The organism is Pseudomonas sp. KH_050, assembly GCF_057838875.1.
In genome coordinates, this window is the sequence record NZ_CM174478.1 from 3,763,200 (window position 1) to 3,878,542 (window position 115,343).

General features: G+C 60.7%; 94 protein-coding genes and 4 pseudogenes (2 of these 98 cut by a window edge). 45 read left to right on the forward strand and 53 right to left on the reverse strand.

Annotated features, from left to right (window positions below):
- Positions 1 to 495 carry the 5' portion of an NADPH-dependent FMN reductase gene (locus AC3IUA_RS17055; RefSeq protein WP_489355608.1) on the reverse strand. 63 nt of this gene lie to the left of the window's left edge, so only the first 495 of its 558 coding nucleotides appear in the window; it begins with the start codon at positions 493 to 495; its stop codon lies off the left edge, out of view.
- Between the two features lie 184 nt (positions 496 to 679).
- Between AC3IUA_RS17055 and AC3IUA_RS17060 the strand changes: the two genes are divergently transcribed.
- Complete coding sequence (locus AC3IUA_RS17060) at positions 680 to 916, forward strand: hypothetical protein (protein WP_489355610.1); 237 nt, start codon at positions 680 to 682, stop codon at positions 914 to 916.
- An 88-nt stretch (positions 917 to 1,004) separates the two neighbouring features.
- The gene (locus tag AC3IUA_RS17065) at positions 1,005 to 1,898 is read left to right on the forward strand and encodes a LysR substrate-binding domain-containing protein (RefSeq protein ID WP_489355612.1); all 894 of its coding nucleotides are present in this window, start codon (positions 1,005 to 1,007) and stop codon (positions 1,896 to 1,898) included.
- On the opposite strand, the pseudogene AC3IUA_RS17070 reads toward AC3IUA_RS17065, so the two are convergent.
- From AC3IUA_RS17070 to AC3IUA_RS17090, 5 genes and pseudogenes are all read right to left on the reverse strand, one after another.
- Positions 1,864 to 2,482 (reverse strand): annotated as a pseudogene (locus AC3IUA_RS17070) (GNAT family N-acetyltransferase). The gene AC3IUA_RS17065 and the pseudogene AC3IUA_RS17070 sit on opposite strands and share 35 nt — an antisense overlap.
- A gap of 14 nt (positions 2,483 to 2,496) precedes the next feature.
- On the reverse strand, positions 2,497 to 4,752 hold the full coding sequence (locus AC3IUA_RS17075) for an Orn/Lys/Arg family decarboxylase (protein ID WP_489355613.1): 2,256 nt from the start codon (positions 4,750 to 4,752) through the stop codon (positions 2,497 to 2,499).
- Between the two features lie 276 nt (positions 4,753 to 5,028).
- Positions 5,029 to 5,781 (reverse strand): DNA polymerase III subunit epsilon, encoded by a 753-nt coding sequence (dnaQ, locus tag AC3IUA_RS17080; RefSeq protein WP_150802889.1) that lies wholly within the window; start codon positions 5,779 to 5,781, stop codon positions 5,029 to 5,031.
- Between the two features lie 169 nt (positions 5,782 to 5,950).
- Positions 5,951 to 6,397, reverse strand: a complete 447-nt coding sequence (gene rnhA / locus AC3IUA_RS17085) for a ribonuclease HI (RefSeq protein ID WP_489355615.1) — start codon at positions 6,395 to 6,397, stop codon at positions 5,951 to 5,953.
- Positions 6,398 to 6,502: 105 nt separating this feature from the next.
- The gene (locus AC3IUA_RS17090; RefSeq protein WP_150802888.1) at positions 6,503 to 7,261 is read right to left on the reverse strand and encodes a methyltransferase domain-containing protein; all 759 of its coding nucleotides are present in this window, start codon (positions 7,259 to 7,261) and stop codon (positions 6,503 to 6,505) included.
- Between the two features lie 65 nt (positions 7,262 to 7,326).
- On the opposite strand from AC3IUA_RS17090, the gene gloB reads away from it, so the two are divergent.
- From gloB to fabI, 8 genes are all read left to right on the forward strand, one after another.
- Positions 7,327 to 8,094, forward strand: a complete 768-nt coding sequence (gene gloB / locus AC3IUA_RS17095; RefSeq protein WP_489355617.1) for a hydroxyacylglutathione hydrolase — start codon at positions 7,327 to 7,329, stop codon at positions 8,092 to 8,094.
- A 98-nt stretch (positions 8,095 to 8,192) separates the two neighbouring features.
- Positions 8,193 to 9,611 carry a LysM peptidoglycan-binding domain-containing protein gene (locus AC3IUA_RS17100; RefSeq protein WP_489355619.1) on the forward strand — a complete coding sequence of 473 codons (1,419 nt, stop codon included), beginning with the start codon at positions 8,193 to 8,195 and terminating at the stop codon, positions 9,609 to 9,611.
- Positions 9,612 to 9,819: 208 nt separating this feature from the next.
- On the forward strand, positions 9,820 to 11,649 hold the full coding sequence (locus AC3IUA_RS17105) for an extracellular solute-binding protein (protein ID WP_489355621.1): 1,830 nt from the start codon (positions 9,820 to 9,822) through the stop codon (positions 11,647 to 11,649).
- Positions 11,646 to 13,499: an extracellular solute-binding protein gene (locus AC3IUA_RS17110; protein ID WP_489355622.1), complete on the forward strand. Its 1,854-nt coding sequence runs from the start codon at positions 11,646 to 11,648 to the stop codon at positions 13,497 to 13,499. Before AC3IUA_RS17105 ends, AC3IUA_RS17110 begins: the two co-directional genes overlap by 4 nt.
- 1 nt (position 13,500) lies before the next feature.
- The gene (locus AC3IUA_RS17115) at positions 13,501 to 14,574 is read left to right on the forward strand and encodes a microcin C ABC transporter permease YejB (RefSeq protein WP_489355624.1); all 1,074 of its coding nucleotides are present in this window, start codon (positions 13,501 to 13,503) and stop codon (positions 14,572 to 14,574) included.
- A gap of 1 nt (position 14,575) precedes the next feature.
- On the forward strand, positions 14,576 to 15,595 hold the full coding sequence (locus AC3IUA_RS17120) for an ABC transporter permease (protein WP_489355625.1): 1,020 nt from the start codon (positions 14,576 to 14,578) through the stop codon (positions 15,593 to 15,595).
- A gap of 1 nt (position 15,596) precedes the next feature.
- On the forward strand, positions 15,597 to 17,207 hold the full coding sequence (locus tag AC3IUA_RS17125) for an ABC transporter ATP-binding protein (RefSeq protein ID WP_489355627.1): 1,611 nt from the start codon (positions 15,597 to 15,599) through the stop codon (positions 17,205 to 17,207).
- A gap of 20 nt (positions 17,208 to 17,227) precedes the next feature.
- The gene (gene fabI, locus AC3IUA_RS17130) at positions 17,228 to 18,022 is read left to right on the forward strand and encodes an enoyl-ACP reductase FabI (RefSeq protein ID WP_489355629.1); all 795 of its coding nucleotides are present in this window, start codon (positions 17,228 to 17,230) and stop codon (positions 18,020 to 18,022) included.
- 118 nt (positions 18,023 to 18,140) lie between these two features.
- Here the strand turns inward: fabI and AC3IUA_RS17135 are convergent, their stop codons facing one another.
- A complete protein-coding gene (locus tag AC3IUA_RS17135; RefSeq protein WP_489355630.1) occupies positions 18,141 to 19,106 on the reverse strand; it encodes a GGDEF domain-containing protein in 966 nt (321 codons plus the stop codon).
- A gap of 56 nt (positions 19,107 to 19,162) precedes the next feature.
- Positions 19,163 to 19,369, reverse strand: a pseudogene (locus AC3IUA_RS17140) (hypothetical protein); the annotation flags it as partial.
- 434 nt (positions 19,370 to 19,803) lie between these two features.
- On the opposite strand from AC3IUA_RS17140, the gene AC3IUA_RS17145 reads away from it, so the two are divergent.
- Together AC3IUA_RS17145 and AC3IUA_RS17150 are read left to right on the forward strand one after the other, a co-directional pair.
- The gene (locus AC3IUA_RS17145; protein ID WP_489355632.1) at positions 19,804 to 20,307 is read left to right on the forward strand and encodes a VOC family protein; all 504 of its coding nucleotides are present in this window, start codon (positions 19,804 to 19,806) and stop codon (positions 20,305 to 20,307) included.
- Positions 20,308 to 20,344: 37 nt separating this feature from the next.
- Complete coding sequence (locus AC3IUA_RS17150) at positions 20,345 to 21,178, forward strand: AraC family ligand binding domain-containing protein (protein ID WP_489355634.1); 834 nt, start codon at positions 20,345 to 20,347, stop codon at positions 21,176 to 21,178.
- Between the two features lie 77 nt (positions 21,179 to 21,255).
- On the opposite strand, the gene AC3IUA_RS17155 is transcribed toward AC3IUA_RS17150, so the two are convergent.
- Positions 21,256 to 21,843, reverse strand: coding sequence for a LysE family translocator (locus AC3IUA_RS17155; protein WP_489355636.1), 588 nt, complete (start codon positions 21,841 to 21,843; stop codon positions 21,256 to 21,258).
- A gap of 226 nt (positions 21,844 to 22,069) precedes the next feature.
- Between AC3IUA_RS17155 and AC3IUA_RS17160 the strand changes: the two genes are divergently transcribed.
- Together AC3IUA_RS17160 and AC3IUA_RS17165 are read left to right on the forward strand one after the other, a co-directional pair.
- Positions 22,070 to 22,354 (forward strand): hypothetical protein, encoded by a 285-nt coding sequence (locus AC3IUA_RS17160; protein WP_489355638.1) that lies wholly within the window; start codon positions 22,070 to 22,072, stop codon positions 22,352 to 22,354.
- 149 nt (positions 22,355 to 22,503) lie between these two features.
- Positions 22,504 to 22,920 (forward strand): TIGR03067 domain-containing protein, encoded by a 417-nt coding sequence (locus AC3IUA_RS17165; protein ID WP_489355640.1) that lies wholly within the window; start codon positions 22,504 to 22,506, stop codon positions 22,918 to 22,920.
- Between the two features lie 37 nt (positions 22,921 to 22,957).
- Here the strand turns inward: AC3IUA_RS17165 and AC3IUA_RS17170 are convergent, their stop codons facing one another.
- Complete coding sequence (locus tag AC3IUA_RS17170; RefSeq protein WP_489355642.1) at positions 22,958 to 23,728, reverse strand: phytanoyl-CoA dioxygenase family protein; 771 nt, start codon at positions 23,726 to 23,728, stop codon at positions 22,958 to 22,960.
- A 228-nt stretch (positions 23,729 to 23,956) separates the two neighbouring features.
- Here AC3IUA_RS17170 and AC3IUA_RS17175 point away from each other — a divergent pair, with 228 nt between their 5' ends.
- A complete protein-coding gene (locus tag AC3IUA_RS17175; RefSeq protein WP_489355644.1) occupies positions 23,957 to 24,169 on the forward strand; it encodes a DUF1059 domain-containing protein in 213 nt (70 codons plus the stop codon).
- 66 nt (positions 24,170 to 24,235) lie between these two features.
- On the opposite strand, the gene AC3IUA_RS17180 is transcribed toward AC3IUA_RS17175, so the two are convergent.
- Positions 24,236 to 25,336, reverse strand: coding sequence for a polyamine ABC transporter substrate-binding protein (locus AC3IUA_RS17180; RefSeq protein WP_489355646.1), 1,101 nt, complete (start codon positions 25,334 to 25,336; stop codon positions 24,236 to 24,238).
- Between the two features lie 128 nt (positions 25,337 to 25,464).
- Positions 25,465 to 26,280, reverse strand: coding sequence for a carbon-nitrogen hydrolase family protein (locus AC3IUA_RS17185; RefSeq protein ID WP_489355648.1), 816 nt, complete (start codon positions 26,278 to 26,280; stop codon positions 25,465 to 25,467).
- A 129-nt stretch (positions 26,281 to 26,409) separates the two neighbouring features.
- On the opposite strand from AC3IUA_RS17185, the gene AC3IUA_RS17190 reads away from it, so the two are divergent.
- Complete coding sequence (locus tag AC3IUA_RS17190) at positions 26,410 to 27,192, forward strand: helix-turn-helix transcriptional regulator (RefSeq protein WP_489355650.1); 783 nt, start codon at positions 26,410 to 26,412, stop codon at positions 27,190 to 27,192.
- Positions 27,193 to 27,240: 48 nt separating this feature from the next.
- On the opposite strand, the gene AC3IUA_RS17195 is transcribed toward AC3IUA_RS17190, so the two are convergent.
- The 5 genes from AC3IUA_RS17195 to AC3IUA_RS17215 form a co-directional block, all read right to left on the reverse strand.
- Positions 27,241 to 28,347, reverse strand: coding sequence for a DmpA family aminopeptidase (locus tag AC3IUA_RS17195; protein WP_489355652.1), 1,107 nt, complete (start codon positions 28,345 to 28,347; stop codon positions 27,241 to 27,243).
- Positions 28,348 to 28,474: 127 nt separating this feature from the next.
- Positions 28,475 to 30,070 (reverse strand): MFS transporter, encoded by a 1,596-nt coding sequence (locus AC3IUA_RS17200; RefSeq protein WP_489355654.1) that lies wholly within the window; start codon positions 30,068 to 30,070, stop codon positions 28,475 to 28,477.
- Positions 30,067 to 31,164 carry an HlyD family secretion protein gene (locus AC3IUA_RS17205; protein WP_489355656.1) on the reverse strand — a complete coding sequence of 366 codons (1,098 nt, stop codon included), beginning with the start codon at positions 31,162 to 31,164 and terminating at the stop codon, positions 30,067 to 30,069. Before AC3IUA_RS17205 ends, AC3IUA_RS17200 begins: the two co-directional genes overlap by 4 nt.
- Before the next feature lie 91 nt (positions 31,165 to 31,255).
- On the reverse strand, positions 31,256 to 31,669 hold the full coding sequence (locus AC3IUA_RS17210) for a cupin domain-containing protein (RefSeq protein ID WP_489355658.1): 414 nt from the start codon (positions 31,667 to 31,669) through the stop codon (positions 31,256 to 31,258).
- A gap of 82 nt (positions 31,670 to 31,751) precedes the next feature.
- The gene (locus tag AC3IUA_RS17215; RefSeq protein ID WP_489355660.1) at positions 31,752 to 32,513 is read right to left on the reverse strand and encodes an SDR family oxidoreductase; all 762 of its coding nucleotides are present in this window, start codon (positions 32,511 to 32,513) and stop codon (positions 31,752 to 31,754) included.
- 236 nt (positions 32,514 to 32,749) lie between these two features.
- On the opposite strand from AC3IUA_RS17215, the gene AC3IUA_RS17220 reads away from it, so the two are divergent.
- The 6 genes from AC3IUA_RS17220 (at position 32,750) to AC3IUA_RS17245 (ending at position 40,995) form a co-directional block, all read left to right on the forward strand.
- Positions 32,750 to 34,348, forward strand: coding sequence for a winged helix-turn-helix domain-containing tetratricopeptide repeat protein (locus AC3IUA_RS17220; protein ID WP_489355662.1), 1,599 nt, complete (start codon positions 32,750 to 32,752; stop codon positions 34,346 to 34,348).
- A 149-nt stretch (positions 34,349 to 34,497) separates the two neighbouring features.
- Positions 34,498 to 35,139 (forward strand): dihydrofolate reductase family protein, encoded by a 642-nt coding sequence (locus AC3IUA_RS17225; RefSeq protein ID WP_489355664.1) that lies wholly within the window; start codon positions 34,498 to 34,500, stop codon positions 35,137 to 35,139.
- A 706-nt stretch (positions 35,140 to 35,845) separates the two neighbouring features.
- Positions 35,846 to 36,631 (forward strand): hypothetical protein, encoded by a 786-nt coding sequence (locus AC3IUA_RS17230; protein ID WP_489355666.1) that lies wholly within the window; start codon positions 35,846 to 35,848, stop codon positions 36,629 to 36,631.
- A 337-nt stretch (positions 36,632 to 36,968) separates the two neighbouring features.
- The gene (locus AC3IUA_RS17235) at positions 36,969 to 38,405 is read left to right on the forward strand and encodes an IS1182 family transposase (RefSeq protein WP_489355668.1); all 1,437 of its coding nucleotides are present in this window, start codon (positions 36,969 to 36,971) and stop codon (positions 38,403 to 38,405) included.
- A 247-nt stretch (positions 38,406 to 38,652) separates the two neighbouring features.
- Positions 38,653 to 39,222: a DJ-1/PfpI family protein gene (locus AC3IUA_RS17240; protein ID WP_489355670.1), complete on the forward strand. Its 570-nt coding sequence runs from the start codon at positions 38,653 to 38,655 to the stop codon at positions 39,220 to 39,222.
- A gap of 534 nt (positions 39,223 to 39,756) precedes the next feature.
- A complete protein-coding gene (locus AC3IUA_RS17245) occupies positions 39,757 to 40,995 on the forward strand; it encodes a hypothetical protein (protein ID WP_489355671.1) in 1,239 nt (412 codons plus the stop codon).
- Positions 40,996 to 41,176: 181 nt separating this feature from the next.
- Here the strand turns inward: AC3IUA_RS17245 and AC3IUA_RS17250 are convergent, their stop codons facing one another.
- Positions 41,177 to 41,554 (reverse strand): hypothetical protein, encoded by a 378-nt coding sequence (locus AC3IUA_RS17250; RefSeq protein WP_489355672.1) that lies wholly within the window; start codon positions 41,552 to 41,554, stop codon positions 41,177 to 41,179.
- Positions 41,555 to 42,421: 867 nt separating this feature from the next.
- Here AC3IUA_RS17250 and AC3IUA_RS17255 point away from each other — a divergent pair.
- The 4 genes from AC3IUA_RS17255 to AC3IUA_RS17270 all read left to right on the forward strand — a co-directional run bounded on the left by AC3IUA_RS17255 (position 42,422) and on the right by AC3IUA_RS17270 (position 47,539).
- Positions 42,422 to 43,294, forward strand: coding sequence for a GNAT family N-acetyltransferase (locus tag AC3IUA_RS17255; protein ID WP_489355674.1), 873 nt, complete (start codon positions 42,422 to 42,424; stop codon positions 43,292 to 43,294).
- Positions 43,294 to 44,187, forward strand: coding sequence for an allantoinase PuuE (gene puuE, locus AC3IUA_RS17260; RefSeq protein WP_489355676.1), 894 nt, complete (start codon positions 43,294 to 43,296; stop codon positions 44,185 to 44,187). Before AC3IUA_RS17255 ends, puuE begins: the two co-directional genes overlap by 1 nt.
- Positions 44,188 to 44,360: 173 nt before the next feature.
- Entirely contained in the window at positions 44,361 to 45,104 is a 744-nt protein-coding gene (locus tag AC3IUA_RS17265; protein ID WP_489355678.1) for a protein-L-isoaspartate(D-aspartate) O-methyltransferase, read from the forward strand.
- A gap of 2 nt (positions 45,105 to 45,106) precedes the next feature.
- The gene (locus tag AC3IUA_RS17270) at positions 45,107 to 47,539 is read left to right on the forward strand and encodes an SAM-dependent methyltransferase (RefSeq protein ID WP_489355680.1); all 2,433 of its coding nucleotides are present in this window, start codon (positions 45,107 to 45,109) and stop codon (positions 47,537 to 47,539) included.
- A gap of 290 nt (positions 47,540 to 47,829) precedes the next feature.
- On the opposite strand, the gene AC3IUA_RS17275 is transcribed toward AC3IUA_RS17270, so the two are convergent.
- From AC3IUA_RS17275 to AC3IUA_RS17370, 20 genes are all read right to left on the reverse strand, one after another.
- Positions 47,830 to 48,498: a polysaccharide lyase family 7 protein gene (locus AC3IUA_RS17275; protein ID WP_489355682.1), complete on the reverse strand. Its 669-nt coding sequence runs from the start codon at positions 48,496 to 48,498 to the stop codon at positions 47,830 to 47,832.
- A 462-nt stretch (positions 48,499 to 48,960) separates the two neighbouring features.
- Positions 48,961 to 49,791: an HNH endonuclease gene (locus tag AC3IUA_RS17280; protein ID WP_489355684.1), complete on the reverse strand. Its 831-nt coding sequence runs from the start codon at positions 49,789 to 49,791 to the stop codon at positions 48,961 to 48,963.
- Between the two features lie 333 nt (positions 49,792 to 50,124).
- The gene (locus AC3IUA_RS17285; protein ID WP_489355686.1) at positions 50,125 to 53,208 is read right to left on the reverse strand and encodes an Ig-like domain-containing protein; all 3,084 of its coding nucleotides are present in this window, start codon (positions 53,206 to 53,208) and stop codon (positions 50,125 to 50,127) included.
- A 32-nt stretch (positions 53,209 to 53,240) separates the two neighbouring features.
- A complete protein-coding gene (locus tag AC3IUA_RS17290; protein WP_489355688.1) occupies positions 53,241 to 55,382 on the reverse strand; it encodes a hypothetical protein in 2,142 nt (713 codons plus the stop codon).
- Positions 55,379 to 58,501, reverse strand: a complete 3,123-nt coding sequence (locus tag AC3IUA_RS17295) for a putative baseplate assembly protein (protein WP_489355689.1) — start codon at positions 58,499 to 58,501, stop codon at positions 55,379 to 55,381. The genes AC3IUA_RS17290 and AC3IUA_RS17295 overlap by 4 nt, the downstream gene beginning before the upstream one ends.
- Entirely contained in the window at positions 58,498 to 60,915 is a 2,418-nt protein-coding gene (locus tag AC3IUA_RS17300; protein WP_489355691.1) for a baseplate J/gp47 family protein, read from the reverse strand. Before AC3IUA_RS17300 ends, AC3IUA_RS17295 begins: the two co-directional genes overlap by 4 nt.
- The gene (locus AC3IUA_RS17305) at positions 60,912 to 61,274 is read right to left on the reverse strand and encodes a GPW/gp25 family protein (RefSeq protein ID WP_150798274.1); all 363 of its coding nucleotides are present in this window, start codon (positions 61,272 to 61,274) and stop codon (positions 60,912 to 60,914) included. The genes AC3IUA_RS17300 and AC3IUA_RS17305 overlap by 4 nt, the downstream gene beginning before the upstream one ends.
- Position 61,275: 1 nt before the next feature.
- On the reverse strand, positions 61,276 to 61,599 hold the full coding sequence (locus tag AC3IUA_RS17310; RefSeq protein WP_489355693.1) for a hypothetical protein: 324 nt from the start codon (positions 61,597 to 61,599) through the stop codon (positions 61,276 to 61,278).
- 69 nt (positions 61,600 to 61,668) lie between these two features.
- Positions 61,669 to 62,187, reverse strand: coding sequence for a phage baseplate assembly protein V (locus tag AC3IUA_RS17315; protein ID WP_489355694.1), 519 nt, complete (start codon positions 62,185 to 62,187; stop codon positions 61,669 to 61,671).
- Entirely contained in the window at positions 62,184 to 63,308 is a 1,125-nt protein-coding gene (locus tag AC3IUA_RS17320) for a hypothetical protein (RefSeq protein ID WP_489355696.1), read from the reverse strand. The genes AC3IUA_RS17315 and AC3IUA_RS17320 overlap by 4 nt, the downstream gene beginning before the upstream one ends.
- A complete protein-coding gene (locus AC3IUA_RS17325) occupies positions 63,301 to 63,618 on the reverse strand; it encodes a hypothetical protein (RefSeq protein WP_489355697.1) in 318 nt (105 codons plus the stop codon). Before AC3IUA_RS17325 ends, AC3IUA_RS17320 begins: the two co-directional genes overlap by 8 nt.
- Before the next feature lie 36 nt (positions 63,619 to 63,654).
- On the reverse strand, positions 63,655 to 64,311 hold the full coding sequence (locus AC3IUA_RS17330; RefSeq protein ID WP_489355699.1) for a hypothetical protein: 657 nt from the start codon (positions 64,309 to 64,311) through the stop codon (positions 63,655 to 63,657).
- Positions 64,308 to 67,622, reverse strand: a complete 3,315-nt coding sequence (locus AC3IUA_RS17335) for an eCIS core domain-containing protein (RefSeq protein WP_489355701.1) — start codon at positions 67,620 to 67,622, stop codon at positions 64,308 to 64,310. The genes AC3IUA_RS17330 and AC3IUA_RS17335 overlap by 4 nt, the downstream gene beginning before the upstream one ends.
- Positions 67,619 to 67,897, reverse strand: a complete 279-nt coding sequence (locus AC3IUA_RS17340; protein ID WP_489355703.1) for a hypothetical protein — start codon at positions 67,895 to 67,897, stop codon at positions 67,619 to 67,621. The genes AC3IUA_RS17335 and AC3IUA_RS17340 overlap by 4 nt, the downstream gene beginning before the upstream one ends.
- Entirely contained in the window at positions 67,894 to 69,807 is a 1,914-nt protein-coding gene (locus AC3IUA_RS17345) for an ATP-binding protein (protein WP_489355705.1), read from the reverse strand. Before AC3IUA_RS17345 ends, AC3IUA_RS17340 begins: the two co-directional genes overlap by 4 nt.
- The gene (locus tag AC3IUA_RS17350; RefSeq protein WP_489355707.1) at positions 69,804 to 71,135 is read right to left on the reverse strand and encodes a Pvc16 family protein; all 1,332 of its coding nucleotides are present in this window, start codon (positions 71,133 to 71,135) and stop codon (positions 69,804 to 69,806) included. The genes AC3IUA_RS17345 and AC3IUA_RS17350 overlap by 4 nt, the downstream gene beginning before the upstream one ends.
- On the reverse strand, positions 71,132 to 71,890 hold the full coding sequence (locus tag AC3IUA_RS17355) for a hypothetical protein (protein ID WP_489355709.1): 759 nt from the start codon (positions 71,888 to 71,890) through the stop codon (positions 71,132 to 71,134). The genes AC3IUA_RS17350 and AC3IUA_RS17355 overlap by 4 nt, the downstream gene beginning before the upstream one ends.
- Positions 71,887 to 72,636 (reverse strand): T4 family baseplate hub assembly chaperone, encoded by a 750-nt coding sequence (locus AC3IUA_RS17360; protein WP_489355711.1) that lies wholly within the window; start codon positions 72,634 to 72,636, stop codon positions 71,887 to 71,889. Before AC3IUA_RS17360 ends, AC3IUA_RS17355 begins: the two co-directional genes overlap by 4 nt.
- A gap of 46 nt (positions 72,637 to 72,682) precedes the next feature.
- On the reverse strand, positions 72,683 to 73,207 hold the full coding sequence (locus tag AC3IUA_RS17365; RefSeq protein WP_057399652.1) for a phage tail protein: 525 nt from the start codon (positions 73,205 to 73,207) through the stop codon (positions 72,683 to 72,685).
- A 59-nt stretch (positions 73,208 to 73,266) separates the two neighbouring features.
- The gene (locus AC3IUA_RS17370) at positions 73,267 to 75,549 is read right to left on the reverse strand and encodes a phage tail sheath family protein (RefSeq protein ID WP_489355713.1); all 2,283 of its coding nucleotides are present in this window, start codon (positions 75,547 to 75,549) and stop codon (positions 73,267 to 73,269) included.
- A 748-nt stretch (positions 75,550 to 76,297) separates the two neighbouring features.
- Between AC3IUA_RS17370 and AC3IUA_RS17375 the strand changes: the two genes are divergently transcribed.
- From AC3IUA_RS17375 to AC3IUA_RS17385, 3 genes are read left to right on the forward strand one after another with little or no spacing between them, the layout of a single operon-like run.
- Positions 76,298 to 77,596, forward strand: a complete 1,299-nt coding sequence (locus AC3IUA_RS17375) for a sialidase family protein (RefSeq protein WP_489355714.1) — start codon at positions 76,298 to 76,300, stop codon at positions 77,594 to 77,596.
- Complete coding sequence (locus tag AC3IUA_RS17380) at positions 77,593 to 78,204, forward strand: hypothetical protein (protein WP_489355715.1); 612 nt, start codon at positions 77,593 to 77,595, stop codon at positions 78,202 to 78,204. Before AC3IUA_RS17375 ends, AC3IUA_RS17380 begins: the two co-directional genes overlap by 4 nt.
- A 32-nt stretch (positions 78,205 to 78,236) precedes the next feature.
- On the forward strand, positions 78,237 to 80,273 hold the full coding sequence (locus AC3IUA_RS17385) for an LTA synthase family protein (RefSeq protein ID WP_489355717.1): 2,037 nt from the start codon (positions 78,237 to 78,239) through the stop codon (positions 80,271 to 80,273).
- A gap of 139 nt (positions 80,274 to 80,412) precedes the next feature.
- On the opposite strand, the pseudogene AC3IUA_RS17390 reads toward AC3IUA_RS17385, so the two are convergent.
- The 5 genes and pseudogenes from AC3IUA_RS17390 to AC3IUA_RS17410 form a co-directional block, all read right to left on the reverse strand.
- Positions 80,413 to 80,796, reverse strand: a pseudogene (locus tag AC3IUA_RS17390) (methyl-accepting chemotaxis protein); the annotation flags it as partial.
- Positions 80,797 to 81,008: 212 nt separating this feature from the next.
- Positions 81,009 to 81,338, reverse strand: coding sequence for a DHCW motif cupin fold protein (locus AC3IUA_RS17395; RefSeq protein ID WP_489355719.1), 330 nt, complete (start codon positions 81,336 to 81,338; stop codon positions 81,009 to 81,011).
- Positions 81,339 to 81,473: 135 nt separating this feature from the next.
- Positions 81,474 to 81,854, reverse strand: coding sequence for a RidA family protein (locus tag AC3IUA_RS17400; RefSeq protein ID WP_489355720.1), 381 nt, complete (start codon positions 81,852 to 81,854; stop codon positions 81,474 to 81,476).
- A gap of 125 nt (positions 81,855 to 81,979) precedes the next feature.
- Positions 81,980 to 82,969 carry a LysR family transcriptional regulator gene (locus AC3IUA_RS17405; RefSeq protein ID WP_489355722.1) on the reverse strand — a complete coding sequence of 330 codons (990 nt, stop codon included), beginning with the start codon at positions 82,967 to 82,969 and terminating at the stop codon, positions 81,980 to 81,982.
- Between the two features lie 79 nt (positions 82,970 to 83,048).
- Positions 83,049 to 84,023: a quinone oxidoreductase family protein gene (locus AC3IUA_RS17410; protein ID WP_489355724.1), complete on the reverse strand. Its 975-nt coding sequence runs from the start codon at positions 84,021 to 84,023 to the stop codon at positions 83,049 to 83,051.
- Positions 84,024 to 84,423: 400 nt separating this feature from the next.
- Between AC3IUA_RS17410 and AC3IUA_RS17415 the strand changes: the two genes are divergently transcribed.
- Positions 84,424 to 84,735 (forward strand): hypothetical protein, encoded by a 312-nt coding sequence (locus AC3IUA_RS17415; RefSeq protein WP_489355726.1) that lies wholly within the window; start codon positions 84,424 to 84,426, stop codon positions 84,733 to 84,735.
- Positions 84,736 to 85,661: 926 nt separating this feature from the next.
- Here the strand turns inward: AC3IUA_RS17415 and AC3IUA_RS17420 are convergent.
- Both AC3IUA_RS17420 and AC3IUA_RS17425 read right to left on the reverse strand, forming a co-directional pair.
- A complete protein-coding gene (locus tag AC3IUA_RS17420; RefSeq protein ID WP_489355727.1) occupies positions 85,662 to 87,173 on the reverse strand; it encodes a hypothetical protein in 1,512 nt (503 codons plus the stop codon).
- 36 nt (positions 87,174 to 87,209) lie between these two features.
- Positions 87,210 to 87,638: a helix-turn-helix domain-containing protein gene (locus tag AC3IUA_RS17425; RefSeq protein ID WP_489355729.1), complete on the reverse strand. Its 429-nt coding sequence runs from the start codon at positions 87,636 to 87,638 to the stop codon at positions 87,210 to 87,212.
- A 557-nt stretch (positions 87,639 to 88,195) separates the two neighbouring features.
- On the opposite strand from AC3IUA_RS17425, the pseudogene AC3IUA_RS17430 reads away from it, so the two are divergent.
- From AC3IUA_RS17430 to AC3IUA_RS17445, 4 genes and pseudogenes are all read left to right on the forward strand, one after another.
- Positions 88,196 to 88,458: pseudogene (locus AC3IUA_RS17430) on the forward strand (LysE family translocator); the annotation flags it as partial.
- A 281-nt stretch (positions 88,459 to 88,739) separates the two neighbouring features.
- A complete protein-coding gene (locus AC3IUA_RS17435) occupies positions 88,740 to 89,357 on the forward strand; it encodes a DNA-3-methyladenine glycosylase family protein (protein ID WP_489355731.1) in 618 nt (205 codons plus the stop codon).
- Between the two features lie 38 nt (positions 89,358 to 89,395).
- Positions 89,396 to 89,674, forward strand: a complete 279-nt coding sequence (locus AC3IUA_RS17440; protein WP_489355732.1) for an Ada metal-binding domain-containing protein — start codon at positions 89,396 to 89,398, stop codon at positions 89,672 to 89,674.
- Positions 89,626 to 90,114 carry a GFA family protein gene (locus AC3IUA_RS17445; protein WP_489355734.1) on the forward strand — a complete coding sequence of 163 codons (489 nt, stop codon included), beginning with the start codon at positions 89,626 to 89,628 and terminating at the stop codon, positions 90,112 to 90,114. Before AC3IUA_RS17440 ends, AC3IUA_RS17445 begins: the two co-directional genes overlap by 49 nt.
- A 57-nt stretch (positions 90,115 to 90,171) precedes the next feature.
- Here AC3IUA_RS17445 and AC3IUA_RS17450 read toward each other — a convergent pair whose 3' ends face one another.
- A complete protein-coding gene (locus tag AC3IUA_RS17450; RefSeq protein WP_489355736.1) occupies positions 90,172 to 90,783 on the reverse strand; it encodes a MiaE family protein in 612 nt (203 codons plus the stop codon).
- 226 nt (positions 90,784 to 91,009) lie between these two features.
- Between AC3IUA_RS17450 and AC3IUA_RS17455 the strand changes: the two genes are divergently transcribed.
- Positions 91,010 to 91,873 (forward strand): universal stress protein, encoded by an 864-nt coding sequence (locus AC3IUA_RS17455; protein WP_489355738.1) that lies wholly within the window; start codon positions 91,010 to 91,012, stop codon positions 91,871 to 91,873.
- A gap of 92 nt (positions 91,874 to 91,965) precedes the next feature.
- Here AC3IUA_RS17455 and AC3IUA_RS17460 read toward each other — a convergent pair whose 3' ends face one another.
- Positions 91,966 to 92,439: a DUF1289 domain-containing protein gene (locus tag AC3IUA_RS17460; protein ID WP_150640914.1), complete on the reverse strand. Its 474-nt coding sequence runs from the start codon at positions 92,437 to 92,439 to the stop codon at positions 91,966 to 91,968.
- Positions 92,440 to 92,847: 408 nt separating this feature from the next.
- Between AC3IUA_RS17460 and acnB the strand changes: the two genes are divergently transcribed.
- Complete coding sequence (gene acnB / locus AC3IUA_RS17465) at positions 92,848 to 95,448, forward strand: bifunctional aconitate hydratase 2/2-methylisocitrate dehydratase (protein ID WP_489362379.1); 2,601 nt, start codon at positions 92,848 to 92,850, stop codon at positions 95,446 to 95,448.
- A gap of 164 nt (positions 95,449 to 95,612) precedes the next feature.
- Here acnB and AC3IUA_RS17470 read toward each other — a convergent pair whose 3' ends face one another.
- Positions 95,613 to 96,893, reverse strand: coding sequence for a serine/threonine transporter (locus tag AC3IUA_RS17470; protein WP_489355740.1), 1,281 nt, complete (start codon positions 96,891 to 96,893; stop codon positions 95,613 to 95,615).
- 408 nt (positions 96,894 to 97,301) lie between these two features.
- Between AC3IUA_RS17470 and AC3IUA_RS17475 the strand changes: the two genes are divergently transcribed.
- From AC3IUA_RS17475 to AC3IUA_RS17490, 4 genes are all read left to right on the forward strand, one after another.
- A complete protein-coding gene (locus AC3IUA_RS17475; protein WP_489355742.1) occupies positions 97,302 to 98,252 on the forward strand; it encodes a 2-hydroxyacid dehydrogenase in 951 nt (316 codons plus the stop codon).
- A 157-nt stretch (positions 98,253 to 98,409) separates the two neighbouring features.
- Complete coding sequence (locus AC3IUA_RS17480) at positions 98,410 to 99,477, forward strand: phosphotransferase family protein (protein ID WP_489355744.1); 1,068 nt, start codon at positions 98,410 to 98,412, stop codon at positions 99,475 to 99,477.
- 38 nt (positions 99,478 to 99,515) lie between these two features.
- Entirely contained in the window at positions 99,516 to 100,283 is a 768-nt protein-coding gene (locus AC3IUA_RS17485; protein ID WP_489355746.1) for an SDR family oxidoreductase, read from the forward strand.
- A 716-nt stretch (positions 100,284 to 100,999) separates the two neighbouring features.
- Positions 101,000 to 102,115: a Gfo/Idh/MocA family protein gene (locus tag AC3IUA_RS17490; RefSeq protein ID WP_489355748.1), complete on the forward strand. Its 1,116-nt coding sequence runs from the start codon at positions 101,000 to 101,002 to the stop codon at positions 102,113 to 102,115.
- A gap of 68 nt (positions 102,116 to 102,183) precedes the next feature.
- Here the strand turns inward: AC3IUA_RS17490 and AC3IUA_RS17495 are convergent, their stop codons facing one another.
- Together AC3IUA_RS17495 and AC3IUA_RS17500 are read right to left on the reverse strand one after the other, a co-directional pair.
- On the reverse strand, positions 102,184 to 103,467 hold the full coding sequence (locus AC3IUA_RS17495; protein ID WP_489355750.1) for a Zn-dependent hydrolase: 1,284 nt from the start codon (positions 103,465 to 103,467) through the stop codon (positions 102,184 to 102,186).
- A 126-nt stretch (positions 103,468 to 103,593) separates the two neighbouring features.
- Positions 103,594 to 105,081 carry an NCS1 family nucleobase:cation symporter-1 gene (locus AC3IUA_RS17500; RefSeq protein WP_489355752.1) on the reverse strand — a complete coding sequence of 496 codons (1,488 nt, stop codon included), beginning with the start codon at positions 105,079 to 105,081 and terminating at the stop codon, positions 103,594 to 103,596.
- 624 nt (positions 105,082 to 105,705) lie between these two features.
- Between AC3IUA_RS17500 and hydA the strand changes: the two genes are divergently transcribed.
- From hydA to preA, 3 genes are all read left to right on the forward strand, one after another.
- Entirely contained in the window at positions 105,706 to 107,145 is a 1,440-nt protein-coding gene (gene hydA / locus AC3IUA_RS17505; RefSeq protein WP_489355754.1) for a dihydropyrimidinase, read from the forward strand.
- A 181-nt stretch (positions 107,146 to 107,326) separates the two neighbouring features.
- Complete coding sequence (locus AC3IUA_RS17510; RefSeq protein WP_489355756.1) at positions 107,327 to 108,694, forward strand: NAD(P)-dependent oxidoreductase; 1,368 nt, start codon at positions 107,327 to 107,329, stop codon at positions 108,692 to 108,694.
- Complete coding sequence (preA, locus tag AC3IUA_RS17515) at positions 108,695 to 109,969, forward strand: NAD-dependent dihydropyrimidine dehydrogenase subunit PreA (RefSeq protein ID WP_489355758.1); 1,275 nt, start codon at positions 108,695 to 108,697, stop codon at positions 109,967 to 109,969.
- 138 nt (positions 109,970 to 110,107) lie between these two features.
- Here preA and AC3IUA_RS17520 read toward each other — a convergent pair whose 3' ends face one another.
- On the reverse strand, positions 110,108 to 110,728 hold the full coding sequence (locus tag AC3IUA_RS17520; protein WP_489355760.1) for a TetR/AcrR family transcriptional regulator: 621 nt from the start codon (positions 110,726 to 110,728) through the stop codon (positions 110,108 to 110,110).
- A gap of 174 nt (positions 110,729 to 110,902) precedes the next feature.
- Between AC3IUA_RS17520 and copC the strand changes: the two genes are divergently transcribed.
- Together copC and copD are read left to right on the forward strand one after the other, a co-directional pair.
- Positions 110,903 to 111,268 carry a copper homeostasis periplasmic binding protein CopC gene (copC, locus tag AC3IUA_RS17525; RefSeq protein ID WP_489355762.1) on the forward strand — a complete coding sequence of 122 codons (366 nt, stop codon included), beginning with the start codon at positions 110,903 to 110,905 and terminating at the stop codon, positions 111,266 to 111,268.
- 3 nt (positions 111,269 to 111,271) lie between these two features.
- Positions 111,272 to 112,225 carry a copper homeostasis membrane protein CopD gene (gene copD, locus AC3IUA_RS17530; protein ID WP_489355764.1) on the forward strand — a complete coding sequence of 318 codons (954 nt, stop codon included), beginning with the start codon at positions 111,272 to 111,274 and terminating at the stop codon, positions 112,223 to 112,225.
- Between the two features lie 1,352 nt (positions 112,226 to 113,577).
- Here the strand turns inward: copD and AC3IUA_RS17535 are convergent.
- Together AC3IUA_RS17535 and AC3IUA_RS17540 are read right to left on the reverse strand one after the other, a co-directional pair.
- On the reverse strand, positions 113,578 to 114,549 hold the full coding sequence (locus AC3IUA_RS17535; protein WP_489355766.1) for an IS110 family RNA-guided transposase: 972 nt from the start codon (positions 114,547 to 114,549) through the stop codon (positions 113,578 to 113,580).
- A 303-nt stretch (positions 114,550 to 114,852) separates the two neighbouring features.
- Positions 114,853 to 115,343: the 3' portion of a helix-turn-helix domain-containing protein gene (locus AC3IUA_RS17540; RefSeq protein WP_489355768.1), read on the reverse strand. Its footprint extends 418 nt past the window's final position; the window shows 491 of its 909 coding nt (coding positions 419–909); its start codon lies off the right edge, out of view; it ends in the stop codon at positions 114,853 to 114,855.

Genomic DNA, 115,343 nt, shown 5'->3' on the forward strand with positions numbered 1-115,343 from the left:
CCGGACAGCCTCGGAAGGCTTGCCCGCTTCGTCGAACGCGGAGCCGGCACCGCTCAGATAGGCTTCGGGTTGTTGCATGCACGGCACATTGAGGAAGACCATGGACTGGCGCAGGTGGTGGTTGGCGCCAAATCCGCCGACCGCGCCCGGCGAAGCACTGATCACTGCGCCCGGCTTGCCGTCCCAGGCACTTTTGCCATAAGGGCGGGAACCGACGTCAATCGCGTTCTTTAAAACACCCGGTACCGAGCGGTTGTATTCCGGGGTTACGAACAACACTGCGTCGGATGAGCTCACTTGTTGCCTAAAAGTGCTGTAGGCTGCCGGCGGTGCGGCATCAATGTCTTCGTTGTAGAGCGGCAAATCACCAATCTCGATGATCTTCAGTTTAAGATTGGCCGGCGCCAATTCTGCCAATGCCATTGCGACCTTGCGGTTGATCGACTGTTTTCTCAAGCTGCCGACCAACACTGCAATCGTGTAGACGTTGCTCATTGAGGATTCCCGACTATCTGGCTTTAGGAGCCTGTAGTTATAGATGATTCGGGCGGCATCACACAGGTCGGTTTCAAGGAATCGGTGCTCATGACTATATTTTTCCTGCAGGAAAACTTACCGCGCCCAACTACGGTCTACAGAGCCGCAAATTGAGTGATTTATCTCCAGAGGTTCTAAGCAGATGGCAGCAGTACTCGTTGGACAATTCCACGCAAGAGACGTGGAAGGCCGTGTCTATTTGGTGCATGAATTCCAGGAATCCACCCCGTCGTCAGATGACCTGGCCGGCTCGGCACCTGTGACGACCTATCGCCTGGCCATTGGCGATCGGGTCGACAAACTGAATGATAACGAGTTTCAGTTGAAGCAATCGCGCGTCACTATCACTCGCGAACCCGAAACCTACGTCGCCTCATAACCCCGTGTTATGAGCTGAAGTCATATGCGCGGACTTGGGTTAGGATTCAGTCAATGAATCCCTCACCTGCTGGACATGGACTTCACGCATGCGTTTACGTCATATCGAAGTGATCCAGGCGCTGCTGCAAACCAGTCATCTGGGCACTGCCGCCGAGTTGCTGCAACTAACGGTGGCCGAGGTTGAAGCGATTCTGCGCGATGCCGAGGACCAACTCGGCTTCATGCTGTTCGCCAGCGTGCGCGGACGGCTGCAAGCCACCCGCGAAGCGCGAGAGCTGCAGGTCGAGATCGCCCGAGTCTACGAAGCGTTTGAACCTGTGCAGCGACTGGCCAGTAGCCTGAAGCAATATCAGGCGCCGCCGCTGCGGATCATCTGCACTCCTCCGCTTGCGCAGCAACTGCTGCCGCAAAGCATCGCCAACCTGCGCCGAAATTTTCCCGATACGCCCTGCAACCTCGCCAGCCAGCCCACTCGTGAGATCGTCAAAAGCCTGCTGTTGCGCGAAAGCGACCTGGGCTTGAGTCTGCACAACCCCGACCATGGCGACCTCCACTGCGAAGTACTGGCTCAAGGCAAGTTGCAGCTGCTGGCGCCCCATGGCTGGCTGCAGCCCAAGCAAAAATACCTCTCCGTGCAGGAGCTGGCCGGCCAGTCGATGGTCGGCCTGGAAGGTCATGACCCGCTCAGCGTGATGCTCGGCAACAAACTGCAAGCCTTGCGCCCGGCCCCGGTGATCCAGATCCGGGTGCAAACCCATCAGATGATGCGCAGCATGGTCGAGGCCGGGGAAGGCCTGGCGATCGTCGACCCCTTTACCGCCCTTGGCGCACGAGCCGGCGGCCTGGATGTGTGTCCACTGTCACCGCCGGTACCGATCACGCTCTATTCCCTCACGCTCAAGAACAGCACGCCCTCGCCCGCCCTGCAGGCCCTGCTGGAGATTGTCACGGAGAAAGCCGCGGCAATGCTGGCGGGTTGAACACCGGCTTAATCCAGCGGATTTTCAAACAACCGATACCAGAAAATCGCCACCTCGGCGGTGTGCGGGTCAATCCCGCGATAGCGCAGATGATCGATTCCACCGATCACGAAGCCGCAGCGCTCATACAGCCGGCAGGCGCCCAGGTTATTGTTCTGGGTTTCCAGCATGATGCCCGGCAACTTCTTCTTGCGACTCCAGAACTGCGCGACGTCCAGCAACGCCTTGGCCACCCCGTGACGGCGCGCCGGCGCATGCACCGCCAGCTCATCGATATGGGCAAAGCAGTTCCAGTTGGTGCTGACCACTACATGCCCCACGGGCTGATCATCGAGCCAGGCCATGAAAATAGCGCTGTCGGCGGCATCGCGGTAACTGTTGAACTCTTCCGGGTCGATGCCGTAACACTTGCGATAAGGCGCGATTTTCTCCAGCGGCCATTGGTCGACACTTAGACCGACCTGCGCCGCCGCGTAGGTACCGACCTCAAAACTGAAATCGCTGCCCCAGATGTAGGCCGCGAAACCGTCATCGGCCACGCGCACCGACAAGCCTGGGTATTTGGGATTGATCACTGGTCGCATGGCGGGAAACGTCCTCAAGCCTTGATGCAATCGACTGTGTAGCAACGTCCATCGCCTTTGTCTTCCTGCTGCAAGCCATGCACGTCCGCGACAAAGCCGGGAAAGCTGCTGTCGAAGGTGCGGGCGAACGCCAGGTAATCGATGATCGAGCGGGTCGACTCGGTGAAGCGCTCGCCAGGCATGATCAGCGGAATGCCCGGCGGGTACGGCACCAGCATCACTGCGGCGATCCGCCCCTGCAAAGCGTCGATGGACACCGCTTCAACCTCGCCACGCACCAGTTGGTCATAGGCATCGGCCGGTTTCATGGCAATCTGGGGCAGTACTGTGTACATGCGCTTGAGGTGCTTGGCCGTGGCATTGCTGCGATAACAGGCATGCAACTGGTCGCACAGATCGCGCAGCCCCATGCCCTGATAGCGCGCAAGGTCCTGTTTCGCCACGCACGGCAGGCAGGTCGCCAGGCTGACGTTGGCGTCGTAGCTGCGCTTGAATTCCAGCAGTTCGGTGAGCAGCGTACTCCACTTGCCTTTGGTGATGCCCATGGAGAACAACACCAGGAACGAATACAGACCGGTCTTCTCCACCACCAGGCCGCGTTCCCAGAGGAACTTGCTGACCACCGCCGCCGGAATCCCGCACTCGCTCAAGGCACCGCCGGCGGTCAGCCCGGGCATGACCAGGGTGACCTTGATCGGATCGAGCAGGACGTAATCTTCGGCAATATCGCCGAAACCATGCCAGTCCGCCTCGGGCTCGAGCAGCCAGTCAGCGGTGACCACCTGGTCGATTCCCTCGACCGATGGCGGCTGCCAGATCGAAAACCACCAGTCATCCGCGGCGATATGCTGACGCAGATTGGCCAGCGCCCGACGAAAACTCAGTGCCTCGTCGAACATTTCCTGCAACAGCGAACGACCCGCCGGACCTTCCATCATCGCCGATGCAACGTCCAGCGAAGCGATGATGCTGTACTGCGGTGAAGTAGAGATATGCATCATGAAGGCTTCGTTGAACCGATCACGATCCAGTTGCCGCGCGCCGCCGTCCTGCACGTGAATCATCGAGGCCTGGCTGAACGCCGCCAAGAGTTTGTGCGTGGAGTGGGTGGTAAACACCAGGGGACTGTCGGCGGTGCGCGAAGTGCCCATGCCGTAACGCCTGGCAAAGAACTCGTGAAACGCCGCGTAAGCGTACCAGGCCTCGTCGAAGTGCAAGACCTCGACGCTGTTGCCCAGGGTCTGCTTGATCAGCTCGGCGTTGTAGCACAGGCCGTCGTAGGTGGAGTTGGTCACCACTGCCAGCTTGACCTTGGGTGGCCGGCCCTTGGTCAGCGGGTTGGCATCGATCTTGGCCTTGATCGACTCGGGGCTGAATTCGCTCAACGGAATCGGCCCGATAATGCCCAGCTCATTGCGCTCCGGGCACAGGTACAGTGGGATCGCGCCGGTCATGATGATCGAATGCAGGATCGACTTGTGGCAATTGCGGTCCACCAGCACCAGGTCATCGCGCCCGACCATCGAGTGCCAGACGATCTTGTTGGCGGTCGAGGTGCCGTTGATCACAAAAAACGTGTGGTCGGCGCCAAAGTTGCGCGCCGCGCGGGCCTCGGCTTCAGCCAGGGGCCCGGTGTGATCGAGCAGCGAGCCCAGCTCCGGTACCGAGACCGACAAGTCCGAACGCAGGGTGTTTTCCCCGAAAAACTGATGGAACGCTTGCCCCACCGGGCTCTTGTGATAGGCCACGCCACCACCATGACCGGGGGTGTGCCATGAATAATTGGAATCGGCGGTGTGTTGCACCAGCGCCTTGAAAAACGGCGGCAACAGGCCATCAAGGTAATTGCGCGCCGCTCGCGCCACTTGCCGGGCGAGGAACGGCACGGTGTCTTCGAACAGATAGAGAATGCCGCGCAGCTGATTGAGCTCGCTCATGGCGTCGGCCGGGGCGTTCTCCAGGGTCACCTGCTCGCCCAGGGCGAAAATCGGCAGGTTCGGCGCACGCACCCGGGCCAGGCGGATCAGCTGGGCCATATTCTGCAGCAGATGGGTATTCTCTCTGGCGTCCTCGGCGGCGATCAGCATGCAGGCCAGGCCGTGGTGAGTCGAAGCCACCAGCCGTCCTTCGGTGTAATCCACCGCAGAAACGATACTGAAGCCTTCCTGCTCCAGCTCTCGGGCGATTCCGCGGACCCGATCACCGGCAACGGTGTCGGCCTTGATATCGCGGTGCACGATAAGGACGGGGAATTTCAAGTCTTTATACATGGGGCGGGTATCCTGAGACGGCAGACCGCAGCCTGCCAATGCCCTCAGGGTAGAGGGTTGAGGCCCCTGTGGCGAGGGGCTTGCCCTGATGCCAGCCAGTTTAGTACTGGGTGAGCCCAAAAAATCGCAGCCTGCGGCAGCTCCTACGGTTATGCGTACGACCGAGAATTCGCGGGTGTTCGGGGTCAGCGTAGGAACTGCCGCAGGCTGCGATCTTGGCAGCGTCACACGCGCCGGAAATCTCAGGTTTATGTAGAAGATTTTTCCTGAGCGGCTTTATCCCTTGGCCTCAGCCAATTGCACCCAAAGCGCTGGAGCGCCGGCGGATTTGGCAATCGCTTCCATCCGCGCCACGTGTTCGGCCAGATCGGTTTCACTGGCACGGATGATCCGGGTCGGCTGGCGATCGGCTGGCAGACGGCGAATCTCGCTGGGCCGGTTGCCCGAACCTTCGCCCGAACCGTTGCCATCCGAAGCGTTGCCAGCCAGGGACAGGCTGGTCTGGCCGCCGGTCATGGTCAGGTAGACGTCGGCGAGGATCTCGGAGTCGAGCAAGGCGCCGTGCAGCTCACGGCCGGAGTTGTCGACGCCATATCGTTTACACAAGGCGTCAAGGCTGTTGCGCTGCCCGGGGTGACGCTCACGGGCCATCATCAGGGTGTCGAGGATCGTGCAGTGCTGAGTGATATCAGCCCGATCCTTGCGCCCCATCAGGGCAAATTCATTGTTGATGAAGCCGACGTCGAACGCCGCGTTGTGGATGATCAGCTGTGCGCCCATGATGAATTCGAAGAACTCTTCGGCCACTTCAGCGAAACGCGGTTTGCCTACCAGGAATTCGTTGGTGATACCGTGTACGCCAATGGCGCCTTCATCACTTTCCCGATCCGGCTGCAGATAGACATGAAAATGCCGACCGGTCAGGCGCCGACCGATCAACTCGACGCAACCGATCTCGACAATCCGGTGGCCGTCGGTCACCGGCATGCCAGTGGTTTCGGTATCGAGTACAACGGATCTGTTGGCCATCAGGGTCAGCTCTCAACGGGTCATTCGTGCAAAAGCGGCGATATTAACACGCTCACAGGTCATGACACGCGCAACCCAATGACGTAGGAGCTGGCGCAGCCTGCGATTTTTTGATCTTGCTTCTGGGCCATCTCCGAAACCGCCAAAAGATCGCAGCCTTCGGCAGCGCCTACCGGTAACCGCGCACTTCGTCCACGCCACGGTTGGCCAATTGGTCGGCGCGTTCGTTGCCGTGGTGGCCGATATGGCCGCGCACCCACTTCCAGGTGACGTTATGGCGATTGACCTGCTCATCGAGCAGCTTCCACAGGTCAGCGTTTTTCACCGGCTCCCTGGAGGCGGTTTTCCAGCCGCGCTTCTTCCAGTTGTCCATCCACTCGTTGATGCCTTTCATCACGTATTGCGAATCGGTCACCAGCAGCACGTCGCAGGAGCGCTTGAGCTCCTCCAGGCCACGAATCGCCCCCATCAACTCCATGCGGTTATTGGTGGTGTTGGCTTCGCCACCCCAGAGTTCTTTTTCAACGCCCTTGCACACCAGCAGCGCGCCCCAGCCGCCTGGGCCGGGATTGCCCTTGCAGGCGCCGTCGGTGAAAAGTTCTACGCTATCGCTCATGCCAACCTATCCAGAAAATGCCTGTGGCCTGCCGATCGTGGACCGACAACGCCCGAGGCCGGGCAAGCCCGGCCGGCCAATATAATATTAAAGAGAAAGAGTGTCTTACGGCTCGATGTCGCGACGATTGACCTTGGCCATCGGCAACGGAATCAGCTTGCCCATCGGTTCGCGGCGAACCTGACGCACCGGCCTCAAGCCGACCACGATCTTGCGCGCGACCAATAAATAGAAGCCACCACCGGATAATTGCCAGTCACCGGCCTTGCGTTCCCAACCGGCCAGACGGGCCTGCCACGCCGGGGACGCGAGCGGCGGACGATAACATCCGAAGCGGCGTTTCTCCAGCGCAAAGCCCAGCAGGTTCAACCAGTCACCGACCCGCGAAGGCGAAATGCAGCGGGCCTTGCGCAGCGCGTCATGGGCGAACACATGGCGCAAGCCCCAGCTACTCCAGGGGTTGATGCCGACAATCAGCAAGTGTCCGCCGGGGCGCACACTGCTGGCCGCTTCACGAAGCAAGCCATGGGGTGACAGGCAAAAATCCAGCCCGTGCTGCAATACCACCACGTCGGCGGCATGTTCGCTGAGGGGCCAGGCCTGCTCCTCGCAAACGATTTCCACGCCAGGCAAGGGTGCGCCCAACCGGACATTGCGCTGCACCTGGGGCGCCGCCGGGGGTGTTTCGGCCGAGGGTCCGTAATGCACCAGGTAGCCGCCAAAGAACCGCCCAAGCTCGTCTTCGAGCATGCGCCGCTCTTCGTCCAGCAAGAATTGTCCGATGGGACCGGCCAGCCATTCACGAGCCGCGCCAATCAATGCCAGCCAGTCAGGATCAGCCTGAGCGAACGCTTTATCGGTCATTGCATTCTCCAACTCGCCAAGAAGTTCTAAGATGCGCCATTGTTTCCCGCTTGGCGAATCCGACGATGATACAGATCAGTGCCCTGCCCGCCTTCACCGATAACTACATCTGGTTGTTACAGGATCACCAGACCCAGCGCTGCGCCGTGGTCGATCCGGGCGATGCCGCGCCGGTGCAGGCCTGGCTCGAGCAACATCCGGAGTGGACCCTGAGCGACATCCTGATCACGCACCACCACCATGATCACGTTGGCGGCGTCGAGCAGCTTAAGCAAAAGACTGGCGCCAGGGTCTACGGGCCGGCGAGCGAAAACATCCCGGGCCGCGATGTGGCTCTGCACGACAATGACAGCATCAGTGTACTCGGCTGGGAAATGAAAGTAATCGCCGTTCCCGGCCATACCCTGGGGCATATTGCGTATTACCATCATGGTCTGCTGTTCTGCGGCGACACGCTGTTCGCGGCCGGCTGCGGGCGGCTGTTCGAAGGCACGCCCGAGCAGATGCATCACTCCTTGAGTCGTCTGGCAGCCTTGCCTGAAGACACCCTGGTGTATTGCACCCACGAATACACCCTGAGCAATCTGCGTTTCGCTCAAGCGGTGGAACCCGACAATCCGCACATCGCCGAACGGCTGGCGAAAGTCACTCAACTGCGCGAAGACGGCCGCATGAGTCTGCCCTCGACCCTGGCCCTGGAAAAGCTCACCAACCCGTTCCTGCGCACCGGTGAAACATCTGTTAAACAAAAAGCAGACGAACGGAATGGACTGGATAACCCCGGTCCCAGTGCGGTTTTTGCTGCCTTGAGGGCGTGGAAAGATAAGTTCTAGGGCGGTCCGCTGCTGGTACAAAAATTCTGAATGGTTGACCGCACCCGGTGCGCTTTCTAGAATCGCCCGACTTTTTGCCCGGAACTTATTTCCAGCCAATGTCGTCATTTATTAGTAAAGCCATCAATTCAGACGCATTGACCCGCCTGGCTCAAGCCATCGCGGTGGCTGTGTCCGCCACTCTGGCGGGCTGCCAAAGCACCCATCATGCCCCGCAAACCGACGCGGCGCAGGTCCCGAATCTTTCCCAGCGGGTCAAACAAAAGCCTGTCTGGCTCAGCGAAAAACCCACCCCGCAAGTGCCTCAGGATGTCTGGGAGCGCATGCGTCTGGGCTTCCAGCTACAAGACGGGCTCGGCGTCAACCCGCGCATCGAACAGCAGCGCCTGTGGTTCGCCAGCAACCCGTCGTTTCTGGAAAATGCCGGTGAACGCGGCAGTCTTTATATTCATTACATCGTCGAGCGCCTCGAAGAACGCAACATGCCGCTGGAGCTCGCCCTGCTGCCGGTAATTGAAAGTGCCTACAACCCGATGGCCTACTCCCGGGCCCACGCCGTCGGCCTGTGGCAGTTCATCCCGTCTACCGGGCGTTACTTCAACCTGCGTCAGACCCGTTTCTACGATGGCCGGCGCGACATCACCGCCTCGACCACCGCGGCACTGGATTACCTGACCCGCCTGCACGACATGTTCAACGGCGACTGGATGCTGGCGCTGGCGGCCTATAACGCCGGCGAAGGCACCGTCAGCCGGGCCATCGAGCGTAACGAAAAACTTGGCCTGCCCACCGATTACTGGAACCTGCCGCTACCGGCCGAGACCCAGGCTTACGTCCCCAAGCTGCTGGCCCTGTCCCAGGTGGTGCTGGCGCCGCAAGCGTATGGCGTGGACCTGAACCCGATCGCCAACGAGCCCTATTTCGAAGTCGTCGAAATCAACCAGCGCATGGACTTGTCCCGTGTCGCCGCCGTGGCCAACATCGACGAAGACGAGCTGTTCCAGCTCAACCCGGCCTTCAAGCAACGCACCACCATCGACGGCCCCCAGCATCTGCTGGTGCCGACGTCCAAGGCACAGTTGCTGACCACCAGCCTGTCGACCATGAAGCCGGAAGAGCTGATCAGCAAACGCTCGCTCAAGCCGGTGTTCGATGACGTGGCCAGCGACGAATCCCCCCGGTTGAAGCGCAGCTACCGGGTCAAACGCGGAGACAACCTGTCGCTGATCGCCAAGGCCAACAAGGTCGACGTCAAGGACCTGCAGCGCTGGAACAATCTGACCGGCAAGAACCTGAAAGCCGGCCAGACCCTGGTCATGCAAGACACCCGCAAAGGTAAAGGCAACAGCGTTGCCAGCAACAGGAAGTCGACCCAGTACAAGGTCAAGAAAGGCGATTCGCTGTACATGGTTGCCAAGCGCTTCAATGTCGAGATGCAACACCTCAAGCGCTGGAACCCACGCACCGGCCAGGCACTCAAGCCGGGGCAGATGCTGACGGTTTCTGCGCCGAATTGAGTTGATGTGAGGCCGAAAAGATCGCAGCCTTCGGCAGCTCCTACAGGGTTTTGCATACACCCCCAACATCCCGGGTGTATTCGGTCGCTGTAGGAGCTGCCGAAGGCTGAGATCTTTTGGCTTTGGCGCACAGTCTTTTTCCTGTCGATACAAGCTGTTACTGTACCGATCACAAAGCCCAAGCCGCCCGGATCGGATCTCTGACTTGATGCGTCCCCTCCTCCTGCTCCTAATCAGTCTGGCCTTGAGCTTTCCCGCAAGCGCAACAATCAGCGAAAGCCATGGTTATGCGCAGTTCGGCACGCTCAAGTACCCGGCCAAATTCACCCATTTCGATTGGGTCAACCCGCAAGCGCCGAAAGGCGGTACATTGCGGGTCATGGCATTTGGCACCTTCGACACGCTCAATCCCTACACTTTCAAGGGCTCCAGCCCGGTTTCGACGTCCAATTTCCTGCAGTACGGCGTCAACGAACTGAACGAAACCCTGATGGTCGGCACCGGCCAATACGCCCCTTCCGGTGATGAGCCGACTGCCAGCTATGGCCTGATCGCGCAATCGGTGGAATACAGTGAAGACCGCAGCTGGGTGGTGTTCAACCTGCGCCCCGAAGCACGCTTTCACGACGGCACGCCAATCACCGCCTACGACGTGGCGTTTTCCTACCGCCTGCTGCTCAAGGAAGGCCACCCGCAATACCGGACCAACCTTCAGGAAGTCCTGCGGGTCGACGTGCTCAACCCGCAACGCGTGCGCTTCGTGTTCAAACGTTCCGGCAACCCGCTGCTGATCCTGCGTCTGGGCGAGCTGCCGGTACTGCCCCGGCATTACTGGAAAGGCCGCGACTTCAAGGCCACCACCTTCGAACCGCCACTGGGCAGCGGGCCGTATCGGATCACTGCGGTGGATCCGGGACGGCAGCTGGTGTTCGAGCGGGTCAAGGACTACTGGGGCAAGGCGTTGCCGGTCAATCGCGGCAAGTACAACTTCGACCGGGTCGAGGTGGAGTTCTATCGCGACAGTGATGTGGCCTTCGAAGCGTTCAAGGCCGGCGAGTTCGACATCTATATCGAGCACCAGGCGAAGAACTGGGCCAATGGCTACAACTTCCCGGCGGTTCGTCGTGGCGAGGTGATCAAGGCACAGATCGCCCATCAGATTCCAACCCAGACCCAGGGCCTGTTCATGAACAGCCGCCGCGCCACCTTCGCCGACATCAAGGTGCGCGAAGCATTGGGCATGATGTTCGATTTCGAGTGGACCAACCGCACGCTGTTCAGCGGCGCCTATAAACGGGCCATGAGTTACTACCCCAACAGTGAGTTTGCCGCCACCGGGGTTCCGATCGGCCATGAATGGCTGTTGCTCTCGCCGTACCGCGGCCAATTGCCGGCCAACCTGTTTACCGAGGCCTTCAGCCTGCCGCGGACCGAGGGTCGTGGCATTCCGCGGGACACCCTGCGCCGGGCCCTCGGGCTGCTGGCCGAAGCCGGCTGGAAGCTCAATGGCCAGCGTCTGCAGAACAGCGCCGGCCAGCCCCTGCGCCTCGAAATTCTGCTGGTCAATCCCAATCTGGAACGGCTGCTGCAGCCCTACGCCGAGAATCTTGCCAGTATCGGCATCGACGCGCGCCTGCGCACGGTGGACCGCGCCCAGTACAAACAGCGCCTCGACCAGTTCGATTTCGACATGATCCTGATGACCCTCGATCAAACCCTCAGCCCGGGCCTGGAGCAATGGCAGTACTTCCACTCCAGCCAGGTCGGGGTCAAGGGCAGCAAGAATTACGCTGGCGTCGCCAACCCGGTGGTCGATCATCTGCTGGAACAGTTGCTCGCGGCGAAAACCCGCGATGAACAACTGGCGGCCGGCAAGGCCCTGGACCGGGTACTGCTGTGGCAGCACTACATAGTTCCCAATTGGTATATCAACTATCATCGTCTGGCGTACCGCAACCGGTTCGCCTTCGTCACCACGCCGCCCTACGCCCTGGGCCTGAGCGCGTGGTGGCTGAAGTCTTCGGAGAAAGTCCAATGATGCCTTTGCGTACCCTGCTCCTGCGGGCCTGCGGCCTGTTGTTCACGGGACTTGCGTGCGCCGCCCAAGCCGCCCCGCAACATGCCCTGACGTTGTATAACGAGCCGCCTAAATACTCGGCCGACTTCAAATATTTCGATTACGTCAACCCGGATGCGCCCAAGGGCGGCACCTTCCGCCAGGCCGGTTTCGGTGGCTTCGACAGCCTCAACCCGTTCATCAACAAGGGCGTACCGGCCAACGACATCAACCTGATCTACGACACCCTGGCCCAACAGAGTCTGGACGAACCCTTCACCGAATACGGGCTGATTGCCGAAAAAATCGAAAAGGCCCCGGATAACAGCTGGGTGCGTTTTTACCTGCGCCCCGAAGCCCGCTTCCACGACGGTCACCCGGTGCGTGCCGACGATGTGGTGTTCAGCTTCCAGACCCTGATCAAGAGCGGCGCGCCGCTGTACCGCGGGTACTATGGCGACGTTGAAGAAGTGATCGCCGAAGACCCGCTGCGGGTGCTGTTCAAGTTCAAGCACACCAACAACCGCGAATTGCCGCTGATCCTCGGGCAACTGGCGGTACTGCCCAAGCACTGGTGGGAGAATCGCGATTTCAGCAAAGGCAACCTGGAGATCCCGCTGGGCAGCGGTCCTTATAAAGTCAGCGAGGTAAAGGCCGGGCGCTCGATTCGCTACGAGCGGGTCAAGGACTATTGGGGCAAGGACCTGCCGGTCAATCGTGGCCAATACAATTTCGACACCCTGACCATCGACTACTACCGCGACAACACCGTAGCGCTGGAAGCCCTCAAGGCCGGTCAGTTCGACTACTGGATGGAGATGGCGGCGAAGAACTGGGCCAATGCCTACAACACCCCGGCGGTGGCCGAAGGCCGGCTGATCAAGGAACAGATCCCCAACGGCAACCCCACCGGCATGCAAGGCTTCGTCTTCAACCTGCGCCGCCCGGTGTTCCAGGATGTGCGGGTGCGCGAAGCCCTGAGTCTGTTGCTGGACTTCGAGTGGACCAACAAGCAACTGTTCAACAGCGCTTACGCGCGTACCCGCAGCTACTTCGAAAACTCGGAAATGGCCGCCACCGGCCTGCCGGACCCGGAGCAGCTGGCGATACTCGAACCGCTGCGTGGAAAAATCCCCGAGCAAGCGCTCGCCGAAGCCTTCCAGCCGTCGAAGACCGACGGCAGCGGAATGATCCGCACCCAGCAGCGCAAGGCCTATCAACTGCTGCAGGAAGCCGGCTGGCGGATTGTCGACGACAAGATGGTCGACGCCACCGGCAAACCGGTGACCATCGAGTTCCTGCTGGCCCAGACCGAGTTCGAACGGGTGCTGTTGCCGTTCAAGCGCAACCTGAGTGACTTGGGGATCGAGCTGGTGATTCGCCGGGTCGACGTGTCCCAATACATCAATCGCCTGCGCTCGCGGGACTTCGATATGGTCGTCGGCAGCTTCCCGCAGTCCAGTTCACCGGGCAACGAACAGCGCGAATTCTGGAAATCGGAAAGCGCCGACAAACCTGGCAGCCGTAACTACATCGGCCTGAAAGACCCGGCCATCGACCAGCTCGTCGAACAGCTGATCAATGCCGATTCGCGCAAGAGCCTGGTGGCCCATGCCCGCGCCCTTGACCGGGTGTTGCAGTGGGGCTACTACGTGATCCCCAACTGGCACATCAAGACCTGGCGCGTGGCGTACTGGAATCACATCGGCCACCCGAAGGTCTCCCCCACCAACGACGTCGGCATTTTCACCTGGTGGATCAAGCCTGACGCCGCACCGGCGGTAGAAATCCAGACCCAGGTGCAAGCCGACCCCGCAGGCGTGGAGCAATAAGATGCTGGCGTATATCTTTCGGCGATTGCTGCTGATCATCCCGACCCTGTTCGGCATTTTGCTGATCAACTTTCTGATCATCCAGGCCGCCCCCGGCGGCCCGGTGGAGCAGATGATCGCCAAGCTCGAGGGCTTCGAAGGCGCCACCAGCCGCATCGCCGGCGGCGGCGCCGAAGTCTCGGTGGCCGGCTCCAGCTACCGTGGCGCCCAGGGCCTGGACCCGGCACTGGTCAAAGAAATCGAGCATATGTACGGCTTCGATAAATCGGCGCCGGAACGCTTGTGGATCATGATCAAGAACTACGCCCGCCTGGACTTTGGCGACAGTTTCTTTCGCGACGCCAAGGTCATCGACCTGATCAAGGAAAAAATGCCGGTGTCCATTTCCCTCGGGCTCTGGAGCACGCTGATCATGTACATGGTGTCGATCCCGCTGGGGATCGCCAAAGCCACGCGGCACGGCAGCCATTTCGACGTCTGGACCAGCTCGGCGATCATTGTCGGCTACGCGATCCCGGCGTTCCTGTTTGCCATCCTGCTGATCGTGGTGTTCGCCGGCGGCAGTTACCTGGACTGGTTTCCGCTGCGCGGCCTGACTTCGAACAATTTCGACGAGCTGAGCTGGGGCGCCAAGATCCTCGATTACTTCTGGCACCTGGCACTGCCGGTGACGGCGTTGGTGATCGGCAACTTCGCGACCATGACCCTGCTGACGAAAAACAGCTTCCTCGACGAGATCAACAAACAGTACGTGATCACCGCCAAGGCCAAGGGCCTGACCCATCGTCGGGTGCTCTATGGCCATGTGTTCCGCAACGCCATGCTGCTGGTGATCGCCGGTTTCCCCTCGGCCTTCATCGGCATCTTCTTCACCGGTTCCTTGTTGGTGGAGGTGATCTTCTCCCTCGACGGCCTGGGCCTGATGAGTTTCGAAGCGGCGATCAACCGCGATTACCCGGTAGTGTTCGGCACTCTGTTCATCTTCACCTTGCTGGGGCTGGTGGTGAAACTGATCGGCGACCTCACCTACACCCTGGTCGATCCGCGCATCGACTTCGAAAGCCGGGAGCATTGAGATGACGCTTTCCCCCCTCAATCGCCGCCGTTTCGAACTGTTCAAAACCAACAAGCGCGGCTGGTGGTCGCTGTGGCTGTTCCTGATCCTGTTCGGCCTGAGCCTGGGCGCGGAGCTGATCGCCAACGACAAACCGCTGGCGGTGCATTACGACGGCGACTGGTATTTCCCGGCGCTCAAGCGCTACCCGGAAACCGCCTTCGGCGGTGAATTCCCGCTGGAAGCCAACTACAAGAGCCCGTACATCCGCGAACTGCTGAAGGCCAAGGACGCCTGGATCCTCTGGGCACCGATTCCCTACAGCTACCAGAGCATCAACTACGACCTGAAAGTCCCGGCTCCGGCGCCCCCCTCGGCCGATAACTGGCTGGGCACCGACGACCAGGGCCGCGATGTGCTGGCCCGAGTGATCTATGGCTTTCGGGTCTCGGTGCTGTTCGCCCTGACCCTGACCATCCTCAGCTCGATCATCGGCGTGATCGCCGGGGCCTTGCAGGGTTTCTATGGCGGCTGGGTCGATCTGGCCGGGCAGCGCTTCCTGGAGATCTGGTCCGGGCTGCCGGTCCTGTATTTGCTGATCATTCTCGCCAGCTTCGTGCAACCAAACTTTTGGTGGCTGCTGGGCATCATGCTGCTGTTCTCCTGGATGAGCCTGGTCGACGTGGTGCGCGCCGAGTTCCTGCGCGGGCGCAACCTCGAATACGTGCGCGCCGCCCGAGCGCTGGGCATGCAGAACGGCGCGATCATGTTCCGGCACATTCTGCCCAACGCCATGGTCTCGACCATGACGTTCATGCCCTTCATCCTCACCGGCGCCATCGGCACCCTTACCGCCCTGGATTTCCTCGGCTTCGGCCTGCCGCCCGGCGCGCCGTCCCTCGGCGAACTGGTGGCCCAGGGCAAGTCCAACCTGCAAGCGCCGTGGCTGGGCATGAGTGCCTTCGCCGTGCTGGCGATCATGTTGAGCTTGCTGGTGTTTATCGGCGAGTCCGCTCGCGATGCCTTCGACCCGAGGAAGTAAAATGAATCAGCACACTCTGATCGAAGTCCGCGACCTCTCCGTCGAATTTATCGCCGGCGAGCGCCGTCAACTGGCGGTCGAAAACGTCAGCTTCAAAATCAAGCGCGGCGAAACCCTGGCCCTCGTGGGCGAAAGCGGTTCAGGCAAATCGGTGACCGCCCATTCGATCCTGCGCCTGTTGCCCTATCCCCTGGCACACCATCCGACCGGCGCCATCCTGTATGCCAACCAGGATTTGTTGAGCCTCAGAGAGAAAACCATCCGCCACATCCGCGGCAACCGGATCGCGATGATCTTCCAGGAGCCGATGACCTCGCTGAACCCGCTGCATTCGATCGAGAAACAGATCAACGAAGTGCTCCACCTGCATAAAGGCCTGAGCGGCAAAGTCGCGACCAAACGCACCCTGGAATTGCTCGAACTGGTCGGCATCCCCGAGCCACACAAACGCCTCAAGGCCCTGCCCCACGAATTGTCCGGTGGCCAGCGCCAGCGCGTGATGATCGCCATGGCCCTGGCCAACGAGCCGGAACTGCTGATTGCCGACGAACCGACCACCGCCCTGGACGTGACCGTTCAGCTGAAAATCCTCGAATTGCTCAAGGAATTGCAGGCGCGTCTGGGCATGGCATTGCTGCTCATCAGCCACGATTTGAACCTTGTGCAAAGAATTGCGCATCGTGTATGTGTCATGCAGCGCGGTTGCATCGTCGAACAGGCATCGTGCGAAGAGTTGTTCCGCGCGCCGAAGCATCCTTACACTCGGGAACTGCTGGCAGCGGAGCCTCGCGGCAACCCGGCGGGCACTGTGGCCGGCGCGCCGTTGCTGGAAGTCGAGGACCTGAAAGTCTGGTTCCCGATCAAGAAAGGTTTTCTGCGCAGCACCGTCGATTACGTGAAAGCGGTGGACGGCATCAATTTCAGCCTGCCCCAGGGCCAGACCCTGGGGATCGTCGGTGAAAGCGGTTCCGGCAAATCCACCCTGGGCCTGGCGATCTTGAGGTTGATCGGCAGCAAAGGGGCAATCCGTTTCGAGGGCAAGCAGCTAGACTGCCTGACGCAGCAACAGGTTCGGCCGTTGCGACGGCAAATGCAGGTGGTCTTTCAGGACCCCTTCGGCAGCCTCAGCCCACGGATGTCCGTGAGCCAGATTGTCGGTGAAGGGCTGCGGATCCATAAGATGGGCACGGAGGCAGAGCAGGAACAAGCGATTATCGCAGCACTGGTGGAAGTAGGCCTGGACCCGGAAACCCGGAACCGCTACCCCCACGAGTTCTCTGGCGGGCAACGGCAAAGAATCGCCATTGCCCGGGCATTAGTGCTAAAACCGGCGTTGATTCTGCTGGACGAGCCCACTTCGGCGCTCGACCGGACAGTCCAGCGCCAAGTGGTGGAACTGCTGCGCAAGCTGCAAACCAAGTACAACCTGACATATTTGTTTATCAGCCATGACCTGGCGGTAGTCAAAGCGCTCAGCCACCAGCTGATGGTGGTCAAGCAGGGCCAAGTGGTCGAACAGGGTGACGCGCATAATATTTTTGCCGCACCGCAACATCCCTATACACAGCAGCTGCTGGAGGCCGCTTTCCTGGCCCCAACAGCTGTCGAATAACCTGAAGAGAGGAGCAACACATGGGTTTTCTCGCCGGTAAGCGCGTACTGATCGTCGGTGTCGCCAGCAAGCTGTCCATCGCATCCGGCATCGCTGCCGCCATGCATCGCGAGGGCGCTGAGCTTGCCTTCACTTATCAGAACGACAAACTCAAGGGTCGTGTCGAAGAGTTCGCACAAGGCTGGGGTTCCAGCCCTGAGCTGTGCTTCCCGTGCGACGTGGCCAGCGATGAAGAAATCGTCAAGGTCTTCGAAGCACTGAGCAAGAAGTGGGACGGCCTGGATTGCATCGTGCACTCCGTCGGCTACGCCCCGGGCGACCAACTGGACGGCGACTTCACCGAAGCCACCACCCGTGAAGGTTTCCGCATTGCTCACGACATCAGCGCCTACAGCTTCGTGGCCCTGGCCAAGGCTGGCCGCGAAATGATGAAAGGCCGCAACGGCAGCCTGCTGACCCTGTCGTACCTGGGCGCCGAGCGCACCATGCCGAACTACAACGTTATGGGCATGGCCAAGGCCTCCCTGGAAGCTGGCGTGCGTTACCTGGCCGGCTCCCTGGGCCCGGATGGCACCCGCGTGAACTGCGTATCGGCTGGCCCGATCCGCACCCTCGCCGCTTCCGGCATCAAGAACTTCCGCAAAATGCTGGCCGCCAACGAAGCGCAAACCCCGCTGCGTCGTAACGTCACCATCGACGAAGTCGGCAATGCCGGCGCCTTCCTGTGCTCGGACCTGGCGTCCGGTATCAGCGGCGAAATCATGTACGTAGACGGCGGCTTCAACACCACCGCCATGGGCAACCTCGAAGAGTAATGCCCCTGCTGTGAAAAAACCCGCCAATCGGCGGGTTTTTTTATGGCTGCAAGATCAAAAGATCGCAGCCTGCGGCAGCTCCTACACGGGCTGCGATCTTCTGGCGGCCCACGCAGGACTAGCGTTTTCTGAAAACCTGCTTATGGGTGTGTATCGCCCAGTCGACATCAGCCAGCAGCCCCTCGATCGATTCGTGACGCTGCAGGTCAAATTCGATCTGGCCGACGCTGAAGTGGATGGCGTAGCCGCGCTGCAAGGTCGAGTTACGCTCATCCAGAATCTTTTGCAGGCGCGCCATGATTAGCGAAGTCTCCACGAGATGGGAACCGGTGAGCAACGCCACGAATTCATCCCCCTCCAAACGGCCGACCACATCACTCTCACGAAATGCGATGCGAAGCACGTCAGCGAAGGTTTTAAGCGCGTTATCACCCTCGCCATGGCCGTACAGGTCGATGATCTGCTTGAAATCATCGAGATAAAAAAACAGCAGCGTCGCCGGTTTTTTCAACCGTTCACAGGCGCTCAACCCGTATTGGGCCAGGGCCTCGAAACCATGGCGATTGGACAGCAGCGTCAGTTCATCCATGCTCGCCACCTGCACTGCCGCCAACTCCTGCTCAGCCATGCGCGCAAGCTCACGTAACAGCTCGCGCTCTTGGTCGTCCAGTTGCCGGGGTTTGGTGTCGATCAGGCACAAGGTGCCGAGTGTGCTGCCATTGGCGGCGGTCAGCGGGCAGCCTGCATAAAAACGAACGCCTGGATCGCCGACTACCAGCGGGTTGTCATGAAAGCGCTCATCGTACTGCGCATCCGACACCATCAGGATGTGGTTCTCGAGGATCGCATGGCCGCAAAAAGAAATATCCCGCCCGGTTTCACTGGCCGCCAGCCCATCACAGGACTTGAACCACTGCCGGTCTGCGTCCACCAGACTGACCAGGGCGATCGGCACATTGAACACGCGCCTGGCCAAACGGGTCAGCCGGTCGAAGCGCTCCTCCGGGGAGGTGTCGAGGACATTCAACGAGCGTAAAGTCTCTACGCGGACACTCTCATTGACAGGTTTGATTGGGTTCAGCATCACGCACTCCCTTGGCATGTATGTTCCTTTGACTCAGTCCACACGCGAGTCTATTCCACAACACCCCTCTCACTTGGCCGGGTCGTCTCCAGGCCCGATGGCGAATCGCCGGGGATGTGGCAGTGCTGGCACCGCGGGCTCTGGAAGACATTCTGCACCGTGGTAAAGGCTGCCAACGCCGCCTCATTGGCGGCAAACAAGTCCGGGGCATAACCGCCCAGGCCGATTAGCATTATAGACCCGAGAAACAGGTGTCTTTTCATCTCACACCCCCGCCAGTTGCAGAGTAAGCATGGCTAGCGCCTCATGCCGATCGCAGGACTCACTGTGTCCTGGAGCTGCGTCGCTGTGATCCTTGCTGGCCTACGCGCGCATTGGGTTATCCATACAGCTAAGCGCACTTTGCTGCACCGGCCACCTTCATCGACCACCGGTCATGCATAGGCCGCCTCATCCGGGCAATGCCAGTCAGTCAAGAAAGGAAGGACCGAACGCAAAACCTGTGGCGAGGGGGCTTGCCCCCTCGCCACAAGTGCTCACAAGACTTTAGACTTTCGTTAACTGACTAACATTGGCTTCATCCAGGCGGCTTTTTTCACTCAGGGGCCAAGCGGCCTTTGTCGATCTACGGCACGGCCAGACAACTATCCGCGGGCTACGCTTTATCTCAGCGTCCTGCCGGAAGAGGAGAACCGCCATGCAACGCATTCAGAAGATCACCCCATGCCTGTGGTTCGACTACCAGGCCGAGGCTGCTGCCAACTTCTATTGCTCGCTGTTCGATCACTCGAAGATCACCGCCATGACTCACTATGGCAAAGCCGGATTCGAGGTTCACGGCCGGCCCGAAGGCTCGGTGATGACCGTCAGCTTCGAGCTCGATGGTCAGACCTTTACCGGGCTCAACGGCGGTCCGGTATTTACCTTCAACGAAGCCGTTTCGCTGCAGGTCAATTGCCAGACCCAGGAGGAAGTCGATCACTTCTGGAACAGCCTGTCCGATGGTGGAGACAAACAAGCCCAGCAATGCGGCTGGCTCAAGGATAAATTCGGTTTGTCCTGGCAGATCGTTCCGGTCGCCTTGATGGACATGCTGAAAGACCCCGACACGACAAAATCGCAGCGGGCCATGCAAGCCCTGTTGCAGATGAAAAAAATCGACATCGCCTCACTCCGGCAAGCCTTTGCCGGCGAGAGCTAATACACTCCAGGACCGGCCTGCCGATGGACGCCTGACGATGCCCCGAAACCCCGTGAAAGATGCCGACAAGTCGCCACGCTTCTGGCGTGACCCGGCCCTGCCGTTCATCGAAGCCCGCTCCATCGCGGACGGTCGCGAGGTCTGCTATGCCCGGCATTCCCACGAGCACTTTTCCATCGGTGCGATCACCGCCGGGCGCAGCACCTATATCCATGAAAACAGCCAGCTGCGGGTCGGCGCCGGTACCGTGGTGCTGATGAACCCCGGCGAAGTCCACGCCTGCAACCCGATCGACGACCAGCCCTGGTCTTATCGGATGTTCTACGTCGACACGCCGTGGCTCACCGAGCTTCAGCACCAACTGGGCTTCAGTCCGGAGCCGGGCTTTCGGGCCTTTTCCACCCCCCACAGCACCGACGCCCACCTGTATGCAGGGTTGAACCGGCTGTATGAGGTACTGGTCGACGAACAGCTCGAAACACGGCACAAACACAGAGCCGCGGTGAGGTTTTTTTCCGAACTGCAGCACACGCTCAACCCGGCAGGACTCTCCGGTCGCGAGGTCAACATCAAGCTGGAACGGGCCGCAGCCTACATTCGCGACAACTGCACCTCGGCCCTGAAGCTCGAAGACATCTGTGAGGCGGCAGAGCTATCGGCCTCTTACCTGATCCGCGCCTTCAAACAGCACTATGGCATGACGCCCCATGCGTACCTGGTCAACCGCCGCATCCAGTTCGCCCGGACGCAACTGCGCAGTGGCAAGTTGATTGCCGATGTAGCACTGGAGGCCGGGTTTGCCGATCAGGCGCATTTTCAACGAGCCTTCAAACAGCACCTGGCCGCGACGCCGGGGCAGTATCGGGGCTGAGCGCATCACAAGTACTGCACAAGACCCCCTCGCCACAGGGACTGCGTTCGACTTTTGAACTACCTTCCACAGTCCGCCTACGGCAACACCAAATAAACCGCACTCGCCGCCAATAACAACGCCATCAACCGATTGAACAAGCGCATGCCCTTGGGATTGCCCAGATAGTGACGCAGAAAAGTCCCGGCATAAGCCCAGCACCCCACCGACACGTAGCAGACCACCAGATACACCGCGGCAAACTTCCAGACCAGCGATGCCTCGCCATTCGCCGCGAACGCCCCCATCCCCGCCACGCAGGCGAGCCAGGCTTTCGGGTTGAGCCATTGCATGAGCGCACCGTAGAACATCGATGGCGCCCTGCCCGTGCCGTCCGTGTTCAGTTGACCATTGTCGACCGCCAGTTTGAAGGCCATGAACAACAGAAACGCCACCCCGGCCAGTTGCACCACACGCGTCAGCGACGGCCAGAGCAGCAGCACTTCATGCAAGCCCAGGCCCATCAGCACCAACAACAGGACGAACCCGAGGGTCGCGCCGGCCACATGCCGCAGGCTGGCGCGAAAGCCGAATTGCGCGCCCGAACTCAAGGCGACGATATTGACCGGTCCAGGGGTAATCGAGGACGCCAGCGCAAACGCGGCCATGGAAACAATCAAGCTCATTGCACACCTTCTTCATATCAGCAGGGTTAATCCAGAGCTCAAGTTAAAGAGCGCTGCGCCACCTGTATTGAAGAAAATACCCCTGGCAACCTGATGGCGAACGAGCCACAGCGGCCACGGTCTAACACTGAAGGGATCGTGACCAATCAAGGGCCTTCGGCCTGTTTCACTCCATTAATCAGGCTGCGAATCCCTGTCCCGCATTCACTGCGAAGGAGATTTTCAGATGGTTACCCACTACCGGACCGCCGGCCATCTAGCCTGCGGTCGCCACGGCGACAACCTCATTTCCACCACTGAATTTGCGCGGGTGAAATGCCGCAGCTGCCGCAACACCGACGCCTTCAAGAATGCTCGAAAAGACAGCCGCAACGCAGCGCGCAGGGCTGCACGCAAAGCCAAGGTCGCTCACGCATCGGTTGACTGGCGCGCATCCTGGATGCAAAGACTGGCTGATATGCCTGGTCAGCAACGCCTCCCTAGAGGCTTCAGTGGTCAGCCTTACGTCTAGCTTCACTGGACACCTTCAAGGCCCCGATGAGCGCTGCCCATCCAGACGGGTAGCCATCGTCGGCGCCAACAAGGTATTTTCCAGTCCGCAGGACGCCTGCATCGCAGAGCGTCACGTCACGTCACGTCACGTCAATAAAAGGAATTGAGATGTCTGGTTTTTTCAACCCTCAGGACGACACCCGCAGCGAAATGGACCTGCATGCACTGCAAGGTCCCTGGAAACAAGTCGCCCTGGAAGACAGCGGCGTGTTGAACCCGCCGGATGAACATGGAGCACCTGGCGCGCTGACCACCATAGCGGGCCACCAATTCACCGTGGTCACCCCAGAAGGCACTGTGCTGCTGGCCGGCAGCTTTACCCTCGATGCGTCCACCACGCCAAAATCCATTACCTGGATCGATTCGATGGGTGCGGATCAAGGAAAACAGCTGCCCGCCAGCTACACCCTCGAAGGTGATCATTTCGTCTTCATTGCCGGCGATGAAGGGTGCGCCAGACCCACCGAGTTCCGCACCCGACAGGGTGAAACAATGCGCACATTCATTCGCCAGCGAGCTTCCTGAGCCCTACCCGATAATCGAGGTTGCCTGCCCAGCCAGTTCAGTCATATTCAGCCTCCAGATGATCGCCCAGCAGCCGCAACTGGCGCGGCGTGGCGGCGGCCAGCACTTGAGGATTGAAGCGCCAGTGCAGGTATGGTGCGAATTTCTGCGCCACCATTCGCCGGCCGTAATGCACCTGCAACAGGTAGCGGGTGCGGTCGGGGGTCCGGTTGTTGCTGCCGGCGTGCCATAGTTCGCTGCGAAACATCAGGGCGTCGCCGGCCTGGCACAACACAGGTTGTGCCAGGCGGCCTTGCCACTGGGTTTCGCCGACAACCGGCGCGCGTCCGGCGCGGTGGCTGCCGGGGATCACGCGGGTCGGGCACAGGTCGGCGTCGATATCATCCAGGTAGAGGTGAACCGTGCAGATCTGCATCGGCAACAGGAAACCCGGATCGGCCAACAGGTCGGGTGGCAACTCCATCACCAGATAATCCAGGTGCAGTGCCAGGCCGGTGAAGCCGGGGTGACTGCGCCAGGCTGTCTGGCCGATCAGGTGGCAATCGTCGCCGAGGGCTGCTTCGGCCAACTCGATGATCCCGGGCAGGTCGAGAAACGGCAGCCACAGCGGGTCGCGATTGAACACACAGGCGTAATGATCGAGCAGACCGCTGTAGTCCCAGTGTTGAGGCTTGAGGTGATCAATAGCATTGCGCAGGGTTTCAATCTGCAGGCCATTCAGCACCTTGGGCAACAAGACAAAGCCGTCTCTGTGCAAGGCCCGCAGACGCCTGCTGGTCAGGCGTGGCGAAACTTCAGTGGTGGCCATGGCAGGCACCCCGGCAAACGCAATTCATTGCAGGCATCCTTGCACGGCGCGGGTTATCGCGCCAAGTACCCTCGGGTCGGCTCAAACCAGCCGATTCCTCCCCTGGCATATACTTCAAGTACCGAAACTCACTCGATGCGCCACGCCGTCGTATCCAACGTATCCGCGCAGCGTACCCAGTGCTCGCTCGCCAGGCGCCGCAGCCTGCCGTCACCGGAGGAGACCACCATGACCCGCAAATACATCGATTGCCGCGAATTCCCGAGCGCTATCAAGTGTTCGGTCGCGCTATCGGCAGACTCCGAAAACGAACTGCTCGAGGCAGCCGTGCAGCATGCGGTGGCTGCGCATAAGCACACCGATTCGGCGGAACTGCGCGCGCAGCTCAAGCAGCTGTTTCACGACGGTACGCCGCCTGTCGAAGCACCACGTCAAGCGTGATCTATCAGGCTCCTCGTTGCAGTACACATGTATTCACAGTCTTTAAAAGAGGTGTAGATAGCCCGATCAACTGCCGCTCTTGACCTTGCTCCACACCCGGGTACGTACACGTTCCAGTTTCAGCGGTAATGGCTCGAGCGGGAACAGTGTGCCCAGTACCTCTTTGCTCGGATAAATGTCAGGGTTGTTGCGAATCTTCTCCTCGACCAGCGACCTGGAATCCTTGTTGGCATTCGGGTAGTTCAGGTAGTTGGACGACTGAGCGATCACTTCCGGGCGCAGCATGTAGTTGATGAACGCCAAGCCTTGCTTCGGGTTGGGCGCATCGTTGAGCAATACCATGCTTTCCACCCACACCGGTGCGCCTTCACGGGGGATGCTGTAGCGAATCTTGCGACCATTGCCGGCAAACTCTGACGATGTTTTGGCGTCCTGGACTCCCCCCGCCCAACCCAGCACCACACAGACGTTGCCGTTGGCCAGGTCAGTGATGAATTTCGATGAGTCGAAGTAACGGATGTGCGGACGCAACTTCAGCAGCAATGCCTCGGCCTTGCGGTAGTCTTCCGGGTTCTGGCTATTGTGGGGCAGTCCGAGGTAATGCAACGCGATCGGGATGATCTCGCCGGGCGCGTCCAGCATCGCCACCCCGCACTGGCTCAACCTGGCCAGGTTCTCCTCCTTGAAGATCAAGTCCCAAGAGTTCACCGGCGCGTCCGGGCCGAGGATCGACGCTACCTTGTCCGCGTCATAGCCAATCCCGGTGGTGCCCCACATGTACGGAGCCGCATAGCGATTGCCCGGATCATTGCTTTGCAACTTGGCGAGAATCTCCGGGTCGAGATGAGGCCAGTTGGATAATTGCGTCTGATCCAGCTCTTTGAGCACACCGGCCTTGATCAGGTTCGGCAGCAGGTCGCCGGTGGCAACCACGACGTCGTAGCCGCTGCGACCGGCCATGAGTTTGCTCTGCATGACATCGCTGTTGTCGAACACGTCATACATCGCACGGATGCCCGTCTCCTTCTGGAAGTTTTTCGTCGCATCCGGAGCGATGAAGTCGTACCAATTGTAGATATTCACCTGGGCCTCGGCGGCGTCGGCTTGGGCGAGACTGAAACTGAACACTGAAGCCAGGGCCAGTTGCAAACAGCGGATCGCAATCATCTGGATACTCCAGAGCGGTAGCGGCATGTCCGTAGACAAGCGCTGCGCCTGCTAATGTATGGATTGTTATGGCAGGGTCGACATCGGCGAGATCGAAGACCTGTTGTTGTCCGAATGACTGGCGCGGGTCAGGGAATCAGCAGTTCGCGACGACCGTCCGGGTGTTCGACATGTTCACCCGCCAGGAACAAACGCCGGTCGCTGAGGTAATCGTAATCGCGGCGGGCAGTCTTGAGCTGATCGAGATCCAGATGGACCGCCTGCCGACACTCTTCGCGCCCGGCTTCATACAACACCCGGCCGAACGGGTCGATCGCCGCGCTGCCGCCAGCGAACACCAGGCCGTCATCGCCTTCTCCCACTCGATTCACCATGACGGCAAACGCCTGGTTCTCCTGTGCCCTGGCCATGATCGCGGTGCGATGGACGGGGCCGTAAGGGTCCATGTTGCCGTTGGTGACGATGATCAGCTCGGCGCCCAGCTGGGCCAGGGCACGGCTGCTTTCCGGCAGCTCGATGTCATAACAGATCAGGATCCCGACCCGCACGCCCTTCCACAGCGCCGTGACATAGCGGTCTCCCGGGCAAAACACCCCGCGCTCCGATGGCCACAGGTGGGTCTTGCGGTAGCGTAAGGCGATACCTTCAGGCGTCACTAACACGGAGGTATTGTAAAAGATACCGTCATCATTCTCGGCGATGCCGACCACCACCGAGACATTACGCTCGCGCACCACTTGCTCGATGGCGTGCAAGGTCGGGCCATCCAGGGGTTCGGCAACGCTCGCCAATTGCCCGGCATCGACGAACCCCGTCAGGTGGGTTTCCGGGAAGACCAACAGATCCGTGTCAGCCGCGCAGGAAGCGATGGCCTTTAAGGTACGCCCCAGGTTATAAACTGTATCGCCGTCACGGCCAGCCAGCTGCACCAATTCAATCTTCATCTCTGTTCCTTGCACAGGTTAATCAAGAGCCCGATCTGCAAACAGCACCCGCCAGGGCTGGGCAGAGTATGGGGCGCCGCACAGCGGCAAGAAATGACATCGATGGGGTACCCCTCAATGGGTAGCAACATGAATCTGACATTGCAGGACGTGGCTTGGCATGACGCGGTAGGCCGGTTGATCGAAACGCTGGACCGACCCAATTTCTGGACGGCGCTGGTGCGTTTGCTCGGCCGTTACGTACCCGTGGACAACTGGGTGGTGCTGATCTTCAGTTCGGGCAGGCCGCAGGTATTGGCCGAATCTCCCGGCGAGGACGGTGGCATGGATTCGCTGTTCCAGGACTATCTCAAGGGTCTGTACCTGCTCGACCCGTTCTATCTCGCCAACCGCGAGGCACCACAGAGCGGCCTTTTCCGCCTCGACGATGTCGCACCCGAGTGCTTTGAGCAGACCGACTACTATCAGCGTTATTTCCGCCTCAACATCGTCACCGACGAGGTACACATCAACGTCCAGCTCGATACCGAGCGGACCCTCAGCTTGTCTCTGGGCAGCCAGTGCCGCTTCAGCCTGGAACAAATTGCCTTGCTCGGCCTGATCCAACCCTGGGTCGGCGCCCTGATGCGGCAACGCCTGGTGTTCGAGCGGGAGATGAAAGAGTCCCCGGAGCTGCCACCCAGCTGGCAGAGCCGCCTGGAATCAGCCACCAGGCAGCTGAGTTCGCCTCTGTCGGCGCGTGAGATGGAAGTCGGCCGCCTGATGCTCAGCGGTTGCTCGAACAAGGAGATCGCTCGCAAACTGGCGATTTCCGCAGAGACCGTGAAGGTCCACCGCAAGCACATGTACAGCAAGCTCGGGATCAAGTCCCAGTCCGAACTGTTCTCGCTGTTTCTGCAGGCGCAGGAATGAAAAACGCCCGACACTCGCAATGAGTGCCGGGCGCCATCAGCGTTTGGATCAACTCATCCGGGGCTGCCAGCCGACCTTGCGCATGGCCGACAACAGTTGCTCGGGTTTGAGCGCCAACGCTCGACTGCCACACCCTTCAAGGTCGCTTGCGGCAAGCATTGCATTGAGGATGGCCTCCTCGACCGCGTCGGCGGCCGCCACGAACAGAGCCGAAATATAGTCGTTGTTGACCATCTGCAAATCGGTCGTCGGTTCGCCCGGACAGCCATGATTGGCTACCGGCAAACCGCGATTGCCTACCGAAAACGCAACGAAGATATCGCCGCTGGAATCTTCCGTGCCACCGCCGACCCGTGCAAGACCAACGCTTGCCCGCTGCGCCAGGCGCGTGCACTGATGCGGCAGCAAGGGAGCGTCGGTGGCAATGGTGATCACGATCGACCCCATACCCGCCTCACCGACGTTTGCGGTACTTTGAAACGGCGATGGTATGTCATCCAGAACCCCGCCCACCGGATAACCCGCCACACGCAGCGCACTGCGCACGCCATAGTTGGCTTGCACCAAAGCGCCCACGGTCCAGCCACCCTCCTCGGCGCTCAGCACTCGCGAGGACGTACCGATGCCCCCCTTGAATTCGTGGCAGATCATACCCGTGCCACCGCCGACACAGCCCTCTTGCACCGGTCCGGAGCGCGCAGCTGCCAAAGCCGCCTGGACATGTTCGGCAGTGACATGTTGACCCCAAATGTCGCTCAATACGCCGTCGTAGGTTTCCAGTACCACCGGCATGCACCAATAGGTGTGGAGCTTTGCCATCTCCCGCTCGGCAGCCACCAGCGCGTCCCGCACCACTCCGACGCTATGGGTGTTGGTGTAAGCGATTGGCGTGGTCAGCAAGCCTGCTTCGCGAATCCACTCAAGGCCCGTGGCATCGCCATTGCCGTTCAACACATGGATCCCGGCAAAGCAGGGTTCCAGATGCGCCGCGACTGCTCGCGGCTCGATAACGGTAACGCCAGTATGAATGGAGGTTTCGCCCGATTCGACATTGAGTGTGTGATGACCGACCCGCACACCTGGCACATCGGTGATGGCGTTGTGAACGCCCGGGTTGCCCGAACCAATAGTGATGCCTAGGTCACGTAAACGCATTGTTCCACTCTCCACATTCGATCAATTAAGGTGCTTGAAGTGTAGAAACCTGACGGGCACTTAGCGATAACCTGCATTCAGTACCCCAAAGGCGTTAGCGATCCAGTGCTGGTTGGCGTGGGCTATCTCACGCTACGGTTCGCGCAGCGCGCACTTTCGCGTATCGCGAAAGTCCGATCTTGATGCCGACCAGCATGGGGGCGGCGATTGCAAAAAGCAGGGTAACTGCGAGGAACGCGGTGTCGAAGGCAATCACCGTGGACTGACCTGACACGACCCGGCCCAGCAGGCTCGTCGCTGCCCGGCCAGCGGCCGCTGCATCCATCCCTTTCGCCGACAGCATGGCTGTCGTGGTCGTCAGCCGCTCGATGACCGCGGCCCCCCCGGGGGTGACGCTGGCGCCGAGGACCACGGCATTGGCGACGACGTTATGCTCGATCAGGGTCTGGAGCCCTGCGACCCCCATAAGGCCACCCAGCTGGCGACCCGTATTGAAGAGGCCTATGCCGCAGGCGAGGTTTCGGCTGTTGAGGTCGCTGAAAGCGATCAGCGTGATCGATAGAAACAGGAAGCCAAGGCCCAGGCCGCGCAACAGGATGGCGGCCATCATGTCGTCGGTGCCGCTTTCGCTGGTCGAACCGGACAGCATCCACATCGCAACCATAATCATCAGGATGCCAAAGGGCACTGTGGCGAACGGCGGAACGCGGCGGACCTGTATGAGAAAGGCAGCAATGAGCAGCGCGCCGATAAAAAACCCGCCACTGGGCAACAGGAGCTGGCCGGCATCGGTAGGCGTGAACGCCAGGACCGACAGGGCGAACGCCGGAATCAGGAACGCGCTGCCGAACAAGGCGGCGCCGGCGACAAAACTGACGATAAAGGCGAAGGTAAAATCGCTCGATTTGAACAGGGTGAAGTCGAGCAGACCTTGGCCTTTGGCCAACACTTGTTGGCCGAGAAATGCCAGCAGAGCGGCTGCGCCGATCACGCTCAGCCAGAGGATGCGCGGCTCCTCGAACCAGTCCCATCGGCTGCCCTGGCTGAGAACGTAGGTGAAACAGAACAGGCTGGCAGAGATCAGTAAGAAGCCGATCCAGTCAAACGGACAGTGCCGGACCTTGGCGGGCCTTGGGCCGTCTGCGATCAGCAGAAGTCCGCTAGCCGCCAAGGCCACCGGAACAACGCTGAGGAAGATCCAGGTCCAGGATTGGCTATCGATCAACCAGCCTTGAAGGGCCGGGGCGAGCGTCGCGGGCGCGACAACGGCGCCCATGGCAAACAGGGCTTGAAGGATGGGTTGACGGGATCGCCGCCAGGCGCGAAATATGAGCGCCTGGCCCCCGACCAGCAGGGTGCCGCCAGCGAAACCCTGAATAATTCGAAGCGCGACCAGCAGGTCCAGCCGAGCGGTGATGGCGGCAATGCCGCACGCCAGGCCCATGACCAGGATTGAGCCGATGATCACATGACGCGGATCGAAACGCTTCAGCAGCCAAGGGGCGGTCATGAACCCGATCAGCTTGAGCGCGGTGTAGCCGATATCCAGCCAGGCAAATTCATCAGGCGTTGCATAGGTGTCGCCGATGATGTCGCCGCGTCCGAGCGACAGAACGGTGCTGGCGACCGCTTCCGTCAGCGTGGCAAGCACGATGCCCGCGATGAGCAGGACGCCGGTCGTGGCGCCGGCGTTGCTCCGCGTAGCGGTAGCCTGCGTGTTCATGAGTCATCCCCTTGCGCAACCTCGACCCGCGCGGACAGGCCCGGCACGATGCGGCCCGGCAACGGGTTGTGGACAAGCAGGATCTTTACCGGAACCCGCTGCACGACACGCACAAAGTTCCCTGTTGCGTTGTCTGGGGGGAGCAAGCTGAACGCCGACCCGCTACCCGGTGCAAAGCTGTCGACCACGCCTTCAAGTGCTTCGTTGGGATAGCCGTCGACCGCGATGCGCACGCGTTGGCCGGGGCGGATATGTTCGAGCTGGGTTTCCTTGAAATTCGCCACGACCCACACATCGTTGACCGGCACGATATCGAGCAAGGCAACGCCCGGCGTAACGAAGCGGCCGATACGGACCTGGCGGTTACCGACAACGCCATCAACAGGCGCGCGGACCACGGTGCTGTCGAGATCGATCTGGGCGAGATCACGCGCGGCCTGCGCCTGCGTCACCGCAGCAACGGCAGCTTCTCGCTCGGCCACCAGGACGGTGATGTGTTGCTGTTGCGCCTCTACCGTTGCCGATGCCGCCGATACCGTCGCCTCGGCTCTGGAGCGTGCCGTGCCGGTTTCATCGACCAGGGCTTGGCTGACCGCGTTGCTGACAATCAGTTTGCGGCTGCGATCGTGGGTCTTGGTCGCCAGATTCATCTCGGCCGAGGCCGAACGTCTCTGGGCTTCGGCCTGCCGAATCAGGGCGCGTTGAAGCTGGGTCTGGGCATCGACATGGGTCAGGCGAGCCTGGGCAGCGCTGACATTGGCCATGGCTTGCTCAAGCCGTGCGCGGTAATCCCGATCGTCGATCCGAAACAGCACGTCGCCCGCCCGGACGCTCTGGTTGTCCTCGACCTCTAGCGCAGTGACATAGCCGGCCACCTTTGCCGCGAGCGAGGTGACATCGCCGCGGACATAAGCATTGTCGGTCGAGGTTGTGCCGCTCCAAAGCGCCATGGCCCATCCGGCGGCCAGGACCAGCACGGCGCCGACGCACAGCAGTATGCCGATCATCTTTCTCTTGCTTTGCCGCGCCACTACGACAGGCATCTCGGCGCTAGCGCCGGTGGCAATGGTGGCCTTGTCCTGGAGCGCGTTCATGTTCTCGTTTCCTGTTTAATGCCAAGGATCTACGGCCGGGCGGCAGTCGTCTGCCGCCCGCTGTCAAGCGTCGATGAGCGCGTTGACGGGCTCACTTTCCGATGGGCGTGACGAGCACCTTTTCGTCGCTGTCGAGGACGAACACGGCCAGCAGGCGTGCAGGTTTCGTGTCGCTGGCGTTTGCGCTGACCTGGTGAAGGGAGCCAGGCTCTTCAACGAAGTTTTCGCCGACGTTGTAGATCTTTTCCGGCGCGTCGTTGATGCGGATACGGACCGCCCCCTCAAGCACCGTTGCATAGATGAAGGCAGTTTTCGGATGCGTGTGGGCCGGCGACGCGGCGCCCGGCGCGTACTCGACGAGCACGCCCTTCATGCTCTTGCCAGGGATGTCAGGAATGGGGCGGTCGAATACCACCGTCACCTTGCCTACGGGCGGGTCGCCGGCCGACACCGTGGTGATCGACAACGCTGCGAAGGCAACGGCCAAGAGAAATCGGCTAAACATGGCAATGCTCCTTGGTGCGTGGGTGATATGACGGCGCGACCCGGTAGCGGGTCGACGCCTTGCTGATTTGTCCTTGGGAGCCTCAGCGCCCCGCTTGGGCCATCGACTGACCGAGCCAGTCCTCGAAGCGGATCGCGCCCAGGCGCGGGTGCTTGCCGGGGGTCAGCGATTGATCGTCGAGAATGGCGCCGAAGTAGCGCGCATGCACGTCCGGCACGACCTTGCGCGTGTCCTGAGTGGCCCGCAGAAAGCGCCTGACCAGGTCGTCGAGTGGCATGGCCTCGGGACCGGCGACTTCGACCGTGCCATTGACCGGCGTTGCCAGCGTGACATCGACGAGCGCCGCCACCACGTCGTCGGACGCCATCGGCTGGATCAGCGCCGGCGACAGGCAAATCTCCTCGCCGACGGTGGCCGACTGCGCAATGCCGCCGACAAACTCGAAGAACTGCGTGGCACGCAGGATGGTGTAAGGAATGCCGGACGCCTTGATGAGGTTTTCCTGCGCGACCTTGGCCCGGAAATAACCGTTCTCGGGAAGCCGTTCGCTACCGACGATCGACAGGGCAACGTGATGGCGAACGCCAGCAGCCGCTTCGGCGGCCAGCAGGTTACGGGCCGAGGTTTCGAAGAACTCGAGAACCGCCTTGTCTTCCCACGAAGGCGCGTTGGCCACGTCGACGACAATCTCGGCGCCATCCATCGCTTGGGCCAGGCCCTCGCGAGTGATGCTGTTCACGCCTGTGCCGGGGGCAGCTGCGAGTGCGTCATGGCCGCGCTCGCGGAGGTTCTGCACAAGTTTCGATCCGATGAGGCCGGTGCCTCCGATGACGACGATCTTCATGGGTTCTCTCCGCTTCCCGACGGCAACCATTGCTGTCGATGTAGAGAAAGAGTGCCTGCGCGCGTGAGGGAAGTCCTTGTGCCGGCCTTGAGTTTGCCTTCGGGCAAGCCTGGTTTTTCGTCCAAAGCAACAGTTGCTCGACGGGCATCCCATGCCGTGGACGGTGCGGCTGGTTACGCGCTGCCGTATTATCGATACCCGGTACTAATCGCCAGCTCGATCAGGGGATACTCACCTTGCAATTCGTGTTTGAAGACTACGTGCTCGATCAGGAGCGCCGGGAACTGACCTTGCGCGGGCAAGTCGTGGCCGTCGGGCCGCAGGTCTTCGATCTATTGCTGCAGCTGGTCAGCAACCGCGATCGCGTCGTCAGCAAGGACGACCTGCTCCAGGCGGTGTGGAGCGGCCGGATCGTTTCGGAATCGACGATCACCAGCCACATCAATGCGGTGCGCAAGGCCATCGGCGATACCGGCGAGGAGCAGCGCCTGGTGCGCACGGTCCCCCGCAAGGGTTACCGCTTCGTCGGCCAGATCAAGGTCGGCGAGGTCGGCGAAGCGCGACAGCCTGACGGGCCAGGCATCGGCGAACGCGCGCCCGCTGACCCGAAGCAAATGCCTCCCGCCGCGCTCGCCCTGCCGGACAAACCCTCCATTACTGTCTTGCCCTTCCACAACCTGAGCGGCGATCCGGAGCAGGAATATTTCGCCGACGGCATGGTAGAGGACATCATCGGCGCCCTGTCGCGAATCCGCTGGCTGTTCGTCATCGCGCGCAATTCAAGCTTCACCTACAAAGGCCGGGCGGTGGACGTCCAGGGCGTCGGCCAGGAGCTCGGCGTGCGCTACGTGCTGGAAGGTAGCGTGCGCAAGTCCGGGAACAAGGTACGCATCACCGGGCAGCTCATCGACGCGACGAGCGGGACGCATATCTGGGCGGAACGCTTCGAAGGCATGCTCGACGACATCTTCGAGCTGCAGGACCAAATCGCCGAAAGTGTCGTCGGCGCCATCGCGCCGCAGCTCGAACGGGCGGAAATCGAGCGCGCCCGGCGCAAACCGACGGAAAGCCTGGACGCCTATGACTATTACCTGCGCGGAATAGCGAGGCTGCACAGCGGCACCCGCGAGGCCATCGAGGAGGCGCTGCCGTTGTTCTACAAGGCCATCGAGCTCGATCCGGAGTTTGCATCGGCCTATGGCATGGCGGCCTGGTGCCACTTCTGGCGCAAGGTGAATGGCTGGATGAGCGATCGGACTCGAGAGATCGCCGAGGGCACGCGGCTCGCACGCCTGGCGGTGGAGCTCGGCCGCGATGATGCGGTGGCGCTGACGCGAGGCGGACATGCACTTGCCCATCTTGCCGGCGATGTCGATGGCGGCATTGCTTTGCTCGACAGGGCACGCCTGCTCAATCCCAACCTGGCCCCGGCCTGGTTCCTGGGCGGTATCCTGCGTGCGCTGCGCGGTGAAACAGACGAAGCCATTGAGCATTTGGCGCATGCCACTCGCTTGAGTCCGCTGGATCCGGAAATGTTCAGGATGCAGGTTGGGATGGCGCTCGCGCATTTCTTCGCCGGGCACTTCGACGCCGCTTCGGCCTGGGCGGAAAAGGCACTGGGGAACCTGCCCAACCTGCTGGTACCGGTTGCCCTGGTGGCGGCCAGTCATGCGCTCAGTGGACGAATGGACAAAGCGCAGCAGGCGATGCAGCGCCTGCACGAGCTGGATCCATCGTTGCGCGCCTCCAACCTGAAAGACTGGCTGCCCATCCAGCGGCCCGAGGACCTTGCGCGGTTCGCCGATGGACTGCGGCTGGCCGGGTTGCCCGAATAACCGCGGCCCGATTGGCCCCTCGCCGATATCGCACTGTCGATTTCGCAGAGTCTCGTTCGACTATCGTCAGGGAATGAATCCGATGGGTCGCAGTGATCCCAGGCGTTCCCTGTACGAGAACGTTCACAAGGACGAACCAGGAGAAGCGTATGCGCAAGCTCATCGTTGCTGCTTTCATTAGTCTGGATAACGTTATTCAAGCGCCCGGCGGGCCTGAAGAAGATCTCAGCGGCGAATTCCGCCTCGGTGGCTGGATAGTGCCCTACGCCGACGAAGCCACCGGCCAGGCCGTGCAAGACCTGTTCTCGCAGCCGTTCGAGTTGCTGCTGGGGCGTCGCACCTACGACATATTCGCCGCGTATTGGCCGCGCGTTCCTGCCGATTCAGGCAGCCGCACCATCGCTGACCTGTTCAACAGCGTGCCCAAGCACGTGGCCACGCATCGACCCGATACGCTTGATTGGCAGAACAGTCATGCGTTGGAGGGCAACCTTGCCGAGGCGATACGCGCGCTCAAGCACCAGGACGGCGCCCACCTATTGACGCAGGGCAGCGGCGATATGGTGCGCCAATTGCTTGCAGCCGGGTTGGTGGACGAGCTTCGGCTTATGATTTTTCCCATCGTACTTGGGCGCGGCAAGCGCTTGTTCGGCGACAACGCACAAGCGTCGGCCTTCACTTTGGCGCACTCGACCAGCACGCCTGGCGGTGTGTTGATCACCCGCTACGTGCACAGCGGCGAGGTGCGCACAGGATCGTTCGAAAAAGTTGATCCGGGAAAAAACCAGTGACGCCTGACAACGCGTTGAAGGCCGACGTCCCTGGCGGGTCGCGGCCTTGACTCGAACGTCAGGCCACCTTGTTTATGGACCTCACCCGGTGGTGGAACCTGTCACCGTAATTTCCGGCCATCACGCAGGCGCTCGGTCGAGCAAACGCGCCTGCCCCGCTACGGGTCGTCAGCTGCAACGCCCCAGGCGCAGCAATCGGCCCAGCGTGTGTAAAAACGCGGCCACGATCTTGCGAATGAGGGGCGCAGCCACGTGTGTTGCCGAATGGAATTGCGAGCAAAGGTGCAGTACCTTGTATTTGTAACATCCTCGTGTCGCCATCCTGTTCAGGTTGAGAGGTGGTTCTCATGAACAACATCGTCTACATCGTCGGGGCAGTTGTGATCGTCCTGTTCATTCTCTCGTTCCTCGGGTTTGCATAGGTTCGAAGACCGACTTTGTTCATCGTTTGGGTTCGATTGACCCTGACGTGGACGTCTGCCTCGTCACCGTTCCTTCGAGGGTGGCACGGGCGACTGTCGCCTGTGACGGCAGGCTGCACTCGAACCATTGCAGACGGTTGACGGCCCAGAAATGTTAACGAGAAAGCTATCGATCGGTTGCATCAACACTGTGCACCTCAAGTTCTCTTATCTGCTGCCGATACAGACGCTGTATAAAAGCCCCGCAACCTAAATCCTAAAAATCGCCTAGGGAAAGACGCTTGATGAAAAAAATAGTTGTGACTATATTTTTTATGTCTCTGCTCGCATCAGCTTATTCTAATGCTGAAGAAAAGTACGATATTAAATGTACCTTGGACAGTGGAGATGTAATGACACTCAGCCATAGCAACGATACTGCTTATATAGAATTTTTGGGACCGAATGACGATCCAGATGAAGGCGGAAGCGTGATTAAACTGGATATTCCGTCCGGTGGAGCACAGCAATTTCTGAATAAGAGCAGCGAGGTCAAGCAGTCATTCGTCCTCAGGGGAACTGACGATGAGGGCGCTATCGCTGTCGGTTACGAAAATCATGATGGAAAGTTGGATGCTTATTTTAGCTCCATGAATAGCCTGGGGAAGGAAATCGAAAGACATACCTGTAAACCCGAGACAATCCAGGCAGACCAAGCACTATTAACAAAAGGCATTGGGATCAAGGTGCCCTCTCAGAAAAATCAGCCGGATGATGCTGGTAAAAAAACAACAGATACCCCTACAGGTTCTCCTTTTAAAATAAGCGTTGACGAAAGATTATACCAGTACGGCACCATTAAGACGCCTTACAGAACAGTCAACATCATTAGCACCTCAGATGATTTAGTCATTAACAGCGTTACAGTTAATCGAAATCAATGTTCAGAAAGCATGGGAAACCCCAAGAAAGCATTCAAATTGCCTTTCGGCAAAACCATTACGTACGACTATAACATCCAATACAAGCGGTGTGATGTGGTTGAGATTGTAGTTAAAACAAATAAAAATGACTGGACCTTCAGGCCTTAAGAAAACTCGCCCAAGCTAATTTAATTATTTATATTATATTTTTGCCGCCATTTGCGTGGCAGAAATATAATAATTGCTATCTATCTGTGATGGACTATTCCTCAGCGTGACTGCCCACAGTCAGGCACTGGTTTGTTTTCTTCCCGACAAGCCGCATTACTTTGCTTCTTGACCTTCGCGTCTCCAGTTTGAACATTCGAAGCTTCACGCAAGAGCTGCGACTGGCAGCATTGGGTCGACTCCTGTCGGTGGCATCAGGCAACTGTCGACCCAGGCTGTGTGAAAACGCCAGTGATTGTCTAACCTTCTGATCGTCGAGATCGTATCGGGGGCGATCATGAAGCGATTCATCGAAGGTGAGGCTCGGACGCAAGTGACGTTGCTGCCGGAGTGCCTGGACGATTACGTAACGGAAGAAAATCCAGTGCGAGTGGTCGACGTTTTCGTCGATGAACTCGACCTGGGAGTACTTGGGTTTGAAGGTGTTGATCCTGCTGCAACGGGGCGTCCGGCCTACCATCCCGCGATCTTGCTGAAGATCTATATCTACGGCTACCTCAATCGGATTCAGTCCAGCCGCCGGCTTGAGCGTGAGGCCGAGCGCAACGTCGAGTTGATGTGGCTAACGGGGCGTTTGGCTCCGGACTTCAAAACCATTGCCGACTTCCGCAAGGACAACGGTAAAGCCATTCGCAGCGTCTGCCGCCAGTTCGTAATTCTTTGCCGTAACCTCAATCTCTTCTCTCAGTCGATCATCGCCATCGACGGCAGCAAATTCAAAGCCGTCAACAACCGCGACCGTAACTTCACTCAGGGAAAAGTGAAGGCACGCATGCAGCAGATCGAACAGAGCATTGAGCGTTATCTTGCGGCGATGGATTCGGCGGATCGGGCAACGCCCGAGGTAGCCGAAGCCAAAGCTGAGCGGCTGAAAGAGAAAATAGAAATCCTGAAACAGCAGATGCACAAGCTCAAGGACATCGAGGCGCAATTGCGCGAAAGCCCGGACCAACAAATCTCTCTCACCGATCCAGATGCGCGCTCAATGGCCACAAGCGGCCGAGGCACTGGAACGGTTGGCTACAACGTACAAACAGCAGTCGATGACAAGCACCACCTGATCATCGCCCATGAAGTCACCAACGTTGGAAATGATCGTGGGCAACTGAGCAATATGGCGAGTCAGGCGCGTGAAGAGGCCGGTGTCGAGACGCTGACGGTTGTTGCCGACCGAGGTTATTACAAGGGCACGGAAATTTTCGCGTGCGAACAAACCGGTATCACGACCTTCGTGCCTAAACCGCTGACGTCCGGTAGCAAAGCTGAAGGTCGATTCGGCAAGCAGGATTTCATCTACGTTGCCGCATCGGACGAGTATCGGTGCCCGGCAGGGCAATCACTGACCAGGCGGTATTCGACGGTGGAAGACGGGATGTTGCTGCACTGTTATTGGTACTCGGCGTGTCAGTCCTGCTCAATGAAAAAGCAATGCACGACGGGTAAAGAGCGTCGCGTGAAGCGCTGGGAACATGAGGCTGTACTCGATGCCATGCAGCTTCGTCTGGAACATGATCCCGGGAAAATGAAAGTGCGTCGGCAGACTGTTGAGCATCCTTTTGGAACGCTCAAATACTGGATGGGAAGCACCCATTTCCTGACCAAAACCCTGCCGAGAGTGAGCACTGAAATGAGCCTTCATGTGCTTGCCTATAACCTCAAGCGAATGATGAGTATCTTCGGTATCCAGGGGTTACTTGAGGCGATTAAGACGTGAAGCAAACCGCCAAATCATCAGCCTGTGGCTGACCAGAGCCCCTAAGTCGGCCTCGGGCGCCACATACGGGGCTGAACGATCTGCGTGGACCAGTCGGGCATTTCCTTCGCCAATTTCTCAGGTGAACAGCGCAAGTTCCAGTTTTTAACGTGTCCAGCGTGTTTTCACACAGCCTGGACCCAAAGCAGCCGTTGAGATCTATTTGTTGTCGCTTTATGTTATTCGTTTTCATGGAGGATTCTGACTGATGGCACGCGTGGGCTTGATACTGACACCCGGTTTTGCGGACTGGGAATACGCTTTCATTGCAGGAACCGCATCCCCGTTTTACGGGATCGACGTTAGGTTTTTCGCCTCTACTACGGGGCAGTTCCGCTCGCAGGGTGGATTGGCTGTAACTGTGGATAGCAGCTTGCAACAATGCCTGGACTGGAAACCGGACGTTGTTGTGGTCATCGGTGGAATGATCTGGGAGCGTGCAGATGCACCGGATATTCGGGACTTTCTTCATACTAGTCGTTCAAGTGGAGCGACTATTGCCGGTATCTGTGGGGGAACGCTGGCACTTGCGAGGGCTGGGCTTCTCGACACGGTTTCTCATACCTCGAACAGCGCTGACTTTTTACAACAGAATGCCGTAGGTTATGAAGGGGCCACGCTTTATCGAAGCAGTCAAGTAGCTGTGGTTGCTGACCGCATCATAACTGCTCCAGGTCCTGCACCTGTTAGCTTTACCTGCGCAGTGTTCGAAGCTGCCGGGTTATCTTCAGAGAGCATTTCGCAGTTCAGGTCATTGTTGGCAGCGGAACACGGGTGACCGCTTCGTCCTACAAAAACAGCCGATCAGGTGAGGTGTTCGAGTGTCCGCTCTTGGCTCAACCCAAAGCGGACGGTCGCCTCAGCCTGCATTTATCGGTGGAACATAAGCGCAAAAATTGGATCATTAGCAGATCTTTCCCTCAGATCCCCAAAACGCTTGCTGCGCTCTTCAGAATCGCTAACTGCTGCCACAAGGTACCTAGGTACGCGCCCGCTGGTGAATACGCCGGGCCATCCACTGCGACGGTCGAGGCTAGACCGTTGCAGTCCGGCCAGAAGCTGACGTTCGGGCAAGGAGAGCATTCCGCCGCCCCACACCTCGCTCCAAATTAATACCGAAGGCGGCGCCGGATACCTGCCTCCGTATTCTGCCTTTTGGCCTCATACTCGCATCGTACAGATGCCTAATAGCGGCAACCACTCTTCACCAGGTCGCTTGGATCCAAGCAATTCACATAGTAGCATGTGGCCATCTGTGCTCGCCGTCCGTACACGCGAGCACCCAAAAAGCTATGGAAGGGAGTCATGCGCAATGTCGATGCTGGAGTTCATTGGTGAAATAGGCAGAGCCGAGAAAATTCACAGAAAACCACACATACCGCGAGACAAAGCGTACAACGCCATTTCCTCCTACTGCCCAAGCGTTAACTATGACGATATTGAAATCCTCATAGATGAAACCGTGTTTGGGAATGCCAAGATTGGCGTCATCATTACCGCTGATGAAATCTGCGGGAAAGAGAATTTCTGTGACCCCTTTCACTATGCCTTGCCTAAAGTTTCATCGCTGTTCATCAAAAAAAGCTTGATGACGTCGACGCTGTATATTAATGAAAGGCAAGTTATTAAGCTGACGCAGCCATCAGGCGGCACACTGGTGCATCTGTTCAGCAAGGTTGAACAATACCTGCTGCAAAACAAGCACTCTCCCAAGCCTGCACCTGCACCTGCACCGCAATCCAGTGCGCCTCAGCCCCAAGTCAAGCTCCCCGAAACGACGAAAGCCACGCTGGACTCTCCCCGCCCGTTGCCTGAGGAAAGCGTGGCCGAGCCAGCGCTGGCTGCTGTTCCCCTGGAAGACGAAAAAACAGCTTCCAAATTCCGTCGTTGGCCGAAGGACAACCTGATCACCTCGATTCAAACTGATAAACAGCTGAACTCAGTGTTCAACTTTATTGGCGATGTGTTGAGCGACAACAAATCCAGTAAATCCGCGGCTTTGCGCAGGGAAGTCGGCGGCTTCCTGGCCAAATCAATTCTCCGGCTGAGAAAGGATTACATTGATCGCAATCACGTAACGGGCCTGATGAACGATATTGCCACGCTGGAGTTGGCAATCTACAGCATTGCTTATCTGCGGCTTGAATTGGCTGACCGTCGGGTGGACCCACGACTAATTTCATACACTTTGACCGAAGGGGTCAAAGCATTTCTTTCGCTGGACAACGCAACAAGCTCTAGAAACCTGCTGGACAACCTGCTGCATTTGGCAGCAGCCATGGGGGACAGCGTCGACGACATTACCGTCTCGTTCTACATGAGGATGGTAATGAGCAACATGAAAGGGAGCCTGGCCGATGAAGAACTCGAAATGAGCCAACTGCGCAACGTGGCCAAGTTCAATGAAGAGCTGTCACCCCAGGACGCCTTGCAACAGTTAATTCAGGAACTTGCGCTTGGAGCCTTGTCTGAAATCGGTGATATCAGTGCCAACCGGCACATCGGCTATGACGCTCAACGTTGCGCTGACAACGTTATTGACCTGTTCTAAGTTCTGTAGAAAATGCACCTGCACTCGCCCATACTGCGTTGAAACGGTCGTTGAACCAAAAACTCCTGGCAGTTTTCTGCCTGTTTCAACCAACTGCTTAGGGGCGACTGCAGTCGTTGGCAAGCGTCCGTAACCCTAATCGGTGTTTGCCTGGGCGACTCAATAGCACTGCGACGAGCACTTACAATCCGCAGGCGAGATTAGTGATCCCCGGCCCACCCTGCTCAGCGCAGCCTTTCCCCAGCACTCGCTCCAGCAAAAAGCGCCGGGCCGCCCGTGAGGCTGTGCTGATACTGCTCGGATGCTGGATGCGATAGCACTGAATCGTCCCATTCAGGTGAAACTGCCATAGCTGGTCGATGGCAATGCCTTGCTCACGGTAGTCAGCGAGTTTGCTGCATACACTGTGCTCGCCTTTGTGCGGGAAGTACTTTTGGCGGAACCGTGCGCTGCTGGCGCCGTTGGCGAAGATGACTATGTCCGGCTCGAGAACTTCGATCTGAGCCTTCAACAGCCGCTCGAATATTTCAAGCAGGACAGGGAAGTTCGCCCAACGCATCGGCGATTTGCCATTCCAGGCAAAGCTAAACAGATTGGCCCAGGCGATCCCATCGCGGCCGTGGTCGCATGCCAAGGCACGAAGCAGGTTGAAGAAACAGGAATGGCGCCTTGCCGGTCACCACATTCCAGCGTCGAGTTTCACGCCCAACTACCATGATCCGCCGCGGTGCCTGCCGGTAAGCCGCCGACGTCCCAGGAAGGAACAGGCCTGAAAGCCTGGCGAACTCAGCCTCGTGCGCGCGGCTACGGTCGAGCCAGTGGAGCGGGAGGTCTGAGAGAATGTCACGGTAGGCACGGGTCAGGGTTTGTTGCGTGCTGTCCATCGCAAGGCATTTCCTTATAGGGAATGCCTTAATAGCAAAGAGCCGGCAATCATTCAATCCAGAGCTGCGCGAAGCTTTGGCGCCCGACGTTCAAGTCCGGTGGCAGTATGAATCCGAGCCGCGATTTCAGCCCCGCCTGCCGACCCGCACCTACCGTTGGCGATAGGCAGCAATCGGCCGATTCTGTTGAAAAAGTCGATCCGCCCAATGAGCAAGAAATCTCGGCCTTGTTTGACCGATGGAATCGCTCGCTGCAAACCGGGGCCCCACACCAAGTTGTCGCCAACTATGCCGAGTGCTCAGTCCTTCTTCCTGATGTCCATGACCTCTTGCGCGATGCCTGAGGTCCCCCCTGGCTGCGATGGCCTGGATGGATACTTGAGTTGGCGCTATACCGAAAAGGTCGGACCAGACAGGGCTCACGCCATGGTGGCCTGCTTGCGCCGGTCATCCGGCTTCGGTTTTCCGGATTGCACGCACCCTGAAGCCTCCGGCCCGGGGATGGACCGCACGCTTGACTAGCGACTGAGGAGAACATCGTGGTGTCAAATCAGCTGGTAATACGCAACATGACCCGCTCCGAGCTGGACGAGCTCGTAGTCTGGGCTGCACGCGAGGGTTGGAATCCCGGCCTTCACGATGCCGAGCTGTTCTGGGTTACGGACCCTGAGGCTTTTATCGCGGCGGACCTTGATGGCGAGTTGATTGGCGGCGGCGCCATCACTTCCTACAACGGCGAATTCGGCTTCATGGGTTTCTTCATCGTTCGGCCCGAATATCGCGGGCAGGGTCTCGGCAATGCCCTCTGGCACGCCCGCCGCGAGCGACTCCTCGCCCGCTTGCGCCCGGGTGCGAGCATCGGCATGGACGGTGTCTTCGCGATGCAGGACTACTACGCCAAGGGTGGCTTCGTCTTCTCCCATCGCAACATGCGTTTTCGTGCCGAGATCCCCGAACGTCCGGCAACCTCGCTGGTTGACGGCCAAGACATCGTCCCGCTGGCTACCTTTGCGTTCGATCAGGTTCTCGATTACGACCGCACCTGCTTCCCAGCCTCGCGCCCGACCTTCCTGAGAGGGTGGATAGCCCAACCCGATGCGCTCGCCCTGGGTTGCCGGCGCGAAGGAAGGTTGAGCGGATTTGGCGTGGTGCGACGCTGCAGGGAAGGCTGCAAGATCGGCCCCTTGTTCAGCGATGACGCCCTGGCGGCCAATGCCCTCTACTCGCACCTGGCAGGCTTCGCCGCGGGTGGCCCGCTGTTCCTCGACGCCCCGGAGAACAACTGCGCCGCGATGGAACTCGTGCACCAGCATGGGATGATCGAGGTCTTCGGCTGCGCGCGCATGTATCTCGGCCCTCCTCCGGCTCTCGCGCACGAACGTGTCTTCGGCGTCACGACCTTCGAGCTGGGCTGATGTCCGGGCGCGATCTCGTCGGTTACGGCGGTTGCCCACCCCATCCGCGATGGCCGGGTGAGGCTCGCGTCGCGGTTCAGTTCGTGCTTAACATCGAGGAGGGCGCGGAGTCGTGCATCCTCAATGGCGATGCCCAGTCAGAGGCCTATCTCCACGAGCTGCCGGGCCGCCCGCCTCGCACGGGAGAACGGGACTTGAGCGTCGAGGGAATGTATGAATACGGATCGCGCACAGGCGTGTGGCGCATCCTGGAGCTGTTCAGCGCCCGTGGCCTGCCCCTGACCGCCTTCGCCGTCGGCCAGGCACTGGAACTCAATCCGCAGATCGGCCATGCGCTCTGCGCTGCCGGGCATGAGGTCGCCGGGCATGGTTACCGTTGGCTGGACTATCGCGACATCCCTGAAGACGAAGAGCGGCGCCATATCCGCCTTACACTCGACGTGATCGAGCGGATCTGCGGCAAGCGCCCCATAGGTTGGTACACAGGGCGGGTCAGTCAGAACACCCATCGCCTGTTGCGCGAGGACGGCGGGCTCCTCTACAGCTCAGACGCCTACAACGATGACCTGCCCTACTGGCTCCCAGGTTCGCCCGCACACCTGGTGATCCCGTACACGCTGGTCAACAACGACGCCCGCTATCTGCTGCCGAACGGTTTCTCTTCCGGGGAGGACTTCTTCCGGCTGCTCAAGGATGCTTTCGACCTGCTGTGGCAGGAGGGCGCGCAACATCCGAAAATGATGAGCGTCGGCCTGCACGGCCGGATCAGCGGTCATCCCGCGCGCGCGATGGCGCTGGCGCGCTTTCTCGATTACGTGCAAGGCCACGACTCGGTGTGGGTCTGCCGGCGGGAAGAGATTGCCAGGCACTGGATAGCCGAATTCCCCGCCTAGGGGCGTCTCGATGACAACAAGGCACCGCCGCTCTCAAGACCAGGCATGCGATGCAAGTTCGAGTCGTGAAGCGACCTCTCGGGTGGAGCCACCGAAGAGGTGAAACAGGATCACCTTGCCGAGCCAGCCCGCCGGCCATACGATTCGACTATTCCTCAGGCGGAGGAGTCATTGTGAAGCCGGTGATGCTCCTGACGCGCATCCTGGCGCCTGCCATCGCTCTGGCGCTGGCATCCGCCGGCCTGCATGCCGACGACCCGTTCGCGCCGTTGCGCGACGCCATGGTGCGGGAGATCGCCGACATGTCGTCCCTCACCCGCGACGAAACCGGCAGGGCCGAGTTTGCCGCGCCGGTGATGGCCGCGATGGCCAGGGTGCCACGCCATAAGTTCGTCCCGCCCGACGAGGTGCGCTACGCCTACGAGAACCGCCCGCTGCCGATCGGCTACGGCCAGACCATCTCCCAGCCCTACATCGTCGCCCTGATGACCGACCTGACGCAGGTCGGGCCCGGCGACGTGGTACTCGAGATCGGCACTGGCTCGGGCTACCAGGCGGCGATCCTCGCCGAGCTGGCGCAGGCGGTCTACACGATGGAGATCATCGAGCCGCTGGCAGCGCAGGCCGGGGAGCGCTTGGGCCAGCTGGGATATGCGAAGGTGCAGGCCCGGCTGGGCGATGGCTACCACGGCTGGCCCGAGCACGGGCCTTACGACGCCATCCTCGTCACCGCCGCCGCCAGCCATGTGCCACCGCCACTGATCGCCCAGCTCAAGGCAGGCGGGCGGATGGTAATCCCGGTCGGCGCGCCGTTCATGATCCAGTACCTGCTGCTGATCGAGAAGGCCGGCGATGGCAGTGTGTCCACCCGGCAGGTGCTGCCTGTGCGCTTCGTGCCGCTGGTCGGAGGCGGTTAAGCATGCATTCGCCGCCGTTGTTCGCCCTGGCGCTGCTGTCTGCCTCCGCGCTCGGCTATGAGGTGCTGCTGCTGCGACTGCTTTCGATCATCCAGTGGCACCATTTCGCCTACATGATGATCAGCGTCGCGCTGCTCGGCTACGGCGCTGCCGGCACCGCCGTGGCGCTGGCGCGGCCTGTGCTGGCGCCGCGCTTCCACGGCGTGTTCATCGCCGGCGCGGTGCTGTTCGGGCTGAGCGCCATCGCCTGCTTCAGCCTGGCCCAGCAGGTTCCGTTCAATCCCCTCGAGATCCTCTGGGACGCGCGGCAGTCGGCGCGCCTGCTGATGATCTACCTGCTGCTGTTCGTGCCGTTCTTCTGCGCGGCGGTGTGTATCTGCCTGACCTTCACCTGCTTTCAGGAACAGATTCACCGGATCTACGCCTTCGACATTCTCGGCGCCGGCGTGGGCAGCCTGGCGATCGTCGCCGCGCTGTTCGCCCTGACGCCCGTCGATGCGCTGCGGCTGCTGGGCGGCACCGGCATCGCCGCCGGGGCGCTGGCCGGCATGGCTTGCACGGGGCATAGGCACTGGCTCGTGCCGTTGCTGCTGGCGGCGGCGGTCGCGGTGCCGGCCGGCGTGCCCGGGCGCTGGATCGCCCTGTCGCCCTCCGAGTACAAGGAACTGAGCCAGACGCTGCGTATTAAGGATGCGCGCGCAATCGCCCAGACCTGGAGTCCGCTGGGCCTGCTCACGGTCGTCGACAGCCCGACCATTCCCCTGCGCCACGCGCCGGGCCTAAGCCTCAACGCGACGCAGGAACCGCCCGCACAACTGGCCATCTTCACCGACGGCGACGGCCTTTCCGTGCTGAACCGCTATGACGGGCGCCGCGAGCCGCTCGCCTACCTGGACTACCTGACCTCGGCTCTGCCCTATCACCTGCTGCGCCAACCTCGCGTGCTGGTGCTGGGCAGCGGCGCCGGCGCCGATGTGCTGCAGGCGATCTACCACGGCGCCAGCGCGATGGATGCCATCGAACTGAACCCGCAGGTAATCGATCTGGTCCAGCGCCGCTTCGCCGACTTCTCCGGCAAACCGTACAGCGCGCCCAACGTCCGCGTGCTGATCGGCGAGGCGCGCGGCCTGGTGGCTTCGCGCAGCGAGCCTTACGACCTGATCCAGATCGCCCTGCTGGACTCCTTCGGCACCGCCTCGGGCGGCCTGCATGCACTGTCCGAGAACTACCTGTACACGGTGGATGCCTTCGCCGAGTACCTGCGCCATCTCGCGCCCGGCGGCCTGTTGGCCATCACCCGCTGGGTCACCCTGCCGCCGCGCGATGTTCCCAGGCTGCTGGCCACCGCGGCCGCGGCCATCGAGCGCGACGGGCAGGCCAGCGCGGCGCGCCGCATCGTCATGATCCGCGGCTGGAAGACCGCGACGCTGCTGGTCAGCAACAGGGATTTCGACGACGCCGGCATCGCCGTGCTGCGAGAGTTCTGCCGGGCGCGCTCCTTCGACCTGGCCTACTACCCCGGGATGACCGTGGCCGAGGCGAACCGCTACAACCTGCTCGACCGGCCCTGGTTCTTCGAAGCGGCGCAGGCCCTGCTGTCCGGCGAGCGCGCGGAGTTCCTGGCACGCTACAAGTTCGACGTGCGTCCGACCATGGATGACCGGCCGTATTTCTTCCACTTCTTCAAGTGGCGCTCGCTGCCGGAACTGCTGGCGCTGAAGGCGCAGGGCGGCCTGTCAATGCTGGAGTGGGGCTATCCGGTGCTGATCGCCACGCTGCTGCAGTCCAGCGTGGCCGCCGTGCTGCTGATCCTGGCGCCGCTATGGGTGGCGCGGCGGCGCCAGCGGCGCTCTCGGAATGCGGCTTTGGCCAGGTTCGAACTTCGGGTCGTGTCCTACTTCGCCGCCATCGGCTTCGCCTTCATGTTCGTGGAAATCGCCTTCATCCAGAAGTTCACCCTTTTCCTCAGCCACCCGTTGTATTCGGTGGCGGTAACGCTCAGCGCGTTCCTGATCTTCGCTGGCCTCGGCAGCCATTACTCCGGCCGGCGGCGGGGGGACATTGGAACGGGTGTGGGGCCCCGTCATCCGCTCGCGCGGCCAGTCCTGGCGATCTGCGCGATCGCCCTGCTCTATCTGATCGCCCTGCCCCCGTTGTTCCAGCTGCTGGCGCCGGTGCAGACCCTCGCCAGGTTCGGCATCTGCGCCGCGCTGGTAGCGCCGCTGGCGTTCGCCATGGGCATGCCGTTTCCGCTCGGACTCGAGCGCGTCTCCGCGCGCGCCGAAGCACTGGTGCCGATCGCCTGGGGCGTCAACGCCAGCGTATCGGTGGTGGCGGCTGTGCTGGCGACCCTGCTGGCGATCCACTTGGGCTTCACCGTGGTGTTGCTGCTGGCGTTGCTGCTGTATCTCGCGGCGGCGATCGCGTTTCCCTGATCGCGGCGGTTCGCAGCGAAACGTCAACAGACCCTGGTGAGACGAATGGCCTGTTGGAACGCCGCTTGCCCAAGCGGGCATTGAAGCCGGGGCGACGGTGCCAGATCGCTTCCGCTGTGGGACTACGCCATTGGTTACGACTTCAGCCTAAGCCGTGCGGGCGAACATACACGCAACTCTTGCATTGCAACTTTTATCGTTGTGATTAAGCGGGAGATGCCCGTGCCAACAAATTGACAAGCAGCAGGCTTCGCAGCGTTCCGTGATGCTGCGAAGCCCGAAAGAAGCGACTAAATTTCGTGGAGGATCTCCAGCATCCTGAACGTCACTTTTCCGCCCTCGGAGGGATAGCCAGTGTTGTCCTGCACATACGCACCTGCTTTGAAATACAGTGGTTGGGTCTTCCAACTCGGATCGATGGTGGTTCTCCAATTGTATCCTGCTGCGCTGATGCCCAGCGCGCCCTTCGGGCTGAGGTGGATCTGGTAGGAGAAATTGCGATTGAGTTGCACACCCGTCGCAATTGTAATGACCTGGCCCGATTTATCGTCGGGACGCATGCGCACCTTGGCGACAATATTTCCGGTCGAGCTAGAGGTGTTGTACTGGTATTCCAGCTTCACCATGGGGCTATTGCTGCCCTTGTTGTGGATCTGACCAATCACGATCTTGCCGGTGCTGGGTACCTGATTGACGGCCAGATTCGCCCGCAGTTTGTTATCCGCCGCTGGATACTGCCAGTTGCGCAGAGTTCCATTGCTATAGGTTTCTCGCAATTCGCTACGTGGGTAAATAGCGTTGGACGTCTTGGAACCGGTCACAGGTGCCCAGAAGAAAAGGGTACCGGTTTCAGAATTGAAATACTTGTTGTTGAACCCTTGCGCCAGTCGAGGCGTTTCTATGGTGGCCGGTGGGCTGCCTTCAGGGATGCTTAAATTCCAAGTGGCGAGGTCGATCATGTCAAGGGTCCTATATACAGGGTTGAAATGTTGAAGCCACAGTTGCGCTCTGACCTGCGCAATTGGACTGGCTGAGTGTGAAATCCGTATGGCAGTTGATTGACGTCAAATGTTCGTTGAGGGTACTGATGCAGGTTTTGTGCCCAACGGGGGGTATTCAGTACAGTCGAGCCAGGGGCGATTTGCAACGTAGGTGCCAGGTAGGCGCAGCCATGCGGCCGAGAGATTTATCCTCGGCAAAAAAGGCGCTTTCACCGACCAATTTTCAAGCGATTTGGGAAAACCGACTTTTTCAACAGAATCGGCCAGAACCAGTCATCCAGACGCTGACCAGAAAACCACAACTGACCTGCGCGAGCTTCGCATTGGGATGTAAAATTTCTGAGCGTCTAGTAACGCTGGCATATATATACATTCAGGACGGACCTGGAAATAAGGACTCATCCACAGCCCAAGCATTCACTACGATTCATAAGAATCAAGATCGACCTCAGTATAGTAGAAGCGCAAGTACTCTATCAGTGCCAAGTAGCACACAATAAAGCTATTCTTCAATGTTGAAATCTCTGCCTGTATAGCAACCGATTCTCCGTGAGCGTATAACTCACCTTTATTGAGAGGGATGATGTAATAATTCCCTCTTTGGATCGTTTCTTTATAGAGGCTAAAAGAGCGCCCCTCTTTAACTTCAACATTAGACATCAGTACCCAGACAAGTGCTTGGTACGATTGCTCAAAGCCTAAAAATTTAGACTCCAACACGCCGTCAAAGAATGGGCGAGCCTCCGGAAGTTCTATAGGGAACGCTTCCAGAACTGTGCTAATTTCAAGAAAATCAGAATTAAAGCTGTCAGGTAAACTTTCACATTGACCACGGATACGAGTGAGCGGAATACTCCTTATTAGCGAGCGTATTGAGCCAATGTCCCGACTGCGCCGAGGGTCAGGCTTAAGGGAAAGATTTACCCACTGCTCAAGCTGATTTTTTTTACTCTTCAACCAATTACCAGAAAAGCTCTTAGGATTATCGTCAACCGCTTTATGGTGATAGGGACAAAGCAATATCAAGTTATCATAATCATCAACATCACCTGTATACCCTTCTTCTCCCCGAGGACCTTTTTTGCTTTGCGCAATAATATGGGCTGCTTCGGACATGTTTTTATGGGTGAGCGGAATATCACATACCGTGTCCGGAAATACGCTTTCGTAGTTTTGGCACATAGCGCAGCGCCCGGCTGCCTTGCCGTAGAGTTCTTTAAACGCCTTGGGTTTCACCGCCATAATCAGCATCCCACTGTCCAGGAATCTGTAGTATTTTTTTACTGCAGTTAAAAGAGTAACATCATACAGTGCCAGATGGCAAAATGCCACTTTTTGACTATGATTTGCGACTCTCGACTAATGATTTAACAAGAGCAAAGGAGCAAAGAAATGCACAGACATTCTCATCGACCCAATTTGCACTCTACCCGGCTATAGAGTAACGATTTCGCATAATATAAATTCACCATTATTGAAACAACTGCCACCATTCATAGCGTTAGCCGCCTTTCGTGAATGTCGGCAATGGCGTCGAAAGCAGCTCTTCAATGACGCCAATCCCCTCCTGTATCTGTGCCCTCGCTACATCTCGCTGAAAATCAGCCCGGCATTGGCGAACTGTTGGTTCGCCTTGTGGCCCAGCAGGAACAGGATAGATTCGAGGGTGAAGTTGCCGATGTACTTGCCTTGGGAAGCGATACACGCGGCGATGTGACCGAAGATACTCAATTGGTTCTGGCTCAGGGCCAGGTTCGACGCCAGCAGCAGGTTTTCCGTGCCCACCAGTGTATTGGCGTCCGCCAGCAGGCTGCGATAGCAGCCTTCAAGCACGCCTCCGTCGGGTGCGCCAGCCAGTTGCCGCAAGCGGTCGAGCATCGCATCGCCCAGGCGCAACTCCTGTAGCCGGTTATTGCGCAGGCGCAGTTCGCCATAGCCGGGCTCGAGTCGGACTCGGCCCCGACTCAATGCCACACCCAGATTTTTCAGCAAATCGAGGTCCAGCGCTTCGTCGCTCTTGGCCTCGCCGTACAAGGACACGCGGCCGTTGATCTGGTTGTCCGCCAGCAAGGTGTCGGCCTCGGCATCCCCCAGGGCCAGGGCGAAGCCGGTGCGGTTGAGCAGCAGCTCAGTGCGCAGGCGATCCAGCGAGAGTGCGAGTCGGCGCTGGCTGGCCCCTGCCTGTACATCCCTGCGCAGTGCCGACAATGCCAACAGTTCATGGGTGTTGAGGACCAACTGAAGGCGGTCCACCTGTTGCCCGAACGCCTTGCGCTGAGCCGCGCTGTACGCTGCCAGGACGTCGAACACCTTGCTCGGGATTGCCGCAAAAAGCTCACCCTTGTCTGTATTCAACGCATTCTCCAGGGGGACGAGCAAGGGTACGGCTCCCACCAGATCCCGGGCGTGCTGTGGCCCACTCGACGAGTAGGCATTGATCAGGCAGGCGCTCAGGTCGATGCGCTGGGCGTCGTCGATCTGCACCAGGCTGATGCCGGGCACCGTCAGCCCCGACAGGCGCATCCGCTGCAAGCGCACTTGCTGACAGCCTTGAAAACGCAGGCACTGGTTCTCGCCCAGCACGATGATGTCGAAATCCAGAAACGTCAGGGAGGCGAAATCGAAACAGTTGAACTCTTGATTGCGCAGCACCAGCCGGCTGGCGGGGCCGCTGCCGTGGATGAAAAGATGGGTGCCCTGCGGCGCGACCAGGTCGATGCTGTCGGCCAGGCGATGCTCGCCGGGGAGCAGGCACAGGCAGATGTCGCGTTTGCCCTGTTCGAGCAACACTTTGAGCGCGATGTCGAGGTTTTCGAACTCGCCGCCGACACCGACACTGGTGCAGCAGCCACCGCCGTGCGTTTTTTGACAGAGCGCGTCGAGGGCGTCCTGCACGGTATGAATGCCCTGGGCGGCCATGTCGGCGCACTTCGCCGGGTCATAGGCGACCTGTGTCGCCACGGACAGGCTGGCGGAAAAATGCACGACGTTGTACTTGCCGGCCGCTACCTGGCCGGCTTCGAGCAATTGCGCCATGCAGGTCTGGCTCAGCACGTTGGGTGCCAGGCTCCAGACAGCGCTGGCAATACCATCCGCGCCGGTGGCGATGATCTGACTGCCCGTGCCGTTAGGCAGCGTGCCGTGGCTGACACTGAAGCTGACCTCGGCCCCGGCAACCGGGAACGTGCCATTGAACACCGCTACTTCCAATGGACTGGGCAAAGGCAGGTTTTGTGGAGCCAATGGGTTGGGCATGACCTCCTGGCCGTCGCCACCGACGTAATAGAGGTTGGTCAATTCGGTCAACGCCGGAAACAGCTGGCGGCAGTCGGACAGCGTACTCCAGACCCCGGCCTGGCAGTTGAGCAAGGCCAGCCGGGTGAAGGCGCGCAACACCCCCTGCGGTGCCTGGAAGGCGGGTTTGTTGGCCACCAACGGCCACTCGATGTCGGCGGTAGTGGTACGTGCGGGAATGGTCCAGAAATCACCGACGCGGTATTTGCCGGGGATGAATTTTATCTCGACGCCATCCTCCAGCTCCACCCAGCCGCTGTTCAAATTGGCTGCTGCCGGGGCCATCTTCGCCCAACCGTCCCAGCGCCGCACACGCGGGTTGCGCAGGTACAGCGCCTTGTCCAGCGGCCCGGTGGCGCTGGCCAGATCGAGGGTGACCAGGTTGCCTTCGGTCTTGAGCACCTGGACCAGGGTCCCCGGCCGGCCGAGCAGCTCATAGGTATCGTCGAAGAATTCCAGCCAGCAGCCGGCAGTGATTGCAAGGTAGGCATCACGGCCGATGCTGGCGACCTCGAACTCGTCCGCCGTCGGCTCGCCCAGCCAACGGGTCACGCGGGTCTCGATACTGCCGTTGTCACGCGACCATTTGTAGCGCTGGTCAGCTGAAACGCTGCCATCGTCGTGGATCTCGACGCGATACAAGTGGTTTTCCAGGCGCCGGTAGCCCGCTTCCGGCGCCAGCAGGCAGGGATCCTTGGGCGGTGTGCCGGGTTCGGCGCGGGCCGCCAGCTTGCCATCGGCTGCAGTGGTCAGGGCAGTCCAGGCCGGCAGTACGCTCAGGCAGTTCAGGTTGGCGCCGATGTCACCGGCACGCAGTAGCTTGACCTGCCACAGCAGTTGATCGCGGGTCGCGCTGTCCGGCCCACCGAGGGCGACTTCGCGGATAAGCGGGTCTTCCAGGGCAGTGATATGCCGCAGCCAGGCTTCGAGATAGCCAAGGTAAAGCCCATCTGGAGGGTCGATGGGTGCTCCGTTGTTGTCGTAGACCTTGATCTCGCCAAGCTGCGGCGCGTTCGCCGGGGGCAATGGCAACAGACTGGCATTGGCCGGCAGCACTGGTGAGGCGTTGCCTGGCAAGTGTGGCTGGCTGGTCGCCGTCACCTGGCTGGGGTTTTCGCAGAGCAAGCCTTCGACGTAGTAACGGCCGAGGCCGATGCCGATGTTCTTGCCGTTGCCGGTCAGCAGAAAACCCGGGTTGGCCAAGGGCCCGCCACTGTGGCCGATGGTATCGACGGTTTCGGTCTCGATCCGGCGATTGAGAATGTCCTGCTGCTCGTTCCAGTCCGCATCCAGCTGCACCCGTCCCTGCTGCATGCGTACGGCGCGGTAGTGCTGGTCCTGCTTGTCGGTGGAACGGGTGAGATCGGCTTTCATAATGGTATTCCTGGCCCGTTATGCGCGTTCAGTCAGTTCACAAAAATCACCCCGGCCTCCAGGCCGAAGCGCAGGTATTCGTCCAAGGCCTGACGCAGGTTGGCCTCGCGCTGTGGTTGTTGCAGCAGATTCCAGACGCCCATTTCGGCGCCGTCCTCGGCGCCGGTGCGCAGTTCTTGTGCGCTTGAAAGGCGCAGCTGGGCATAAGCCGGATGGCTGAAACTCACCGAGGTAAAGGCTGGTGTCACCCGCACCCGTTCGCTTTTCGCCTGGGCGGTCGGCAGCCCCTGGATCACCAGGTCCGGCAGGCAACGATAGCGACGTGGCGTCTGCGAGCCCGGCGGCACATAACAGAAGCGCACGCAGCCTTCCTGGCGCCGGGCGATATTCAATTTGGCGCTGAACAGGCTGTTGCTGGCTTCCAGCTCCCCGGCTGCGCTGGCGCCGAAGACGCTGCAGCGATCGAGCTGCAGACGCGTGTCCGGCAAGTCGAAGGCCAAGGCATCGCCGTTATCGAAAACACTGTTGCGGCCCTCGACCCCGGCGATGGCCTTGCTCGTGCGCAACGGTCCGCACAGGCAATGGGTCAGGCGCAGCCAGAGCTGGCTGCCGGTGCCGGTGTGGCGAATGCCGCCCTTGCTCGGCGTCAGGCTGCAATGCCGCAGATTCGCCTCGCCCAGCGCGCCGTGCAGGCGCAGCTGACCGTCCAGCAGCAGCCCGGACAGGCTGAGCCGGGTATTGAGGTTGCCGCCTAAACGCAGGTCGCCGATCAGTACCGGCCGCCGCTGGTTGACGGCTTCAATGGCCAGGTGGGTATCGGGCAGGTTGAGATCGGGGGTCAGTTCCTGGGTCCCGTCGTCCAGCAGATAGATCAGCGTACTGGTCCCGGCAATGACCGCCGCCAGCGCGTCGGCCAGGGTCGCGTGGTCGCCCGGGACCCGCAGACTTACCTGGAAATCCGCCGGATCAAGCAGGCCCTGCAACGGCTCATCATCGCGCCGCGCCGGGCGACGGTCGTAGGGGCCCGCGCCGACATCGCCGGGGAAGCCATAGCTGTAGGCGACTTCCACCCGGGTCGCGGTCGTGCCGGCCGGCAAAGCGATACGTCCGAGGACTGGGTCCAAGCCCACCAGAAACTGATTGGCCGCGTCGGGAAAGGTTTTGTCCGGCTGGCCGGCCTTGCTCGATTTCACCGTCACGCTGGCCGGTGGTCGCCGCCATTCCTCCGGCACCACGCCGGGCAAGGGCGAGAGATTGCACACCAGCAGATGCTCCGGCGGCACTTCTACACTGTCCAGCCAGATCCGCAGTACCGGGCCACCCTCCTCCCCCCTATCAAGGGGAAAGTACGCAGGGTTGGGTGTCTCGCCATCGGTCAGGGCCTGACGCAGCGCCGTCAGTTCGTCGTGCAGCAGGCGCCGCGAGAGCGGCTCCGGTACGTTTTCCGGTTGCGCCAGGTGAGTGATTTCCTGCTCGGTGCGCGGCCGGTTGAACAGCATGCCCTCGCCCCGCAGCAGCGGCTCGGCGACATCGCGACCCAGGGCATCGAAACTGTAGAAACCCTCCAGGCTGGTCATGGCCCGGGCCGTGGCGCGTTGTAGCGCGTAGGCCTGCAAGCGCCAGAGATAGAGACCGACGTTGGCAATGTTGTAGCGCCCGGCCGGGAGCGAGCGCACCTCGACCGTATGGGCGCTGCGGTCGAAGGGGCCGTCGACCCGCTCCAATTGCGCGGCATCCCGCAGGTTCGGCGTGCGCACGTTGTGTAGGCGGCGGTGATCGAGGTATTGGGTAGTGCCCAGCAGCTCGAAAAACTCCACCGCCCGCGCGCGCCAGCCGGTGGTGTCGAACGCCAGCTGTTCCAGCACCGGCAGCGTGCCCTTGCGCCGTCGCAGGCGCAGGCTGTTGGCCACATAGGCGCGCAGGCCGAACGCCGGGGTGCCGCTGACCGGGTACAGACCGCGCACACCCAGCAGGTCGCCGATATAAGGCACCAACCAGTCGTCGCAGGTTTCGATAAACCAGTTGTCGTAGAGCCGGGTGATGTCCTCTTCCAGCACTGCGCCCTGCTCGGCGATGACCTCCAGCAGCGCCCGCAGCGGCCCACCCATTTCGGCATCGCGCTCACGATAGAAGGCCGGTAGCCGTGCCATCAGGAATTCGGCATCAAGACTCATAGGCTGAGCTCCGTCAACGTGACTGCGGCCGGGTCCAGCAACAGCAGTTGTGCCGCCAGTATCTGCTGGCTCTGCCACCGGGCACCGCGGGCGCGCAGTCGGCCATCCGGCCCCGCCACACTGCTGCCGGACAGGCCGTCGTAGAGCTGCAGGCTATCCAGATCCAGCCGCTCCACTCCCGGCACCCGCTGCATCACCGCCAGTACCTCACTGCCGCTGACGGGTTGCCCGTAGTACCGCGCTGCAAACCCGAAGGCCTGCTCCAGGGCGCTGCGCACTGCGCTCAGGACCGCCGCACTCTGATAGTCCGGGTTGACCCGGACCTTGGCCACCACACCGAAACGCAGCACCACACCGGGCGCAAGCTTGAGCGGCTGATGGGCCGGGCGCACCGCGTCGATGGCCGCTGCCAGGTTGCGGTAGAGCGCCGATCCGGGATCGATGCTGACGCCCTCCACCCCGCTGACCGTGAGGTGGACCAACCGCTGCTCGCCATCCCACAACCACACCGCCTGGGCCTTGCCGACGCCGGCGAAGGCCGCGGCGAAGTCTTCGAAATCCCGCAGCGAGACGATGCGGTCCAGGGTCCGTACGCTCAGTGGTGCGTTCTGCCGGGCACTGTCGCGGTCTTCCGGATCGACCCCGCCCGCCGCGGGTACCGGGTTGATCACCTCCTTGACCCCCAACGGACGGGACAGCAGCAGGCTGACCCGCCCACTGTCGAGGTTGCCGGCCGCACCGATGCCGACGCGATAGCACGCCTGCACATTCATCTGCCCCGTGGGCAGGCGGCTGCCATGCACGCCGTCACCGAATTGCACGGTGACCCGGCCATCGTCGCCCCGTCGCAGCAGATAGGCACGGTCTTGCGCGCCGAGCTCACCCAGGTGTGGCGCCTCGGGCCAGCGCACACCATCAATGCGCACTTGCAGCGTGCTCTGGATGCCCGATGGGGTCGGTGAGGAAATATAGGTCAGTGGTTTCTGCAGCAGCAAGAAGCGCTGGAAGGCCTGGCTGGCGTCGCCACTGCCGAGGATTTCCGGCTGGATCCGCATCTGCTTGCTGTCGCCGTGACTGGCCGGCGCCACATTGGCGTTGATCCGCACAGTCTGCGGCAGATAGGCATGTTGCAGATCGCTCGCAAGTTCCAGGCGCGAGCGCGGGCCGCTGCTGTCATTGCGTTGCAGGCGCAGCACTTCGCTGGCGAAGCCCAGCAGCACTTCATGGCGTGCACCATCGGTGAAGGACAGGCTGGCGAGCCGGCCGTCCCTGGCGATTTCCACCGCCACCAGCGGATCATTGGCCAACAGTCGCTGACGCGCCGGCGCATTTTGCGCCACGGCCGGCAAGGTGTGGCCGCTGACCGACAGCCAACGACCCGCTTCCAGCTCCGGTTGCAGATCATCCAGCATCAGCACATGACCGCTGAGCAACCCGGACCTGGGCCGGGTCGCCCATGGCAGCTCGATGGATTCGCCGTAGGCCGTGGTCTCGCGCAGACGCTCGTTGAACAGCTCGCGCAGTTGCTCGCCACGCAGGCTCAGGCGCGTGGTCTTGCTGCTCAGGGTGAAGGCGGCGCGGGCATCCTCGCGGCTGTCGAGGATCTGATACAGCTCCTGATAATCGGGGAGCGCCAGCACCAGCCAACTGCCCGTGACCAGCCGCGGATAGCTGGCATCCAGATGCACGCTGTGTACGTCTCGGGGGTAGAGCCGACTCTGGGGGATGATCTGTCTGGCGATGCCCGGGCCCTGCCAGCGCAATTGAATCAAGGCTGTGCCGCCATTCTCGAAGTACTCCAGGCGCAGGTCGAGCTTTTGTCCGGCCTGGAGTTCGAACAGGGTCGCGCTGAATTCAGTGGGGGCTTGCAGGTGCCATTGATTGACCAGCAACTGGCCGCCAAGCCACAGCCGCACGCCATCGTCGGCTTTGACGAAAAAACTGTAGTTGCCGCTCTCGGGTATTTGCAGCCAGCCGCTCCAGCGCACCGAGAAGGTATCGACGGTCAACGTCGGGTCGGGGCTGGCGCCGCCCCAGTCGAAATCAACGGTGGCGTCGGTGCGGCTGAGTTTGCGCGTCTTCAGGTCGATGCCTTCGAAATACTCGCCATACAGGCCGCTGCCGGTGGCCTGGCGGGTCGGCGGATCGGAAATATCGGCCAGGGTGAAGCCCGGCCACTGGCCGTGCAGGCTGATGTTCGCCTGATTTTCGTTGTCCAGGCCCAGGTAGCTTGCCCGCAGGCTGCGCGGCATCGCCCGCCAGTCCGGCGCCGCCTGACCGAACAGTGCGGCCTTGGTCCGCAGGGCAAAACAGCGGGGATTGGCCTTGGCCGGCTCGACGTGGGGCATCACCTCACCCAGCGGCCGGTCAAGCGTCACGACCGTGTAGCCGGCCAGTGGGTCGGCGCTCGGCTCCACCGGCGAAATCACTTGCAGGCGGGCGACGCGGCGCAGGTCCCAGTTTTCGCTGCCGGGATTTTTCAGGCGTTCGTCGCCGACGATCAGCAGCGAGTCGCCGGCTTGCAAGCGGGTGTTCTGCCCCTTCAGATACAGGGTGCGTGCGCCCCAGTAGGGCGGCACCTCTTCCTGGGTCTGCAGGCGCAAGGCATTCCAGGCGGCACGCGCGTACAACGGCTCCAGCGTTTCGAAAACCTGGGCCTGTTCATCCTGCCCGGGAATGCTCTGGCTCTTGTTGCCGGCGTCGATCCGCGCGGTCAAGGGCGCGCCCGGCGCGGTCTCCAGAGAAAAAGCCAGAAAAGTCGAGGCCGCCACGCCCGGGCGCAGCTCGTAGCCGATGGAGCGCCCCAGTTCCAATACCGAACGCCGCTCCGTGGCGGTGCGCAGGAAGCCCTCGTTGACGATGCGCTCCTGATAGAAACTCAGCACGTCGAGAACTCCGGCCCAGGCATCGAGCAATGCCAGCACCGGATCATCGGCATCGCGGGTGCTCAGCCCGAGCAGCTGCGGCTGGCTGGACAGGCGCGCCAGCTGGCTCTCGCGAAAGCGCCCATGGGTGCCGACCCGATAGTGCAACGTCGTCTGCCCTGGCGGGTTCAGTTCGTCGACCGGCGTCAACACCTTGATCCCGGCGCAGCAGCCGCATTGTTCGCCATTACTCATAAGCCACCTTGCATAGTCAGCTGCAGCCGGCCGTTTTCAGGGAAATTCGGATCGTTATCCAGGCGCAGCACTTCCAGCGGCGCGGCACTGATCAAGCCCTGCTGTATTTCCTGATTAGGGGTTTTGCCCCAGCGCTGGAACACCTCGACCTGGAGCGAGGCCACGCCGGTCACCGAATGCGCCGCCTCCATCAGGGCGGAGAGTGCCAGGCCCTGGCCGAAGCTGAAGTGATCTGGATGAAAGAAGCCGAGTCGACCCAGCCCGTCTTCGCCACTGCTCAGGCGCTTGAGCAGGCCGAGCTTGACCGTCGCGGCAAAGTGCCCTGGCACGACGCAGACGTTCAGCTGAATATCCAGCGGGACATGGATCGGTTCGCTGAGGTCCAGGTCATAGCCGGCCAGCCGGTAGCGTTCCAGGTGGCGCAGCATTTCCTCGCGAAACGGCGCATCCAGCGGCTTGCCGCCCTTGCGGTCGAGGCTGACGAACATGCTGTACCAGCTTCCGGTCCAGCGCAGCCGGGCGGCTGCCCGTTGCACTTGCGGATGACGCTCGGCGACCCGCGCGTAGTCGGCCTCGGTGACCGCCCGCTCCTGGGTGCGAAAAGCCTGCGGGGCAAACAGCTTGATCGCGTCGGCGCTTTCCGGCTCCGCGCCGCCGCTTGCCGGCAACGGGTTGCGCAGTGTTTCGATGAAGCCCTTGATCAGTGGGTCTTCACAGACCACCTGGGTGATGCTCTCGGCGCCGACATTACCGACGCTGCCACCGCCCTGGCGGTAGCTGGCCAACAGCCGGCTGTGGGGTTGCGGCTGCATGCCGAAGCGGTTGTCGCCAAAGCGCAGGTGTGCGCTGCCGTCGGCTTCGGTCTCCACCACGAACTCCTGGGCGAAGCGGTCACTGCCGAGCAGATCGCGGCGCGGCAACCAATGGCTGGCACCGGGTTTGGGCTGGTCGCCATATTGATCGGGATCGTCTTCGCGCAGTTGCATGCCGGCCGGAAGGGCTTGCCGGGGATCCTGATGCAAGGTGCTGCCGGCAGAGCGCGTCGGGTCGTGCTCATAGGCCTGGGCATAGACGATGCCGGGCTCGCGCAGGCGTGGGCGGTACTGGCCGGCAGTCGGTACTGCGTCCGGCAGCAGCGACTCATCGGCGCGGGTCAGGCCGTGGTCGGCCAACACCACATTGCCGCAAGCCCGAGCGACCCTGAGTGTCTCGCTGACACCGGACTGCTGGATACGCGTGCTGATGCACAGCGGGAACGGCAGCGCGTCCTCGGCGTGCCAGCTGATCAGCTGCAACGGCGTGTCGGTCAGCAGGTCGTGCCCCGGCTTGACCTCGGTCAAGCGCACCGCATGCCGGTGGCTGCGGTCGGCATCCGGCGCACGGCCGGTGCCGGGGCTCAGCACTTCTTCGAGGATCAGCAGCATGCCCGCCTGCAAGCTCAGCGGCGGATCGTCGATCAGGGCGGCCTCCTGCGCGCCTTTGCCCAGACAGAAGTCCGGCTCGCCCCAATGATGGATATCCATGCGGTTATGTGCGGACTGCAAGGGCAATGCGTGCATCGTTTCGAAGACTTGAGTGGCACCGTCAGGCAAGGTTTGCAGCACGGTTTCCGGCAATACAGTCCCGGGCTCGGCGGTGCGGGTCAACAGTCGCGTACCCGCGGCCAACACCTGGCCGTCGGCTTGGGCGGCGACGCTCAGGCTGACGAAGACCCGACTGTTGCAGCCGTCGTGGATCGGGTAATCCAGCAGCCGCGCATGCCGGCGCAGGGAGACGCGGCGGCGGGCAGTGCCCAGATACGCCTCGGTGGCGACTGCATCCTGGTAGTAACTGAGCTGATCGCCGATATGCGCCAGCATTTCCACCAGGGCCACGGAAAAATCCGCCGGGTTGCGCTCGTGAAAGCCAGGAATCAGCTGCCCCATCCGGTCCAGCATCAACCGGCGAAAGCTTCCGTAATCCTTGGCCAGGTAATCCAGCAGCGGCTCGGCCGGCACCTGCGGCGGGCACAGTTGCTCGTCGGCACAATCGAATTCGGACGGGCACTGCGCCTTGAAACTGAAGCGGATGCTCGACAGGCAAGGGTCGAAGCCCGGCGGTGGGTCCTCGGGAGCCGTGGGGTTGATCAACACGAAGCGGTACCAGGAAAAATCACCGGCCTGGTCCACCGTAATGTCGAGCTGATTGCCGTTGATACTCAGGCTCTCGATGTGCACGCCAGTGATGCGCACCCCACCCTCGATCCGGCAATGGGCAGCGGTGATGCCGGCCAACGGATGGACGAACACCACACTGAGTTTGCGCTGATCCAGGGACACCACTTCCAGGTAGTCGATGCCGTTCAGGCTCGGCGGGTCGAGGTCACGCAGCAGTTGCAGGCGATGGCGGTTAGCGGACAAAAACTGGCGTTTCATGGCGCAAGCCCTCGGCTGAAGGTCGCCAGTTGCCGCTGGCGATCCCGGCGCATGACGTACTGCACCGTCACGCCGAGGCGCGCATCGAGGTTCTCGACCGTCACCGCCTCGACCTCGATCAGCTCCCCCAGCCACTGTTGCAGCGAACCTTGCACAGTCATCTGCACAGCCGCAGCGAGGGCGTCGCTATTGGGCGCGAACACTAATTGCAACAGGCCGCAGCCGAAGTCCGGACGGTTCACCCGCTCGCCCGGCACGGTGAACAGCACCTGCTCGATCATGTCCCGCACCTGCAAATCGGCAAAGACCTCGGCACTGCGCCCGCGCGAGTCGATGCTGAAGGGAAAGTCCAAGGCCATATCAGACTCCTGAGACCCGTAGCTGGGTGACGGTGACCAGCATCGGCGTGCCAGTGGGGACGCAGATCGAGGTGCTCGATTGCAGCAGCACCGGCAGCCCGCCGGCGAACACCCGGGTCGCGCCGACCAGCCATTGGCCGGTCACGCAGGGGCCATTGCCGGCGGGCGGCGGCGGCATGCCGCAGCCGGCAATCAGATAGGGCGCGGCCAGGGTCGTCACTGGCTGGCCGGAGAGTGTCACCCGCGCAAAAGGCGCGGTCGGGGTCGCCTGTCCGCCGTGGCTGCACATCACTGTGGCGCCCAGATGCAGGAGAAATCCGGGCATCAGCGATCCTCCCCTGTCAGGGCCGGGTCAGGCTGTGGGCCGAGCTGTCGATTGCGTGGACTGTTCATTTCAAATCACCGTCAATGCGCCTTGATTGATATTCACCGCCGGGCCGTTGAGCATGATCGTCGCGCCCTGGCCGTTGCTGATGGTGATCCCGATTTCGTTGATCGAAATCATCGCCCCGGTCAGGGTCTTGAGCAGGATGCCGCCCGTGGGGCCCGGAAGGTCGGAGATCGTCAGGCCGTTCTGGTTGCCGGTCTGCAGCACAATGCTTGGCGACACCGGCAGCCCCGCCAGCGCCAGGGCTGGCACCTCCGCCGCGCTGCCCCAGAAGCCGCCGACCCAGATCGGGTAATCCTGGTTGCCCTGCTCGAACTCGACCCAGACCCCGGCGCCGATCTGCGGCACCACGAACATCCCGCTCTGCTGCCCGGCGAACGGCACGCAGGGCATGGCCCAGCTGGAGATGCCGAGCCCCAGCACATCCGGCACCTGGACCTGGACGCGGGCCATCTGCATCGGGTCGATATTGTTCAACACCACACCGCGGAACTTGCCGTAGTACTTGCCTTGCTCAGCGTTCATACCGGGACCCTCGGCAGCGTCGAGATCAGGCCGTTGCGGGTCAGCGTGAAGTTCTGCTTGAACTCGCCCGGCTTGAAGTTGCTGGTCACGCTTTTCACGTAATACAAACCGTCGAAGGCGCTGCCCGCACCGCGCACGCCGACCAGCTGGCGCGCCTTCAACACGGAGCCGTAACGCAGTACATCGACCGAACCGGTGGCGGTCACCATATCCGCCGAGCCCGCTGCCTCCGCCAAACCCTTGGACAAGGCCGCCATCGGCGAGAGCTTGGCGGTGTCTTTCAGCAGGTGGATCGACTTGGGGATGGGCGGCAGTGCGCCCAGTGGCGGGTTGAGCAGACTGATGTCGGGGATCGGCAAGGGAATCGGGAACTTGGTCAGCGGGTTCTGGATAAACACGATGGGCAGGCTGGCCTTGGTGTTGTCCACGCTGAACGACAGCGCCTCGACATTGCTGTGGGCATCCATTCCCAGGTTCAGCGCCGGTTGCGGTAGCCCGAGCTTGATCTCCGGGCCCCAGTAGGCGGTATTCATCCCCGGCAGCGGGCCGGGTTCGACGTAGAACACGTAGCCGGCGTCCTTGGCCAGCTTCTGCACATAGGCCAGGTCGGTGCCGTCATGGGTGGGGATTTTTTCCACCGGGATCGGCACATCGCTGAAAATTTGCGGGATCACCAGCGGCACCATGCCAAAGATCGCGTACTTGGCGACGATCAGCGCCACCCGCGCCTCGGCCGGCATGGCCGGATAGGGAATGCCGTTGAATTCCTGCTGGTCCATGGCCACCGACAGGTCCTCACCGGTGATGGTCAGGGTGCTCTGCCCCGGCTCGTTGGAGCCACTGACCTCCTGGCGGGTGATCAGGCCGTCCATCAACACCAACGGCAGGCTGTTGAGGGTGATCACGATCAGCACCCGCAGCCAGGGCACTCGCCCGCCGGTGAGCAACAACAGGGTGTGCAGCGGTGAGTTGTTGTGCAGCGCGAAGCTGATCTGGAAGCCACTGCGCGCGCCGGCCGCCGACGTCACCTGGATGCTCTGCAAGGCATCGATCAGCGGCTTGGGCACCGGCAACGGTATCGCCGGGCCGACCAGCAACGAGACATGCATGCCTTTAAGCATCGCTCGGCCCCTGCATGCCTTCGGGCAAGGTCAGGCGGATTTTCCGGCCCAACTCTTCCAGTTCCAGCGGGTGCAGGCTGCCATTGGCATCCGGCAGGCGCCAGAACTGTTCTGGATCGCCGAGCACCGCAGCGGCCATGCGATCGATACGGTCGCCCTCGATCACGGTGTAGATCTGCAAGGTGACAAAGCTTGCCGGGTCGGGGACGAAGCGCCGCCGCAGGTAGACCACGCGTCGACCATCGGCCTGGACCAGTTCGGCGGTTTCAGTCGGGTAGTAACGGCTGTTGGGTGGGAAGCGGTCGCTCATCGTGGTTGTCCTTCAGTTCTTCAGCTCACCGTTATTTTAAAAAAGCGCGCTCAATCCCAGGCTGGCCAGGGTCGCGCTGCTGGCCTTGCGCGCCAGGCGCTCGCGGCTCTGGTGGTAAACCATGTAGAGGTGCCCGCCTTTGTCGCCGAAGCCCAGGTCATTGATGTTGAGCACGCGCATGCCGAGGGTGATGCGCGCGCGAATCGGGTTGAGATTGACGTCGAACGCCTCCTCGACGATCGAAAAATCAGTGATGCGCACCGGCACCACGCGTTCCTTGCTCCACACGAACAAGGGCAGCGGCGCCTGCACCGGAACGATTTCCAGGGTGCCGGCGTTGGCCATCTGGTTGTTGCGGATCAAGGCGTTGCTGTCCGGGTAGACGATGGTTTCGAGTGCCGCGAGCTGCGGGTGGATACCGACCTCGATCGCGCCGGGGTGCTGGTCGCAGAACTCCAGCTGGTCGGTGGCGTCGATCTCGGCGTCGAGCTTGATCGTTTCCACCGGCGGCCCCTTCAGCCGCAGCGGCTCGCTGATCGCCGCACTGCCGCCGGTGCTCTGCGGTTGCAGGCTGCGGGTCAGCAGGTCGGGGTTGTACTGCAGGGCGATTACCCGCAGCACGGCACCGCTGGCCGGGTCGATCAGGATCAGCCCGCCCTTGAGCACTTTCGGCGAATTGGAAAAACCGGTCATACCTCGTGCTCCTCACTCTTGGCGTTGCCGAACAGGTTGGAAAGCATCTTCGAAGGATTGAGATTGAGTTGCTCGGGTTCGGGTTTGATGTCGGAGAGCCTGGGCATGCGAAAGCCGTCGATGCTGTCGTAGTGCAGCGGCAGGCGCACGCCGAGTTTCAGGTCGGTGTCGAAGGTGCCACCGAGCAGCTTCCAGGTCTTTTCGGTACGTACCTTGAACCGCCAGACCCCGGCTTCGGCGTAGACCCGGGCCTTCAGCGCCGCGTCCAGCACCACGGCGCCGCCGATATAGGCCTTGGCATCGACGCTGAATTTGTCCTTGCTGTAGGCGATCTCGCCGTCCAGTTCAGCCTTGCCTTCAAGACCGGCCGAGGCCTCGACGCTGAGGCCGCCCCCGACTTCGGCGAGGTACAGATCAATGACCACGTCAGCGCCGATTTTGCCGCTGATGCCCCCACCCGCCGGGATACTGGCCCTGGCCTTGAGGTTGAAACTGAAGTCCGGGTCGGCTTCGAAGGGGCTGAACTTGACCGTGGCCCTGATCCCGGTAAGCACCCCGGGGCCGACATAGTAGTAATACCCCAGGCTGCCCCAGAGCTTGACCTTGAGCCCGATCGGGCCGATGGAGGCGCCAGGAATCGGAATGCTGCCCGAGGCCGAGAAAATCGGTTGACTTTCCTTTTTCTCCGGGAAGCGCTTGAACAGGGTGATGTCGGGAAAGCTCAGCTCGCCGTCGAAGGTAATCTTTTGCTGTTCGTCCACCGTGATGCCGGCCGTGGCCACCATGTCCTTCTTGATTTCGTAGGAAAGCTTGCCCTTGCCGATGATCTTTTCATTGGGCAGCAACTCGACGACGATATTGCCCTTGGCGCGGCCCTTGTCGATCTTGATATCGCCCTTGCCGTAGACCTTCTCCTTGCCGCCCTTGTTCTCGTAGGTGGCATCCACTATGCCGTCGAGACCCGAGAAGGCGAATCCGGCCTGGCCCTTGGCGATGAACAGCTCGCCGTCGTACCAGAGGCTGGCCTGGATCGGCTTGAGGTAGGGGCTCTTGACCTTGATCTTGCCGCGCCCCTGGAACACCCACTTGCTGCGGGTGTAATTGAGCTCCAGCGAGGCCTCGTTGCCGCCTGGCAGTTCCAGGTTGATCTTGCCGCTGGCGTCGATCTTGCCGGCCTTGAGGAACACATCGACAGCGCCGCTCTTCACATAGGGAATCTTGCCGGTCATCTGCCCCGACTCGATATGCGCGCCGCCACTCCACTCGCCGGCCTGGTACTTGATCTCGCCCTTGGCTTCATCGACCCCGGGCAAGTAGACGAAAAGGACGCCGGTCAACACCAGACCGTTCTCGTCGGCACTGACCTCGACTTTGCTCGCGGCGATTTTCTTCGTGGTGCCAAACTCGAACGCCACGCTGCCGACCGGCTTCAGTTTGGGCGCCAGGTCGATGGCCAGGGAGGCCTCGGTGATTTTCACCCCGGCGAATGGTGGCTTCAGCTTGTCCTTGTCCAGCGGCGCCTTGAGCCGGAAATACTCCGGTGAGAAGGCCACCTCGAGCCGCTGCAGCAAGGGCACTTTGCTGGGCGTGATGTAGCCCTCGCCGGCGACCCCACCGGGCACCAGATCCAGTTTGGTGAAGCGCCCGGGACTCAGGTAGTCGTAGGTAAAAGCGATACCGGCGTTTTTCTTCGCCGCCTCGGAGAGGGTCAGGCCGCCATCCTCGGCGACATCCAGCACCACCCCGGTGCCCTTGGCCGGCAGGGTGATCGGCAGCCGCGTCCGGTCGCGATTGTCGATCATCGCGTTGATGGTGTCCTTGCCCTTGCCCTTGCCGACCCGGCGCAGGGTCATCAACAACAGCCCGGGAAGGATTTCGGCGCCCGCGACGTTTTCCGGGATACCGGACTCGAAAATCGGCGGCGTCTTGGTCTTTTCGCTGACCCGCAGCATCCGCGTGCTGCCGCCGGCCATGACCGGGTAGTCGATCAGGATTTCCGTGGACTTGTCGGCACGTCCTTCCTTGCCGGGCTTGCCGAGCTTCTTGCCGGTTTCGCAGCAGGGCCCGCACTTGCCGGTACTCTTCATTTTGGAATCGGCGAACACCAGGCGGATCTGCGCCGGCGGCTCCTCGCCGCCCTCCTCGATCTTTTCCGCGATGGCTTGTGCCAGGCCGAACACTTGCTGCTTGATCAGGCTGCCGCTCATGCCGTTATCAAGGCGGTCGAGCACCTGGATATTTTCCTGGGTGTTATCGCCTCCCACCTGCAATTCGATGATGTGATCCATCTCGCAGGTGCCACCGCCGACCTTGGGAAACTCGGCGTCGCCACCGGCCTTTTGCCAGGCGGCGTTCAGCGCATCGCCCATCTTCCAGCCGCGCAGGTTGACCCAGCGCGAACGCAGCTCGTCGGAACTGACGCGCATTTGCCAGAGACCCGCTTCCTGGGCCTTGGTCCCCTGCAACGTGATGATTGCGCGCAGGGCCTTGGCCTTGGCCTTGCTTTGCCATTCCTTGAGCACCGGGCCCTTGACCTCATGCAACTCAAGGAAATCGACGTCGAACGAGGCCAGTTCCTTGTCCTTGCCCTTCACTTTGGCGGTGGTTTTCTTCTCCGGCGTGACCTTGTGCCCGGTGGTCATTTCCAGGTCCCTGTAACGGCTCTCCACCTCATAGTCTTGCGACTTGCCCTTGCGCGACAGGCGCGGCCCGCCCTGGCTGAGCACGCCGCTGGCCAGGGGCTGGCCGCGCATCACGCTGTCGGCGACGAAGTCGGCCTCGCGTTCCAGCCGCTGGTAGTGCGGACCCTGATCGGCCAGGTTGCTGATACCGGAACGTTGCAGGCCTTGTTGCTGCACGGTGTGGGCCAGTTCATGGGCCAACAGATGTCGACCGCTGTCGCTGTGGGGCTGGTATTGACCGTCACCGAACACGATGTCCTGGCCGACCGTGAAGGCATGCGCATCCACCTCCCGGGCGCTGGCCCCGGCGGCGCTGTCGTCGTGTATGCGTACGGCAGCGAAGTCGCTGCCGAAGCGGCTCTCCATGAAGTCGCGGGTATCGGCATCCAACGGCCGACCGGGACGCGCCAGAGTCTCGCTGACCGAGGCCGGCACGCCCTGCCCGCCCTGGGCACCGTTGCCCTTGCGTTGCAGGTTCTGCTGGCGGCCGGCGGCGCAGCTTTCGCACTCGCCGCTGCTGCCGGCACCCGCGCCACAGGCGCACTTGCGCTGTAACAGCAGACCGCGCACGGCAGTCTTCGGCGGCGAGGCGTCGCGTTCGACACTGGGGGCAAGGGCGTGTTCGGTCATTGTTCCGGCCCCTGCAGCTGTTCGGCGATCAGCCGTGCCAAGCGCCGCCCGGTGCGCTCCGGGCGTTCACCGGCGGGCGTGGCGAACCGGGGGATTTGCACCTGCTCAAGGGTAAAGCCTTGCCCTGGCAGCGGTCCCTGGATCAGCAAGCGTCCCAACTCGCGCTCCAGGGCGCCGGCCAGTCGCTGGCCATTGCGCAACGAATAACCGGGCAGCGCCAGGGCACCTATCGTCAGGCTGATGGTCGGGGCGGCGGGTGCCAGGGTGCGGGTCATTCCCAGTCCCCCACTTCCGCCGCCGGCAGCGGTTTCTCCAGTTTGGCGAACTCCGCTTCGGCCGCTGCGCGCAGATGCTGCATGCCAATGGCCATGTCCTTGTCCGCCGCGAGGAAGGCCGCGTTCAAAGCCAGGTTGCGGATATGCCCGCCAGACAACGAAAGCCGCGCCAACTTGCCAATATCCAGTGCGCTGCACGGCGCATCGGGCCCAAACGCCCGCTGCCAGATGGCGCTGCGGGCTTGCACATCGGGGAAAGGGAATTGCACGATGAAACGGATGCGGCGCTGGAATGCCGGGTCGATAGCCTGCTTCAGGTTGGTGGTGAGAATCGCCAGACCACGGTAAGTCTCGATCCGTTGCAGCAGGTAGCTGACCTCCAGGTTCGCGTAGCGGTCATGACTGTCGCGCACCTCGCTGCGTTTACCGAACAAGGCGTCGGCCTCGTCGAACAGCAGGATCGCGCCGCTGCTTTCGGCCGCGGCGAATACCCGCGACAGGTTCTTCTCTGTCTCGCCGATGTACTTGCTGACCAGCGCCGCCAGATCGATGCGGTAAAGGTCCAGCCGCAGTTCATTGGCCAGCACTTCGGCGGCCAGGGTCTTGCCGGTGCCGCTGCCGCCGGCGAACAAGGCGCTGATACCGAGGCCTCGGTCGCTGCGTGCGGCAAAGCCCCAGTCGCGGTAGACCCGCGTGCGCTGGCGGACCTGGGCCGCCAACGTATGCAGACTGGCCAGGGCCGCATCCGGCAGCACCAGGTCGTCCCAACCGGCGCGGGCGTCCACCCGTTCGGCCAGGTGCTCCAGGCCGCGTCGAGCTTCTTCGCGACACACCTGCCAGAGGTGTTCGGCACCGCCTTGGGGCCTGGCCTTGAAACCCTCGGCGAGACGCAGGATGGTGCTGCTGCTGAGCTGAAACTGTTCCGCCAGCAGACCGAGACGGCCGTTGACGCCTGCGACTGACTCACCCAATTGTTGCTGCCAGAGCGTGAGCCGGGCCGACGCATCGCTGCCCTGGACACTGACCCGGCATTGACGGCGACGCAAGGCTGGCACGCTGTCACCACTGAGCAGCAGCAGGCTCTGCAGGTGATCGAGGAAGTCGCCCAGGCGTTGTGCCTGCTCCGGGTTCAGGCTTTGCGGTTGCAACCAGAGCAGCACGCCGTGCAACAGCGCTTCACGCTCCCACAGGTGCGCCAATTGCTCGCGCTCGGTTTGCCCGACAGGCAGGTCATGCTCGGCCATCCGGTAAAGCTTGAGCCCCAGTTCTGCCGCCAAGGCTTGGGCGTAGCCTTCGCCGTCGCCCTCCACCAACCGCGCGATCGGCGCCAGGGCCAGGCTGGGCGCCGCCTGCCATTGGGCGGCGATCTCGAGGATGCTGGCCCTGGCCTGATGCCTATCGATAGCGACTGCCGCGGCGTCCGGCAGGTTTTCCTGACGAAACCAGGGCTCCAGACGCGGATCGGGAAGGCTCAGGCCGGCGATCCGGTGCAGAATGATTTCATCCACCACCAGCCGCGCTTGCAGCACCCCGCCGCTGCCGCACGGCTCGAGCAATTGCCAGCGCCGCAGACGGCCGATCGGAGTGATCGCACTCCACTCAGGTTCCGGCAGCAGGCACAGGGCGAGCTCGAAACTCAACCAGGGTTGGTTCGCGTCGCCCTGGGCCTGGGCCAGCAGGTCGCGAAAGCGTGGGTCGAGGTCCACGGCGGCGGCCAGCAGCAACAGGTCCTGCTCGAATCGGCTCAGCCCCAACCGCTCGCTCAGCAGCGCCAGGGCCGGCGGGGTCAGCAGATAAGCACCCAGGGGCGCAGGCTCGCCAGCCAGCCGCGCCGTCAGGTAGACGGCAAAGGCATTCAACGCCTGGGTCAGCACGCGGCGGTTTTCGGCGAAATCGCGGCGCTGGCTCATGGCAGCACCTGCGGCGCGCTGAATTGCCCATCCGCGCCCATCACCAGCGCGCTGGTTCCGGCATCCACCTGCACCCTTGCCAGGTAGGCCCCCAGGGCGACGCCCTGGAATTCGACGGAGACGGTTGCGCTCTGCTCGGCCGGCGGGAGAATGCCATTGCCGTCAATCGCGCTGAAACTATAGGCTCGTGCCGGCCGATCGCTCGGCGGGTCCTTTTCGTTGAGCAGCAGTCGCACCCGCTGCCGGGGGCCCACTGGCGGAGTGCAGGTCACCTCGATGCTGCCAGAGCGGTAGGTCACACCGTCGACCACCGAGCTGGTGGCGCCGGGCTGCACGACAAAACTCGCTTGGGGGTTGAGGATGAACACACCAAGGTTCGATTGCACCGCCCCATGCGCTACTGGCGGTGTACCCAGCCATTGCCCATGGGCCACCTGCAACGTGCAGACCCCCGCCCGCAAGGATGAAGGCAGCGCCGGCGGGTGGGGCGGATCCGGCAGCAGGAAGCCGAACTCCAGGGTCTCGTTGTCGACCTTGCTCAGACCGGCGCTCAGGTCCAGTCCGTTGACCAACAGTTGTACCGCCCGGGCCTTGAAGTTGGCGCCGCTGACCCGCACGCTGCCGCCCGGCAGAATCGGCATTGACGCACCGGCCACCGACTCCACCCGGTCCACCCGTGGCGAACGCAACGGCACCACATAGAGGTTGCGTGCCAGGACCGGCAGCGGCGTGCGCTGGCTTCTGGCCGTCGATTGCAGCAGCACGCTGATCAGGTACGCCGCGCTGGGCCGCGCCGGCACCTGGATCGCGGACCAGATGCGCGAGAGTTCGTCGGTGCTGAGGTTGAGGGGCGTGATCCGCAGTTGCTCCAGCTGATCGGCCAGCCCGGCGCGTTCCAGCGCCTTGGGCACATTGGGTTTGTTCGGCGCCGGTTTGAGCGCCGTGCGGATGGCATCGCGGCCCATTCCCGGGGTGTCGTGAAGGATCTGCATGGCAGCGCCCAGCAGAATCTCGGCGTGGAAGTCGGCGGCGCCATAGGCGCTGATGAGTATGTGCAAGTCCAGCGCCAGGGGCGGATTGCCGATGCGCTCACCCAGGCTGTCGCGGCTCGGCAGGCCGAGGTTGGCCCAGCCGGGATTGCGCGTCTGGTTGTAGAGAAAGAGGTTCAGTTGGTCACCGCCGCCGACGGAATCTATACGGTCCGGGCCGATACAGGTGACGCTCGGCGCACCGCCCAGCACATCGCTGATTTTCAATTCGGCCAGACCGCTTTCGAGCATTTGTTGGAGCGTCGCGAGCGCGGCTGCCAGCCCCAGTGGCGAACTCATGACCGCGGCCCCGCACCTGAGTTACGCTCGCTCAGGTAGTCTTCCAGGGACTTGGCCGGCAGGCGCCGGGGCTCTTCGCGACGCGATGCGGGCGCTGCCTCGGCCGGGAGGATTTCGATGCGACCGATAGTGATCTCGACCCGTGGTGTGGCGGCTTGCCCATCGACCTGCGCCGGGTGCGGTTCCTGCCGGGCATGAAGTGGCTGCGATGCCGGGGTGACGCTGGGCGGTTGCTCGTGCAGGCGTTCGACACGGCGTTCGATCAGTTCCCGACTCAGCTCGTGGCGCTCGATGCGCTGTTCACTGTGGGAGCGTTCGATCAAGCGGGTTTCCAGGCGCGGGGCGGACTGCCCCTGCGCGGTATCGACAACCGGCGGTAACGGCAGTGGAAGCCGCGGCAGCCCGGCCTCCTTCGGCGATTCAAACACTGACGAAATCACAGTCTGCGGCGGTCCCGGCAGGGGTGGCGGGATTGTCGCCACCGACGGCGTTGGCTGCAGCAGCGAGGCCACCCGGCGCAACACCGGCGTAACAGGCAGCTGCATCGGCGTTGACGGCTCGGGCATCGGCTGCACCGCCATGGGTATCGCGGCAGTCGCGGTGGGCGATTCGCGGGTGGATGCCCGCTGCGCCTGCGGCGCCTGCTCAACATCGCGCGGCACGATAGCGTCGTTTTCAAAGCGCGAGCCGATTCGCGGGCGAATCACCGGCTGCTGCAAGGCGCGCCGGGCCAGGGTCAGCAGCAAGTCGCTCATGACTGCAAGCGTTCCAGATAGCGGGCGCGACGCTGCGGGCTCAAGGCGAGAATCTGCGCCTCGCTCCAGCCGTAGGCCGCGGCCAGCAGATGCACCTGATCGAGTGTCCGTTGCGCCCAATGATTGAGGCTTTCCAGCAGGTAGCTGCCGATATCGAAGGCTTCGCTCCAGCGTTCCTTGCACGCCGGGCAGCACATGTCCAACTCAATCAGCGCTTGTGGATCGGCCTGGCTCATGGCCTCGCTCAAGGCTTGCAGCAGCCCCTGCGGCAAGGCCTCGGACGATACCGGCTGCGCGCCCTGCGCAGCCTCCAGCACGCAACGCCGGACCAATAGCTGCCGCGCCTGCTCGAGGTCTGGTGCCCGCTCAATGTCCAACAATTGGGCCAGGACCGCCAGGTCGAGGCTGTCCGGCAGGCGAAAACGCAGGCGGTAATCCTGCCACTCCAATTGCAGCTCCGGCGCCTCGCAGGGTGGATCATCCAGACGCAGGTCGGCCGTGTTCAGGTTCAGCTCCAGGCGCTCGGCGCAGTGCCCGCAGCAGGCCATGGCGGTCAATTGCGGACCGAGCAGTGCGCCATACAGATCCAGCAGATGGGCATCGCGCCGCCCCACTGGCAACCGCTCGGCGCCCGCCAGGCCGTCAGCCAGCAAGGGCGCCAAGAGCGCGCAGGATTGCAGTGCGGGGGGCAGCGTCTGGCTATGGTCCCAGATCGCCAGCCAGTCAGCGGAATCAAGCTTGGACACAGTCAGGGATCTCCGTCATGGAAACGCCAACAGGCACGATGCCTCGTCAGTTCGGCTCGTTGAAGCTTGGCTCGCTTGGTTCAGCCACCTCGTAATCGCGCTCCCAGCCTTCGTTTTCCAGCTTCAGACGGGCGATGGCCACGGCGTTGGCATTGGCGTCCAGGTCCGGCAGCGACTGGAACTCGCTGACCCAGCAGCGGAACACCTTGTACGCCAGGGCCAATTGGCCGGCCTCGTTGTACAGCTCGATGATGATGTCCTTGCGAAAATCCTTGAGCGACACCTCCGCGCCCAGGCCGGAGGCGAAGTTCCAGACCTTGTTCGCCCAGCGCTCGAAATCGGCATCGTGGGTCACCCCGCGTTCCAGGGTGATCGCCTCGAACTCGGTGCGCCCCGGCGATTTGCGGCTGCTGCTGGGATCACCGCCCTCGCGGTGCTTGACCACTTCAGTGGTGCGCTTGAGCGCCGATACCTTGCTGATGCCAGCGACATAACGACCGTCCCACTTGACGCGGAATTTGAAGTTCTTGTACGGATCGAAACGCTGGGCGTTGACCGTGAACTGAGCCATGGCATATCTCCCCGATGCAGCGGTTCAGCAGTCACCCACCCGGGCGACCGCAGCCTTGATCACACCTGAATCTGCCCAGCCAGCTGCTGGATCCTGATCACCACGAACTCCGCCGGTTTCAGCGGGGCGAACGCCACCAGGATATTCACCACGCCGCGATTGATGTCGTCCTGGGTGGTGGTTTCACGATCGCACTTGACCAGATAGGCCTCGCGCGGCGTTTTGCCCTGGAAGGCGCCCTGGCGGAACAGGCTGTTCATGAAGGCGCCGAGGTTGAGCCGGATCTGCGCCCAGAGCGGCTCATCATTGGGCTCGAACACCACCCACTGAGTGCCGCGATACAGGCTTTCTTCGAGAAACAGGGCCAGTCGGCGCACCGGCACGTACTTGTATTCCGAGGTCATCTGGTCGGCCCCGCGCAAGGTCCGGGCACCCCAGGACACCGCGCCGTAGACCGGAAAACCGCGCAGGCAGTTGACCCCCAGCGGGTTGAGACTGCCATTCTCGCGGTCGTTCAATTGATAGTTCAACGCCTGCACCCCGATCAGGCTGGCTTCAGTGCCGGCCGGCGCCTTCCACACACCACGGTCGCCATCGGTACGGGCGTAAAGCCCGGCTACGGTGCCGCAGGGTGCGCTGAGACGCAGCTTGCCGTTCTTCAGGGGATCGGCGATGTAAATCCAGGGGTAGTAGACCGCGGCATGATCGGACTTTGGCAACGCGGTGCCGGATACCGTCGCCACCATCTGTTGCGGATCGACCGCCGTTGGCGGCGAGTCGATCACGAAGAATGCCCGGCGTTCCTCACAGTAGGCCGCCGCATCCATCAGCACGCCCGTGTCGGTGATACCCGGCAGACAGAGGATGTTGAACAGGTCCACCGCTTCCAGGGCATACAGCCCTTTGCGCGTGTCACGGTCAGCGATGAAGGCGGAATAGATATCCGCGGCGGCATAGGCTGTTTCACTGCCGCCCTGCAGGGTGACGTTCACCGGCTGGGTAGTGAGCGAGCCCGCCAGCAAGTGCAGTTGGCTGGCGATGCTGTTTAGCGGCGAAGCCGAGACCGCGATACTCGAGGCCGCGCCTTGGGTGCCGGTGGCAAGGACCAGGGTGCTGCCGGCCACCGCGCAGGTAAAGTTCCGGTAGGCCGGATCGCCCGGTTTGCGCGCACGCACCGCCGCCTGGATCCGCGCTGCTACGTCGCTCAGTTTGTCCGCCAGGTTGCCGCCAACCGCCACCGCGTCACCGATATCGATCACGTCGGGATTGCCATCGAGGCTGACGCGCAAGCCGGTGTGGGTCGCATCCGGCAGTGCATCCAGGTCGTTGGCACCGAAGGTAGCGCTGGTCAGGGTCGCCGGATCGGGCACCGGCGCCGGACGGATCGCCCCGACCGCGTCGACCTCGACTCCGCCGGCCTCACTGCCCAGTTTGAGCGCGGCGCTGGCATTGCTCTTCTGCCCGGGCAGCACCCGCACACTGGAGAATTCACCGCCGACACCGGAAGTCATCAAGATCGTTTGCGTGGTGGCCGGCCGCCCACAGGTAAAGTTCTGGTAGGCCAGTTGGCTGTTCGCCTGCGCCCGGACTTTGGTCTGGATTGCGCCACACAGTGAATCCAGACGCTGGGTCGGGGTACCGCCGGCGATATCCGCCGGCAGCGCGATCAGCACCTTGACCGGCGGCAAATTGTTCACGCTGACCCGAAACTCGTTGTGGTTGGCGTCCAGCAAAGTCGTCACATCGGCCAGATTGGCACTGCGTGAAGTGCCGGCCGCCAACCCGTCCAACGCCGGCTGAGCGACTACCCGACTCAGTTTTACCAACTGTGAAACAGCATTGACCTGATCCAGCGCGTAGCGGGCATCCATTGAGTTCATGGACAGGTTTTCATAGCGTTCGGCGCGTCCATCCGAGGCGCGGATGAACGAGATATTGAATGAGCTACCGGGGTTGATGGTGAGGTGATCCACCCGTACTTCGATACCGTTGCCAGAAGCGCCTTCATCCAGCGCCTCGACCTTCAGCACGTCGATCGGCGTCGCGTTCTGCAAGGTTTTGCTCGCTGTGCTGGCGTCCTTGACGATTCGCACCACGTAAGCCTCGGTGCCGCCGTTCTGGAAAAACTGGCGCACCGCATAACCCATCTCGGAATCCACCGCCAAGCCGCCGAAGCGCCGCTCGTAATCGGCGAAACTGAACAAGTGCTGGGCGTTGTTGATCGGCCCGCGTGGCGCCGAACCGGCAAAGGCAGCCACCGAGGTCGCGACACCGGTGATGGTCCGCACGCCGCTGGGAAGCTCTTCGATATAGACGCCTGGATAGCTGAGTTGGACAGGCATGGCGGATCCTTTCCGGACAGGATGCAGGAGGTTGATGGCCAAATCCCTTCAGAGGCAGATACAACTTCGCCTCACAACCAACACAACTACATCCGAACCTACCCACTGCTCGGAAACCGTTGATGACCTGGACGCGGTTCAAATTCCCGGGGGAACTGACGTGCCCACGATCCGAAAGGTATCGATAGCTATAGATCGTTTTTTTTATTATGCAAACTCAAGCATTTCCATCTTTCCTAATGGCTCAATGACATAAACCATTCGGCAAATGCCCGAACTTAAAGAACCGCCATCAAAGGGCAATACCCAATAGTTATAAAACATCAAACCAAAACAACAAATAACTTTAAAAGCTCAATGATTGTTTCGTTTTAATTCTAATAGCCAGTCATTATTAAAATCGGCGAAAGTTCATACACAGTCATAGGCAGCGGATGAGCTGAGTGCGGACACCTGCGTCCCGGATCGTCAAATCCCTTTAAGGACACAAGCCATTGATCAAGCAGGCACATACGGGCCGAACGGCTTTGCGCGGGCACCGTCGAAACCAGGTTTCTGATTAACGGTCAGACACTCATTTCAAGCTTCAAACTATTGATTTGCAAGGATTTATTACCAAAAATTGGGGTCAACCAGCACGCTGCAAACATTCACTTACAAAAACCGGAGCTCGTTAACGACCAAATTTGTAACCCAAAGTGTTAGTTTACTGCGCTCGATCCGGGCCATGAGATGCTCAGCTTTACCTATGCGCATCAAACTACCCAGCCTTCCTGTCTTCGGTGCTTACCTTGCTCTTGCTTGCCTTTTCGCGGGCGCGTGGTTCACCCACCCTACTCCTACGCATTCTTCCTTTGCCCTGATGAATCCGGCGATGGCTGTGGCTGAACAAGTGGCCAAGCCCATTTATACCAGCCGTTTCGCCTCGTCCGGGCTGGTGGACTTCGTGCATTCCTCGGCGGTAACAGCCTTGCCTGACGGTAGCCTGATGGCGGTCTGGTTCGCCGGCTCTCGCGAAGGCGCAGCCGACGTGCAGGTGCGCTCTGCCCGTTTCGACGCGAAAACCGGCGAGTGGGGTGCGGAACAGGTATTGGCGACTCGGGATTCGACTCAACAGGGCACTCGAAAATACATTCGAAAGCTGGGCAACCCGGTCATTGCGCTCGCGCCGGACAATCGCCTCTGGTTGTTCTACGTGTCGGTGTCCATGGGCGGCTGGGCCGGTAGCGCGGTCAATGTGATGGTCTCGGACGATTTTGGTCGTCAGTGGTCGGCGCCGCGCCAACTGATCACTTCACCCTTTCTGAATATCAGCACCCTGGTCCGGTCGGCACCGGTGTTTCATGCCGACGGCTCCATCGGCTTACCGGTCTACCACGAATTTCTGGGCAAGTTCGCCGAGTACCTGTACCTGAGCGCAGACGGTGATGTGATCGATAAATACCGCATCAGCCACGGCAATAATTCATTGCAACCCACGGTAGTTCCGCTAGATGGGCAGCGCGGTATCGCCTTGTTGCGCTATGCCGGCAACATCCACCACCGGGTGCTGGCGACCCGCACTGAAGATGCCGGGCAAACCTGGAGTGAACCTTATCCACTCGATCCGTGGAATCCGAATTCCTCGTTGGCGGCCATCGCGACTCCCGAACATGGATTGCTGGTGGCGCTCAATGACCTGCAGGAGGGGCGCTTCAAGTTGAGTCTTTATGGTACCGACGCAAAAATGGACGATTGGCAATCGTTACGGGACCTGGACAAATCACCTGATCCAGAGGGCGATACGTTTTCACCCGGCGCCTACAAGGAAATCATCGGCAAAGAGTTCCGCGGTTCCAGTGGCGCGCTTCGCCAACCGCTGGAGGCACAGTTCCTGAACAACCTCGACACCCGGGTGTGTACCGACGATGGCTGCAAGTTTGAATATGAATACCCCTATTTCATCCGTAGCCCTGACGGTCTGTATCACCTGGTTTATTCCTGGAACAATACGTTCATCAAACACGTCACCTTCAACGATGCGTGGCTGTCCGAGCGTGTCCATTGATTAACCTCTGGCAAGCCCATATCAGCTTCGCAATGATCATCTTCCTGCTGCTGCCTGCTCTTGGCTTAAAAAGGGTCGGGCGTGTCGCGCTGTTGGTCGCATTGCTGGCAGCCAGCTTCATACCACTGGACGGGTTGTCGCTGGCCGCTTACTTGCGCAGCCACATTGATGACCTTGCGGTCACGTCCCTGGTCTTCATGGGGTGGGGCTGTTTACGTCGACTGGGGATCTTGCCGCCTGCGCAACAAGGTAAAACCAGCGTATTGATCATCTTTGCCGCCATAGCCCTGGTGCTCTACCCGGCAACCCTGGGTTTGAGTTATCTGGACCCTTATCGGTTTGGCTACAGCCCGCGCCCTATGTTGATTTTCGTCGCACTGCTGACGTTAAGCCTGCTTTACCTGCGCAACGGTCTGGCAGTGGTGATGTTGGCCAGTGCGACCCTGGCCTTCATCGCCGGGATAAAACCTTCGCAAAATTATTGGGATTACCTGATTGATCCGCTGCTGGGTCTGTATTGCTGTGGGGCATTACTGATGCTTGCCACGCGTTGGACCTATGGTTGGCTAAACCAGCTGCGCGGCTCAGTGCGAAACGTACCCACTTGAGATTTAACGAGTTTTTTGACAGGGGAAGATGGATGGGTTGGCTGAAATCGAGACGTTTGCATTACTGGGTAGGCGCAACGGCGATTGTGTTTTCGCTGTTTGCACTGCTGCGGGTGGTGTTCTTTTTCGGCTTTTCCGGTTTCGATGCTAGAGCCCTGATCGACGAAAATGCCGTCCTGGAAACCTTGGGCATCGGCTTTCGTTTCGATCTGCGCCTGGCCATCCTGGTGATGTTGCCGTTGGCGCTGCTGGCCTGGATTCCTCGCTGGAATCTAGTCGGCAGCCGCCTGCTTCGCCGGCTGGCACGGGTGTATGTGGCAGCAACCCTGAGCGTCCTGCTGCTGATCTATATCATCGATCTTGGCCATTACGCGTACCTGGGCGTGAGGATCAACGCCACCGTGCTGCGCTTCATCGAGGATGCGCAAATATCCCGTGACATGGTCTGGCAAACCTACCCGGTTATCTGGATTTCACTGGGTTGGCTGGTAACGGTCGCGCTGGTGACACTGGCCTTGGTGCGTCTGGAACGCGTGACGCTGGACCGCCCCCGCAAAGCCATTCACCCGCTCTCTGCCACTTGGGGTGGCGCGTTGATGGTCGTGTTGGTGCTGCTGGGTATTTTGGGCCGTGTCGAGAACATGAACCTTGAAAACCCTGTGCCTTTGCGCTGGAGCGACGCGTTCTTCTCGGGCAATAACCAGATTGCCGCCCTGGGCCTGAACCCGGTGATTTTCCTCTACGACACGGTCAAAGTCGGCCAGTCGCGCTATGACGAAGCGCAGGTGCGCGAACACTACCCGGTCATGGCCAACTACCTGGGCGTCGATCAGCCCGATCCGCAAACCCTCAATTTCGTACGTCACCAGGCGCCACAGCCCTACAAAATACCCGGCTCCCGGCCACCGAACGTGATGTTCGTCATGCTTGAATCGCTGGGCACCAGCGCCGTCGGGGCCTATGGCAACCCGATCAATCCGACACCCAATCTCGATCGCCTGGCCACGCAGAGCTGGTTCTTCGAGCACTTCTATGTTCCGGTTACCGGGACTGCAAAAACCGTCTGGGCCAGCATTTCCGGGGTCCCTGACGTCACGCGCCAGGAAACCGCGACGCGTAATCCGCTGATCACCCAGCAGCACACACTGATCAATGCCTTCACCGGGTACGAGAAGCTCTACACCATCGGCGGCAACTCCGGCTGGGCCAATATGAATGCCTTGATTCGGCAAAGCATCGACGGAGTCCGGCTGTTCGACGAGCGCGACTGGAAATCCCCGGTGGTGGACGTCTGGGGGATTTCAGATCTGGACCTGTTCAAGGAAACCGACAAGATCCTGCAAGCCCTGCCCAAGGACAAACCGTTCTTTGCGTATGTACAGACTGCCGGTAACCATCGTCCCTTCACGATTCCCAAGAGCAATGATGGATTCGAGGTCAAGCACCCTACCCTGGCAGAAGTACAGGCGGCAGGATCGCGCAGTGTCGAGCAGTACAACGCAGTGCGCTTGCTGGACTTCAACATCGGACGCCTGATGGAAATTGCCAAAGAAGGTGGCTACTACGACAACACCATTTTCGTGCTGTTTGGCGACCATAACACCCGTATCGCCCAGATCCCTTTCCTGGCACCGGCTTATGAGCAACTGGGCCTGGAAAGCAATGCGGTGCCGATGATCATCCACGCGCCTGGCTTGCTCGGGACGCGTACCGTCAAGGAAGCGGTCGGCCTGGTGGACTTGCTGCCAACCGTGGCGGGGATGGCCGGCCTTGAGTTTCGCAACAGCGGCATGGGTCGTGATATTCAACAACCTGCGCCCGAGGGTGAACGCGTGGTGCCGTTGGTATTACATGAGGGCACGTTCCCGGTCATTGCCGGCGTTACTCAACACTATATGGTGCAGATGGCGCACGATGGCAGCTCGCCGACTCTCCACGACCTGGCCTCACAGACGCCGATGGACAACGTGGCTCAGCAAAACCCCGAAGAGTTCAAACGCCTGGTGCAGCTGACCCGCGCCATGCATGAAACCTCGAGGTTGATGCTGTACCAGAACGTGCGACAGTGACTGCAAGTGCCCGCCAACCCGCGCCTAGGGTCCAGATAAACACGGACCTGTCCGTGACGCGGGTAGCGGGGGTGCTGAGGAAGTCAGTCAACCTCGATCAAGGTTCTTGATCAGCAGTGAACCGCTCTTCCTCAGTACCTTAAAGTTTGAACTGCGCTACCAGGGTATTGAAGGAGACGGCCAGCCGCGACAGTTCCTGGCTGGCGGCGCTGGTCTGGTTGGCACCCGCAGCGGTCTGGGTCGAGAGGTCCTGGATGTTTAGCAGATGACGGTCCACCTCGCGGGCGACCTGAGCCTGTTCTTCGGACGCCGAAGCGATCACCAGATTGCGCTCGTTGATGGTGACGACCCTGTCTGTAATCTTCTCCAGCGCTGCCCCGGCGCTCTGGGCCAGTTCCTGAGTGTTGGTGGCCAGCGACAGACTCTTGCCCATGGCAGTGACAGCCCCGTTAGCGCCCGATTGCACGGTACTGATCATGCCTTCGATTTCCACGGTCGACGCTTGGGTGCGGTGGGCGAGCGCAGCGCTCGCCCATCCCTGAGACTCCTTCGGATTTTCTCTTGTGCAAGGGGTATCCGGGACTTTCGGAACAGGTCCTGAGACAGGCAGGGATATGCCCTCGCTGGCCGCCGCCGTGAGGACGTATTTCAGGCGAATGCCTTGGCCGCATTTAGCAGGAGTTTCCCCCACACCCCTGGTTCGGGTCGCACTGACTGGATCGTTGTTGCCCTGGGTTAATCCACAATGAACAGCTTCGCGCCACTGGTGGTGAACGAGCGGTGTCCCTCAGCTTCGTTGCCCACTTGATAGCTCATCCCGGGGGTCAGGGTGAACTGGCGACCATCCACCAGTTCCGTGTGCAACTCGCCTTCCAGGCACAACAGGATATGGCCTCTCCAGCACCAGTGATCGGCCAGGTATCCGGGACTGTATTCAACCATCCGCACCCGCGCCGAACCAAACTGGCAGGTCCGCCAATAGGCAGTACCCGTCTGTCCAGCATGCCGGACCGGTTCGACAGTCGACCAATCGGTCGTACCAAAGGGAATTGCCGTCAGATCCATGGTTGCCTCATCGATGAAAGAGCGTCTGTGGACCGTACCCATCCAGTGGTGCTTTCAATAGACACAGATGACCTGCATTTAGGGGATACAGGCGCGGCCGCTCGCTAAGGAGGACCGCCGGATAAATCCGCGGACTCAGCCCTTGGCTGCCATCGCTGTGACTTCCACGCGCATGCCTTCGACCGCCAGGGCGGCCACGCCAACGGCGGCGCGAACCGGCCAGGGCTTGGCGAAGAAGCGCTGGTAAACCTCGTTGAAGGCGGCGCGGTCGGCCATGTCGGTGAGGTAGATGGTCAGATGCAGGACCCGGTCCATGGAACTGCCGGCGCGCTCCAGCGCTACCTTGAGCGCCTGCAGGGTACACTCGCTCTGCTCGACGATGCCACCCAGCTCCAGGCTGCCGTCGGCGCGGGTGGGAATCTGCGTGGAGACCAGCAGGCCACCGAAACCGGCGACGTCGGAGGAGATGGATTCCGCGTCGGGGTCGGGGATGAAGGTGAGGTCGTGGTTTGCCATGGGGGATCTCTTGTTTGAGGTGGTAACGGGGCGGTCGTGCATGGGGCGGCCGGCTCGACAGTGTCAGTGGGCCCGGTCACTTTTGCGCGGCCAGTTTACAGCCCCCTCGTCGGGCCGTTGGTGAATTAGCTCGAAAACTTGGCAGGCAAGCAGATGGGCGCTCCCCGCGGCATGCCAAAGACCGATGCCTCAATCGGTAACTCCCAGGGTGCCCCCGCCGAAAATCTTTCCTCGATCCAGTGCTTGAACGCAGTCGTAGCTGCCGTGTTGTACCTGGCGGACGGGCGCACCAGATACACGCCCGCGTTTGCATCCAGATTCCATTCCGGTAGCACCCTGACGAGGTGGCCGACATCGATGTCCCTCTTCATGAGCCACTCTCCACCAGCAAGAATGCCCACCCCCAGACGAGCGGCCGAGAGCAATGCCTCATTGTCATTGCTGACCATGGCGCTACGCACCTTGACGGACTTCTGGTCGTCAGCCTTCGTCAGTTTCCACTCCGGGTAACTGTGCAGCCCGGTGAAGCCGAGGCAATTGTGAACCGTGAGATCTGCCGGAGCTTTCGGTTCGCCATTGCGTTGCAGGTAGGCAGGTGAGGCACACAGGATACGACGGTGGTCGCACAGCTTCCTGGCAACCAGTCGATTATCTGCAAGCTCACCGATTCGGATCGCCGCATCGAAGCCCTCCGCGACAATGTCGACGAATCGCTCCGAGTACTCAACCTCCAGCGAAACCTCGGGGTACGCCAAGGCGAACTCCGACACCATTGAGCTGAGCCACAACCGGCCCATCGCCGCAGGCAAGGCAATCCGCAGTCGTCCCCTGACCTGCGCCGCGCCTTGGGCTGCATCATGCTCCGCCTCGGTGATCAAGCTCACTGCATGGCGAAGTTGCGTGACCAGCCGCTCCCCTTCACTCGTGAAGCGCAGCTGTCTTGTGGTCCGTTCGACCAAGCGTATCCCGAGACGAAGCTCCAGGGCGCTGAGCCGCTTGGACAGCACCGAAGGGTGACGTTGCAGCACCCTCCCCGCCGCGGCAAACGAGCCGTGCTCTGACAGAGCGAGAAGCGTGGCGAGCTCATCCGCCTGACGACTATCAAACAGGTCCATGCAACTACCCACCTCGCGAACTCAAACAGACAAAAGGTGATGGCGCAGGCCAATGGGAGGCAACGGCCCCCGCCTCGACTCAAGGCGTGAGGATGATCGCCCCTTGCGACCGCCCGCTTTCCAGATCGGCGTGTGCCTGGGCTACATCGGCCAACGGGTAGCGACGCCAGATTCGTGGCTGGATGATACCTTCGGCGACCGCTTGCAACACATCCTTTGCGCGCTCTTGATACTCATCCGGGGTGGCTGCGTGTGCGGCAAGGGACGGCCGGGTCAGAAAGAGCGAACCTTTGGCGTTGAGGGTGCTGACCTCGATGGCATTCGGCGCTCCCGATGCCATTCCGAAAGACACCATCAGGCCGCGGGGACGAAGGCTATCCAGGGAGGCCTCGAAGGATACCCGGCCTACAGGGTCATACACGACGTCGACCTTTTTCCCGCTGGTCACCTGCACCACCTGGTCAGCAAGCTTGACCGCGTCGAACACCAGCACTTCATCACAACCGGCGGCCTTGGCGCGCTCGACACTCGAAGGCTTCGAGACCACACCTATGACGAAGGCCCCGAGGTGTTTGGCCCACGGCACCATGATTTGCCCCAACGCACCCGCAGCTCCGTACAACAGCACCCGGGTGCCCGGGCCAACGGGGTAGGTGGTCTTGAGCAAGTACTGTGCGGTGATCCCCTTGAATAGCACAGCTGCCGCTTCGTCGAGACCGAGTCCGTCGGGAATCTTCACTAGCCGATTTGCCGGATAGAGTCGACCGCTGGCGTAGGCACCCATCGGGCCAGTGGCGTACGCGACCCGGTCTCCCACCGCGACCTCGGTGACGCCCGGCCCTATCGCCCTAACATGTCCAGCCCCTTCAAGGCCGAGACCGGAGGGCAGAGCGATACGCACAGCACCGGAACGCTGACTCAGATCCAGCGGGTTGACCCCTATGGCCGTTTGCTCCAGCCAGACCTCTCCCGCACCCGGTGTCTGGGGAGTTGTCTGCTCGAGCCGTAGAACTTGAGGCCCACCCATTTCCTGAATCCTGACGTTATTTACCATTTTGCTCTCCAGAGGCACATTCATCGTGCTGAAGAGTGTAATGAGTCATAAATTCGGTACTAGCCAGGTACATTGCAGATCATAACTGCACAGCATGCATCAATAGCGAGTAAACATCGCGATAAACCAGCCAGGATGTGAGCCGTTCTAAAAAACACCACCCATCCGCACGCCACAGCAAAACAGTACAACCTGGTCCAGACTTATTTAATGCCATAGGCCGTTATGGTCAGGATCGAGTTTGTCCAAGGCGACGCCTCAGATATACCGTGTCACGAACGAGCAACCGGTTTTTAGCAGTCATGAATGGGGCAGACTTGAGGGCATGACGCCATCATTTATTCAGACAGTACAAGGCCAAGGATCGAAAGCTGCCCCCTCCCTCAGGACCCTCCGCCAAATGGACGCGCTCAATAAAGTCGAAATAGAAGCAGCCTTGGCTGCGCGGCTTCCCAGCTATCACGTTGAGTGCAACCTTCATCCGGATGGCACCCTCTCAGCGATTTTGACCGGACCCGACTCGGATCATTTCGCGATCACCGGCATAGTCAGATCGAATTACCGCGGAGCCGATTCAATCGCCAGGCTTGCACGGGAGATTCTGGAAGAGATGGTCCTCTCCAGGCGGGGAATAAAATCAGCACGGTGTCAATTAATGTCGGACCTTGAGTTTTCCAGCTATCAGCAGCTCGCTGAAGTTGGTCAGGGGTAATTACCTGATCGGCTTCGTCGAACGGTAAGCGAGACACTCAGAATCCGGCCGCCAGTCGACCAAAGGCGTTCGCACCTTTGTGCCTTGGGTTTCATCTACACTTTGATAATTTATCGGAGCGCAGCCTTTCAATTACCTCGGTACATTTCCCGATCAGCTCCCGGATTGATTACAACTCGATGAGGAAACCAGCAATGAACTACAAGGGACTTGTCGCGTTGGTTATTGTCATAGGTACCCTATGGCTGGGAGGGATCCTTGGAGTTTTTGATTGGCTCTTTGACAAACCGGCTACTTCTGCGAAAGTGAACTCTCCCACATTCCTTCTGGAGTGACTTTTCTCAGCATCTGGATCAGCCGAAACCAGGAGGCTGATTTTTTCCAGCGACATCACATACACTCTGAGGATTCGCCGGCTGAAGTCCGCGGCTATGGTGATAGCGATAAGCACCTGCAATAAAAAATGCCCCCATGGAACCCCTCATGGATCTCGCGACCCTCACCCTGTTTCTCCCGGCCTGCTTCGCCCTGAATATGGCATGGCGAATGTCAACCGCTGAATCCGAATACCCCTTTTTTATCCGCTGAACGAGAGTTCCGGCCCGGCCCGCCCTGCTCCTTCCGTTTCTGCGGCTTCGTTGCGGCATTGCGGCCTTATCGTTGACGGCCGATGGCGACCTTCGGCTAGCCCACTCCGTCAAGCCGGATTCGCTGCCCGCTTACGGTTGCGGAACGCGCATAGATATTTAACGCCGTGCGTAACCCGCCGCCGCGCGACGAAGTCGCGAGGGGGCCGGCCAGCGGAGCTGGCCGGCCTTCGGGTTGAGGCGCTTGTTAGCGATTATTGTCCCCCGCCACCTCAGCCCATCAATGGAACTACGGCGTCAGAGCGCTGCCTCCCTGTAACGAAGGTCCTAATCGATGGCTCAGGCAAAAGCCACAACCCGCGCGATGCGGTCGCCACCCGCGATTGCCACGAGTTGGGCTGTCGCGGTACGGCCGACGGAGTGCCACTGGTACTGCACACCCATCACCCAGTTCGGCGCGTTGTTCTGCACCCAGGTGTCGACGAAATTCGCGGTGAGCTGGCGCAGGCCCGGGTTGGGGATGGCCGCATTCAGCCCGGCGATGGCGGCGGCGGTCCAGTTTACCTGCACCACCGCGACCTGCATCGCGCCCTCCTTGGCCCGCACCTCCGCGCGGCTCCCTTCCGCTTGACTCATCAGGGTCACGGGGCGCGCTTCGCGCATCGCGGCGCGAAGTGCCGCTTCCGAGACGTAGCTCGAGATCGGGCTTTGGAGGATGCCGAGCACTTGCGGGTTTCCCTGTGGGCAGGTGGACGTGACCGTCATGATCCCTTCGTCCGAGAAGCTGGTGCTCGTATCCCAGCCGCCGGAGCCCTCCACGCCGAAGAACGGGAAGAAGCCGACCTCGAAGGCGGCCTCGACCTGGGTGCGGCTGTTCTGGTCAACGGACTTGCCGGACGTGACGGTGATGGAGATGCCGTCGACGATGACCAGGGCGCTGGCGACGCGCGGCAGCGTGGCCTGCGGGCCAAAGAAGGTCGTCCAGTCCGGGGTGCCGGTCTGCCAGGTGTTGTTGTTGTTGTTCGAGTAAGCGAGCAGCAGCGCCGCGGGCACGTACCAGGGCTGGTAGGTGGTCGGCCCGGCGGTGACGGTTCCGTTGGCCAGGGGCGTGACCGCCACGGTGCTCACGTGGGCGAACTTGATCTGAAAGTCGAGCTCGCTGGCGATGACCAGGCTGCTGACACTGTCGTAGCTGGACTCGCCGCCGCCGAAGAAGAAGTCGAAGAAGCCCTCGATCCCGCCGTTGGCCCAGGTGTGGCTGGTATCGGAGGACTGGGTCTGCGAATTGAGCGTCACGCTGCCTGCGGGCGCGCCGGCGATGGTGTTGTCGATCGTCTCGACTGTCTGGGTGTAGGCCTTGATCGCGGTCTGACCGCCGGCGGCGTACCAGGCAATGTTGGCCTGTGTCACCGGGCCATTGACCGCGGCCTGGAACAGGCCGACGGTCTTGTTCGCTTGGTCGGGAGGCATCCCGCACGAGTAGGCCCAGGCGGTGTAGACCTCGATGATGGACTTGCCGGCGGTCGGCGGGTTTGCCTTCAGGTAGGTCTGCCACGCCGAGTAGTAGTCGCCCAGCGCCGCCTGGAAGGCGCCGGTCGCGGTGTCCTGGATGCGCGTGATCAGCGCACCGTACTCAGAAGACAAGGTGTTGACGCCGCCGGGCGTCCATTTCTTCACGACAGAGATGGGCGGAATTGCATCCATCATCGCCCAGAGGTTTTGCGAGGTCGCGCCCAGGGCAACGTTGCCCTGGGCGAGCTGGAATTGCTGGTCGCTCAGGCCCAACTGTGTGATGATGGCGTTGTAATACTGCTCCGTTAGAGTCTTCATTGCATCAGAGATGGCGGGCATTGCGGAATCCTCTAGGTGGTTTTCGGATTGGCACCTTCAATCGGTGCCGAAATAAGCATTAACCAAATCACCCAATGAGTTTTCTACAAACACTTGCGCAGGGAGACTGACGCTTGCATCCCGCGCAAGACCGCTGTGTATCAGGTGTTCGATGGCGTGTAGAAGCACGCATACCTCATCGACAGTGCGCTTGGTGATTTCCGGCGGAGGATTTCCGACATCGGGCCCGTGCTGCGCTCCAGGATGGCCAATACCGCGAAACAGCCAGTCCATTGATATGTCGAGCGCATTGCACAGACTGACTGCATGGGACAGGGTGATGGGGCCGCCGCGCTTCCACCGGCTGATGGTCGCCTCGTCCACGTTCAACGCGCATGCCAGCGCCGTCGCCTTGTAGTTCCCGCGGAGCTGCATGGCTGCGACGAGCCGGTCACCGAAATGTTTAGCCCTCGTATCCGGCCTCATGTGCTTCTCCCTAAGCGCTAACGCTGAATTATCCGGGTTCCGTGGGCGCGGCGATCATAGGTCATGCCAATTTAACTTTCGATCTTTCGATCGCACAATTTACTTCTGCAGCGATTCTTTGGTTATTTAAAGCACTAGCACCCTATCAATGTAGACAGGTCTTGCCGTTGTATTGTCACGTTGTCGGCAGAACGGTGCGTGCCGCCGGACTCACTGCGGGACAGCTTATCTTCGCGAAAGGCGAATTGACCAAATCGGTCTAGCCGTCCATATCGCATTCAAATCATGAACTTAGATTGAGATGTGGCGGATTTTTGGCGAATCCCGGCCGGGCCTCTTTGTGGCCGTCGTTGAGGCCGATCGCACGTTTCGGACCCTTTTCAACCGCCAGTCGGTGCTCGAAGGTCTTGCGCAAGAAACAGGTACCGGCGTGGTCGTTCGAATGGCAGTTGAACCCTCGGAATCAGCCATTGACTGGGCGCTAGGCCGAACGGCCGGAGAGGGTCGGTATCTGCCTCTCATCATAGGCACATTGCAGATGCAAGATCTCGTTCAGTCCAGGCAATCCGAAAGCCATTTGATTTTCACCGCGTTCCTGCCGCAGTTCGTCGACTCGACACAACCTGTCACTGCGCAGTTCGCGGTACTCGGTGTGTTGTTCCTGTGCCTGGAATGGATTGCCATCAGCGCCTACGCCTATATGGGTCTGCACATGCGGCGCTGGTTCGCCGAGCCGCGTGGCAAGCGTATGTTCAATCGTTGCTGCGCCGGGCTGTTATCGGCTGCCGCTTCGGTATTGCTGATGGCGCGTCGCGCCTGAGGACGCCACGGCTATCGCGCCCGACTGGGTGCAGGCCTTGCGCGTAGCAGCTGCCGCCAGGCTGCGTTCGGCTGCGAAGCAGTCGTAAAATCAGACACCGCTTTTTCAGGTTAATCGTGCACGAATGATCACGACTGCTACGCAGCCGGACGCAGGCTTCGCCAGCTGCTACGGGGGATGTGTAGATCCGGAGAAAGTTTGAACGCAAGAGACGGGGTGCTGCTCTGCTGTCTGGGGTTCAGACTGCATGCTGTGACCGCCGCCCTGTCTCAGGAATCCCTATGTCTGACACTTACCATCACGCCAGCGCATTCCTGGCCTCGATCGACGAGGACTGGGCGCGGCATATCACCGCCATCGGCCCTTGCCTGCACCAGCCAAAACCGGCTCGTGATCCCTGTGAAGCACTGATACGGGCGATTGCCTATCAACAACTGCATGCCCGCGCTGGCGATGCGATTCTGGGTCGGATGCTGGCGCTTTTTCCGCAACAGGACTTCCCGAGTGCCGAGCAGCTTCTGGCGACGGAATTTGACGTGCTGCGAGCCTGTGGTTTCTCCGCGAGCAAGATCGCGACGATTCAGGGCATCGCCCAGGCCACACTCGCTGGCGTAGTTCCGGATTATCCGAGCGCACTGCGGATGAATGACGACGCGCTGATCGAAAGGCTGACCAGCCTGCGCGGCGTCGGTCGCTGGACCGTGGAGATGTTGCTGATCTACTCCCTGGAACGCGCGGACATCCTGCCTGCCGACGACTTTGGCGTACGAGACGGTTATCGCCGTCTCAAAGGCCTGGAACAACAGCCAACCCGCAAACAGATGATCGACCTCGGTCAGCCCTGGAGCCCCTACCGGACCGTAGCAGCCTGGTATTTGTGGCGAGTGCCAAGCCGTTGAGCCGCCCGTTCCTGTTGCTCGGCCGCCAAGGCCAACCCGTGTCAAGCACTGAACCCGGGACCCTCGGCGGTCATCGCCGATCACGGATCTACGGCCGCCTGGACTGCCCCGCCGCCTTGCGCGCGATTGCGCGAGGTGGCTACGTGGCCCATAGAGTGTTTTTTCTCGATGAAGCCACAGCCCGCGCCGCCGGTTATCGCCCGTGCGCGCGGTGTATGCCGGGCCAGTATGCAGAGTGGAAAGCCCAATTGCCCTTTCGGAGGTTCCCATGCAGCTCGAAGGTTCCTGCCATTGTGGTGCGGTCAGCTTCAGCCTGAACAGCGCCCATCCCTACCCTTACCAACGCTGCTATTGCTCGATCTGTCGCAAGACCCAGGGTGGTGGCGGTTACGCGATCAACCTGGGGGGTGATGCCAACAGTCTGAAAGTCCGCGGTCGCAAGCAGATCACGGTCTATCACGCGCGGATCAAGAATGAAGGTGACAGTCGCGCCCGCCGCAGCACGGCCGAGCGGCACTTCTGCAAACTGTGCGGCAGTGCGCTCTGGCTGTTCAGCCCCGAGTGGCCGGAACTGATCCATCCGTTCGCCTCGGCCATCGATACACCGCTGCCGGTACCACCGGAGCACACCCACCTGATGCTCGGCTCGAAAGCCGACTGGGTGGAGGTCGAGGCGCACCCCGGCGACCGGCAATTCGAGGCCTACCCCGAAGAATCCATCGCCCAGTGGCATGAGCGGCTGGGTTTGAGCCGATAGGCAATCGGGAGCAGGCTCAAAAGATCGTCCGAACGCGGCCCCAACCTGCGGCAGCTCCTACGCCGGAAACGAAGGTACACCGCTGTGAAAACGGAACTCGACGTCTGGAGACTCGATCAACTCCTGCTCGGCCGCCCTGACCCTGTCGATCACCTGGGCGATGTCCTTGGCGTCGCCGTACTGGTAAGCCAGTTTCAGATAACCCTGGAAGTGCCGGGCTTCGCTTTTCAAAAGGCCGAAGTAGAACTTGCCCAGTTCTTCATCCAGATGCGGCACCAGCGCCTCGAAGCGTTCGCAGCTTCGCGCCTCGATAAAGGCCCCCACCACCAGGGTATCCACCAGTTTCACGGGTTCGTGGTTGCGCACCACCTTGCGCAGCCCCGAGGCATAACGCCCGGCGGAGAGCTGGCGCAGCTCGATCTTGCGCTTTTTCATCAGGCGCATGACCTGTTCATGGTGGACCAGCTCTTCCCGGGCCAGGCGTGACATCAGGTTGATCAGATCGACGTGGGAGTGATACTTGGCGATCAGGCTGAGCGCGGTGCTGGCGGCCTTGAACTCGCAGTTCTTGTGGTCGATCAGCAGGGTCTGCTGATCCGCCAGCGCGGCCTGGATCCAGCCTTCAGGGGTGCGGCAACCGAGGAACTCATGAATTTCGGGAAGAATCATCGGCACACTTCCGCAAGTTCAGGAGCGTGGCAAGGCAGGATGGTAGCGACTTCAGCGATCAGTAACATGAGGCTCACGAAAGATAGGTTCACAGCGAAGGGCGCTGATTATACCGGCCGGGCCGCAGACCACCAGTCGGCCGGCTTGACATGTATCAACATCACGCCTGGCGCACAGCAACTATAGTTGTGCAACGTAGCGCCTTTTCACTATGGAGATCCCGATCATGCAAGCCATTCGCAGCATCCTGGTGGTTATTGAGCCCGAGCACTCGGAAAGCCTCGCCCTCAAACGCGCCAAGTTGATCGCCGGGGTCACCCAGGCGCACCTGCATTTGCTGGTGTGCGACAAGAAACATGATCACTCGGCGCTCCTGCGCGGACTCAAAAACAGCTTGCTGGAGGAAGGCTACAGCGTCACCACCGAACAGGCCTGGAACGAAAGCCCGCACAAAACCGCCATCGATGTGCAGCAGGCCGAAGGTTGCGGGCTGGTGATCAAGCAGCATTTCCCCGACAACCCGTTGAAAAAGGCCTTGCTCACCCCCGCCGACTGGAAACTGCTGCGTTATTGCCCGACACCCGTGTTGCTGGTCAAGACCGCCAAGCCCTGGACCGGCGGCGTGATTATGGCGGCCGTCGACGTTGGTAACACCGATGGTGAACATCGCAACCTGCACGCCAAAATTATCGATTACGGCTTCGATATCGCCAGCCTGGCCAAGGGGCAGCTGCATGTCATCAGTGCCCATCCGTCACCGATGCTGTCGGCGGCCGACCCGGTGTTCCAGCTCAGGGAAACCATCGAAGCCCGCTACCGCGAGCAGAGCAAGGCGTTCCAGGCCGAATTCGACATCGATGACGCGCACCTGCACATCGAGGAAGGGCCGGCGGATGTGTTGATTCCGCACACCGCCCATCAACTGCAGGCCACTGTGACGGTGATCGGCACGGTGGCTCGCACCGGATTGTCAGGTGCCTTGATCGGCAATACCGCGGAAGTGGTGCTCGACTCACTGGAAAGCGACGTGCTGGTGCTCAAGCCGGATGAGATCATGGACCATCTGGAGGAGATTGTTACCAAGCATTAAAAGTCAGAGGATCAAAAGATCGTGCACCTGCGATAGGGTGGGCGTCTGCAATCCCCCCGGTAGGAGCTGCCGCAGGCTGCGATCTTTTGACTTCAATCAGGCGCCAACGCATCCCTGAGAAACCCGGGGGCGATGTATCGCTGATAATGCGCTTCAGACAGCAGGAAAAATTCCCGATCGATGGCGTCACGCAGCTCGGGCAGGTTCCAGTCGCGAAACTCCGGCAACAGCACCATCCCATAGGCGTCCAGATTATTGATGACCCGCGCGCCACGGGCGATCAACTGATAAGCCCAGCAATACTCGGACTGATGGGGCACGAAGCGGATTTTGCGCTGTTCCAGCTGCAGCCGTAGCCGCTGAGGGTCGAAAATCTCCAGTTTGCCGGCCATCACCTGCACCAACAGCTGCTCCAGGCGCAGCCATACCGCACGTTTTTGTTCCTCGTTGTAGCCGTTCCAGTGAATCACTTCATGATGGAACCGCTTGCAGCCACGGCACACCAAATCACCGTAAACAGTGGAGCAAAGGCCGACGCAGGGGGTCTTGATGGTTTGATTGGGCATAGGTAGGCAGGACGCGAGAAGCAGGACAGGTCGGCATGTTAGCCCTTTGTCTAACATTGATCACCCCTCAAAACTTCAGGGTCGAACTTACCTTTAAAATTTTTTTGCCGTAGAATCAGCCAGCCTTTTAAGGCGCCAATGTCCGTTAGAAGCTGTTTTCAAAGCGTCACGAGCACAGTCGTTCCTTCAGAGCGGTGTTGGCGAAGGGTTTTTCCAGCGGGGAAAAGTCCAACGCCAACCCTCATCAGCTCCCCGTTCTGCAGGCGTAAAACTTTGAAAGCAGCTTCTGTAAGGAATTGTCGGTAATTCTGGCTAAGCGGCCCACAACGCCACGCAGCGCATGAGTACGGCAATTTCGGGATGAGCGTCCCGGACACCCATTTGGGACCACTGATGAGGGTAATAACTGTGCTTGAAGCCTACCGCAAACATATCGAAGAGCGCGCAGCACTGGGTATCGTTCCCCAGCCGCTTAACGCCGAACAAACTGCAGGCCTGGTCGAGCTGCTGAAGAATCCCCCGGCTGGCGAAGAAGCTTTCCTCGTTGACCTGATCACCCATCGCGTTCCACCTGGAGTGGACGAAGCCGCCTATGTAAAGGCCGGTTTCCTGTCCGCGCTGGCCAAAGGCGAAGCCACTTCCCCTCTGATCGACAAAAAACGCGCGGTTGAACTGCTCGGCACCATGCAGGGCGGCTACAACATCGTGACCCTGGTTGACCTGCTGGACAACGCCGAACTGGCGCCAGTCGCAGCCAAGGAACTCAAGCACACCTTGCTGATGTTCGATGCTTTCCACGACGTCGCGGAAAAAGCCAAAAACGGCAACGTTCACGCTCAAGGCGTCCTGCAATCCTGGGCCGACGGCGAGTGGTTCCAGAAGCGCCCGGTGCTGGCCGACAAGATCAGCCTGCGCGTATTCAAGGTCACCGGCGAAACCAACACCGACGACCTGTCCCCTGCTCCCGATGCCTGGTCCCGTCCTGACATCCCGCTGCACGCCCTGGCCATGCTGAAAATGGCCCGTGACGGCATCGTTCCGGACGAGCAAGGCGTCACCGGCCCGATGAAGCAAATCGAAACGATGCGCGGCGAAGGCTTCCCGATCGCCTACGTCGGTGACGTGGTCGGTACCGGTTCTTCGCGTAAATCGGCGACCAACTCGGTGCTGTGGTTCTTCGGCGACGACGTTCCTTACGTGCCGAACAAGCGTGCCGGCGGTTTCTGCTTCGGCAACAAGATCGCTCCAATCTTCTACAACACCATGGAAGATGCTGGCGCACTGCCGATCGAATTCGACGTCACCAACATGAACATGGGCGACGTGATCGACCTGTACCCACATGCTGGCAAAGTCTGCAAACACGGCACTGACGAAGTCCTGACCACCTTCGAAATGAAGACCCCGGTGCTGTTGGACGAAGTCCGTGCCGGCGGCCGTATCCCGCTGATCATCGGCCGTGGCCTGACCGAGAAGGCTCGCGCCGAGCTGGGTCTGCCACCTTCGACGCTGTTCAAGCTGCCTGAAGCACCGGCTGAAAGCACCAAGGGTTACACCCTGGCGCAGAAAATGGTCGGCAAGGCGTGCGGCGTGGCTGGCGTTCGTCCAGGTACCTACTGCGAACCGAAAATGACCACCGTCGGTTCCCAGGACACCACCGGTCCTATGACCCGTGACGAACTGAAAGACCTGGCGTGCCTGGGCTTCTCGACCGATCTGGTGATGCAGTCCTTCTGCCACACCGCGGCCTATCCAAAGCCGATCGACGTGACCACCCACCACACCCTGCCTGACTTCATCATGACCCGCGGCGGCGTTTCCCTGCGTCCGGGCGACGGCATCATCCACAGCTGGCTGAACCGCATGCTGCTGCCGGACACCGTCGGCACCGGTGGTGACTCCCACACCCGTTTCCCGATGGGGATCTCCTTCCCGGCCGGTTCCGGTCTGGTGGCGTTCGCTGCCGCCACCGGCGTGATGCCGCTGGACATGCCGGAATCGATCCTGGTGCGCTTCAAAGGCAAGATGCAACCGGGCGTCACCCTGCGTGACCTGGTTCACGCCATTCCTTACTACGCGATCCAGGCTGGCCTGTTGACCGTAGAGAAGAAAGGCAAGAAGAACGCATTCTCCGGTCGCATCCTGGAAATCGAAGGCCTCGATAACCTGAGCATCGAGCAAGCGTTCGAACTGTCCGACGCCTCCGCCGAACGTTCCGCTGCCGGCTGCACCATCAAGCTGTCGAAAGAGTCGATCACCGAGTACCTGAGCTCCAACATCACCCTCCTGCGCTGGATGATCGGCGAAGGCTATGGCGATGCACGGACTCTGGAACGTCGCGCGCAAGCGATGGAAGCCTGGATCGCCAACCCTGAGCTGATGGTTGCCGATGCTGATGCCGAATACGCTGAAACCATCGAAATCGACCTGGCCGACATCAAAGAGCCTGTACTCTGCGCGCCGAACGACCCGGACGACGCCCGTCTGCTTTCCAGCGTTGCTGGCGAGAAGATCGACGAAGTGTTCATCGGTTCGTGCATGACCAACATCGGTCACTTCCGCGCTGCCGGTAAACTGCTGGAAAAAGTCGACGGTTCGCTGCCAACGCGTCTGTGGCTGTCGCCGCCGACCAAGATGGACGCTCACCAGTTGACCGAAGAAGGCTACTACGGCATCTACGGCAAGGCTGGCGCGCGCATGGAAATGCCGGGCTGCTCGCTGTGCATGGGTAACCAGGCTCGCGTTGAACCGAACGCCACCGTGGTGTCGACGTCGACCCGTAACTTCCCGAACCGTCTGGGCGATGGCGCGAACGTCTACCTGGCTTCGGCCGAGCTGGCGTCCGTGGCTTCGATCCTGGGTCGCCTGCCGACCGTCGAGGAGTACATGGCCTACGCGAAGGAAATCGACACCATGGCCAGCGATGTTTATCGCTACCTGAGTTTCGACCAGATCGCCGAGTTCCGTGAAGCGGCTGCGAATGCCAACATTCCGGTCATTCAAGCCTAACGCTGCAACCCGGTAAAAAAACGCCGCCCATCGTGAGATGTGCGGCGTTTTTTTATGCCCCGGAATCAAAAGATCGCAGCCTGCGGCATATACACCCGCAATATCACGGGTGTACTCGGTCGGCGTAGGAGCTGCCGCAGGCGGCGATCTTTTGATCTTGTTTTCTAGGCCATCAACGAATAGATCAACGCCGTAATCGCCACCAGGCCCACCGCCGTCACAAAGACGTTGGAAGCCTGACCACGAAACCGTGCCATGGCCGGCACCTTACGGATTGCGTACATCGGCATCAGGAACAGAATCGCCGCGATGATCGGGCCACCGAGGGTTTCGATCATGCCCAGAATGCTCGGGTTGAGCGTGGCGACGATCCAGCACACCACCAGCATGAACGCTGCGGTCATGCGGTCCAGGGTCTTCGGTGCCGGACGACGACCGCTCTTGACGATCAAGCCCTTGAGGCCTTCGCTGGCGCCGATGTAATGCCCCAGGAACGACTTGGAAATGGCCACGAACGCAATCAGCGGTGCGGCGAAGGCAATCGTCGGGTTGCTGAAGTGGTTGGCCAGGTACGACAGGATCGACAGATTCTGCGCCTTGGCTTCGGCCAGTTGTGCCGGAGACAGGGTCAGCACGCAACTGAAGACGAAGAACAGCACCATCACCACCATCAGGCCGTGGGCGCGGGACAGAATCTGCGAGCTGCGCTCTTCGGCATGCTCGCCATAACGACGCTTCTGGTCTACCGCAAAGGCCGAGATGATCGGCGAGTGGTTGAACGAGAACACCATCACCGGAATCGCCAGCCACAGGGTATGCAGCAGTGCCGAAGGCTCAGGCAGTGTGCTCGCGGTAGCAAGAATGCCGCCGTTCCAGTGCGGAACCAGGAACACCGCGAGGAACAGCAACGCAACGATGAACGGATAGACCATCAGGCTCATGGCCTTGACGATCACCTGTTCACCACAGCGCACCACCGCCAGCAGGCCGAGGATCAGCACCAGCGACAGCACCATCCGCGGTGGCGGCGTGATGTGCAGTTGGTGTTCGAGGAAACTGCCCACGGTGTTGGTCAACGCAACGCTGTAGATCAACAGGATCGGGAAGATCGCAAAGAAATACAGCAAGGTGATCAACGCCCCGGCCTTGATCCCGAAATGTTCTTCGACCACTTCGGTGATGTCGGCACCGGCACGGCCGGAGAGCACGAAGCGGGTCAGGCCACGGTGCGCATAAAAAGTCATCGGGAACGCCAACAGCGCCAGAATCATCAGCGGCCAGAAGCCACCGAGACCGGCGTTGATCGGCAGAAACAGGGTACCCGCGCCAATCGCAGTACCAAACAGGCCCAGCATCCAGGTTGTATCGTGGCGATTCCAGCTACTGAGACTCGCTGGTGTCGCCACTTCATAGCGTTCGTCGACGCTATTGGCCTGATCATTCATCCGGTTGGATCTCCGCATTCCAGTCATTTGCCACACAGTCGGAGCGAGTCAGAAAATGCTGACAGGCAGCGCCCCGGCCGTAACAGGGGCGCGATTGTCCGGGATTAACCAACAGAAGCAAAGACTTAGCTGAGGAATGGTAAAGCGGATCAGGTGACCGTCAGAGATCGTGGTGGCTGTGGCGCCCTCTCGCGGGTAGGAGCTGCCGCAGGCTGCGATCTTTTGATCTTGCTCTTGCTCTTACGCGGCGCTGCGATCTTTGAACCCACACCGCACCGCGCCAGCTACCCTTGTCACATCTCTCGAACCAGCAGTCTTGAGTCTTTTTTGAAAGATGTCCCAAGGATGAGCTAAATACTAATGACAACTTCGGCAAAATCCACCGTTTGAAATCCACAGGAGCGCAGTATGCCCGTCACCGTTCTGGTACTGGTTGAAACCATTAACGATTACCTGCCGATCCTCGAACACCGCGGTTTTCACCTGATTCTTGCACCTACACCGGCCGAGCGAGCCCAGGCCATTCAGACCCATGCCGGGCAGATCAAGGCCGTACTGACCCGCGGTCCGCTTGGATTGAGCGCCGACGAAATCGCCGCTCTGCCGCTGCTGGAAATCATCTGCGTGATCGGCGCCGGCTATGAACACGTCGACCTGCAAGCCGCCAGCAACCGCGGCATCCGCGTGACCAACGGTGCAGGAGTGAATGCTTCGTCGGTGGCCGACCATGCCATGGCACTGCTGCTGGCCCTGGTACGCGACATTCCCCGGGCAGATGCCGCGGTCCGGCGCGGTGAGTGGCCGAAAATCATGCGCCCTTCCCTCGCCGGCAAACGCCTGGGCATCCTCGGCCTCGGTGCCGTCGGCATGGCCATCGCCAAACGCGCGGTCAAAGGCTTCGATATGACAGTGAGTTACCACAATCGTCAGCTGCGCAGCGACGTGCCCTACAGTTTTTACTCGACGCCCACCGAGCTGGCCCGGACCTCTGACTTCCTGATCATTGCCACTCCTGGTGGTCTCGGTACACACCATTTGATCAACAAGCAGGTGCTGGAAGCCTTGGGTCCCGACGGTTTTATCGTCAACATCGCCCGGGCCAGCGTGATAGTCACCGCCGATCTGATCTGCGCGCTGGAGCAGCGACGGATCGCCGGTGCCGCCCTGGACGTATTCGATGCCGAGCCGCAGGTACCGCAAGCGCTCAAGGTACTAAGCAACGTGATCCTCACTCCGCATGTCGCCGGGCTGTCTCCGGAAGCGACCCAGGCCACCGTGGGGTTGGTGGGGGAAAACCTTCTGGCGCATTTCTCCGGCCGCCCATTATTGACCCCCATCGACCTGCCGCGAGCGAAATGACCGGGGTGGCCCAAGGGCATTCAAACGCTTGTATCAAAAGCAATGATTGCCCGGCAACACGCTCACCTATAACGGCTTGCCGCGGTTGTGGGCTCAGGGCGGGCGCATTAGATTAGGCAATAATGTCGAGCCTCCAAAATAAGCAGAAGGGATAAGCATGGCGCTTACTGATCAGTCCACCGGTGTCCGCTCCGGCGAAGAACTCGATGTGAACCTCATCGATCCGTACCTCAAGGCGCATATTCCCGGCCTGAGCGGGACGCCACGGATCAGCCAGTTTCCGGGTGGGGCCTCGAATCTGACCTACCTGCTCGAATACCCCGGGCAGGAGTTCGTCCTGCGTCGACCGCCGTTCGGCCACAAAGCCAAATCCGCCCACGACATGGGTCGCGAGTACCGGATTCTCAATCAGCTCAAGGACGGCTTCCCCTATTGCCCGAAGGCCTATGTGCATTGCACCGACGAATCGGTGATCGGCGCCGAATTCTATGTAATGGAGCGGGTCAAGGGCATCATCCTGCGCTCCGACCTGCCGCCGGAACTGGGCCTTGGTGCGCAGAAGACCGAAGCACTGTGCAAGAGCTTCATCGACAAGTTCGTCGAGCTGCATCAGGTCGATTACACGGCCTGCGGCCTGGCCGATCTGGGCAAGCCCGAAGGTTATGTGCAGCGGCAGATTCGTGGCTGGAGCGATCGCTACGACAAAGCGCTGACCCCTGATGCCCCGAACTGGGAAGCGGTCAAGGCCTGGCTCAACGACAAGATGCCCGCCGATCACCCGACCTCGAGCATCGTGCACAACGACTATCGTTTCGACAACGTGATCCTCGACCCGAACAACCCGATGCAGATCATCGGCGTATTGGACTGGGAACTGACCACCCTCGGCGACCCGCTGATGGACCTGGGCAACACCCTCGCCTACTGGATCGAAGCCGCCGACCCGGCACCGGTGCAACTGATGCGCCGCCAGCCGAGCCATGCGCCCGGCATGTTGACCCGCCGCCAGTTCGTCGATTATTACGCCGAACGCGCAGGCATCCAGATCGACAACTTCGACTTCTACTACACCTACGGGCTGTTCCGCCTGGCCGGTATCGTGCAGCAGATCTACTACCGCTTCTTCCATGGCCAGACCCAGGACAAACGCTTCGCGCAGTTCATTCACATGAACAAACTGCTGGAGCAGATGAGCCTGCAAGTCATCCACACATCCAGCCTCTGACTGCGCGCCTCGCGCCTGGCATACAACAAGGAAAAACCATGTCCAAGACTCAGTTGTTCGACCTCGACGGCAAGATCGCTTTCGTTTCCGGCGCCAGCCGCGGTATCGGCGAAGCCATCGCCAAACTGCTGGCCCAGCAAGGCGCCCACGTAATCGTCTCGAGCCGCAAGCTCGACGGTTGCCAGCACGTTGCCGACGCCATCATCGCCGACGGCGGCAAAGCCACTGCGGTCGCCTGCCACATCGGTGAAATGGAACAGATCAGCCAGGTCTTCGCCGGCATCCGCGAACAGTTCGGGCGCCTGGACATCCTGGTCAACAACGCCGCGACCAACCCGCAGTTCTGCAACGTGCTGGATACCGACCTGAGCGCATTCCAGAAAACTGTCGACGTGAACATCCGCGGCTACTTCTTCATGTCGGTGGAAGCCGGCAAGCTGATGCGCGAGAACGGTGGCGGCAGCATCATCAACGTGGCTTCGATCAACGGCATTTCGCCGGGCATCTTCCAGGGCATCTACTCGATGACCAAGGCTGCAGTGATCAACATGACCAAGGTCTTCGCCAAGGAATGCGCGCAGTTCGGTATCCGCTGCAACGCCTTGCTGCCAGGCCTGACCGACACCAGGTTCGCTTCGGCACTGGTGAAGAATGACGCGATTCTGAATACCGCGCTGCAGCAGATCCCGCTCAAGCGGGTGGCAGCGCCGAGTGAAATGGCCGGGGCGGTGTTGTACCTGGCCAGTGAGGCGTCGAGCTATACCACTGGGGTTTCGCTGAATGTGGATGGTGGGTTTTTGTCCTGATTGCAGCGGGTTCGGGGTGAGCAAGAGGCAGCGTTGGGGCTAATGCCGACCAGTTAAGGAATTTGTGGCTTCGCACATTCCCCCGTAGGAGCTGCCGCAGGCTGCGATCTTTTGATCTTCGCGTTTGGGTCTGGGGTGTCCGCCGAAAAGATCGCAGGCTGCGCCAGCTCCTACGCCGACCGGGTACACCCGCAATATCCGGCTAACGCCATTCCCCGACCGCGCCCCCCCGAATTCACGGATTCACCCACCCCCTGTAGGAGCTGCCGCAGGCTGCGATCTTTTGATCTTCGCGTTTGGGTCTGGGTGTCCGCCGAAAAGATCGCAGGCTGCGCCAGCTCCTACGCCGACCGGGTACACCCGCAATATCCGGCTAACGCCATCCCCCGACCGCGCGCACCCCCGAATTTCACGGATTCACCCACCCCGTAGGAGCTGCCGCAGCGGTAACGGCTGCTGGCAGTTTCGCAGGAATGGATATGTACACCAACAAGGGATAGGTGGGCTGCAAGGCCGCTTTCGCGAGCAGGCTCGCTCCCACAATTGATCCGTGTACATCCGCAATGGATGGGTCGGCATTCAGGTCGCGAGCAAGCCCGCTTCAACAGTGAATGCTCACGACGAATTAATGAATATTTATTCCACCTATTGAACATCAGGAATATTTATTCCATTAATACCCCTCCCGAAAACAAAAATCCAAAAGGACCTCCACCATGCGCGAACTCGGAATCGGCTTGATCGGCACAGGCTTCATGGGCCGCGCCCATGCCCTGGCTTTTCGCAACGTCAGTGCAGTCTTTGAACTGCCCATGCACCTGCGCCTGGCCGCCCTGGCCGACGCCGACAGCCAACGCGCCGAACACTGCGCCAACGCCTGGGGCTTCGAAAAAGCCCATGGCGACTGGCAACAACTGATCGACGACCCGAAGGTCAATGTCGTCGCCATCACCACCCCCAACCACCTGCACTACCCCATGGCCATGGCCGCCCTGGCCGCGGGCAAAGCGCTGTACTGCGAAAAGCCACTGGCGGTCAGCCTCGACCAGGCCGACCAGATGCGCCGCGCCGCCAAGGCCGCTGGCGTGGTGACCCGCGTCGGCTACAACTACCAGCACAACCCGATCATTGGCCTGGCCCGTGAATTGATTCAGAGCGGCGAACTCGGCGAGATCATCAGTTTCCAGGGCGAATTCAGCGAAGACTTCATGGCTGACCCGCAATCCCCCTGGTCCTGGCGTTGCGAAGCGCAACATGCCGGTGGTGCCCTGGCGGATCTGGGCAGCCATTTACTGGCGATGGCTCGGTACCTGGTCGGTGATGTGGAAGCGGTGTGTGCCGATACCCAGACCGTGCACCGTCAGCGCCCCGCCACCCCAGGCAGCCTCGAGCAACGCAGCATCGCCGTGGACGACCAGGCGCATGCCCTGCTGCGTTTCGCCAACGGTGCGCGCGGCACGTTCAGCAGCAGTTGGCTCAAGCATGGCTACAAGAATCACCTGAGCTTCGAGATCAGCGGCACTCGCGGCACCCTGGCATTCGATCAAGAGCGTTTGAATGAACTGCGTGTGTGCCGCGCAGGTCAGGACGGCTTCACGCGGCTGCTGGCCGGCCCTTCCCTGCCCGGTTACGCCGCGTTCAGTCCGGCGCCGGGACATCAGCTGGGGTACAACGAGTTGAAGACCCTGGAGGTTCACGCCCTGATCATGGCGCTGGCCGGCCAAGCTTGCGAGGGGACCGACTTTGAACAAGCCTGGGAGGTGGAACGACTGGCGACTGCTATCCGTCTGGCCGCGCTGGAGCAGCGCTGGGTCAAGGTCAATGAGCTGTAACTGAGCGCAGTGGGTTTCGAAGCACCCGTACTTCGAATCCCACCGTCTCTTCTTGCCAGCGACGTCGGTCAGGCCGCCAACTGGCCGTCGGCAATCGCCGCCGACGCCGCCAGCATCGCCCGCAACAACACCGCGCAGCCGGCCGCCAGATCGTCCGGCGTGGCATTTTCGATTTCGTTGTGGCTGATGCCGCCTTCGCACGGCACGAAGATCATCCCGGCCGGACCCAGTTCGGCGAGGAAGATCGCGTCATGCCCGGCTCCGCTGACGATGTCCATGTGTGACAAGCCCAGGCCTTGTGCGGCATTGCGCACGGCATCGACGCAGCCCTTGTCGAAATACAGCGGCGGGAAATCGGCGGTCGGCGTCAGCTCAAAACTCAGGCCGTGTTCCTGGCAGGTGGTGTCGATCACCTGTTTGACCTCGGCAATCATCGAGTCCAGCCGCGCGGGTTCGAGATGGCGGAAATCCAGGGTCATGCGCACTTCGCCGGGAATCACATTGCGCGAGCCCGGGTAGGCTTGCAGGCAACCGACGGTGCCGCAGGCATGGGGTTGATGGCTCAAGGCAACGCGATTGACGGCCGAAACCACTACCGCCGCGCCAACCAGAGCGTCCTTGCGCAAGTGCATCGGGGTCGGACCGGCATGGGCTTCGACGCCCTTGAGTTTGAGGTCGAACCATTTCTGCCCCAGCGCGCCCATCACTACGCCGATAGTTTTGCGCTCATCCTCAAGGATCGGTCCTTGCTCGATATGCGCTTCGAAATAAGCACCCACCGCATGGCCGCTGACCTGGCGACTGCCGGCATAACCGATGGCGTTCAGCGCTTCGCCGACGGTCACGCCTTCGGCATCGGTCTTGGCCAGGGTTTCTTCCAGGGTGAATTTCTTGGCGAACACTCCAGAACCCATCATGCACGGGGCAAATCGCGAGCCTTCTTCGTTGGTCCAGACCACCACTTCCAGCGGTGCTTCGGTTTCAATGCCGAGGTCATTGAGGGTGCGCAACACTTCGACGCCGGCCAACACGCCGAAGCAGCCGTCGAATTTTCCGCCGGTGGGCTGGGTGTCGATATGGCTGCCGGTCATCACCGGCGGCAGCTGCGGATTGCGCCCGGGGCGGCGGGCGAAGATGTTGCCGACAGCATCGATGCTCACGCTGCAGCCCGCCTCCTCACACCAGCGCACGAAGATGTCACGGGCCTGGCGGTCGAGGTCGGTCAGGGCCAGGCGACAGACACCGCCCTTGACCGTGGCGCCGAGTTTGGCCAATTCCATCAGCGACTGCCACAGACGGTCGCGGTTGATGTGCTGATGGGTGGACTGCAGAACGTCAAGGGCTGCGTTCATCATGATCTCCTCAGGCAATTTATTGTTTGGTAAGCCACAAACATCGGGCATTGGTATTTCTGTGGGTTTAGCGCAAACCCGAAAAGATCGCAGCCTGCGGCAGCTCCTACGGGAATGCGCATGGCATCACACCGGCGTCTTGGCCACCGCCGTGTCACTGCGGCCCATCATGCACAGCCCGTAATACAGCAACCCGCCCAGCGCCGAACCGGTGAACCAGCCATAGCTGTAAAACCAGCTGAAGACGTCACTGCCCAACGACAGCACGGTCAGCGCCACCGGGATGCCGAAGGCGATAAACCCGTTCCAGTTCCACGCCGGGTACACGTCGTCGCGGTACAGGCCAGCCAGGTCGAGTTGTTGTTTCTTGATCAGGAAGTAGTCCACCACCATGATCCCGGCGATCGGCCCGAGCAGGCTGGAATACCCCAGCAACCAGTTGGAATAGACCGTTTCCAGGCTGATATCGGAGACCAGCAAACCGAGTTTTTTCAGCAGTTCGTGGGCCATCAACGCCAGGCCTACCAGCCCGGTCAGCATCACCGCCTTGGTCCGGTTGATCAGTTTGGGCGCAAGGTTCTGGAAGTCGTTGGTCGGCGAAACAATGTTCGCCGCAGTGTTGGTAGACAAGGTCGCAACGATGATTACAAACATGGCCAGCGCCACCCAGACCGGGCTTTGGATATGCCCGATCAGCGTCACCGGATCGGAGACCGTCACCCCCACCAGCCCGGCCGAAGCCGCTGTCATCACCACCCCTAGCGAGGCGAACAGGAACATGGTCAGCGGCAAACCGATGATCTGCCCGACGATCTGGTCTTTCTGGCTTTTCGCGTAGCGGCTGAAGTCCGGGATGTTCAGCGACAGCGTCGCCCAGAACCCGACCATGGCGGTCAGCCCGGCCATGAAGTAACTCGTCACTCCAGCGCCTTCCGGGCGTTTCGGCGGTTGCGCCATCAGTTCGCTCAACGAGACGTTCGGCAAGGCCCAGAACAGCAAGCCCGCGCCCACCAGCACCAGCAGTGGCGCGGACAGGGTTTCCAGCCACTTGATCGAATCCGCTCCGCGCAGCACCACCCACAGGTTGAGCGCCCAGAACAACATGAAGCCGATCACCTCACCGGTGCCGCCCAGGGCCTTCCAGCCCTCGAACACCGAGCCCAGGAACAGGTGAATGGCCAGCCCGCCGAACATCGTCTGGATGCCGAACCAGCCGCAGGCCACCAGCGCCCGGATCAAACACGGCACGTTGGAGCCGATGACCCCGAACGATGAGCGCAGCAGCACCGGAAACGGGATGCCGTACTTGGTGCCGGCGAAGGCATTGAGAGTCAAGGGGATCAGCACAATGATGTTGGCGAACAGAATCGCCAGCAGCGCCTCGCCGACCGACAGCCCGAAATACGCAGTGAGCACCCCGCCGAGGGTATAGGTCGGCACGCAGATCGCCATGCCGACCCAGAGCGCCGTGATGTGCCATTTGTTCCAGGTTCGTTCACGCACCTTGGTCGGCGCTATGTCGTGGTTATAACGGGGACTGTCGAGGACGTCGCTGCCTGCCTCGAGCTCGTACAAGCCGTCGCGCTCGGTCACTTGCGATCTGATCTGGTGCATGGCCGCTCCACTGTTCTTTTGATTATTTTGCTCATCGGACAGGTTGCCGGATTGAACCGCAAACCCGGCGATGGCCGGAGTACTTACGACTTTCACGGACCGGCCAACGTCGCATCGGCGGCACTCAATAACCGTGCCGGATATCCCGTTTACTCGCTCGTCAGGTACGTAAAATCCATGTAAACAACTGATGTTTATCAGTTTTATTCAGCAACTCATTGAGACCAGGCTTACTTGCTCCATCACTCAAGGATCATTCCAGGCAAGTTATCCAAACAGTCAGGACTCAATCTGGTGCAGCAGTATTTTTTCAAATGTTTTCACACGCCCATAGGCATAGCTCAAGCAGCTGATTTCACATAAGAAATCTTGACCATATTTGGAACCTGTCAAGTGCGTCAAAATGGTGAATGGCCGCACCACTTTGTTGATTTTGTTATTAAATCTATATTTTTCAATAAGTTATATTGAATATAAGCTTATAAAAAATAATCTTGCTCAAACCAATAACTCCAGCTAGCGTCTATTCCTGACAGCGCTGACAGGAATCCAGCTTCCTTCAGCTTGCCGCAACTACAACACCAAGAACTGGCATCAGCCGGTCAAGCCTGTGAGGAACTCGCAATGTCACTGTTGATCCGTGGTGCCACCGTTGTTACCCATGATGAAAGTTACCGCGCCGACGTGCTGTGCGCTGACGGTTTGATCCAGGCAATCGGTAATAACCTGGACGTTGCGGCGGACTGCGAAGTGCTCGATGGCAGTGGTCAATACCTGATGCCCGGCGGCATCGATCCCCACACCCACATGCAACTGCCCTTCATGGGCACCGTTGCCAGCGAAGACTTTTTCAGCGGCACTGCGGCAGGGCTTGCCGGCGGCACCACCTCGATCATCGACTTCGTGATTCCCAACCCGCAGCAACCGTTGCTGGAGGCTTTCCATCAGTGGCGCGGCTGGGCCGAGAAGTCCGCCGCGGACTACGGCTTTCACGTCGCCATTACCTGGTGGAGCGAACAGGTTCGCGAGGAAATGGCCGAACTGGTCAGCCAGCATGGGGTGAACAGCTTCAAGCATTTCATGGCTTACAAGAACGCGATCATGGCCGCCGACGATACCCTGGTGGCGAGTTTCGAACGCTGCCTGGAGCTGGGCGCGATACCGACGGTGCATGCGGAAAACGGCGAGCTGGTCTATCACCTGCAACGCAAACTGATGGCCCAGGGCATGACGGGCCCCGAAGCCCATCCCTTGTCGCGGCCATCCCAGGTCGAAGGCGAAGCCGCCAGCCGGGCGATCCGAATTGCCGAAACCCTCGGTACGCCGGTGTATCTGGTCCACGTCTCGACCCGTGAGGCGCTGGATGAAATCACTTATGCGCGCCGCAAGGGCCAACCGGTCTATGGCGAAGTCCTGGCCGGGCACCTGCTGCTGGACGACAGCGTCTATCAGCACCCGGACTGGCAGACCGCCGCCGGCTACGTGATGAGCCCGCCCTTCCGTCCTCGCGGGCATCAAGAGGCGCTGTGGCAGGGCCTGCAATCGGGCAACCTGCACACCACCGCCACCGACCATTGCTGCTTCTGTGCCGAGCAGAAAGCCGCCGGCCGCGACGACTTCAGCAAGATCCCCAACGGCACCGCCGGTATCGAAGACCGCATGGCTGTGCTCTGGGACGAAGGGGTGAACAGCGGACGCCTGTCGATGCAGGACTTCGTTGGCCTGACCTCCACCAACGCGGCGAAGATCTTCAACCTCTACCCGCGCAAAGGCTCGATTCGCGTCGGTGCCGATGCCGACCTGGTGCTCTGGGACCCGGAGGGCACCCGGACCATTTCGGCCAAGACTCACCATCAGCAGGTCGACTTCAACATCTTCGAAGGCAAGACCGTGCGCGGTGTACCCAGCCACACCATCAGCCAGGGCCGACTGGTCTGGGCCGACGGCGACCTGCGGGCCGAACGCGGTGCCGGACGATATATCGAGCGCCCGGCTTATCCGGCGGTGTTCGATCTGCTGAGTAAACGGGCGGAGCAGCACAGGCCGGTTGCCGTAAAACGCTGAACATCACCGTAGGAGCTGCCGCAGGCTGCGATCTTTTGATCTTGGCGATTGAGGCCGCAACCGTGGCGTCCGCCTAAAAATCGCAGCCTTCGGCAGCGCCTACGGGACCGAGTTCGATTTGAGCGATGTGTGCAAACCAATGCCCGTTAGAGGCAACCCACAAAAAAGTGAGGCCGACACCGTGATCAAAACCCTGAACCACCTCCCGCATCCCCATGAGGACGCGGCCGCCCTTGCCGGCCATTTCACCGACCTGGCGCCGCCGCTCAACGCCCGCCAGGCCGATCTGGAAGCCTCGCGCTGCCTGTATTGCTACGACGCGCCCTGCGTCAATGCCTGCCCGAGCGAGATCGACATCCCGTCGTTCATCCGCAATATCCATCAGGAAAACGTTCAGGGCGCCGCGCAGAAAATCCTCTCGGCGAACATCCTAGGCGGCAGTTGCGCCCGGGTCTGTCCGACCGAGATCCTCTGCCAGCAAGCCTGCGTGCGTAACAACGCCCAGGAATGCGCACCGGTGCTGATCGGCCTGTTGCAACGCTACGCGGTGGACAACGCACAATTTCGCGAACATCCATTCCAGCGCGCAGCGCCGACCGGCAAACGCATTGCGGTGGTCGGCGCCGGTCCGGCTGGGTTGTCCTGCGCTCATCGTTCGGCCATGCACGGACATGATGTAGTGATTTTCGAAGCCCGCGAGAAAGCCGGCGGTCTCAACGAATACGGGATCGCCAAATACAAACTGGTGGACGACTTCGCTCAGCGTGAGCTGGAGTTCCTGCTCGGTATCGGCGGGATCGAGGTCCGTCACGGGCAGAAGCTTGGCGACAACCTCAGCCTTACAGAACTGCATCAGCAGTTCGATTCGGTGTTCCTCGGTCTCGGTCTGGCCGCCAGCAAACAACTCGGTCTCGCCCATGAAGACGCGCCCGGCATGCTCGCCGCCACCGACTACATCCGTGAACTGCGCCAGGCCGATGACCTGAGTCAACTGCCACTGGCCGATCGCTGCATCGTCCTCGGTGCCGGCAACACCGCAATCGACATGGCGGTGCAAATGGCCCGCCTCGGTGCGCGCGACGTGAACCTGGTGTACCGCCGGGGTCTGGAGGACATGGGCGCCACCGAACACGAACAGGACATCGCCAAGGCCAATCAGGTCCGTCTGCTGACCTGGGCCCAACCCGAAGAAGTGCTGCTGGATGAACAGGGGCAGGTCCGCGGCATGCGCTTTGCCCGCACGCGAATGGTCGACGGTCGTTTGCAGGCCACTGGCGAAACCTTCGAGCTGGCAGCCGACGGGATCTTCAAAGCCATCGGCCAGGCCTTCGACGGCGCAGCGCTGAGCGACCCGCTGGCCCGTGAACTGAAGCGCCAGGGCGAGCGCATTCTGGTGGACGAACAGCTGCGTACCAGCATCCCCGGCGTGTATGCCGGTGGTGACTGCACCAGCCTCGGCCAGGACCTCACCGTCCAGGCCGTGCAGCACGGCAAGCTGGCCGCCGAAGCCATCAATGCCCAACTCAAGCTCAATGTGGAGGCTGCGTAAATGGCCGATCTCTCGATTGTCTTCGCCGGTATCAAAGCCCCCAATCCGTTCTGGCTGGCCTCCGCGCCACCCACCGACAAAGCCTATAACGTGGTCCGCGCCTTCGAGGCCGGCTGGGGTGGCGTGGTCTGGAAAACCCTCGGCGAGGACCCGGCGGCGGTCAACGTCTCGTCGCGTTACTCCGCGCACTTCGGCGCCAACCGTGAAGTCATGGGTTTCAACAACATCGAGCTGATCACCGACCGCTCGCTGGAGATCAATCTGCGGGAAATCACCCAGGTCAAAAAGGACTGGCCGGACCGCGCGCTGATCGTGTCCTTGATGGTGCCCTGCGTCGAAGAATCCTGGAAAGCCATCCTGCCGCTGGTGGAAGCCACCGGTGCCGACGGCATCGAGCTGAACTTCGGCTGCCCCCACGGCATGCCCGAGCGCGGCATGGGCGCGGCGGTCGGTCAGGTACCGGAATACGTCGAGCAAGTGACCCGCTGGTGCAAGACTTACTGCTCGCTGCCGGTGATCGTCAAACTGACGCCGAACATCACCGACATCCGCCTGGCGGCCCGCGCGGCTCATCGGGGTGGCGCCGATGCGGTGTCGCTGATCAACACCATCAACTCCATCACCAGCATCGACCTGGAGCGCATGGTCGCCCGTCCGATGGTCGGCAGCCAAAGCACCCACGGTGGCTACTGTGGCTCGGCGGTCAAACCGATTGCGCTGAACATGGTCGCGGAAATCGCCCGCGACCCACAAACCCGTGGCCTGCCTATTTGCGGGATTGGCGGCATCGGCAGCTGGCGCGATGCGGCAGAATTCATCGCCCTGGGCAGCGGCGCGGTGCAAGTATGCACGGCGGCGATGCTGCATGGCTTTCGCATTGTCGAGGAGATGAAGGACGGTCTGTCACGCTGGATGGACAGTCAGGGCTACGCCAGCCTGGACCAATTCTCGGGGCTGGCGGTGGGCAATACCACGGACTGGAAGTACCTGGACATCAACTACCAGGTCATCGCCAAAATCGACCAGGCTGCCTGTATCGGTTGCGGCCGCTGCCACATCGCCTGCGAAGACACCGCTCACCAGGCCATCGCCAGCCTCAAGCAGCCTGACGGCACGCATAAATACCAAGTGATCGACGATGAGTGCGTGGGCTGCAACCTGTGCCAGATCACCTGCCCGGTCCAGGATTGCATCGAGATGGTGCCCATCGACACCGGCAAGCCATTCCTGGACTGGAATCATGATCCGAGGAATCCGTATAGCGTGGAAGTTTAATCAGGAACTCAGCTGAAATCGGGGTGTACCTGACAAGATCGCAGGCTGCGCCAGCTCCTATGGATCCATTCGCAATATTGCAGGTGTACGCGCTCGGCGTAGGAGCTGGCGCAGCCTGCGATCTTTTCAGGCCACCCCTCAAGGCTCCAACCCGATCCCCCGAAGAATCACACTGGTCACCGTCTGCACCGCTCGCTCGAACTGCATGTCCGACAGTGGCTGGTGATCATTGAGGATCATCACCTGGTGATCAAAGTCGGCGTAGTGCTGGGTCGAGGCCCAGATCATGTACAGCAGGCTCGAGGGCTCCACCGCGAGGATGCGCTTGTCTTCCACCCACTGACGGATCTTTGCTTCCTTCATTTTCGCCCAGTCGTACAGGCTGGCATCCAGCGCCTCGCCCAGGGTCGGTGCACCGTGGATGATTTCATTGGCCCAGACTTTCGAGCCATAAGGCCGGCTGCGGGAATGGTTCATCTTGGCGCGGATATAGCTGCTGAGCACCACCCGCGGATCATCGAACATCTCGAAGCACAGCGCGTCCTGCTTCCACACTTCCAGCAGATCGAACAACACCGCGCTGTACAACTCGCTTTTGGTGCTGAAGTAGTAATGCAGGTTGGAGCGCGGCAGTTGCACTTCTTTGGCAATATCGGCCATCGCGGTACTGCCATAGCCCTTCTCGGCGAAGATTTTTTCCGCCGCCAGCAGAATTTTCTCGACGTTACTGCGACGAATCTCGATCTTGTGATTGCCCATGAGGGCTCCCTGGCTACAGCGTTGATCAAGACTAGCATCCGCTCTAGCTCGGGGCGACAGCCGAAAACGAAACTTCGTACGCTAGACTTCGCACAAAGCCCAAGAGGTATTCCACTCCTCTCGCGCTTCATGTTCTATTAACGTCCCCGTTGTACTCATTGAAGGTACCCAACGATGCTCCTCAAAAAAAACCTGACCCGCGCAGTCCTGCTGAGCTCGCTGTTCGCTGCGTCTTCGGTGTTCGCCCATGCTCATCTGGAAAGTGCCACGCCGGCCGCCGAGAGCACTGCTGTTGCGCCCATGGACCTGCGGCTGGTGTTCTCCGAAGGGGTTGAAGCGACCTTCAGCAAAGTCAGCCTGAGCAAGGATGGCGCTGATGTGCCGGTCAAAAGCATCGCCACCGAAGCCGCCGACAAAAAGACCCTGATCGTGACCCCGGCAGCGCCGCTGGCAGCCGGTGACTACAAGGTCGAGTGGCAGGCGGTATCGGTCGACACCCACAAAAGCCAAGGCCATTACCGCTTCAAGGTTGGCCAATAATTCATGTCGAATACGCTGGTGCTGTGTCGTTTCCTGCATTTCGCCGTGGTGTTGATGCTGTTTGGCGCCTGTGTCTTCAGGCCCTTGCTGTTGGGCCGCGCGCCGCTGACCGATACGCTCGCGACTCTGGATCGACGCCTCGCCGGCGTGACCAGGCTGCTCGCCTTGCTGGCCCTGGCCAGCGGGCTCTGCTGGTTACTGCTGATCACCGCCAGCATGGCCGGGTCATGGCCGGCGGCGCTTGACCTGCCGACCGTGCAGCTAGTCCTGAGCAAGACCTTTTTCGGACAGGTCTGGCGCTGGCACCTGTTGCTCAATCTGTTGCTGGTCGTGTGCCTGATGACTCGACTGCAAAGCTCATTGCCGTTACGCCTTATCCTGACGAGCCTGCTACTGGCCACACTGGCGCCAGTCGGCCACGGCGCCATGCTCGACGGTCTCGACGGCCAGTTGTTGATCCTCAATCAGCTGATTCACCTGGCCTGCGTCGGTGCCTGGCTCGGCGGGTTGCTGTTGCTGGTGTTGATCCTGCTACAACCGGCTGGCCATCCAATCGATGGGATACTGCGACGTTTCAGCGGTATCGGCTATGGGCTGGTGGCCGGTTTGCTGGTCAGCGGATTGATCAATATCCGGGTACTCACCGGGGTCTTTTGGCCGACGCCGTTGTGGTCCGGTTTTGCGCTGATCCTGCTGATCAAGGTCGCACTCGTCGGCGGCATGCTGGTGCTGGCGCTGTTCAATCGGCAGTGGCTGAAAGACGCTGAGCAACGCCTGTCGACGTTGCGCACCAGTGTGATCATTGAATGGCTGCTGGGCGTGACCGCGGTGGCGGCGGTTTCGTTGCTGGGGACATTGCCACCGATGGGTAGCGTAGGAGCTGCCGCAGGCTGCGATCCTGGCGATCATGCATGCGCCAAAAATCTCTCGGCGTTCAACCATCAAACCTGCGGATGATTGAGTTAGACGCGAAGATCAAAAGATCGCAGCCTGCGGCAGCTCCTACAGGGATTTTCATACACCTGTGATGCCAAGGATGAATACGGTCGGCGTAGGAGCTGCCGCAGGCTGCGATCCTGGCGATTTCGCGTGCGCCAGAAATCTCTCGGCGTTCAACCATCAAACCTGCGGATGATTGAGTTAGACGCGAAGATCAAAAGATCGCAGCCTGCGGCAGCTCCTACAGGGGTTTTCATACACCTGTGATGCCAAGGATGAATACGGTCGGCGTAGGAGCTGCCGCAGGCTGCGATCCTGGCGATTTCGCGTGCGCCAGAAATCTCTCGGCGTTCAACCATCAAACCTGCGGATGATTGAGTTAGACGCGAAGATCAAAAGATCGCAGCCTGCGGCAGCTCCTACAGGGATTTTCATACACCTGTGATGCCAAGGATGAATACGGTCGGCGTAGGAGCTGCCGCAGGCTGCGATCCTGGCGATTTCGCATGCACCAGAAATCTCTCGGCGTTCAACCATCAAACTTGCGGATGATTGAGTTAGACGCGAAGATCAAAAGATCGCAGCCTGCGGCAGCTCCTACAGGGGTTTTCATACACCTGTGATGCCAAGGATGAATACGGTCGGCGTAGGAGCTGCCGCAGGCTGCGATCCTGGCGATCATGCATGCGCCAAAAATCTCTCGGCGTTCCATCAAACCTGCGGATGATTGAGTTAGACGCGAAGATCAAAAGATCGCAGCCTGCGGCACCTCCTACAGGGATTTTCATACACCTGTGATGCCAGGATGAATACGGTCGGCGTAGGAGCTGCCGCAGGCTGCGATCCTGGCGATTTCGCATGCACCAGAAATCTCTCGGCGTTCAACCATCAAACCTGCGGATGATTGAGTTAGACGCGAAGATCAAAAGATCGCAGCCTGCGGCAGCTCCTACAGGGATTTTCATACACCTGTGATGCCAAGGGTGAATACGGTCGGCGTAGGAGCTGCCGCAGGCTGCGATCCTGGCGATTTCGCGTGCACCAGAAATCTCTCGGCGTTCAACCATCAAACCTGCGGATGATTGAGTTAGACGCGAAGATCAAAAGATCGCAGCCTGCGGCAGCTCCTACAGGGATTTTCATACACCTGTGATGCCAAGGGTGAATACGGTCGGCGTAGGAGCTGCCGCAGGCTGCGATCCTGGCGATCATGCATGCGCCAAAAATCTCTCGGCGTTCCATCAAACCTGCGGATGATTGAGTTAGACGCGAAGATCAAAAGATCGCAGCCTGCGGCAGCTCCTACAGGGATTTTCATACACCTGTGATGCCAAGGATGAATACGGTCGGCGTAGATACCGTCTTAACCCTCACCGGGCAAGCGCAAGTTTCGGGTCAAATGGTTGGCCCGATTTGATCACTCCAAAGATGATGTGCAGCAGCTTGCGCATCGCTGCACAGATGATCTGCTTGGGGGCCTTGCCGTTGGCTTTCAATCGCTCTTTGAGCGCGATAATCGCTTCGTTATGCTGCATCGCCACCAGACCTGGCATGTAGAGCCCGGTGCGGAGTCGCGCTGATCCGATTTTCGAGATAAAGGTGCGGCCCTTAAGCTGGCCAGACTCTTCCAGCTTTGGATTTAAGCCCGCCGCCGCCACCATTTGTCGAGGATTCGAATACTTTCGCAGGTCGCCCAGCTCGGCAAAAAGCATCTGCGCCGATTTGTCGGCAATGCCATCAATGGTCACCACCAAGTCGCGCATTTGGCGCATGTCCGGGTCGTCATCAATGTGTTTCTTCAGCGCCTTTTTGGTTTCGGCAATCTCTTTCTGGATGTGGTTGATGACGGAATTGATCGAAACCTTGACGCTGTCGTCGGACACGTCCAGACGATTACGTTCCATTTGCAGCATTTCCTGAAGGTCGTTCAGGCGACGAACCATGGCCTTCACCTGTCGATACTTCAGTGGCTCCGGCGCCCACAGCGTTAGCTTTTCATGCTTTTCCTTGGCGAAATCGGCGATTAGCTTGGCGTCGGTCTTGTCTGTTTTGACCCGTTGCAAATCACTCCTGGCATGGGCTTTGGTCTGCGCAGGATTGACGACACAGACCCGATAGCCCTTGTTGTACAAGAACTCGGCCAGCGCTTCGTGGTAGATGCCGGTGGCTTCCATCACGATTAAGGCTGAAGGCTCGACGTGCTTCTGCAGCCAGGCGTGGAACTCCTCGAACCCCTTGATTGCATTGGGCAATTTTGCTTTGGTTTTATGTTTGCCGTTAGGCAGGTATTTGGCGATGTCAAAGGTGTGTTTAGCGGCGTCGACGCCAACATAATCGGACATGATCGTCTCCCAATTGAATCAATTGTGATCATCACTGCACTCTGTCCAACCTTGCGAATGCGGGCTCTCGCCAGAGACGGGCCCAAGATACCGTTCGAACTATATGAGTGAGTGTGGAGGGTTGGAGCACGATCTACGTCGCAGGCTCTAGGCCTAAGGAGCTGCACGGCTTCCAAATCCCTCCCTCGATGATCAGTCGAGAACTATCGCTCCTGGCGGAGCGATAGTCGAGATACAAGGAGCTGCCGCAGGCTGCGATCCTGGCGATTTCGCGTGCGCCAGAAATCTCTCGGCGTTCAACCATCAAGCCTGCGGATGACGGGGACCAAGCTCAAGGCGCTTGCGGTACTCCGACGGTGTCTCGGCCATTTCATGGCGAAAGTGTCGATTGAAGTTCGACAGGTTGGCGTACCCCACCTCGAAACAGATGTCCGAAATCGACAACCGGCTTTGCAGCAACAGGCGACAGGCACGCTGGACTCGCAGTTTGCGGGTCAGGTCGACAAAGGTATGCCCGGTGGTGCGTTTGAAGAACCGTGAAAAGGCCGGTTCGCTCATCTCCAGCTGGCGGGCGATCACCGACATGCGCAGCTCTTCGTGCAGATCCTTGAGGATGTAATCGAAGACCTGCGCCATGCGCTCGGAGGTCAGGCTGTCGAGCATCGGCGCGTACTGCTGACTGGCCAGGGTCCGGCTCTCCCCTGAGCCCGCCTCGTTGAGGGTTTGCAGCAGCGAGACAAACAGCGCAAGGCGCTTCAGACCGCGACTGCGGCCAATCTCTTCGAGCAGCTCGG

Coding starts and splice junctions, on each gene's coding strand:
- AC3IUA_RS17385 (WP_489355717.1), top strand. CDS start 78,237: ATGGGTTGGCTGAAATCGAGACGTTTGCATTACTGGGTAGGCGCAACG.
- AC3IUA_RS17420 (WP_489355727.1), bottom strand. CDS start 87,173: ATGCCCGCCATCTCTGATGCAATGAAGACTCTAACGGAGCAGTATTAC.
- AC3IUA_RS17185 (WP_489355648.1), bottom strand. CDS start 26,280: ATGAAGATTGAATTGGTGCAGCTGGCTGGCCGTGACGGCGATACAGTT.
- AC3IUA_RS17090 (WP_150802888.1), bottom strand. CDS start 7,261: ATGACCGATAAAGCGTTCGCTCAGGCTGATCCTGACTGGCTGGCATTG.
- AC3IUA_RS17280 (WP_489355684.1), bottom strand. CDS start 49,791: ATGCTGATTATGGCGGTGAAACCCAAGGCGTTTAAAGAACTCTACGGC.
- AC3IUA_RS17120 (WP_489355625.1), top strand. CDS start 14,576: ATGACGCTTTCCCCCCTCAATCGCCGCCGTTTCGAACTGTTCAAAACC.
- AC3IUA_RS17195 (WP_489355652.1), bottom strand. CDS start 28,347: ATGCGTTTACGTGACCTAGGCATCACTATTGGTTCGGGCAACCCGGGC.
- AC3IUA_RS17200 (WP_489355654.1), bottom strand. CDS start 30,070: ATGAACACGCAGGCTACCGCTACGCGGAGCAACGCCGGCGCCACGACC.
- AC3IUA_RS17155 (WP_489355636.1), bottom strand. CDS start 21,843: ATGAGCTTGATTGTTTCCATGGCCGCGTTTGCGCTGGCGTCCTCGATT.
- AC3IUA_RS17315 (WP_489355694.1), bottom strand. CDS start 62,187: ATGAACGCTGAGCAAGGCAAGTACTACGGCAAGTTCCGCGGTGTGGTG.
- AC3IUA_RS17135 (WP_489355630.1), bottom strand. CDS start 19,106: ATGCTGAACCCAATCAAACCTGTCAATGAGAGTGTCCGCGTAGAGACT.
- AC3IUA_RS17345 (WP_489355705.1), bottom strand. CDS start 69,807: ATGAGCCAGCGCCGCGATTTCGCCGAAAACCGCCGCGTGCTGACCCAG.
- AC3IUA_RS17475 (WP_489355742.1), top strand. CDS start 97,302: ATGCCCGTCACCGTTCTGGTACTGGTTGAAACCATTAACGATTACCTG.
- AC3IUA_RS17110 (WP_489355622.1), top strand. CDS start 11,646: ATGATGCCTTTGCGTACCCTGCTCCTGCGGGCCTGCGGCCTGTTGTTC.
- AC3IUA_RS17300 (WP_489355691.1), bottom strand. CDS start 60,915: ATGAAACGCCAGTTTTTGTCCGCTAACCGCCATCGCCTGCAACTGCTG.
- AC3IUA_RS17165 (WP_489355640.1), top strand. CDS start 22,504: ATGTCTGGTTTTTTCAACCCTCAGGACGACACCCGCAGCGAAATGGAC.
- AC3IUA_RS17320 (WP_489355696.1), bottom strand. CDS start 63,308: ATGCTTAAAGGCATGCATGTCTCGTTGCTGGTCGGCCCGGCGATACCG.
- AC3IUA_RS17170 (WP_489355642.1), bottom strand. CDS start 23,728: ATGGCCACCACTGAAGTTTCGCCACGCCTGACCAGCAGGCGTCTGCGG.
- AC3IUA_RS17270 (WP_489355680.1), top strand. CDS start 45,107: ATGCATTCGCCGCCGTTGTTCGCCCTGGCGCTGCTGTCTGCCTCCGCG.
- dnaQ (WP_150802889.1), bottom strand. CDS start 5,781: ATGGCCAACAGATCCGTTGTACTCGATACCGAAACCACTGGCATGCCG.
- AC3IUA_RS17330 (WP_489355699.1), bottom strand. CDS start 64,311: ATGACCGGTTTTTCCAATTCGCCGAAAGTGCTCAAGGGCGGGCTGATC.
- gloB (WP_489355617.1), top strand. CDS start 7,327: ATGATACAGATCAGTGCCCTGCCCGCCTTCACCGATAACTACATCTGG.
- puuE (WP_489355676.1), top strand. CDS start 43,294: ATGTCCGGGCGCGATCTCGTCGGTTACGGCGGTTGCCCACCCCATCCG.
- AC3IUA_RS17375 (WP_489355714.1), top strand. CDS start 76,298: ATGCGCATCAAACTACCCAGCCTTCCTGTCTTCGGTGCTTACCTTGCT.
- copD (WP_489355764.1), top strand. CDS start 111,272: ATGTCGAATACGCTGGTGCTGTGTCGTTTCCTGCATTTCGCCGTGGTG.
- AC3IUA_RS17350 (WP_489355707.1), bottom strand. CDS start 71,135: ATGAGTTCGCCACTGGGGCTGGCAGCCGCGCTCGCGACGCTCCAACAA.
- AC3IUA_RS17495 (WP_489355750.1), bottom strand. CDS start 103,467: ATGAACGCAGCCCTTGACGTTCTGCAGTCCACCCATCAGCACATCAAC.
- AC3IUA_RS17485 (WP_489355746.1), top strand. CDS start 99,516: ATGTCCAAGACTCAGTTGTTCGACCTCGACGGCAAGATCGCTTTCGTT.
- AC3IUA_RS17460 (WP_150640914.1), bottom strand. CDS start 92,439: ATGCCCAATCAAACCATCAAGACCCCCTGCGTCGGCCTTTGCTCCACT.
- AC3IUA_RS17205 (WP_489355656.1), bottom strand. CDS start 31,164: ATGAACGCGCTCCAGGACAAGGCCACCATTGCCACCGGCGCTAGCGCC.
- AC3IUA_RS17325 (WP_489355697.1), bottom strand. CDS start 63,618: ATGAGCGACCGCTTCCCACCCAACAGCCGTTACTACCCGACTGAAACC.
- AC3IUA_RS17230 (WP_489355666.1), top strand. CDS start 35,846: ATGAAAAAAATAGTTGTGACTATATTTTTTATGTCTCTGCTCGCATCA.
- AC3IUA_RS17075 (WP_489355613.1), bottom strand. CDS start 4,752: ATGTATAAAGACTTGAAATTCCCCGTCCTTATCGTGCACCGCGATATC.
- AC3IUA_RS17435 (WP_489355731.1), top strand. CDS start 88,740: ATGTCTGACACTTACCATCACGCCAGCGCATTCCTGGCCTCGATCGAC.
- AC3IUA_RS17340 (WP_489355703.1), bottom strand. CDS start 67,897: ATGACCCGCACCCTGGCACCCGCCGCCCCGACCATCAGCCTGACGATA.
- AC3IUA_RS17450 (WP_489355736.1), bottom strand. CDS start 90,783: ATGATTCTTCCCGAAATTCATGAGTTCCTCGGTTGCCGCACCCCTGAA.
- AC3IUA_RS17160 (WP_489355638.1), top strand. CDS start 22,070: ATGGTTACCCACTACCGGACCGCCGGCCATCTAGCCTGCGGTCGCCAC.
- AC3IUA_RS17535 (WP_489355766.1), bottom strand. CDS start 114,549: ATGTCCGATTATGTTGGCGTCGACGCCGCTAAACACACCTTTGACATC.
- preA (WP_489355758.1), top strand. CDS start 108,695: ATGGCCGATCTCTCGATTGTCTTCGCCGGTATCAAAGCCCCCAATCCG.
- AC3IUA_RS17210 (WP_489355658.1), bottom strand. CDS start 31,669: ATGTTTAGCCGATTTCTCTTGGCCGTTGCCTTCGCAGCGTTGTCGATC.
- AC3IUA_RS17175 (WP_489355644.1), top strand. CDS start 23,957: ATGACCCGCAAATACATCGATTGCCGCGAATTCCCGAGCGCTATCAAG.
- AC3IUA_RS17405 (WP_489355722.1), bottom strand. CDS start 82,969: ATGGACCTGTTTGATAGTCGTCAGGCGGATGAGCTCGCCACGCTTCTC.
- AC3IUA_RS17490 (WP_489355748.1), top strand. CDS start 101,000: ATGCGCGAACTCGGAATCGGCTTGATCGGCACAGGCTTCATGGGCCGC.
- AC3IUA_RS17285 (WP_489355686.1), bottom strand. CDS start 53,208: ATGAAAGCCGATCTCACCCGTTCCACCGACAAGCAGGACCAGCACTAC.
- AC3IUA_RS17410 (WP_489355724.1), bottom strand. CDS start 84,023: ATGGTAAATAACGTCAGGATTCAGGAAATGGGTGGGCCTCAAGTTCTA.
- AC3IUA_RS17400 (WP_489355720.1), bottom strand. CDS start 81,854: ATGGCAAACCACGACCTCACCTTCATCCCCGACCCCGACGCGGAATCC.
- AC3IUA_RS17145 (WP_489355632.1), top strand. CDS start 19,804: ATGCAACGCATTCAGAAGATCACCCCATGCCTGTGGTTCGACTACCAG.
- fabI (WP_489355629.1), top strand. CDS start 17,228: ATGGGTTTTCTCGCCGGTAAGCGCGTACTGATCGTCGGTGTCGCCAGC.
- AC3IUA_RS17100 (WP_489355619.1), top strand. CDS start 8,193: ATGTCGTCATTTATTAGTAAAGCCATCAATTCAGACGCATTGACCCGC.
- AC3IUA_RS17520 (WP_489355760.1), bottom strand. CDS start 110,728: ATGGGCAATCACAAGATCGAGATTCGTCGCAGTAACGTCGAGAAAATT.
- AC3IUA_RS17395 (WP_489355719.1), bottom strand. CDS start 81,338: ATGGATCTGACGGCAATTCCCTTTGGTACGACCGATTGGTCGACTGTC.
- AC3IUA_RS17065 (WP_489355612.1), top strand. CDS start 1,005: ATGCGTTTACGTCATATCGAAGTGATCCAGGCGCTGCTGCAAACCAGT.
- AC3IUA_RS17215 (WP_489355660.1), bottom strand. CDS start 32,513: ATGAAGATCGTCGTCATCGGAGGCACCGGCCTCATCGGATCGAAACTT.
- AC3IUA_RS17425 (WP_489355729.1), bottom strand. CDS start 87,638: ATGAGGCCGGATACGAGGGCTAAACATTTCGGTGACCGGCTCGTCGCA.
- AC3IUA_RS17150 (WP_489355634.1), top strand. CDS start 20,345: ATGCCCCGAAACCCCGTGAAAGATGCCGACAAGTCGCCACGCTTCTGG.
- AC3IUA_RS17470 (WP_489355740.1), bottom strand. CDS start 96,893: ATGAATGATCAGGCCAATAGCGTCGACGAACGCTATGAAGTGGCGACA.
- AC3IUA_RS17355 (WP_489355709.1), bottom strand. CDS start 71,890: ATGAGCGACTTGCTGCTGACCCTGGCCCGGCGCGCCTTGCAGCAGCCG.
- AC3IUA_RS17235 (WP_489355668.1), top strand. CDS start 36,969: ATGAAGCGATTCATCGAAGGTGAGGCTCGGACGCAAGTGACGTTGCTG.
- AC3IUA_RS17225 (WP_489355664.1), top strand. CDS start 34,498: ATGCGCAAGCTCATCGTTGCTGCTTTCATTAGTCTGGATAACGTTATT.
- AC3IUA_RS17500 (WP_489355752.1), bottom strand. CDS start 105,081: ATGCACCAGATCAGATCGCAAGTGACCGAGCGCGACGGCTTGTACGAG.
- AC3IUA_RS17060 (WP_489355610.1), top strand. CDS start 680: ATGGCAGCAGTACTCGTTGGACAATTCCACGCAAGAGACGTGGAAGGC.
- rnhA (WP_489355615.1), bottom strand. CDS start 6,397: ATGAGCGATAGCGTAGAACTTTTCACCGACGGCGCCTGCAAGGGCAAT.
- copC (WP_489355762.1), top strand. CDS start 110,903: ATGCTCCTCAAAAAAAACCTGACCCGCGCAGTCCTGCTGAGCTCGCTG.
- AC3IUA_RS17190 (WP_489355650.1), top strand. CDS start 26,410: ATGAATCTGACATTGCAGGACGTGGCTTGGCATGACGCGGTAGGCCGG.
- AC3IUA_RS17305 (WP_150798274.1), bottom strand. CDS start 61,274: ATGGCCTTGGACTTTCCCTTCAGCATCGACTCGCGCGGGCGCAGTGCC.
- AC3IUA_RS17105 (WP_489355621.1), top strand. CDS start 9,820: ATGCGTCCCCTCCTCCTGCTCCTAATCAGTCTGGCCTTGAGCTTTCCC.
- AC3IUA_RS17125 (WP_489355627.1), top strand. CDS start 15,597: ATGAATCAGCACACTCTGATCGAAGTCCGCGACCTCTCCGTCGAATTT.
- AC3IUA_RS17250 (WP_489355672.1), bottom strand. CDS start 41,554: ATGCGTTGGGCGAACTTCCCTGTCCTGCTTGAAATATTCGAGCGGCTG.
- AC3IUA_RS17455 (WP_489355738.1), top strand. CDS start 91,010: ATGCAAGCCATTCGCAGCATCCTGGTGGTTATTGAGCCCGAGCACTCG.
- AC3IUA_RS17335 (WP_489355701.1), bottom strand. CDS start 67,622: ATGACCGAACACGCCCTTGCCCCCAGTGTCGAACGCGACGCCTCGCCG.
- AC3IUA_RS17240 (WP_489355670.1), top strand. CDS start 38,653: ATGGCACGCGTGGGCTTGATACTGACACCCGGTTTTGCGGACTGGGAA.
- AC3IUA_RS17370 (WP_489355713.1), bottom strand. CDS start 75,549: ATGCCTGTCCAACTCAGCTATCCAGGCGTCTATATCGAAGAGCTTCCC.
- hydA (WP_489355754.1), top strand. CDS start 105,706: ATGTCACTGTTGATCCGTGGTGCCACCGTTGTTACCCATGATGAAAGT.
- AC3IUA_RS17480 (WP_489355744.1), top strand. CDS start 98,410: ATGGCGCTTACTGATCAGTCCACCGGTGTCCGCTCCGGCGAAGAACTC.
- AC3IUA_RS17415 (WP_489355726.1), top strand. CDS start 84,424: ATGGACGCGCTCAATAAAGTCGAAATAGAAGCAGCCTTGGCTGCGCGG.
- AC3IUA_RS17310 (WP_489355693.1), bottom strand. CDS start 61,599: ATGCCCGGATTTCTCCTGCATCTGGGCGCCACAGTGATGTGCAGCCAC.
- AC3IUA_RS17445 (WP_489355734.1), top strand. CDS start 89,626: ATGCAGCTCGAAGGTTCCTGCCATTGTGGTGCGGTCAGCTTCAGCCTG.
- AC3IUA_RS17290 (WP_489355688.1), bottom strand. CDS start 55,382: ATGAGTCTTGATGCCGAATTCCTGATGGCACGGCTACCGGCCTTCTAT.
- AC3IUA_RS17180 (WP_489355646.1), bottom strand. CDS start 25,336: ATGATTGCGATCCGCTGTTTGCAACTGGCCCTGGCTTCAGTGTTCAGT.
- AC3IUA_RS17365 (WP_057399652.1), bottom strand. CDS start 73,207: ATGGCTCAGTTCACGGTCAACGCCCAGCGTTTCGATCCGTACAAGAAC.
- AC3IUA_RS17295 (WP_489355689.1), bottom strand. CDS start 58,501: ATGAGTAATGGCGAACAATGCGGCTGCTGCGCCGGGATCAAGGTGTTG.
- AC3IUA_RS17245 (WP_489355671.1), top strand. CDS start 39,757: ATGTCGATGCTGGAGTTCATTGGTGAAATAGGCAGAGCCGAGAAAATT.
- AC3IUA_RS17275 (WP_489355682.1), bottom strand. CDS start 48,498: ATGATCGACCTCGCCACTTGGAATTTAAGCATCCCTGAAGGCAGCCCA.
- AC3IUA_RS17115 (WP_489355624.1), top strand. CDS start 13,501: ATGCTGGCGTATATCTTTCGGCGATTGCTGCTGATCATCCCGACCCTG.